The sequence below is a fragment of the Trinickia sp. EG282A genome, assembly GCF_040965455.1.
In the GTDB taxonomy this organism is placed as follows: domain Bacteria; phylum Pseudomonadota; class Gammaproteobacteria; order Burkholderiales; family Burkholderiaceae; genus Trinickia; species Trinickia symbiotica.
This window is the reverse complement of sequence record NZ_JBFRCC010000002.1, coordinates 287035-400979: the sequence shown is the minus strand read 5'-3', so window position 1 is coordinate 400979 and position 113945 is coordinate 287035. Positions and strand designations below refer to the sequence as shown.

The following is a 113945-nucleotide window of genomic DNA, read 5'->3' as shown; positions in this document are numbered from 1 at the left end:
CCATTGTCGCGGCCATATAGACGCCCTCGACCCAGTTGCGCGCCTCGGTGACGAGGGGCACCGTGCTCGAGCGCCGCCCGCCGAATATGAATGCATCGATCGGCACGCCGGCCGGATTTTCCCAATCCGGATCGATCGACGGACATTGCGCGGCCGGCGCCGTGAAGCGCGCGTTCGGATGCGAGGCCTTGCGGCCGGTCTCGCGTGCGATCTCGGGGGTCCAGTCGTTGCCTTGCCAGTCGATGAGATGCGCCGGCGGCTCGTCCGTCATGCCTTCCCACCAGACATCGCCGTCGTCCGTCAGCGCCACATTCGTAAAGATGACGTTGCGCTTGAGCGTCGCCATCGCGTTGTAGTTCGTCTTCTCGCTCGTGCCCGGCGCGACGCCGAAATAGCCGGCCTCCGGATTGATCGCGTAAAGTCGGCCGTCCTTGCCGGGCTTGATCCAGGCGATGTCGTCGCCGATCGTCGAGATCGACCAGTCGCTCATCGCGGGCGGCGGGATCAGCATGGCGAAGTTCGTCTTGCCGCAAGCCGACGGAAAAGCCGCCGCGACGCGATATTTGCGCCCCTCGTTCGACGTGACGGTAAGGATCAACATGTGTTCGGCGAGCCAACCCTCCGTGCGGCCCATCGTCGAGGCTATACGCAGCGCGAAGCACTTTTTGCCGAGCAGCGCGTTGCCGCCATAGCCCGAGCCAAAGCTCCAGACTTCGCGCGATTCCGGGAAATGGACGATGTATTTCGTGTCGTTGCACGGCCAGGGCACATCGCGTGCGCCGCCCACGAGCGGAGCGCCGACCGAGTGCACACACGGAACGAAGTCGCCGTCGTCGCCCAGAACTTCATACACCTGAGCGCCCATCCGGGTCATGATCCGCATGTTGACCACAACGTAAGGACTGTCCGTCAGCTCGATGCCGATATGAGCGATCGGCGAGCCAAGGGGGCCCATCGAAAACGGCACGACATACATCGTGCGCCCACGCATGGCGCCGTCGAAGAGACCGTCGAGCGTCGCGCGCATCTCGCCCGGCTCCATCCAGTTGTTCGTCGGGCCGGCGTCTTCCCGACGGTTGGAGCAGATGAACGTCCGGTCTTCCACCCGCGCCACGTCCGAAGGGGCGGACCACGCCAAGTAAGAGTTCGGGCGCTTGGCGGAATTGAGTCGCTTCAACGTACCGGCCTCGACCATCTGCGCGCAGAGCCGGTCGTATTCGGCTTCCGAACCGTCGCACCAAACGACGCGATCGGGCTTCGTCAAAGCGGCGATGCGCGCGACCCACTCGCGCAGCCGCTTATGTCTGACATATGCAGGGACCTCAAATGCGGCTGCACCTCCAAAGGCGATCTCGTTCATTGAGCAGTCTCCGTTTTATGGTCGTTGAAGGGGAAACGGTGGGCGCTCGATGACGCCGAGGGCGGTAAACGCATGCATTTCGCGGCAAAGCGCGCATGCGGAAGGGCGTCAAGAGCCATACAGCTTGCGCGGCGTCGCAACAAGCTGTTAAAAAGAGGCCTTCCTGCCTAGCGACAGCAGCATTGAAAGCAGCACCGAGCATCGTGACGACAGGCGTTGCATCGCTCATGCCAGCTCCCATCTCTCCGACAGGTTGGAACTGACAAGGATATCACCGCGTCTATCGCGTTCAACGTGCACTGCAGAACCTTCCCCTATGAAAATTGCCATTCTCGACGACTACCAGGACGCCGTCCGCAAGCTCGATTGCTTTCAAATGCTTGCGGGACATGACGTCAAAGTGTTCAACAATACGGTGCGCGGCTTAGGTCAGCTGGCGAGCCGTCTGGCAGAAGTCGACGCGCTCGTCCTCATCCGTGAGCGCACCCGCGTGAGCTCCCAGTTGCTCGACAAGTGTCCGCACCTGCGGATGATCAGCCAGACCGGCAAAGTCGGCGCCCACATCGATCTCGCTGCCTGCACCGAGCGCGGCATCGCCGTGCTCGAAGGCGTCGGCTCGCCGATTGCGCCGGCGGAGCTGACGTGGGCGCTCATCATGGCCGCGCAGCGGCGTATTCCACAATACGTCGCGAATCTGAAACAGGGTGCGTGGCAACAGTCCGGGCTGAAGACATCGGCGCTGCCGCCGAACTTCGGTCTTGGGCAAGTGCTGCACGGGCACACGCTCGGCATCTGGGGCTATGGCAAAATCGGCCGGATCGTCGCGGGCTATGGGAAGGCCTTTGGCATGCGCGTTCTCGTTTGGGGGCGCGATCATTCGCTCGAAGCCGCGCGGGCCGACGGTTTCGAGACCGCCGCGAGCCGGGAGGCGCTGTTCGAAAAGAGCGACGTCCTTTCGCTGCACCTGCGCTTGAACGACGCCACGCGCGGCATCGTCAAGCAAGACGACCTGATGCGCATGAAGCCGACGTCGCTTTTCGTCAATACGAGCCGCGCCGAACTGCTCGAGGACAATGCGCTCGCGAATGCACTGACGCGCAATCGGCCCGGGATGGTTGCCGTCGACGTGTTCGAAACCGAGCCGATCCTGCAAGGCTATGGACTGCTGCGCCTGGAGAACGTGATCTGCACGCCGCATATCGGCTATGTCGAGCGCGAAGGCTACGAGCTCTATTTCAGCGCGGCGTTCAAGAACATCCTCGGGTTCGATGCCGGCGATATGTCGAGCGTGGTCAATCCGGAGGCGCTGACGGCTCTTCGGAGGCGGTAGCGAATCAGCTGTGCGCGGTGGGTCGCGCGCTCGCGGCCCGCTCGAGCAGCTCTGGCACACGGCGCAGGAAGGCTTCGCCGTCGGCGCGGCCGAGGTCGTACGTCGGCCGCATCAGCGCCGGCTGCGTGTAGTCCCAGCTCGAAATCGGCACCTTGCGCGAGGGTTGCACGTACACGCGTTGCTGCGCGCCGTGCGCGAGCACGAAAGTCTGCGGCCTCGGGTAGAGTCGCGTGACCATCACGAGCACGCGGCCGGGCGTCGCGTCGAGCGCCGCGACGGGAACATTGTCGACCATGCCGCCATCGAGCACCGGTTTGCCGCCACGGCGCAGAACCGGCGTGAAAGGCGGCGTGCACGACGACTGCAGGATGAGGTCGGCGAGCTCGTCGACATCCGCACAATCCTGCGCCCGCATGTATTCAGGACGGAAGCCGAGCGCCTGGCCCAGCGTTGGGTGCAGCTTCTTGCGAACGTACTTTTCGATGTTGTAGGCAACGAGGCCGGCCGCGACCGAAACATGTGCGCCGAGCCAGCGTGGAACGTGCGAGACGCCGATGCGAATTTCCGGTCCCTTGGCGAGCTCGGTGAAACGCTCGCCGTAGATGTCGAGCAGCGCTTGCCGATAGATCCGGTAGTGCGGAAACACCGACGCGCCGCGGCGCCATAGGTTGCCCCAGTAAGCGTTCTTGTGGTTGTCGCGCAGGACCTCTTCGTAATAGCGCATGACCCAATGCGAATCGCGCGTGTAGAGCATGCATGCGGTCGCGGCGCCGGCCGAGATGCCGGCGATGACGCGCGGCGCCAGCGCTATTTCAGGCTTCACGACGTCCCAGAATCCGGCTTGCCACCAGCAGCGGTTGCCACCGCCCGCGAAGACGACCTGGTCGAACATGTTGTGATCGAGCTCCGTGTTCCGCCGCGCCGCTTCGCGTCAGGTGAGCAGCGAGTAGGTGGTCGTGGCGTGGACGGCCATTTTGCCATCTTCGTCGAAGAGCTCCACTTCGCCGAAGACGAGACTTCGGCCCAGGCGCAGTACGCGCGCAGTGACGAGGACGTCGCCCTTGCGGACGGCGCGCATGAAACTGACGTTGAGCGAGACTGTGGTCATCGGCTGGTATTCGCCTAGCGCGGCCGAGATGGCGACGATCATCGCAGTGTCGGCCGCGGCCATGAAGACCTGGCCGCAGATCACGCCGCCCGAATGGCGGAACTCGCCGGAAAACGGCAAGCGCAGCGTGACGGCGCCTTGGTCGACCGAGACGGGCTCGAGTGCCAGCGATCGTACCCACGGCGCCAGCACGCGCTCGAGCAGCGCGGCGGTTGCGGATTCGTTCATAGGTGTCTCCGTCCTGTTTGCGGCGCGCCGCTCGCGCGGTTGCGCGGCGTGCGTCTCAACGGAATGATAGCGGTGGTCAGACGAATGCGTCGAAAACGGGTGCAACGCCGGTGTTGCTGCTCCACGTGCCACAGGAGCCAACACGCTGGCTCAGCCATGAAAATTAAGAAGGGGACTTGGCAAGCACGAAAAAGTACGTCATACTTTGCAGTCTGTTGGGGCGTTAGCTCAGTTGGTAGAGCAGCGGACTCTTAATCCGTAGGTCGAGTGTTCGAGTCACTCACGCCCCACCAAGGAATTCAAAGGCTTAGCGTTGGCGCTAAGCCTTTTTTCTTTCCGTCTCCGAGTAACCGAATTTGGTCAAAGCGCTCAATACTTGCTGAGCCGCCGTCGCGCTTTGGGCATGGCGCCAGAAAGATGACCAAGGTCGGTTGATCTGTCCAATTCGCGTTGGACTCCACTGGGTTTGGTAGCGCTATCGCGGCAAGCTCGCTTGCGCGAGGCGGCGATCGCCAATACTATGCAGCGCAATACGTCCCCCACCTCTGGGCCCGGTGCAAGCCGGCAACTCATGTGGGGGATTTCCTTTTGTAGCTTCGCATGCGGCACATGCTGAAGAGCATCGAACCGAGCACCAGATGGCCGGACCGCATAAAAGATCTGTGCGCTCGGTTCCCGGCGTCCCAGCTGGTCGTCTTGCGCAATGGTGGCTTTCCGGAGGATTGGCGCGATCTGCCGCTCTGGCAAACCGCCGCCGCCTGATTCCGGTGCCGTGGATTTCCGTTCCCTCCTATTGCCTCAACCACCCTTGGCCAATCGGCCGAGCGAGCGCTCTTCGGTACAAGGCAACGAAGATCCGCGTAACAGCCGGTCCACAGGAGCGCCATAACGGCGCGCTGACAAGGTAGGCCATCCATGCAACAGCGGCCGCGCCGATCATATCGAACGGAAGGTGCACGCCCACAAATACGCGCGCCCATGCCACCGCAATGCCGATGGCGATAACGAATATGCCAAGTAGCCGGTTTCCGGCGTAAAGGAACGTGAGCGCCACCGCGGAAAGCAGCGTGGCGTGATCGCTCGGGAACGACGAGTCGGGCGCGTGTGCCAAGAACGTGTGTCCGAGTCCAATCACGAACGGTCGAGGGTGGTACCACGCCATCCCGATCAGTTGATTGGCGGCAAGCGCGAGTGAGCCGACGAAAGTCGCGCGCACGGCAATTTCGCGCCGCTGGCTTCCTCCTGCTAGCCACATGCACACGAGTGCGACCGGGACTAGCCAGATGGCGTAGTTGGCGATCAGCAGGCCAACATCGATAAGCCAGCGTGGCGTACCTGGTGAGGCGTTGATGTTAAGGAAAACCGCTCGATTGAATGCTTCGATTGCTTGCATCATAGGCTTTTGCTTAGTCCATTCTTGGTACGACGGCGTTGAATGCACGCCGAAGACTAGAGCAAAGAGCTTAAGGGCCGGTTAACCCAACAGCACTTGTGCTCCTTGCGCGACTATGACAGTCACACCTCATGAACCGCCTAAAAGACGTGTTGCTCCATCGCGTAAGAGGGTTCTACGCAGCACCTAACCACCTAGTGAAAGTCCCGACCGGCATTTAACCGGTTATTACCCCTTCGCGCGCAACCTGCCTAGACTGAGAGCACCCGCCGCCATCAGGCGTGTCAACGTTACCAGTCAAGAGGGGCACCACCATGTCGAAGAAGATCTTGATTCTCGCTGGCGATTACGTGGAGGACTACGAGCTGATGGTCCCATTCCAGACGCTCGCTGTCGTCGGATGTGTCGTTCACGCGGTAACACCAGGCAAGAAAGAGGGCGAGCAGATCCGCACGGCCATTCACGATTTCGAGGGCGACCAGACCTATTCCGAAAAGCGTGGGCACAATTTCACGCTCAATGCGACGTTCGATGCGATCGATTTCGCAAGCTATCATGCACTACTGATCCCGGGCGGACGGGCGCCAGAATATCTGCGTTTGAACGAACGTGTGATCGATTGCGTACGACACTTCGCGCAATCGGGCAAGCCGATCGCCGCCGTCTGTCATGGGGCGCAGTTGCTCGCCGCCGCGGACGTCATTCGCGGCCGCAAGATCTCGGCGTATCCCGCCTGCGCGCCGGAAGTTCGGCTGGCCGGGGCCGAATATGTCGCGCTCGATTGGCCGGAGGCGATTACCGACGGATCCTTCGTCACGGCGCCGGCATGGACATCGCACGCGAAGTGGCTGAGGCAGTTCCTCGATTTGCTCGGTACGAGGATCGCGCTCTGAGCTTGAGGACAGTACCAGCAAACGGGAGCAAGCACGATGTGCCAAATCTACGTTAATGCCGACCCGATACTGTATGAATCGCGGACTCGCGCGCTGCGCATCCATGGCGTGGTGACAACGGTGCGCCTCGAAAATCTCTTTTGGGACGTATTGCATGAGATCGCGAGCCGCGAAGGCATGACGACGAGTCAGTTCGCCGTGAAGCTCTATGACGAACTGGTTTCGCTACGGGGCGAAACGCCCGCAAACTTCGCCTCGTTTCTACGCGTGTGCTGCCTACGTTATCTCTCGCTCGAGGCGGCAAAGGACCATGCCACGGACGAGGACAAGGCGAAAGGCACTGCGGTGGAGAAGGCTTTTAGACCGGTCGTCATCAGCGCAGGCTGAAAGCGGATGGATCGCCGCCGCGCTGTTGGCAAATCGACGAGTTCTTGTTTGCACTAGTCGCGCGCCTCAAAGGCAGCCGCCCGCCAGTTCGGTCGGCGGCGAATCGGCCGCCGCGCGCACAGCATTCATCAGCGACCCGCAGGCCAATGAGTCACGCAGCTTTCGTGGTCAAGGCCGAATGCTTGCGCGGGCGCCCACCTTTTAAACCATTGGCGCGCGCCGCTGCCGCTTTCGCCGGAGACTTTGCCATACCCATTCCGCGCGCCAGTTCACGCATCCACGCCTGCGAGCCTAAAGCGCTCCTGAGCAATGCGGGTCCATTGACGAAAGTGTCGAGGCGTGCGAAGAAAAGATCGTAGCCCCCTCCCCAGATTTCGATCTTCGCGAGATCCGCCCAGACGGGCGGCGCCTCGAGCGCTGTAAATTCCTCTATGAGCCCCACGGGAACAGTGAGCGTCACACCGTTTTCGAATGTAATCTCGAGCTTCGCACTCGCGCGCCGATAGCGTGCTTGGACGACACGGGGGCCGGCAGCTTTCGCCGCGTTGCGAGCAGCCGCAATCACATCATTTGTAGCCATGAATCTTTCTCCATGCGGCGCACAGCGCCTCAACTCCCGGCTCTATTGCACGAGCGAGCCGGCAGATGTGCGTTGCAGAAACGCCTGATGCCTCGCGCAAGGCAAACCGAGGAACGCGAATTCTGATGCACGCGCTTCTTGCAGTACGCTTCCCGCAAAAAATTCGGACGACGTCGGCCGTCGCGGCGGCCAGATGCGCCGCGTTGCTCTCGGTGCCTTACTGTCGTATCGATGCGCGCGGCGTCACGATTAGCGGTTGACGATCCCGCGCGATTGCATCACGTCGCCGAACGCACCCGCCGACAACAAATCGCCGAGGATTATGCCCAGATCGACATTCGCATCGTGCTCGAGCGCACGCTGCGCCGCGCTTTCGAACGGTTGCCCTTCGGCACATGCGTCGAGAAAAACGCAACCGGCCGCTGACAACGGGCGCCAGATCACCTCGCCGCGCGGACGTGTAATCAATGCACCCTCCGCCTGCCAGACGAGATCTTCGGGTACTTCGGACTCCTCACGATTCGCGCGCCAGATCGTGTAAGCGGGCATGGATTCGAACCAGATCCAGCGTGCGGCCGCATGCGGGCGCAACACGGCCCGCTCCAGTTGCTCAGCCGACAATGCTGCGATCGTCGCCGCATCGGCAAGCGCGTCTTCGGGAGCGACATGCGCCTCGACCCATAAACGATCCAGGCGGGCGACGTCCGCGAGATAAGGCAGCTCGCGCGCGGTCTCGAGTTCCGCGAGAAACGCCGGAAAATCGGCCCCGTAGTAGACGAGTCGTGCGTCGGCCGGCGGCGACGTCCTCACATACGCCGCTGCAGCCGCGCGAAACCATTGCTCGCCGACGAGCCGTGTGACGGCTGGAAAGTTGGCCTGCAATGCATCGACCGAGCCTTTGAATATCGTGTTGCGATAGACCGTGAAGCCGGCTTGATCGGTCAAGCGTGCCACGCGCTCGTCGTTCGTCTTCTCGCCGACGAGCGCATTGACGAACGCATCCTGGAACTGTGTCAGTGTGCCCGTCACCGCGCAGCCTCTTGCACTCCGCGACCGAAGTCCACCTGTTTAGCCTCAAGCCCCGTACCATGCGGACATTCTTCGAGAATCGCCTGCGCGCGCTCGCGCTCGGCAAGCAGAACGTCGAACGGCGGAATGTTGTCATCGCGCTCGATCAACGTCGGTCGCACGCCGATCCGCGCAATCACGCGCCGATAAAGTGCCCATACGGCCTCATCGATCGCGGCATCGTGCGAGTCGATCAACAACGGCGGCGTCGTTCCCGCATCGTGCGAATGTCCGGCAAGGTGAATCTCCATCACCGATGCCCCGTCGATCGAATCGACATAAGCACCGGCATCGATGCCGACGTTATGTGCACTGACGTAGACGTTGTTGACGTCGAGCAGCAGACCGCAGCCCGTTCGTCTCACTAGCTCGGCGAGAAAATCGGTCTCGCTCCAATCGTGATCGTCGATCACGACGTAGTGCGTCGGATTTTCGATGGCGATACGGCGTCCCAGCACGTCCTGTGTTCGAGCGATGTTGGCGGCGATGCGGGCAAGCGCCTCGTGCGTGCGCGGAAACGGCAGCAAATCGGAATGGTAGGTGCCACGCCAGGCCGACCATGCAAGATGCTCGGAGACGAGCGCCGGTTCGACGCGATCCACGAGCGCCTTCAGGCGCCGCAAATGGGTTTCATCGGGCGCGGCGTCCGCCGCCAGGGAAAGCGCTACACCATGCAGCGAGATAGCATGCCGCGAGCGGATCGCCTCGAGCCACGCAAGGCGCGGACCGCCGCCGACCATGTAGTTCTCCGGGTGGACCTCGAACCACAGACCGCGCGCCGTCGACGCATAAGCGTCGCCATAGTGCGCGGGCTTCAGGCCGAGGCCCCCACCGAGCTCCGCCATCGCATCCATGATCGCGGCGACCGTCAGGACAAGTAAGCGTCGATCACGCCGACGGCTCGAGCATGCCGTGGCCCTTCGGTGTCTTGATCGTCGTACAGGTGCCGGCCGGGACATTCTTGTAATGCGCGCCATCGTAGTCCATCTTCTGCGTGCCCGCGCAAGTGGTGCCCGCGCCCGCCTTGCAGTCGTTTTGGCCGGCCATCGCGACGCCGTAACACTTCTCGACGGCTCCGTTCGACTGCGCCTGCGCGGAAACGCTCGCTGCGAGCGATGCGAGGACGAAAGCGGCGGCGGAAACTTTGATTGCGTTCATTGTCTGGACTCCTGATCGATAGATGGATAGTAAGCAGACCGTCAGCGCTGCAACGCGGCGAGAATTCGTTCGTCAGCAGCATAGTGCATTGAGCGATCCGTCGGTTAGTTCGCCATGCTCGCGGCAGCGGTTACAGCGGCCGTCGATTTTTCGACGATAATCGCTGCGACCGCAGTGGAATCGGTAACCGAATCCGTCAGCCAAACGAATTACCAGGGTAATCGCAGGTACAACGTCATGGAAACCGATCGTCTCGTCACGCTGCTCGCGGCCGGCATCACGCCGGTCGACAAGCACGCGGCGGCCCGCCGCTTCAGTTGGGCCCTTCTCGCCGGCGCGCTAGGCGCGACGCTGCTCGTGTTCGTTTTCTATGGCTTGCGGCCCGATATCGGCGAGATGCTCGTCGCGCCGCTCTTCTGGGCGAAAGTCTCGCTGCCCGTCGCGCTCGCCGCGGGCTCCCTTGCGCTCACGGCGCGACTTTCCCGGCCAGGTGTCACGGTCGGCGCCGCGTGGGCAGGGCTTGCCGTTCCGATCGCGATCGTCTGGGTCGCCGGCTTGGCGGTATGGTCGATCGCACCGGCCGACGAGCGCGCGCTACTGCTCTTCGGCCACACTTGGCGAACCTGTCCGTTCAATATCGCTTTTCTGTCGATACCGGGTTTTATCGCCGCCATCTCCGCGGTGCGCGGGCTCGCGCCTACACGGCTGCGCATGGCTGGCGCCTCGGCGGGCGCGATGGCGGGCGCGACGGCAACGGTTGCCTATTGTCTACACTGCCCCGAAATGGGCGTCCCGTTCTGGGCCGTCTGGTATCTGCTCGGCATGGCGCTTCCCACGGCGGTGGGCGCGCTCATCGGACCTCGATGCTTGCGCTGGTAAGAGGCCGACCGATCGTGCACCCGACAGAAACGCGACTGAGGGCTCTGCTCCTCAGCGGCATGGATGGCGACGCTGTCGCCTATCGCACGTTCCTCGCGGAGTTGACGCGGTACTTGCGCGGCTACTTGCGCAGGAGGATTCCGCAACTCGCCGACGACGTCGAAGATCTCGTTCAGGAAATTCTGCTGGCCGTCCATAACGGCCGGCACACGTATCGGCCCGACGAGCCGCTTACCGCATGGATCCACGCGATTGCGCGCTACAAGCTGACGGATTTTTTCAGAGCGAGATCGCGCCGCGAATCGCTGCACGAGCCGATCGACGATTATCTCGACATCTTCGCCGCCGCGGACGACGAACCGTCGGCTGCGCGCCGAGATGTCGGCAAGCTGCTCGAACAGTTGCCCGACAAGCAACGCCTGCCAATTCTTCATGTGAAGCTGCAAGGTCTTTCCGTCGCGGAGACGGCGCAGTTGACTGGGCTTTCCGAATCGGCCGTGAAGGTGGGCGTGCATCGCGGTCTCAAGGCGCTCGCGGCGCGAATCCGCGGACTCGCCTAGCGGGGCTGGCCCGCACCGCGACGCACGCACCGGCCCGGTGTTACGGCATCGGGCAAAGCCGAGCGCTGCCGCTCACCGATTCACTTAATGCCGAGCCGATAGTCGAGCGAAAACACACCGCCGCCGCGGCCGATCATGTAAAGCAATAGGCCAGCCCATGACAGATGCGTCGGCCATGCGTCCGGATAGACGAAGACCTCGATGACCGTCGTCATGCCGAGCAGCGCGAGCGCAGCGCCGCGCGTGAAAAGCCCCAGCACGAGCAGCAAGGGAAACAAGTGTTCGGAATACGCGGCGATGTGCGCCGCGATCTCCGGCGGAATGACGGGGATCTTGTACTCGTCGCGAAAGAGCGCATAGGTCCCGGGCTTCAAGGTGAGCAGGCCGGAAACTTTCGTGCGCCCCGAAAGGAAGAAAATCGCGGCGATCGACACGCGGCACACGAGCGCAAGCAGCGAGTGACCAATGAGCTGCGATGCAAGATCGGCGAAGCGGTTCCACCCGCCGCGCAAGCCGCCGAGAGTCCGCGCTGTATCGATAGGGGTCGTTTGCATGCCGATCTCCCGTCAGACACGCGACGTGCAGGGCCGTTGGCGCGGGCGCCGCGGTGCGCTCGTGCGAGGCGAAAGGGAGACGGCGAGCGCTTCGACAGTCATCATTTGAGGCTCCAATCAGCGAATGTGACGTTACCGGATGTCATCCGCCGCTCATCGTCGAATGGCGCCGAGCGACGGGCGGTCGATGCGGATGATCCGATCGTCAATTCGAAATGGAGCCTCGAGCGGTTACAGCCGAGCGAAAATTTCTACGATTGCGCCGGACGGCCCGTTTTCACAGTCTCGATTGCCGATACCGCTTCGAGCAGCCGCTTGGCGGGCACGGAATCGAGCAGGTGCAGGCCAGCCCGCAGCAGCTCGCTCTTCTTTACCGCCACGCCGGCATCAAGGCACTTCTGCTTCAACTGCGCCAGCTTGTCATAGTCGGACTTCGGCATCGTGAAGCTGTCGCGCACCACTTTTTCCTTCTTGGCGCGCTTCACCTTGTCGGGCGCGGCGACGGCGGCCGTTGCGGGCTCGGCCAACGCCCGTCGCACCTTCTTGGCGGACTTCGCGCGCGAACCGTCGGCGGCCGCGGGGGGCTCGACGGCCGCATCGGTTGCCGCGGCGGCGGGTGCTGCGGCGGCATGTCCGTTCGCGTGCTTCGGCACTCGCGCCGGCTTCTTCGTTGCTTTTTCGCTGCTTGCAGTGGCCATCAGTGATCTCCTCATCGGTAAACGGTGCAAACAGTATATACGGTTTATTCGCGTACGACGAAATGCTTGCTACTTGAAATCTCGAATAAGCGTGTTCGCCGCCACGAACAGGACGCTTGCATCGGCCCCTGCGAGAGCGTTTAATGTGCCTTCCGAAAGCCGATCTCGATCGTGCGAGGAGCTCTCGATGCACCAGCCGAACGCCGAGGAAGTCGTCAAGGAAATTGCCACCGCGACTCACACGCCACAGGAAGTAGTCGAAAAGATGTATGACGAAACCTGGGAGGCATACAGCAAGGAAGCACGCATCACGGACTACATGCCAGTTCTCGTCGCCAAGCGCGTGCGCGAGGAGTTGCGCAATCGCGCGCGCGGCGCACATTGACCGATCGTCAGTCGAATCACCGCAACAATTCTTTCGCCCGCGCGAGGGCCGCAACGATATCGGCGTATGCGCGTTCGCGCGTCTCGGGATCGGGTGCGCGCAATGCATACGACGGATGCCAGGTCGCCAATACCGCGCGTCCGCCGTGCTGGATCACTTTGCCGAAATAGTCCTGAAGCCGTGCGTGGGTGTCTTCGAGCAGGGCCTTCAATGCGGTGGAACCGAGCGCGACGAGGACTCGCGGCGCGACCTCGGCAAGTTCGCGATCGAGCCAGTAGCGGCACGCATCGACTTCGCGCTGCGCGGGCGTCTTATGCATACGGCGCTTGCCGCGCGGCTCCCATTTGAAATGCTTGACCGCGTTCGTGATGAATACCTCCTCACGCGCCACACCGGCTTCGTGTAGCGCGTTATCGAGCAAACGGCCAGCCGGGCCGACGAACGGTTTGCCCTCGCGATCTTCACTGTCGCCGGGTTGCTCGCCTACCATCATGATCGGCGCGCGCCGGGGGCCGGCACCCGGCACGCCCTGCGTCGCGCTTTGCCAGAGTCCGCAGCGGCGGCAGTCCTCCAACGAAGCCGGTTGCTGATCCCGGTCCGTTTCGGAGCCGTCATGCGAGCCCGGTTTTGTTCCGGGACGTCTTTGCGCGTTCATGGTCGTTCCGTCGACGGGGGCTTTCTTGCGGTGGAGCAACGCCGGTGCCATCGGTCTTTGCCTCTGTCCGAACGCTTATACTTGGAAGAATTTTCCACGACTGCCCCGAAATGGACAGAATCGACGCACAAATCCTCAGACTCTTGCAAGAGGATGCCTCGCTCGGACTCAACGATATCGCCAGCGCGGTCAATCTCTCGCCTACGCCTTGTTGGCGACGCATCCAGAAGCTCCGTGAAGAAGGCGTCATCCGCAAGCAGGTCGTGCTTTGCGATCCGGCCAAGCTGAACCTCGGGCTGACCGCCTTCGTCACGATCCGGGCCGCTCAGCACAACGACGCATGGACCGAGCGCTTTCTGAGCGGCGTCACGACGATTCCCGAGATCGTCGAGATCTATCGGATGACGGGCGACGTCGACTATCTGCTGAAGGTCGTCGTTCCCGATATCGCCGGTTATGACGGCGTCTACAAGCGATTGATCAAGGTGGCGGAATTGCTCGACGTGAGCGCGAGCTTTGCGATGGAAGTCGTCAGGCGGACTACCGCGCTGCCGCTCGATCACGTCGTCACGGGCAGCAAGAGCCGAAGCGCGCCGCACGACGATTAGGCGATTAGGACCGAAATAAGCTCCCAGCGCGGCGCAGCATCGACTATATGGTCCCGGGCGCTGCGCGGCAAGGCACGGGCATTGCTTGTTTTCGACTAGGACTTGCCAAACGTGGAGGCTCAGATGACTCAGTTCAAACGACTGAAACGAGCGAAGGCCGGCGCCATCGTCGCGCTGCTTTCCCTGCTCTGCGGCTGCACGCTCGGCGGCGCGGCGGCGGGCGGATATGCGGGTAACAGGTTGACGCACGGCAGTGCGGTCGGGACCGTAGGCGGCGCCGTCGCAGGTGGGATCGTCGGGCACGAAGTGGGCGAGCATTGGTAATCGCCCCGCCTTTGGTGAATTACTTAGTATTCCTCATTAACTGAGAATTCCCCGGTCGCCGCTCAATGACGATGCAGCAAGCTTCGCAATGGATGGCGCCAATCGATGCGGCGTTCGTCCTCGCGCGGCTCCTGCCTTCGATGTTCTTGCCACAACTCGTCGGAGAAAAGGAACGCGACGATCAAGAGCGGCAGCACCAGAAACGCACCAAGTATCAAGTGTTCGATCACGATGAGCCTCCGTGCTCTGTCGATGGCGCGACGATGCAATTGATTGTATGCCCGTCGCCCACCCGGTTAGCGCCGCACCGACGCGCGTGCGAGGGGTTACGCGCATTGCCCGTGCCGGTACGCTGGCTTACGTGCTCCCGGCTTTCCACGTCGCCGCCAGCGCGCCGGCGCAAACCAGCATTGTGCCGCCCGTACGATTGACAGCGCGCTGCACCGAGCGGCTGCGGATCGCCCGGCGCGCGCTCGATGCCAGCAACGCATAGACGAATGCGTTGAGCGTGCCGAGCAACACGAACGTCGCCTCAAAAGTCACGATCTGTGGCCAGAGCCGCGCGTGCAGATCGATAAATTGCGGAAGGAACGCCACGAAGAACACGATGCTCTTCGGATTCAGCGTCGTGACGGCATAAGCATGCGCAAAGACCTTGCCCGTGCGCGTTTCCGAAATGTCGGGGGATTGCGGATCGCCGACGGGCGCGCGCCAAAGCTTGATGCCCAGGTAGACGAGATAGGCCGCGCCGACCCACTTGAGCACCGAGAACCATGCGGCGGAGGCCGCGAGAACGGCGCCCAGTCCGACCATCGAGGCCGTCATCGATGTCAGATCGCCGAGCGCCACGCCGGCCGTCGTGGCAAGCGCATAACGTCGACCGTGGCCGAGCGCGTATGACACGACGAGCAGCACCGTCGGCCCCGGAATCATGACGAGGATGGCGGAAGCGATCGCGAACGGTAGCCAGTGTGCAAAGCTCATGGAAGCGCTCCGTGGAGGGAAAGCCCGATTTATCCATACGTGACGGCGGCGCGCAAGGCGAACACGGATTCTACGCGGCCTCTGCGCGCCGGCGATGCTGCGCCGCGAGCAGTCGCTGCCGAGAACCGTCGCCGCGTCGTTGGGACCTCTCATGGACAATCCAAATAGCCCAGGCACTGTTTTTTACCCGTCAGCTGAATGTTTATTTAAAACAATGCAGGCGCGCGGGACACAACTTTCTGTGCACTGCACAAAAGCGACCGGTTTTATTAAGTCGCTTAACACGATTTATTCCATGCTGACGGCGCCTTGCGGAAAGGCTTGAATAATCAGAGGCAAAGCCAGGGATCAGCGCCCGAAGCCAGTCTGCACAAGCCTGCGGCGACTCAATGCGCATGCATGAAAACGCCCGCCAAAGGGTGCGACAATCCGTCGCTTTTGCGAGCGCACACAAAATGTGCTTGTGCTTTTTGGCGCATGACCTATGTTGAAAACCGTGGGTTTTCAATTGCCTTTAAACACATAGCTAATCTAAGTAAAAACCCGCATTGGAGGTAGGACATGAGCAAGAAACTCGGGACGCTTTTGGTGCTGGCCGGTTTTGCTGCGGCTGCGTCGATCGCGCAAGCGCAGGATACGGTCCTCAAGCCGCAACAGACCTTCCAGTTTGCAGCCGGCGGGTACGGTTGCCTGTCGAAAGACAAGCTCGATGCCGCTTATCAGCACGCGCAGGCCGGCGAACAGCAAAAGATGCAGGAATATTTCGCAGGCTACGAATGCCTGTCCACGCCCGAGCATTCGGATTTCCGTATCGTGCGCGTAGTCGGTCACGACGTCGAGTTTGTGAATGCGGCCAACGGCGATACGGAAGGACTCTGGACCAACGACAGGTTCATCAAGCAGTAGCGCCAGTTGACAGCGGCCGCGGCGCGCTTCGCCGTTGCCGCTTCAATCGCGGCTCGGGGGCAACCCCGATCCGCGCCAGTGTTCGCTCGTGACGGCTCGACTTCGCCGAGCTGTCGCGCTGCGTGTCGTGCGCCGTGCGCCCTTTGCGTGCGCCGAGCAATTCGCTAAGATCACGCCCGCGCCGGCGTCTCTCATCCCGCCCACCGCAAATCGCGCGTAGCGCCGCAAAGGCATGATGCGCCGTCTCTCAACGCGCCCCTAACACGCTCAACGGTATCGGACCGCTCCCGAATTGGCTCTCAAATCGACGATCTACAAAGCGGAACTGCAGATTGCAGACATGGACCGCCACTACTACGCCGATCATGCGCTCACGATCGCGCGCCATCCGTCCGAAACCGACGAGCGCATGATGGTGCGCCTCGTCGCGTTCGCATTGAGCGCCGGCGAGCGGCTCGAGTTCTGCAAGGGACTTTCCGATACCGACGAACCCGATCTCTGGCAAAAGGATCTGACGGGTGCCATCGAGACGTGGATCGAGGTCGGCCAGCCCGACGAGCGTCGCATCGCCAAGGCCAGCGCACGCGCGGGTGAAGTCATCGTCATCGCTTATGGCGGGCGGGCATCCGATGTCTGGTGGCAGGGCCTGCGCGGCAAGATCGAACGATTCGGCAATGTGCGCGTGCTTTCGCTCGCCGAAGGTGTGGGCGATGCGCTCGCGCGGCTTGCCGAACGCTCGATGCGCCTACAGGTCACCGTGCAGGACGGATCCGCGTGGATCTCGAGCGCCGAGGCGGACCCCGTCGCCATCGAATGGGAGGTACTGAAGGCGGGCAAGGCTCGGTGAAACCGAGAAACGGAGCGCCAGTGAACCGCCGAATCGCGTTCGCCGCGCGCCCGCGGCCGAGCCGCCCGCCTCTCAAAGCGATGTGATGCGCGCCGCCTCGGGCGGCCCTTTCAGCTCGACCATATTCCCTTCGGGGTCGAATAGATAAAGTGACTGGCCGAACCCGTCCGCACCGTAGCGGCGGCCTTCGGCGCCCAGCCGCACGCCGTGCGCCGTCAAATGCGCGGCAAGCGCCTCGGCGTCATATTGCTCGATGCGTAGGCACAGATGATCCATGTTGCGTCCGGCGCCCGGGACTCCGCTCTCGGCGCGATCGAGACTGCCGCCCACCGCCAGCAGATCGATCAGCGAGCGGCCCGCGCGCAACTGCGTCAAGCCGAACTCGGGCTGCTCCTTCTCGATCGTGCAGCCGAGCACGTCGCAGTAAAAACGCGTCATCGCAGCCGGATCGGCGGCGCGGATCACCACGTGATCGATCTCGCGGATCGTCAGCTTCATCGGAATAGTCCTCATCTCGTCGCGGGTTGGCGCCACCAGCGGCTGCCGATCGGCGCAGCGGCACAGCGGCATACACACACCACGAGTGTAAGCCGGCCCGTGCGCCCGCGCACCGCCGGGGAACGGCGGAGAGGGGTCGAAACGTCAAAAGCAAGCAGCCAAAAAAAACCCGCTCATAGGAGCGGGTGAATCCATATCAGGAGGAGACATGGAGGAGACAGGACGTACTATACACAATCGGATGGTGCATCGCAATATCTTTTTCGGCGGACAATGTCGATTAGGGAAAGCAGGGGGGAGGTCCCCTGCCGAAGCCGGGCGAATGAGAGCGCAAGTTCCGGCGCGCCGCCCGAGGTGACGGGGGCATACAGTGACCCTGTCCACCTGAATTCCCGAGGAACCTCATGGAAACCGCCTATCGCACCGACGACACGATGCAACGCCGCCGCCGTAACACAGACCAAGTCGACGATCCAACGAGCCAGCCTGCGGACCGCGAGCACGAGCCGGGCGCGCTGCCCCGTTCCGGGTATCGAACCGACGCCGAGCGCTGGGATGCCGTACGGACTCGCGATGCTCGCGCCGAAGGCGCCTTTTTCTATGCCGTCTCGACGACGGGCGTCTTTTGCCGGCCGACGTGCTCGTCGCGGCTGCCGCACCGGGAGAACGTCGCCTTCTTCTCGACAGCCGATGAAGCGCGGGCGGCTGGTTTTCGCGAGTGCAAGCGGTGCCGGCCCGACGGCCTGCCGCGCGAGCTCGCCATGGTCGAGCGCGCGTGCGCCGCGCTCGATGCCGATCCGCAGGGCCGAATGACGCTCGCTCAGTTGAGCGACGCCGTGCACGTCAGCCCGTTCCACCTGCAGCGGATCTTCACGCGCGTGGTTGGCGTTTCGCCGCGCCAATACCAGGCCGCCCGGCGCGGCGCGGCGTTGCGCGACGCCTTGCAGCGCGGTGACGGCGTCACGCGCGCGGCGCTCGATGCGGGCTTCAACTCGCCCTCGCGGCTTTACGAGAACGTCGCGAGCGAGCTCGGCATGGCGCCGTCCGCCTATCGCAAGAAAGGAGCGGGACTGACCGTCCGGTACGCCTCGTCGCCGACTCCGCTCGGCCACGTGCTCGTCGCCGCCACCGACAAGGGCATCTGCCGCATTGCGTTCGGCGACGAGCTCGACATACTCGTCGACGACCTCCGCGCAACACTTGCCAATGCGCAATTGATCGAGGACCGCGCGCACATCGCGCCGTTCATCTCGCAAATCGACGCATACCTGAACGGCCGGCGCGAGACGTTCGACCTGCCGCTCGACGTGGGCGCGACCGCGTTCCGTCAGCGTGTCTGGGATGCGCTGCGAAGCATTCCCTACGGCGAGACGCGCAGCTATACCGAAATTGCGGAAGCGCTCGGCACGCCGCGCGCCGTGCGAGCCGTCGCAAGCGCTTGCGCTTCGAACCCGATCGCGATCGCCATCCCGTGTCATCGTGTCGTCCAGAAGGGCGGGGCCCTGGCCGGCTACCGCTGGGGCCTCGCGCGCAAAGCCGCGCTGCTCGACGCCGAGGCGCGCCGCACGGCGATCGCGTCAGGCGCGCAAGCAGAGGACGCCGATGCGGGTGTCGAGACGCCGACCGACGTTGAACCCGCGCCAACCGACCTGGACGACGTCGCTTGAGTACCGCCGCCGACTTCGAGCTTCCGTTCAAGACGCCGTACGACTGGCCGCGCCTCACGCGCTTCCTCGCGGGCCGAGCGACGCCGGGCGTCGAAGCCGTCGAAGACGGCGTCTATCGCCGCGCCATCGAGTGGAGGGGCGCGAGCGGCACGCTCTCGGTCAGGCGGCATCCGCGCAAAGCGCGGCTCGTCGTTGCGGTCGAAGGCGAGGCAAGCCGGCACGTCGATACGCTCGCGCCGCACGTGGGGACCATGTTCGACGTCGATGCGGAGCCGAGCACGATCGCCGCGCATCTTGGCGGCGACCCGTGGCTCGCGCCGCTCGTCGGCGCGGCGCCGGGCCTGCGCGTGCCCGGTGCGTGGTCCGCGTTCGAGCTCGTGGTGCGCGCGATCGTCGGACAGCAGGTGAGCGTGAAGGCAGCCACGACGCTGATCGGCCGCCTCGTCGTTCGCGCCGGGGCGCGCATCGACGACCACCCGCACGCGGGCACCGCCTGGCGCTTTCCGACACCCGCCGCGCTCGCGGAGGCCGACCTTGCGCAGATCGGCATGCCGGGCAAGCGCGTCGCGGCGCTACAGGCCGTGGCCCGCGCCGTCGCGTCGGGTGAGGTGCCGATCGAGCGCACCGTCGCGGCGAACGGAGTCAATGGCGGCCTCAGTGGCGGGATCAACGGTGGGGTCGATGGTGCAAACGACGCAGCCGGCAGACGCGACAAGCGCCGTTCGGCACGCCCTGCGCCAGACCTCGCGACGATGCGTGAAGCGTTGCTGGCACTGCCGGGCATCGGCCCCTGGACGGTCGAGTACATCGCGATGCGTGCCTGGCGCGACCCCGATGCGTGGCCGGCGACGGACCTCGTCCTCGCGCAGTCGATTGCCGCGCGCGACGCCGCCTGCGCGCGGCCGGCGGCACAGCGCGCGCGCACCGACGCATGGCGTCCGTGGCGAGCCTACGCGGCCATGCATTTGTGGAACGAGATCGCCGATCGCGCGAGCGGCGCGCGCGGAGGGTAGCGAGTCCCACGGCTGAAGCCGCCTCAAGCGCGCTTCACGGCGCGGTGTTAAAGTGCCCGCTACCCAAAAATAATTGCGCTGGAGGCTCGCGCTCGTAGTCGACCCCGGCCCGCCTCAATGTCAGACCATTCGCCTTCGCCCTTTGGGACATTCGCGCAGCGTTTGTCCATCTTGACGTCGCCTGCCGCGGGCGATGTGCTCGCGCGCGGACTGCGCGGCATCGAGAAAGAGAGTCTGCGTGTGACGCTGGACGGTTCGCTCGCGATGACACCGCATCCGCGCGTGTTCGGCTCGGCGCTCACGCATCCCTCGCTGACCACGGACTACTCGGAAGCGCTGATGGAACTGATCACGCCGGCCGAGCGCGACCCGCGCGAGACGCTCGCCCGGCTCGACGAGCTTCATCGATGGGTCTATTCGGCGCTCGACGGCGAAATGCTCTGGACCTGCTCGATGCCGGGCAAACTGCCGGAAGACGACCAGATCCCGATCGCGGAGTACGGCGCGTCGAACATCGGCCGGCTTAAGCACGTGTATCGGCATGGCTTGGCGCTGCGCTACGGGCGCACGATGCAGTGCATCGCCGGCATCCACTACAACTATTCGCTAAACGACGAAACGTGGCGCTTGCTGCACGCCGCCGAGCCGTCGCCGGCAACGGCGGTCGATTACCAGTCCGCACGCTACCTGGCGCTGATCCGCAACTTCCGCCGCACGAACTGGCTCTTGATGTACCTGTTCGGCGCATCTCCGGCGCTCTACAAGCCGTTCCTGCGCGGTCGGCCGCATACGCTCGAGGCGTTCGATGCCGACACGCTCTACCGCCCCTACGCGACGAGCCTGCGCATGAGCGACCTCGGCTACTCGAATACGACGGGGCAGGCGGCATTGCGTCCCGACTACGAGACGCTGTCGGGCTATCTCGACGCGCTCGCGCGCGCGGTCAGCGAGCCGTACGCGCCCTACGAAGCGATCGGCACCCACCGCGACGGCGAATGGGTGCAGATCAACACGAACGTGCTGCAGATCGAAAACGAGTTCTATTCGACGATCCGCCCGAAACGCGTGGCCGGCTCCGGCGAGCGACCGCTCCATGCGCTCGCCGCGCGCGGCGTGCAATACGTCGAGGTACGCTGCCTCGATATCGATCCCTTCGAGCCGAGCGGTATTGCGCTCGAAACGGCGCGCTTCCTCGACGCCTACCTGCTGCTTTGCGCGCTCGACGACAGCCCGCCGCTGCCAGCCGCGGCCTATGCCGAAGCCAACGCCAACTTCGGCCGCGTGACGCTCGAAGGGCGCAAGCCCGGCTTGCTGCTGACGCGCGACGGGGGCGACATATCGCTCGAAGACTGGGCCGCCGAGCTCGTGGACGGCATCGAGCAAGCCGCCCGCGCGCTCGACGCGCTCGCGGGCGGCGATGCGCACGTCCGGGCCGTCGCCGCTCAGCGCGCCAAGCTTGCCGATCCCGAAACCACGCCCTCTGCGCGCGTGCTGCGAGCGATGCGCGAGCGCGGGCAGGGCTTTCTCGCATTCGGCCTCGCGCAGAGCGAAGCCCATGCGGCGCATTTTCGCGCGCGCCCCCTCGATGCCGCGAGCGCGCAAGAAGCGGCCACGACCGCGGCGCGTTCTCTCGAAGAGCAGGCCGAGCTCGAACGCCGTGACGCGGGAAGCTCATTCGACGCCTTCGTCGCCGACTTCCGCGGCTACACGCTCGAGCGCTTCAGCGTCTAGCGGCGCCGTATCGCCGCTTTCGCGCACGAGCGGCCCAGGAGTCGCCCCCAAGTCACGTATCGTCGAGTAACGCACCCTCGTTGCCCGAACGTGCCCGTATTTTGCGCGTCGAACTCATGTAGAGCGAATGAGGGCGTTCCGATGAAGACGATGCTTTGGCTCGCGGCATGCGCGCTCGCTGCCGGATGCACGGCGACGAATCATGTGACCCCGGAAACGATGCAGATCGCGACCGCGCCGCTCGTCTGCCGAAACGCCGACGAGTGCGCTATCTGGTGGCATCGTGCGCAAGATTGGGTGACGCGCCATAGCGCCTATAAGGTCGAGACGGTGACCGATTCGTTGATCGAATCGGCGGGGCCCGAAGGCGGCAGCGGCAAGCTGGCGTACCAGATCACGAAAACGGCCAATGCCGACGGCTCGGCCACGATCGGCTTCGCCGCGCACTGCGACAGCATGCTCGGTTGCCGGCCCGATCCGTGGCAAGCCGGCGCGGCTTTCAAACAGTTCGTGAAGACGGGCACCGAAAAACCGCTGCAATTGGCGCCCGATGCGCCGACGCCGGCAAGCGAAACCGGCGGCGCGAAGGACCAGGGCTAGCCAGCCGCGGCACTTCATCGCTGTAACGAGCGTCGCGTCAATGCGACATCGAAGGTCCGCCTCCGCGCCGCGGCTTAGTCGTCCAAACCAGCACGGCCAGCAACGCGAACGCGACGCAAGAAAGGCGGAAAAAGTCGTTCGTCGCCATCATGTAGCCCTGTTGCGTGACGGTGTCGTTCAACTGGGCCGTCAGGCTGTTGCCCGCCATGCCGAGGGCCGCGAGCGCATCGCGATAGGCGCTCGTGTTCGGCGAATAGAGGCTGACCGATTCCGATAGAACGGCGTGATGATAGATCGCATCGTTCTCCCAATAGGTCGTGCTGATGGCGGTGCCGATCGCGCCCGCCAGCGTGCGCAGAAAGTTCGACAGCCCTGACGCGCTCGCGAGCCGCTCGTCGGGAATGCTCGATAAGGTGATCGTCGTCATCGGCACGAAAAAGCAAGCCACGCCGATGCCTTGAACGAGACGCGGCAGAATCACGTGATTGAACGGCACGTCGAGCGTGAACGTTGAATTCCAAAGCGAGACGACGGCGAACACCGTAAACGCGATACTCGCGACCATCCGCAGGTCGAGCCGGTGCATATTGCGCCCGATGAGCGGAGACAAGACGAGCGCGAGCAGCCCGACCGGCGCCGTCGCGAGCCCCGCGAGCCCGGCCGTGTAGCCCATGACCGTCTGGAGCCAGAGCGGAAAGACCACGACCGAGCCGAAGAACGCCATGTAGCCGAAGAAAATGATGAGGGCGCCGAGTGCGAAGTTGCGGTCCTTGAACAGCGTCAGGTCGATGACGGGCGTCTTTTCGGTAATCTCCCACGCGAGCAGGAAGGCGATCGCGACGGCCGCGGTGAGCGCGAGCGTGACGATGAACGTTGAGCTGAACCAGTCGCGATCCTTGCCGAGATCGAGCATCATTTGCAGCGAGCCGACCCCGATCACGAGTAAGCCGAGCCCTATCGCGTCGATGCGTTGCTTCGCCGTCTTGGTCTCGCGTCCGCGCAGCAGGAAGAAGGCTGTCGCGGCCGAGATCAGGCCGATCGGCAGGTTGATATAGAAGATCCACGGCCAGCTGTAGTTATCGGTAATCCAGCCGCCCATCACCGGCCCGAAGATCGGCGCGACGATCACCGTCATCGCCCAGAGACCGAGCGCGAGCCCTCTCTTGCTCGGCGGATAGCTGCGCATCAGGATCGTCTGCGAGAGCGGCACCATCGGCCCCGACACGAGTCCTTGAATGAGGCGGAATGCGATCAGCGATTCAAAATTCGCGGCGAGGCCGCAAAGGGCCGAGGCGATCGTGAATGCGAGGACCGACAGTGTGAAAAGTCGCACCTCGCCGACGCGGCGCGCGAGCCATCCCGTCAGCGGCACGGCGATGGCCGCGGCGACGGAGTACGACGAAATGACCCAGGTTCCGTCGCTGGCCGCCACGCCGAGCGTGCCCGAGATCGTCGGCACGGCGACGTTGGCAATCGACGTGTCGAGCACCTCCATGAAGGTGCCGAAAGCAAGGCCGACCGTCAGCAAAGCAAGCGTCGCCCCTCGCAGCGGCCTCGCCGCCGCGGAAGTGCCGGGCGAAGCCGAGCCCTGCGCGGCGCCCTCGGTAGCCGCGTCCGTCATTTGCGCTCTCCTTTTATTGCTTGTTTTTGATTCGTCTTTTGCCGCGATGCGCGAGTCACAACTTACCTCACGCAACGGTCGCACTATCGTCTGATTTTGTTGCTGTGTCAATAGTCTTCTAAGCAAGCAATAGCACATCTATAGTACGCAGCGCGCAGCCTGCCGCTCTCGGATGTAACGTGCGGTAACCCAGCCGACAAACGGCTTGCGATACCATCGCCGCATAGCACCGACACACATTCGCATGCCGCTTCATCGAAAACCTGCGGCTGCCGCTGCTCCGCTACGGACGAGCGCGGCGCCGATTCCAGCACAGCCCTCGGGAACAACCGTCTCCGGGCTCGCCGTGGCGTTGATCGCCGCGGTTGCCGTCACGCTCGGCGGCTGCGCCGTCGGCCCCGACTACAAGCGGCCCGATGCGCCGATGCCCGCTTCTTTCAAGGAAGCGCCCCCGGGTTGGAAGGTGGCTGAGCCGTCCGACCATGCCGATCGCGGCCCCTGGTGGTCCGTCTACCGTGACGAACGGCTCGACGCGCTGATGGACAAGCTCGATTCGGCGAATCAGTCCATCGCGCAATTCGCGGCCGCCTATCGCCAGGCGCGCGCGCTCGTCGCCGAAGCGCGGGCCGCTTACTTCCCGATCATCGGAGCCTCGGCCAGCGCGACGCGCTCGGGACAGCAGTTGTCGAGCTCGTCGAGCTTCCTGGGGTCGAGCGGATCCAGATCGCGGATCAGCAACAATTTCGATGTGTCGCTCGACGCGACATGGGAGCCCGACCTCTGGGGCAAGGTCAGCCGCACCGTCAGCGCCGAGCGCGCGGGCGAACAGGGCGCGGCCGCCGATCTCGCCAATGCGAGGCTGTCCGCCCAGGCGACGCTCGCGCAAACCTATTTTCAGCTGCGCGAGGCCGATTCGCTGCAGCAGCTCCTCGACGACACCGTCAGCGCCTACACCGCGGCGCTCAAGCTGACGCAGAATCAGTACGCGGCGGGCGTCGCCGCTCGCTCGGACGTGATTCAGGCACAAACGCAGCTCCAATCGGCACAGGCCGCGGCGATCGAAAACGGCGTCGCGCGCGCGCAAGAGGAGCATGCGATCGCCGTGCTCGTCGGCGAGCCTGCGTCGACGTTCTCGATTCCGCGCATTCCGCTCGATGCCGAGCCGCCGCGGGTGCCGGTCGAAGTGCCCTCGGCGCTGCTCGAACGGCGGCCCGACATCGCCTCGGCCGAGCGCAGGGCTGCCGCGGCGAACGAGCAGATCGGCGTGGCCATGTCGGCCTTTTTTCCGACACTCACGCTTTCGGCGCAGGGCGGTTTCGAGAACTCGATCTTCTCGAAACTGTTCACGCTGCCCTCGCGGTTTTGGACGGTCGGGCCGTCGCTGGCGGCGACGCTCTTCGACGCGGGCTTGAGGCATGCGCAGACGGAAGCCGCGCGCGCCGCCTACGATCAGCAAGTGGCGACCTACCGGCAGGCCGTTCTCACCGCCTTCCAGGATGTCGAAGACAACCTCGCTTCCCAACGCATCCTGGCCCAGGAAATCGTCGTCCAGCGACAGGCCGTGGCTTCGGCGCAGCAAGCGCTCGCCATCGTGACGAACGAGTACAAGGCCGGAACGGTCGGCTATGTGAACGTATTGACCGCGCAAACGACGGCTTTTACCGCCGAGCAAAAGCTCGCGACGCTCGCGGGGCAACGGATGGTATCGTCGGTAGGCCTCGTGAAGGCGCTCGGCGGCGGCTGGAACGTCGCGCAGATGAATCACGTCGACGGGAAGGCGGACTAATCGCTGGCCCGCTTCAGCGCCTGTAATCGAGGGAAACGGTGCCCGGCCCCATCGGCCGTCCGAGCAGGTTCAGCAGACCGGACAGGTTGTCGCGCGCTTCGGGCGTCGAGCTCGCCTCGCCGTGAAACGACGTGCCGCTGCCGGCGACCGTCCCGTGTCCGCTAAGCAGCAGCGGGCCTTTGAGCGTCGAAAGGTCGAGCGTCGACGCGGCACCCTGAGCCTGCAGCACCACGCGGTACGAGCCGAGCGGCTTCACCGGCGACACGCGCGAAATCATGTCCTCGAGCGTGATCGTGAGCCCGCCGAACGCATTGCCTCGGATCAAGTGCCATTGCGTCCACGTTACATGGATATCGCCTTGCAGATCGAGCGTATTGAACGGCGCGCCGAGCCCCGAAAGCAGCGCGGCGGGCAATTTGATGCCGCCAGCCGAAACCGTCGCGCCGTCGAACGAGGCGTCGATGTGGACCGGATCCGGCATCGCGTCGCTCAGCAGCAATTGCATGCTCACACGGCCGGCGAAGAGCGGCCAGAACGCCGTATGCCACTCGACGCGACCCGGCAAAACCGTGGCCGCGCTCGCATCCGGGCCGGCTGCGAGCATCAGCGTGGCCGAGCCGTGCCATAGCGATCCGGACGGCTCGATCAGATTGACGTGCCCCTGCGTGGCGCGAGCGAAGCGCGGCGTCACCCACGAGGCCGGCAGCAACACCACGAGCACGAGCACGCACGAAACGAAGGCGACCGCGAGCCATGGCAGCGCGGTCCCGATACGGCGCATCCAGACGCTCATGCGCGGCCGTCCGGTCGAGGGAGGCCTTCTCGGGCGAACGGGCGGCGCATCGATCAGCGGCCCGGCCGCACGACGGCCGGCTGCAGCGTGGCCGTCACGTCGACTTGCCCGTCAGCCTTCGCGGCCGTCGCATGCAACTCCGACACCTGCACCTTGAACTGCTTGCGCGCGGCGTCGAGCCAAGTCGTCCAGGCGGCGAACGAGGCGTTCTTGAGGCTGACACGGACGGCCTCACCGGCAATCTGCACTTGAGGATCGCCGAAGCCCGCCTGGGCGAGCGACGCGGCGACCGCATCTTTCAGCGCGTTGCCGGTAGGCGCCACGCCCTGCGCCGCCGGCGCGAGCGCGCGCGCTTCATCCGCTTCCGCAGTCATCTGCGCGAGCTCGCGCTGCATCGTCGGCAATTGCTCGCGGAGCTCCGCACGACCCTGCTGCGCCGGCGCCCACAGCAGCGAGTAGGCGATGACGACGCCGAGAACGGCGCCGCCCCATGTGATGATCATCTTCTCGCGCGCGGTTCGCACCGCCCAGAAGCCGGACCAGGCGTCGGTGATTGCGGTAGTCGTCTTCATTGTCCCGGGTTCCTGTTCTTGATCGCCCACTTGCCCGTGCCGGTATCGAGTTCCCCCGCGAGTCCGCTTTGCGCGAGCCGCTTCGTAAAGTCGGGATCGGCGCTCACCTGCGGCTTGAAGGTGAGGTCGAGCCGGCGGTCGTGGTAATCGAGCGCCGCAATGCCGTTCACAGGAAGCGGCCCGAGCGAACGCGCAAGCCGTGCGGCAAGCGATAGGAAATCGTCGGGCGAGAGCTGACCCGACGCTAGCCGCAGCCGATCGAGCTGCGATTTCATCTGCGCGGGCGCATCGAGCACGACCGTCGTTTTCGGAAACGCATTCAGCAACAGCTCCGTCATCTGCGCGTTGAGCGCGTCGCGCTCACGCGCCATCACGATCCACTGCACGTTGGCGCCGATCACCGCCACGAGGAGCGCTGCCACGCCGAGTCCGATCGGCACGCGCAGCCGCCTCACGGTCGCACGGTCGAGCCGCCAGGGGCGCGATTCGAACTCGAACTGGCAGAGGTCGAGCCGCGACGCGATGGCCGCGCGCGCCAGTGCCTCGAACGGCAACAGCTTGGCGCCGGCCGGCAGCACGACGCGTGCGTCGGAAGAGGCCCTGCCGAACATGGGCAACGCCGCATGCGGCGCCAGCGCCGGTTCGGCCCCGGGCACGTCGGTCAGCTCGAACACGTCGAGCGGCGTATCGCCGGCCAGCGCGGAAAGCGTCGCCTCGAGAGCCGAGGCGGGTACGGCCAGCCCTTCGCCGAGCGAGCCGCGCGCGATTGCAACCTCGACGCGCGGATCGGCGGAAGCGAGCGGCGCGGACGATGGCGACGGCGCCTCGGGAACAACCGACGCGGCTCCGGCGGCGGCGTCCGCGAGAATCGCCTGCGCTGTTTCGCGAACCGTACCGAGCACGGCTACGACAAGCGAAGCGGGGGAAAGGAGCGGCGATTCAGGCTGCGACACCGCGGCCGCCTGGCCGTCGGCAAGCGCGGGCGCGGCCGCAACCGGCGGCTCATCCTGCCCGCCGATTGCGGCGCTTTCGGCCAAGCCGCCGGGTGCGGACTGCGCCGCGGGCAAGCAACGCGTGACCGGCACCGCGCGCAAGTTGCGGTGCCCGGCCGCCGCGAAGGCTTCGACAAGGAAACGAAACCAGCCGCGATCGATAACGGCGAGCACGCGCGAGCCGTCGGCGAGCGGTTGCGGATCGAGCGCGATATGACAGGTCTGCGGATCCTGGATCATCTGATCCTCGACGACGTTCGGCAGCGCTTGCTTGAGCCGCTGTCCCTTCAGCGGTGGCAACGACGCCGATAACATCAGAACGTCGCGGGCGGCGACGATCAGCACCGTCGTCGCGGCGCGCGGCAGGAACGCAAGCCCTGCCCGGCCCGCGCGCTCCTTGCGGCCGCTTTTGTCGAGCAGCAGGAACGGCATATCGGGCAGCAGCCATTCCTGCGACGGCACCGCCGGATCACGCGGCGGCAGAAAAACGATCAACGTGCTCAAAGGCCGTCTCTCCTAGGCTTAGCTTTGCGGGTGTCATGGTTGATCGCTCACGCGGACGACGCGCGTCGCATGCGTGAGCGGATCGCGATAAACGAGCGTCGTCCGATCGACTTCGGCCCGTCGATGCTGCACGAGCCCATGCACGAAAAAATAGCTCGTTGTCACGTCGATGGGAACCTGACTCGAGGCGGCGTCCGTCGCTTGCGGCGCACCGGCGCCTCGCAAGGCCAACTCGATGTCGGCGCTGTTGCGAAAGAAGACGGTCTCCCGGCGTGAGACGAACGCTTGTGCGCTCGAGAGCGACATCCCGGGCACGATGGCCGCGACGACTTCGGCGGGCGCCGTATTCATGTTGACAGCGGTCTGCGTGGGCAACACGGTCACGAACGGACGCAGGCGCGCGACCATTTCGGGCGTGAAGCCCGGCACGTCGAGAAGCGAATCGACACTCGTCATCTGGAGCGCGGCCATGCTCGACTGGTCGTTGCCTTCTTGAAGCCCCGGATTGTCGGTGAAGTTGTTGCCGCCGACGATACCGCCGAGCTGCTGCGTCTGCCCCCCGCCGATCTCGTTCATCGGCGATTGGAATCGCGTCGCAGATCCCTGCAGGCCAGCGCGAACCTGCAGCGCGACGCGCCTTGCGAGCTGGCCGTCGAATCCGAGCGATTGCAAGAGCCGCTGGAATGCGAGGACCTGGGCGATGTTCACCTGCAGCGCGCCCGGTGCTGGCACCGAAACGAGATTGCGCAGGTTGAATTTGCCCTGGGCGTCTTCGATCGAGCCCGAGATGTAGGTATCTTCGCCTTGGCCGGCCTGCGCCTCGCCGATCTTGCCGAGAAAATCGGAGAGGCGCGTTCTCGCGATCGGTACCGCCCAGACGCCGCCGAGGTACGTGAAGGTCGGCGACGTGTCGGCCTCGGCGCGCAGGATGAGGCGCGTCCAGTCGAGCGCGCCGCGCGCGACCCATTGCGCCTGCGCGAGGAGGCGCTGGTTTTCGATGCGGCGCACCTGCACCTGTTGCCGCCAGAGAATGCCCGCAACGAGAATGGCGGCGAGCGAGACGACAAGCAGTGCGCTGATGATGGCAGCGCCGCGTTCGTGCGTGCGTTGACGTCTTCTCACCGTCAGCCTCCGACCAGAAAGACGCGTGTGATCGGCGCGCGAAGCGAGGGCGCGCCAATGCTGACTTCGAGTCCCTTGACCGCGCGATCGATCGGCGCATTGCCGAACTGTGGCACCTTGACATTGTTGTCGTTGCGGGCGATCTCGGTGGTCACATCCTCCATTTGAGTCGTCCAGCCCGTACGCGGCACGAAAAGGCGCGCGTTGATCATGCCGACGCCGCCGATGAGCGGCACCGCGCTCCAATCCGTGCTTGCTCCCGACAACATGCGCCGCAGGGCGTCAGGCGTCCCGACGGGCGGCGACGCATAGCGTGTGACACGCCCACCGGCAACCTGATAGCGCACCACCTGCAATCGCGGCGGCTGCCCGCTCATGTCGAACCAGCGCACGATCTGCAGCGTGCCCCCGGCAACGGACACGGCCGGTTGGCCGACCTCGTCGTCGGTGGCCGCCTCCCGCGCATCGATGCGCACCTGATCGAAAAACTGCGCGAAGACACGCTCGTCTTCCATGGCGTTCGAGATGGTCTGCCGCGCGCGGACGATCTGCTCGAGACCGCGCCACGACAGCACGGCGATGACGGCGAGAATGGCGATCGCCACCATCAGCTCGATGAGCGTGAAGCCGCGTGCGCGACTCGCGCGGCGACGCCGGCCGTCAGAGCGCACGGTTCGTCTCATTCGGCACCACCGTCACGAGTTGAGCGAGGATGCCTTGCTCCCCTGGAATCGTCACCACGACCTCGACCCGCCTGAAAACGGGATTGGGCGTCGCGCTCACGCGCTCGGTACACAAGAGCGGCTGATTGCCCTGCGAGCAATCGAAGCTCTTCGAGCCGACCTCGGGCCATTCGCGCGACAAATAGAGCCGCGCGAGCGTATTGTCGGCGCTCCACCCCGCGAGCAGGCGCCGATGCAAACCCGCTTCGTCGCCCGCGAGCATCGCACTCGCGCGCAGCGCCGCGGCCAGCGCGATGGCGATAATCGCGAGCGCGACGAGCACCTCGATCATCGTGAAGCCGCGCGCGCGGGAATGGGGTCGTTTCATTCAGCGCACCTCATAGCGGCCGTTGCCGGTGCCGACGATCGTCGCGCGCCCGACGGCCGAGTAGAGCGTGACCGTCACGGCGGCCCCGATGCTCTCCACGCCGAACACGAGCCGATCGGGATGCAGATCCGAGCCCGGGTAATCGATCGACACGTCGGTCACGCCGCCTTCCCAGCGCCGCTCGCGCAGAAGCTCGTCGCGCTGCAGCGGCCGCCAGCCATCCTGCGTGCGAACGTCGAAGCGAAATCCGCCCGCGACCGGCTCCCACGCGATCGGACGCGAACGCACCTGCGCTTCGTCCGTCGCCGATTCGAATAGCAGCGCAAGGCGTTGCGCCTCCTCATTGAGGTCGGTGCGCGGATTGCGCGTGAGCGAAATCGACGCAAGCGAAACGAGCAGGCCAGCGATCACGAGCACGACGAGCATCTCGAGCAACGTGAATCCCGCTTGGCGCGAAGTCTTCATCGAGGCGACACCCTATTGCCACGAACCGACGTCGGAATCGTTGCCATCGCCGCCCGGCTTGCCGTCGGCACCGTAACTGAACACGTCGATTTCGCCGTGCACGCCGGGATTCAGGTATTGATAGGGATGCCCCCACGGATCGTTCGGCAGCTTTTCCAGGTAGCCGCCGTCTTTCCAATTGTTCGGCACCGGATCCGTCGTCGGCTTCTGGACGAGCGCCGGCAGACCCTGATCCTGGGTCGGATAGCGGCCGTTGTCGAGCCGGTACAGATTGAGCGCCTGCATGATCGAGCCGATATCCTGCTTCGCCGCGACACGGCGTGCTTCATCTGGTCGGCTCATGATCTTCGGTACGATCAGCGCGGCGAGAATGCCGAGGATCGCGATCACGACCATGATCTCGATCAGCGTGAAGCCGCGGTGGCGCCGCGTGCGCGACGCGGCGATTTCGTGACGGCGTTGGGTCCACCTTTGCATCGTTCCTACCTCGTTCGAAAATGGGTTCAGAATCTGGCCGCGTGGCACGGCATTCGATTCGGCCGCTGATTGTAATGCGCGGCTCAAAGCGCCACGCCGTTACGCGCAAATGCAGGAATAATCCGTACAATACTGCGCATGAACTCCTTACATGTCCGTCTGCTGTCGTTATTCATGTTCGCGGTTTTCTGCGCGACGCTGGCCTATTGGGTCGTCGTGCTGAGCGCGCGCCCACCCGCGCCGCCGCGCGCCGCCGCCGTCGAGCAGACCGCCTCGGTCGACGACGCCGCGACGCTTTTCGGCGGCAAGCTCACGCCCGCGATCAACCGCGCCATCAAAGTCTTCGGCATCCTTTCGCTGAGGGAAGGCGCCGCGGCGATCGTCAGCGTCGGCGACGAACCGCCACATGCGATTTCGCTCGGCGGCAGCCTCGGCGACGACAGCAAGCTCGCCGAAGTGCGCGCGCGATCGATCGTCATCGATCACAACGGTGCGCGCTCCGAAGTCTTCCTGCCCGCGAACACCGGCGGCGGCCCGACCATCTACGTTCGCTGAAGTCGCTCGGCCCTGGGGCTCCAGCGCATGGAGCCCCGTCCCGATTCCCCGCTGTCCTCGCTGTCCTCGCTCGGGAATGCGGGCCGGTCACTGCACCATATTGTTCAAGTCGATGATCGGCAGCATGACTGCCAGCACGATCACGAGCACCACGCCGCCCATCGCCAGAATCAACAGCGGCTCCAGCAAACTCGTCATGAACATCGTGCGCCGCTCGAGCTCCCGCGCCTCGCCTTCGGCCGCGCGATCGAGCATCGTCGTCACGTCGCCCGTCGCCTCGCCTGAGCGGATCAAATGCACGAGCACGGGCGGAAACGTCTTCGTGTTCCCGAGCGAGCGCGAGAGCGACGTACCCTCTCTCACGCGCACGATCGCCTCGTCGATGTTGCCGCGCATCGCGCGGTTGTTGAGCGTCTCGCCCGCGGCCTGCAGCGCGCGCAGGATCGGCACGCCGGCAGCGGTCAGAATCGCCAGCGTGCTCGCAAAGCGGACCGTGTTGTAGCCGCGCACGAGCTTGCCCGCGAGCGGCGCCGTCAGCAGCCATCGGTCGAAGGCGAGCCGCGGCCCCGCTTGCGCGAGCACCGCGCGCACGAGATAAACGACGACGGCCACGCCGATCAGAATCGCCCACCACCAGTGCCGCACGAAGCCCGAGAGCGCCATCATCATGACGGTCAGGATCGGCAGCTGCTGCTTCGTGCTCGCGAATACGTTCACGACTTGCGGCACCACATAACTGAGCAGAAACGTCACGATCCCGAAAGCGATGACGGTGACGACGGCCGGATACGTGAACGCAAGCACGATCTTTTGCTTGAGCGCATTGCGGCCTTCGATGTAGTCCGCAAGCCGCGACAGGACGAGCCCGAGCTTGCCCGTATGCTCGCCGGCCGCGACGAGCGCGCGATAGATGTCGGGAAAATCGCGCGGATGCTGCGCGAGCGCATTGGCGAGCGAGTGGCCGCCCAGCACTTCGGCGCGAATCGCCGCCACGAGCTCGCGGATGTAGTCGCGCTCGGCTTGCTCCGTCAATACCGAAAGCGCTTCGTCGAGCGGCAAGCCGGCGATGAGCAAGCTCGCGAGCTGCCGCGTGAGAATCGCCTGCTCGCGCGAGGAGAGCTTGCGCCCGAGCGCGAGCCGCCGGCTGCGCTCGCCGCGCGCGGCGCTGCCGGCCGGCTCGACGACGAGCGGCGTCAAACCCTGCGTGCGCAATTGCGAGCGGGCCGAGCGCGCGCTGTCGGCATCGAGCACGCCCTTTTGCGCCTGGCCCGCTGTGTCGATCGCTTCGAAGCGAAATGCCGGCATGCTCCTTACGCTCCCCCAGTCACGCGCAAGAGCTCTTCGAGCGAGGTCAAGCCCGAGGCGATCCAGCGCTCGCCGTCCTCGCGCAGCGTGCGCATGCCGCGCTCGCGGCCGGCCGCGAGAATCTCCGCGTCGGCTGCGTTGTGGTGAATCATCGTGCGGACCGCATCGTCGATGACGAGCAGCTCGTAGACGCCGCGCCGCCCCGCGTAGCCCGATCGCCCGCATTTGTCGCAGCCTACGGGATGCCAATGCCGACGGCCATCCTCGACGCGCTCCTCCTTGCATGCGGGGCATAGCCGCCGCACGAGCCGCTGCGCAAGGACGCCGAGCAACGATGAAGCGAGCAGATAGGGCTCGACGCCCATGTCGGTCAAACGCGTGACGGCCGAGGCGGCATCGTTCGTGTGCAGCGTCGCCAGCACGAGGTGACCCGTCAGCGAGGCTTGCACGGCGATCTGCGCCGTTTCGAGATCGCGAATCTCGCCGATCATGATGACGTCCGGGTCTTGACGAAGGATCGAGCGCAACGCGCGCGCGAACGTCATGCCGATGCGCTCGTTGACCTGCGTCTGGCCGATACCGGAGAGGTCATACTCGATCGGGTCCTCGACCGTCATGATGTTCGTCGTCGTCGTCTCGAGCCGCGAGAGCGACGCATAAAGCGTCGTCGTCTTGCCCGAGCCTGTCGGTCCCGTCACGAGAACGATGCCGTGCGGTCGCGAAATCAGCTTGTCGAATTGATCGAGCGTATCGGGCCCCATGCCAAGCGCCTCGAGATTCAGGTGCTGCGCATCCTTTTCGAGCAGACGCAGGACGGCGCGTTCGCCATGCCCCGTCGGCAGCGTCGAAACGCGGACATCGACGGGGCGGCCCGCCACGCGCAGCGTGATGCGGCCGTCCTGCGGCAAGCGTTTCTCGGCGATATCGAGCTGCGCCATGATCTTGATGCGCGAAATCAGCGCGCCATGCAGCGCCTTTTTCGGACGCACGACATCGCGCAACGTTCCATCCACGCGGAAGCGCACGACCGACGCATTTTCGAACGGCTCGATGTGGATATCCGATGCGTGCTCGCGCGCCGCCTGCGTGAGCAGCGCGTTGATCATGCGGATGATCGGCGCGTCGTCTTCGGATTCCAGCAGGTCCTCGACTTCGGGAATGTCCTGCATCAGGCGCGACAGATCGACTTCGCCTTCCACCTCGCCGACGATTTGCGCCGCGCTGCCGTCGTTGCGCGCATACGCTTGATTGATCGCCTGCGCGAGTTCGTCGGCCGGCAGCCGCACGGCCGTCAGTGCACCGAAATTACGGGCAACCTCGGCGAGCGCCGCGTCGCTTGTGCGTTCGCTGACCCATACTTCGACGCCTTCGGGGCGCTGATGGGCGACAAGAATCTGGCCGTTGCGCGCGAAGGCGTACGGCACGAGGCGCGCGGCAAGCGGCGAGAGTGCCTCCCGCTCGAGAACCGGCTGTGGCGCTACGCTAGTGCTCATGGTCTTGACGATGTGAAGTCGATCGCGGAGTTGCCGCCGGCGCTTTTACCGGTACCGGGTGCGACGCCGGGTTGGCTCGAGGTCGGCGCGGCCGGCGCCGGCGGCGGCGCCACTTGGGGCGCGGGTGTCGCCGTACCAGCCGGCGGGGGAGGCGCGAACTGCTGGCGCCGCATCTTGTCGAGGTCGAAAAGATTCGTCGCGGGTGCGCCACCTTCGTTCGGGCCGGCCGGAATCGGCGGCACGACCGGGTCGTCCTTGTCGCGGATGACCCTGTTGTCCGACCGATATGCGCCCGTGACGCCCTGGATATAGTCGTAACGGTTCTCTGTCACGGCCCGCGCGGTCTCGCTGTCGCTGATGATGACAGGCCGCAGGAACACCATCAGGTTCGTCTTTTGACGCGTCTTGCCCTCCGAGCGGAACAACTGGCCGATCCACGGAATGTCGCCGAGCAGCGGCACCTTGTTGTTCGAGACCTGGTAGTTGTCCTGCATGAGGCCGCCGAGCACGATGATCTCGCCATTGTCCGCAAGCACGGTCGACTCCACCGAACGCTTGGTGAAGGTCGGACCGGTCACCGAGGTCTGGGTGCCCGCGAGCACCGCCGAATCTTCCGTGTAGATCTGCAGCTTGAGGATTCCGCCGTCGGTAATCTGCGGCTTCACGTGCAGCGTGAGACCGACGTCGCGACGATCATACGTGTTGAATGCGGTGTTTCCCGTGCCGCTCGTCAGGTTCGTGTATTGACCCGTCGGGATAGGCACGTTCTGGCCGACGATGATCTGCGCCTCCTGGTTGTCGAGCGTGACGAGGTTTGGTGTCGACAGCACGTTCGCGTCGCTCGTGCCGGAAAAGTACTGCAGCAAGCCGGAGAGGCCCTGCACACCGAACATGTTGCGCAGCCAGCCGATATTGAGACCCTGGCCGCCCGTCCCTGTGCTGGCCAACGCCGCCGGCAAGCCATTCGTCGCAGCCGTGGCCGTCAGGTTGACGATGCTATTGCCGAGACCGCTCTGGCCGGTCGACAGGTTGGTGCCCCCATAGAGCGCCCCCGTCGCGACCTGCCATTGAATGCCGAGATTCGCCTGGTTGGTCGCGGTGAGTTCGACGATGAGTGCCTCGATATAGACCTGCGGACGCCGCACATCGAGCTGGTCGATCACCGCGCGCAGGTTGCGATAGACGGGATCCGACGCCGTGATGACGAGCGAGTTCGTCGCCGCATCCGCCTGGATCATGCCGCCAGCCGGGTTCTCCTCTGCGCCGCCGCCGCCGCCTTGCGCTTGGCCTAGAAAGCCCGCCTTGCCCAAGCCGCCGCCCGCCATGCCCCCCGACGAGCCCAACCCGCCGCCGCTGCTGCTGCCGAGCGATCCGCTATAAGACGAAGGAAGCGGAGGCGTGCCGGCCGTGCCGGTCGAGAGACCGCCTGCCGCGCCGCCGCCCGCATTGAACGTGTTGGCGTTGCTCGTTTCCGCGCTCGACGTGGCGCCTTCTCCGCCGCCTTTGCCCATCATGCCGCGCAGCGTCTTCGCGAGCGAGACCGCATCGGCGTTGCGCAGTCGAACGACGTGCATGTTCCCGGGCTCCGAGCTCGGCGCATCGAGCTGCTGCACGAGTTTTTTCGCCATCGCGAGCCGCGATTTGTTCGACGCGCGCAGCAACAGCGCATTGCTGCGCGGATCGGCCTGCACCGAGACCTTCAACGTCGCATCGGTGCTTCCGATCGCGCCGGGATCGAGCATCTTCGAGAGCGACTGCGCCATGTCGATCGCATTCGCGTTCTTCAGCGGCACGACTTCGACTTGCTGACCCGCCGCGCTGTCGACGCCGGCGATGATCGCGGCGATGCGTCGCACGTTGTCGGCGTAATCGGTCACGACGAGCGTGTTGTTCGCGGGGTAGGCCGCGATCGTGTTGTTCGGCGAGATCAACGGGCGCAGCACGGGCAGCAGGTTGTTCGCCGATTCGTGATGAAGCTCGAACACCTGCGTGATGACCTGATCGCCGCGCGCGGGCGTCGAATTGCCGACGTAGGTCGGCACGCCTTGCAGTTTGGCGTCCGCCTCGGGCACGACCTTGAGCACCCCGTGATCCTGCACGAGGGCGAAGCCTTGCATCCGCAGCGCGGATTCGAGCGTCTTGATCGCCTGATCCTCGGGGACGGGGTGTTCGGACACGAGGTTGAGCTGCCCCTTGACGCGCGGATCGACGATGATCGTCTTGCCGGTGGCGGCGCCGATCGCCTTCGCGACCTGATCGATGTCCGCGTTGACGAAGTTGAGCGAGACGTCCGCATACGCGAATCGTGTCGTCATCAAGCCCGCGATCAAGAACGCGGTGGCGATGCGGCGCAATGCCCTAGGGTTTCTTGTCATGGAATCAGAGTTGAATGCGAAAGCGATAAGCGGCTCTTCGCGGCAATCCACCGCGGCGCGCCGAGGCACGGCCCTTTCGGGCCGGTGCGCCGCCGCTGAAAAGCCGAACATTAGCAGCTTTTTATGTCCCAATAATCACAAAATTCGAGACCTGCGCCATTTCCCAAAAGGCGGGCGGCAGCGCGCTACAGTAAGCCGCGCGTCATCAAGTTGTCCGCACCCGGCTCGCTTATGTCCGTCCGGCCGGTTTGCGGACGTTCCCTCAGCCGGTATGATACGAGCGGACATTTTCGATGGAATGCTCCGGTGACCCGGGTTTTCCCGGGCGCTGAGCGCGCGCTTCGGTTCATGGAACATAAAAGGGCGACACAAAAGACACAGGTAAGGCAAGGTAAGAAAATGCAAGGCGACTTGGTATCGGCAGTGGGTCGAACGATCGATTCGGCCATCGTTCGAAATAAACGGACGAAGCTCATCGCGCGAGCCATCGTGATGGTTGCCGCAAGTTTGTCGGCAAGCCTCGCGAGCGTAGGCGCACGCGCGGATTGCTTCGACGAAGCGGCCCGTTACCAGAAAGTGAACCCGCTGATCCTGCGCGCCATCGCCTGGCAGGAATCGCATAACACGCCGGACGCCCTTCACAAGAACGTCAACGGCTCGACGGACTACGGACTCATGCAGATCAACTCCGTGCACCTGCCCGTACTGAAGCAGTACGGCATTTCGTCGGAGACGCTGATGGAGCCGTGCAAGAACGTCTATATCGCAGCCTGGCACCTGCGACAAAAGATGAACAAGTACGGGAACACATGGGAAGCCGTGGGTGCGTACCACTCTGAAACCCCGGCCCTGCGCGATCGTTATGCGCGCCAGATCGTCGATATTCTCAGCCGTTGGAAGCTGTTGCAGGCGCAACGCTAGCTGAATCGCGGAATACTGCGCATGTCGTGCAGGGCGGCATTCTAACAGCAATTTCTCGAGCTGCGTCGATCTTGGCGCGATCTCGGCTCATCAAACCCTCAATCGGCGTGAACCCGCCCTCAACGCCCGGCGTCGCCGCGATTGGTGCAAAATGCTCGCTGCACCGCGTTTTGCCGGCCGCGCGCCGCCTCTTTCACCTACCGATCCGCCATCATGAATCAGCCTCCTTTGCCCGTTACCGTGCTGTCGGGTTTTCTCGGCGCGGGCAAGACCACGCTGCTCAAGCATATCCTCGCCAATCGCGCCGGCCTGCGCGTCGCCGTCATCGTCAACGATCTCGCGACCGTCAACATCGACGCCTCGCTCGTGCGTGACGCCGCGACGCTGTCGCACGTGGAGGAACGGCTCGTCGAGATGTCGAACGGCTGCATCTGCTGCACGTTGCGCGACGATCTGTTGACCGAGATCCGGCAACTCGCGGGCGAGGGCCGCTTCGATGCGATCGTCATCGAAGCGACAGGCATCGCCGAACCCATGCCGATCGCCGAAACGTTCGCCATGACCGATGACGAGGGGGTGTCGCTCTCGGATGCCGCGCGCCTCGATACGATGGTCACCGTCGTCGACGCGCTCAACTTTCTGCGCGATTACGAATCGTCCGATGCGCTCGCGGAGCGAGGCCTCGCCGCGAGCGACGAAGACGATCGCACGCTCGTCGAGCTGCTGATCGAGCAGGTCGAATTCTGCGACGTGCTCGTCGTCAACAAGGCCGATCTCGTCGATGCCGACACGCTCACCCGACTGCAGCGCATCCTCGCGCGTCTCAATCCGCGCGCGATTCAAATAGTGAGCCGCTTCGGCGCCGTGCCGCTGCGCGAAGTGCTCGACACCAAGCGTTTCGATTTCGACGCGGCCGCGAATGCGCCGGGCTGGCTCGCATCGCTCGCACACTCGCACGGCGACACGAGCGACGGGGATCACGAGCATGCGCACGAACACCACGAGCATCGCGGCGAAGCCGACAAGTACGGAATCGACAGCTTCGTCTACCGTGCGCGGCGGCCGTTTCACCCGGAGCGGCTATGGGCGCTCTTGCACGAGGAGTGGCGTGGCGTTTTGCGCAGCAAGGGTTTTTTTTGGCTCGCGACGCGTCATGACGTCGTCGGCTCGCTTTCGCAGGCGGGCGGCGCGTGCCGACACGGTCCGGCCGGTTTCTGGTGGGCGGCTCAGCCGCGCGAGGAATGGCCCGACGACGCCGAGCTCGCGGTCGAGATCGCGGCCGACTGGCACGGCGACGCGAACGACACGACGATCGGGGATCGGCGTCAGGAGCTCGTTATGATCGGCGTCGATCTCGATGCGGCATATTGGCGCACCAAGCTCGATGCATGTCTTCTGACCGACGACGAATATGCGCTCGGTCCTTCCGGCTGGGCTGGCTTTGCCGATCCTTTCCCGATGTGGGACCTCGGCGTCGAAGACAGCGACGAAGACGGGACCGGACAGATCGTGCATTGAGGCCCGGCTCCTCACTGCGGCTTTTTGCAAGAATCGACGACGCTAATAAAAAACCCGCCGTATCGGCGGGTTCTCGACGAGACATCGAGCGCTGAGCTCAACGCTTGTTGACAGCATCCTTGAAAGCCTTGCCCGCCGTGAACTTCACGGTCTTCGCCGCCGGGATCTTGATCGTTTCGCCCGTCTTCGGGTTGCGGCCCGTGCGGGCTGCGCGCTTACCCGAACCGAAGCTGCCGAAGCCGATCAGTTGAACCGAGTCCCCCTTGGACACTGCCTTCTTGATCACTTCGAGCAGCGTGTCCAGCGTTTCGCCAGTCTGAGCCTTGCTGGCGCCCGTCTGACCTGCGACGGCGTCGATCAGTTCCTGTTTGTTCATTAACGTTCCTCTTTTCAGATTGAATTGACACTGACGGCGCGAATTACGCCCATCATCGTACGCAAGCTGTGCCGTCCTGTAGCTGTGGCGAAGCGTGCGCCACCGGCTGCGGCGCCGGGCCCCGGCGCAACGGTCGTGCGGCGCTTGCTATGATAGCTCAGCGCAAACCCAATAACGGCAAGGCTTCCGAAGAATTTAACGCTTCTTAACCTTGTCGCTGCTGGGTTTCCCGCATTGTCGTACTCGAAAACCCCGCCTGCCAAGGGATTCCCGGGGTTGCCACACGCCGACGTTGGATTTTGCCAACGTTCCCGAAAAGCCATGACCGCTCCTCTCAGACCCGCCACGCTTGCCTTTCGCGACGACGGCACGCCGTATTCGCCCGCCTATGACGACGTCTATCACAGCGCCGCCGGTGCGCTCGCGCAGGCGCAGCATGTGTTCATCGGCGGCAACGGGCTGCCTTCCCGCTGGCGCGGCAGGCGTCTTTTCACGATCCTCGAAACGGGCTTTGGGCTGGGCGGCAATTTCCTCGCGACGTGGGCCGCCTGGCGCGGCGACCCCGCTCGACCGCAGCGTCTGGCCTTCGTCTCCATCGAAAAACACCCGTTTTCCGCACACGACCTGCGCGCGCTTCACGAGCGGTTCGTTGCGTATGCAACCATCGCGCCGCTCGCCCACGCGCTCGCCGACGCTTGGCCATTACCGCTTCCCGGCGTTCACCGGCTCGAATTCGAAGGAGGGCGCGTCACATTGACGATCGCTTTCGGCGACGCGCTCGAGCTACTCCCGAAGCTTTGGTTGCGCGCCGACGCGTTCTATCTCGACGGCTTTTCCCCGGCCAAGAATCCCGATCTCTGGTCGCCGCCCGTCTTCAAGGCGCTGGCGCGACTCGCCGGGAAGGACGCGACGCTCGCGACCTACACGAGCGCCGGACACGTCAGACGCGGGCTCGAAGCGGCCGGCTTCGTCTGCGCGAAGGCGCAAGGGTTCGCCGGCAAGCGCGAGATGCTCGTCGGCACGTTCGCGCCGCGCTGGCGCGTACGCCGTCACGAACCGCCTTTGCCGATCGACTGTACCGAGCGGCAAGCCGTCGTGATAGGCGCCGGACTCGCCGGCTGCGCAGTGACCGAGCGGCTCGTCGCGCGCGGCTGGCAGGTGACGCTCGTCGACCGCCATGCGCGTGTTGCCAGCGAGACGTCGGGCAACCCAGGCGCCGTCTTTCATCCGTTGCTGTCGCGCGACGACAGCGTCGCCTCGCGCATTTCGCGAGCGGGCTTCCTTTACGCGCTCGATCGCTGGCGCGTGCTCGAAGTGGCCGGCCACCGATTCGAACGCAGCGCGAATGGCCTTCTCCATTTGCCGGCCGACGAAGAGGAAGAACAAACGCTTGCTGAAGCGATTGCGGCCCACACTTTCCCGGCCGAGTTCGCACGAATGCTGTCGGCTGGCGAAGCGCAGGCTCTCGCAGGTGCGGCACTGACAGGTCTGTCGGTTCGCGGCTGCTTTTATCCGCAAGGGGGCTCGTTGAACCCGGCGGCACTGGCGGCGGCGCTGTGCTCGAGTGCTGCGCACGCATCGAGCTGGCGCGGTGGGGCGCAAGTTGATCGGATCGTGCGCGAAGGCGTTGTCTGGAACGTGATCGACGATGCCGGCCGACTCGTCGCACGCGCGCCTGTCGTCATCGTCGCGAATGCACATGACGCGGCTCGTCTCGCCCGCTCGCGCCACGTGCCGACGCGCATCGTGCGCGGCCAACTCACGCTGCTCCCGCCGCGCTTTGCGACGGGCTTGCGAGTCCCGGTTATCGGCGACGGCTATGCAGTGCCGCTAGCTGACGGCTTGCTGACCGGCGCCACCTACGAACCCGACGACGAAGACGCGGCCATCCGCCCCTCGGGCCATGCCGAAAACCTTGCACGACTGTCGAAACTGATTCCCTCGTTGACGAACGAGCTCGCCGCGATCGACCCCGCAACGCCCGCGGGCCGCGTCGGTTTTCGCTGCGTCACGAGCGATCGCCTGCCGATGGCCGGTCAATTTGCCGACGAGCGCGCGAGCGAGATGCAAGCCGCCAGCCTACGCGGCGCCTGGCCGCTCGACCTGCCGCGTGACGAAGGGCTCTACGGCGCTTTCGCGTTCGGTTCGCGCGGCCTCGTGTGGGCGGCGCTCGCGGCGGAACTCGTCGCCTCGCAGATCGAAGGGGAACCGTGGCCGCTGGAACGCGACCTCGCCGAGTCCCTCGATCCGGCGCGTTACTTGCTCCGTGCGCTGCGGCACGGTCTGGCGGATCGCTTCGCGTAAGACTCCGTAGCGAAGAAAAGCCAGTGAGTGTGGGAGTGTGGGGACAACCGCTACGTTATCCACCGATGCCTGTGGGTAACCTGGCGAAGAGCGGCTGAAAACGCTGTGAAATCGATGTGGACGTAAACGGGACAAACGACGGAGGGGCGGACGACGTCAAAAAGTTGTGCCGGGAAAGCCGGCCGCGCCTCACACGGTGCTCAGAAGGTTATGCGTTTTCCAACTCATTGATTCCAACAGCCAAATGCGTGTTATGCACAGAATTCAGAGCAGCTTGTTAACTGCTACTACTTGTATACATACGTAAACGATGTAAACCAACGACGTGCTGCCGCTCAACCGCTGGATCGGGCCGGTCGTACGGCGAACGCGGGAGGTCGTTGGCGGAACGGCGCTGTCTCGTGTCCGATGCGCGCAGCTGCGGAGCCTTGAAATCGGATAGTTTTTCCGCTGCTTGTATTGTCGCGCGTCATTTCTACCGAAATCGCGGCAGATCTATGTCGAATCGCTACAGAACGCGCAGGTTGTGGCACAATCCGCGTTCTTCCTGCATGCGTTGCACGTTCGAGCCTGGAAAATTGCGGGGCTCGACGGAACGGCGAAAGCCGGTTCGGAATCTCAGACCTGAGCGGCCGCGTCCGTTCTCATTCATCTCGCCAGGCAGCGTGAGCGCCGCTCACCGCGAACACGTTGCCGGCAATTCGCCGTAGGTCGGCCCGTCGAATTCGAGCGGGCATCGCCGGGCGCCGGTGGCTACCGCCGGCCCAGGGGCCGGTTCGCCGGCTGCCGCCATCCGCGTCCGTCGGCCTCATGCCCGATCGGACGAGCACGCACACCAGCCGCTTTCCGATATCCGAGGGCGGCTTGTCCGTAAAGGAGAAGCTATTCATGACATCGGCGTTTTCCTTTCTGCCGAGTTGGCCGTTCCCGCTGAACGGTATCTTCTGGGCGGGACTCGCCTTGTTCGTCGCGGGACTGTGCGGCGAGCTCTGCTACCGGGCATGGCGCCTGCCCCGCATCTCCGGGTATGCCGTCATCGGTCTCATCGCCGGCTCGGCCGGCGTCGGCGCGATCGATGCCGACATGATCGATACGTCGCGGGTGCTGCTCGACGTCGGGCTCGGACTGTTGCTGTTCGAGCTCGGCAGCCGGCTCGATCTGCGCTGGGTCCGCCGTAATCCCTGGCTGATCCTGTCGAGCCTGACCGAAGCGACGCTGACGTTCGCGCTCGTGCTCGTGGTCTTGTTGTTCGCGAAAGTTTCGCCGCCCGTCGCGACCGTGCTGGCGGCTATTTCGATGTCGACGTCACCGGCGATGGTCATTCAGCTCAAGACGGAGCTGCGGGCCGAAGGGCAGGTGACGCAGCGGCTGCTCACGCTTACCGCGCTCAACAGCATGTACGCCGTCATCGTCGAGAAGATCGTCTCCGCCTGGCTTCATCAGGAGGTCTACGGGAATGTGTTCGCCACCATCGTCCAGCCGCTTTACCTGATTGCCGGCTCGCTCATCGTCGCGTTTCTGCTCGCGCGCGCCTGCATGTTCTTTTACCGGCGCGTCAACATGCAGGACGAGCACTCGTTCGTCGCGCTTTTCGGGCTCGTGCTGCTTGCGATCGCCGTGGCGAACATTTTCAAGCTCTCGACGATCCTGAGCCTGCTCGCGGCCGGCATCATCGTGAAGAACCTTGAAGAGAAACCGCAGCTTTGGCCGCAGCACTTCGGCACGGCGGGCTGGCTGCTCACGGTGATTCTGTTCGTGCTGACGCTCACGTCGTTCGAGTGGAAGGATGTGGCGATCGGCGGCGTCGCGGCGCTCGGCCTCATCGTCGCGCGCTTCGTCGCGAAGCTCGTCGGCGTGCTCGCGTTCGCGAAGCCGAGCGGCCTCGGGTGGAAGCAGGGCCTCGCGCTCGGCCTTTCGCTCGCTCCGATGTCGGCGCTCGCTTATCTGCTCGTCGACGACACATACCAGCTCTACCCGCAATTCGATCCGACGCTGCGGGCCGTCGCGCTCAGCGCTATCGTCGTGTTGCAGCTCGTCGGGCCTTGGATCGTCTATCGGAGCCTGACGCTCGTCGGCGAGCGCCGGGCGTGAGCGTCTGGCAGTTCCAGAACAGGAAAGAAATATGGCACTTGAACCCTTCGTCGACTCCAAACCGTTCACGTTCGGTGTCGAGCTCGAGATCCAGGTCGTCAACAAGCACGACTACGATCTGACGAAAGCGGCTTCGGATCTGATGCGTCTCGTCAAGGACCAGAAGATTCCGGGAAACATCACGCCCGAGATCACCGAAAGCATGATCGAGCTTTCGACGGGCATTTGCACGTCGCACGAAGAAGCGCTCTCTCAGCTGCGCACGATTCGCGACACGCTCGTGGCCGCGGCGGATCAGCTCAACGTCGGTCTTTGCGGCGGCGGCACGCATGCGTTCCAGCATTGGACGGAGCGGCAGATCTTCGACGCGCCGCGCTTTCAGTACCTGTCGGAGCTCTACGGCTATCTGGCGAAGCAATTCACCGTATTCGGCCAACACGTTCACATCGGCTGTCCCGACGCCGACAGCGCGCTGTTCCTGCTTCATGCCATGTCGCGCTTCATTCCGCATTTCATCGCGCTTACGGCTTCTTCTCCGTACGTGCAGGGTGTCGATACGGGGTTTCACTCGGCACGGCTCAACTCGGTGTTCGCCTTTCCGCTATCGGGCCGCGCGCCGTTCGTGCTGACCTGGGACGGCTTCGAAGAGTACTTTTCGAAGATGGTGGCGACGGGCGTCGTCAACAGCATGAAGGATTTCTACTGGGATATCCGGCCGAAGCCCGGCTTCGGCACGATCGAGGTGCGCGTGATGGATACGCCGCTATCGATCGACCGGGCCGCGGCGATCGCCTGCTACATCCAGACGCTCGCACGCCATCTGCTCGTCGACAAGCCTTTCACCCCGAAGGAAGACGACTACCTCGTCTACACGTTCAACCGCTTCGAGGCCTGCCGCTTCGGCCTGGGCGGAACCTGCATCGATCCGCAAACCGGCGCGCGTCGCACGATATACGAAGACATCCTCGATACGCTCAAGACGATCGCACCCCACGCTCAGGCGCTTCATTCGGGTGCCGCACTCGATCAGATCGCCGTTATCGCGCGGGAACAGATGAACGATGCGACGTGGCTGCGAAGTGTCGTCGCCAAAGAAAAGTCGCTCCACGAGGCAGTGCGGCAACAGTGCGTGCGCTGGCGCAGTTTCTAGGTTTGTTTAACTTAGAACGTATACAAAAGTAGTAGTAGTTAACAAGCCACGGCCGGCGCTGTGGAAAACGTCAAATCTTGCCGACGCTTCAACGGCATGCGTAAACGATAACCGCGTGGACCCAACGTGCATGACGGAAAGATGCGGCTCATAACTCGAGTCGCACTTTTTGGGATTCGTACGTTATCGAAGATCCTGCCACAGAAGATTCACGCGGTTATACACGACTTATCCACAGAGTTTCGCGAATAACTGGCTCGACAGACGCGTTCGCTCGCTTAAAATGGCGGACTTGGCGCTTTAGAGGGTTATCGCGTAAACGACGCTGCGCAGCGCTCGCAAGCGTAAACTCAGGTGTGCGTCGTACCGTCTCGACAGATGAAAAATTGATCCCACGTCGAGCGATAGACTCGGGAATAGTAAAATTCTGCAGGCTCGAGAGGGCGAGTCATCCCACGGAGGTTGCGGCGCGTCGCGTGGTAGGCGCACACTGGCAACCGGATCAGCAGCGGCATGCTGTCAATGGCGAATAGCGAAGAAAGACTATGAGCGAAGGTGCATACGGAGAGCAAGCGACGGGGCGGGTGACCCATAGTTTGCTGAGATTGAATACGGCGATGCGCAGCCAGGCGTGGGAATGGGCGGAAAGTGCCGGATTGACGCCGACGCAAGGGGAAATACTCGTTCTGCTCATGCAGCGCAAGATGCCATTGCGGCTCGGGGAGATTGCGCGCGAGACCGCGCTGACTGCCGCTACGACGAGCGATGCGGTCAGCACGCTCGAAGCGAAGGGCCTCATCGAAAAGCGGCGTGCGCACGAGGATGGGCGCGCGCTTGCCGTGCGCTTGACGGGGAAAGGACGCTCGGCGGCCAAGCGTGCGCTCCAATGGCCCGATTTCCTCAGCACGGCGATCGATACGCTCGGCGGCGACGAGCAGGCCATCTTCTATCGCACGTTATTGAAGATGATCCGCCAACTTCAGGTCCAGGGCGACATCCCGGCACACAGGATGTGCATGACGTGCTGTCATTTGGAACCGAGCAAAAACGCAAAAAGGGCACCGCATCGGTGCCTGGCGCTCGGCGTCTCGTTGGGCGACGTCGAGCTGCGCCTCGATTGCGAGGCGCACGAGGAGGCCGATTCAGCGACGCAGAAGAAAATATGGAAGATCTTCGCGCAGCAGGGCTGAGTTCGACGTTGAACGAAGATATCGTCAGCGTGTACGATCACGTTTTGTGACGGACATGACGTCACTTGCCGACGCGGCGCCCATCGGGCGCCGCGTTTTCTATCCCATGGTCGAAAGCGCTCTCAGGTGCGGCGACGCGTGCGCGCCGCGGTAGCGGCATAGTTGGTTTTCAGAGGATTCGTCGATGAGTTCACGCAAGTTGGTCGTGCGCCGCTCAGGTGTGCATGGCAAGGGCGTGTTTGCCGCCGCGCCGCTCAGCGCGGGTGAGCGGCTGCTGGAGTACAAGGGTCAACGGATCTCGTGGAAGGAAGCGCAGCGCCGGCATCCGCACAATCCCGACGAACCGAACCATACGTTCTATTTCGCGCTCGAGGACGGCCGCGTCATCGACGGCAACGTGGACGGCAACAGCGCGCGTTGGATCAATCATTCATGCGCGCCGAACTGCGAGGCCGAGGAAGTCGAGGGGCGCGTGTTCATTCGCGCGTTGCGCGATATCGATGCCGACGAGGAATTGTTCTACGACTACGGCCTCGTGGTGGACGTGCGGCTCACGAAGAAGCTCAAGGCGGAATACGGCTGCCGCTGCGGCGCACGCAAATGCCGCGGCACGATGCTCGCGCCGAAAGGCAACGGCAAGAACGGCAAGGGCTGAGCGCGCTGCGCTGAAAGCCCGGCTTTTCAGCTGTCGCGCAATGCCGAAGCCGCTTCGGCGTGCGGCTTCGCGTCGGTCGGCGCCTGCGCCTCTCCCGCGAGCGGAATGCGCAGGATAAACCGGGCGCCGCCCTCGGGTGCGTCCGCGTATTGCACCTCGCCGCCATGCAGATTCATGATGTCGTGGACGATCGCGAGGCCGAGGCCCGCCCCCGCGTCGACGCCTTCGTCGTCCGAGTTGGCCCTGTCGCCGCGGAAGAATCGCTTGAAAAGATCGGCCTGCAACGCGACCGGGATGCCTGAGCCATTGTCTTCGACGACGATCTGCGCAAAGGCTCCTCGGGCGGCGTCGAGCCGCGTGACCGTCACCGTGACGCGCGCGCCTTCGCGGCGAGCCGACGGCGCATACTTGAGCGCGTTGTCGATCAGGTTCGCGACGACTTCCCGCAGCAAAACGGGGTTACCGCGCGCGATGAGCGGCGTGTCGTTGCTCGGATCGTCGAGACGCTGGAAGCCTAGATCGACATGAGCGGCGAGGGCCCTCGGCACCCATTCGGCACCCGTCTCGAATGCAAGCGCGGCGATATCCACATCGACGAAGCGCGCCGCTTGCGCACCGGGCTCCGCTCGCGCGAGGGAAAGCAATTGGTTGGAAAGTCGCACGGCCCGGTCCGCGGCCGCGCGCAGTTCGCGCACGGCCGCGAGCGTCTGATTCGGGTCGCGCGCGTTTGCCGCCTGTTCGGCATGCAGCTTCACCGCCGTCAACGGCGTGCGCAGTTGATGGGCGGCATCGGCAATGAATTTGCGCTGGGCGTCGAGCGCGGCCTTCAACCGTTCCAGCAGTGCGTTCAACGCGCTCGTTAGCGGACGGATCTCCGCAGGGACATGCGTTTCGTCGACTTTCTCGAGCGACATGTGCGTCTGCCGGTTCAGCGAATCGGCAAGTGCCGTCAACGGGCCCAGCTGCTGATTGACGACGCGCCAGACGATCCCCCAACCTGCAAATAGCAATAGCAGCAGCGGCATCATGATGGCGACGAGGAACTCGGCCGCGATCCGGTATCGATGCCGTAGCCGCTGCGCCACCTCGACGATGATCGGCCTGCCGTCCGGCTGCGTGACGCGAACCTGAGCCACGCGAACATGCATGTCGTGATACTGCGTTTCGAAAACATAGGCGAAGCGCAATTGGCGTACGCTCTTGCCGTCGAGCGGCAAATCGCCATCGCCGGCGATATCGCGTTCGCCGTCGCTGATCCGATAGATCAAGTGCTGGGCGGGGTCGGAGAACATCGCCTGCGCGAGCGGCGGCACTGAAATTCGCGCGTTGGGTCCGGCTATCTGGATTTGCTTCGAGATGGCCGCGGCCAGATCGGCAAGCGACCGGTCGATCACGTGCTGCGTGTACTGCCAGGCGAGCCAGTAGGCGATGAGACCACTCATCAAGGCGAGCAGCGACAGCGGCCCCGCGAGGCGCCGCAGTAGCGAACGGCGCAGACTGGTTGCAGCGGGGTCATGCATGATCGACTAGACGCGATCCTTTACGAAGCCTGACGAATTTCCTGCAACAGATAGCCGAAGCCGCGCACCGTCACGATTTCGACTCGGCAGTTTTCGAGCTTCTTGCGGACGCGGTGCACATAGACTTCGATGGCCGTGTCGCCGAGGTCGCCGCCGAAGTGCGTCAGATGGTCCTGCAGTTGTGCCTTGCTGACGACGCGCCCGTGGCGCAGCAGCAGCATCTCCAACACAGCGAACTCGCGCGGCGAAAGCTCGAGCGGCTTGTCTTCGTTGAAGATGCGGCGGTCGACGCCCGAAAGACGCACGCCGCCCAATGAGACTTCGGGCCGCGGCGCGTCGTTCGCGGGACCGCTTCGGCGCATCACCGCGCGAATGCGCGCTTCGAGCTCGGCGGGCTCGAAAGGCTTGAGCATGTAGTCGTCGGCGCCAGCGTTCAGACCCTGAACGCGGTCGTTCAGCTCGTCACGCGCCGTCAGCACGATGACTGGCGTATGCCGGTTGCCTTGACGGAAGCGCGAGAGCAGCGTCATGCCGTCGATGCCGGGCAAGCCCAGATCGAGAATGACGAGCTCGTGGCGATTTTGCGTCAGGGCTTGCTCGGCAAAAATGCCGTCGTGAACCATGTCGACGGTGAAGCCGACTTGTTCGAGACTGCTTTGGATACCGCGCGCGATGGGGCGGTCGTCTTCGATCAGGAGAAGTCGCATGGAAGTCGCTCAAGTACAATGGGTTAGGCATTCAGCACGCGACTCGCAAGGCGGGCACGCCGTTCGCGGGTGCCCCGCCGCTACATCGCGCGCGTGCCGCCACAAGCGATCGGCCGAAAGCCGCGGGTAGCCACACAGCCATCACGCGAATCATATGTCCGAAATTACGATCAACGAACTGGAAGCCGCGATCAACTTCTGGCGAACCCGATCGCCTTCGACAGGCGACGAACTGAGCTTGTGCAAGGAGGCAAGCGCGCTCTCCAAGCCGTATGCGTTGCTGATTGTACAGCGTCGGACGGCGGTGCCGGAGGAAGGCCTCGAGCCCGCCGCGCGCGCCGCGTGGAACGATTTTCTGAAGGCGCGCCGCGAAGAGGCAGGCAGCGCGGGCGTCTGACGCGGTTCGGGCAGGCCGTAGCGCGGCGGCGCGAGCGGCTGCCCACGTAAGCCGGCTCGCGAAGGGTTTTGGTTACCGGCTGTTACGAGCGCACTCGAGCCCCGTTCCTTTTGGGGAAGAGTCGCGAATGAAGTGGGCGTGGAGGCGACATCATGACTGACGAAACGATCCCCGCGGGCAAGTTCGACTATGTGATCGTCGGCGCGGGAACGGCAGGCTGCTTGCTGGCGAACCGGCTCTCCGCGGATCGCGAAGTGACTGTCTTGCTCGTCGAGGCAGGCGGCAAGGATGACTATCCCTGGATTCATGTTCCCGTCGGCTATCTCTACTGCATCGGCAATCCGCGCACGGACTGGCTTTACCGCACCTGCGCCGAGCCTGGCCTCAATGGGCGCACGCTTTCGTATCCGCGCGGGCGCGTGCTCGGCGGCAGCTCGTCGATCAACGGCATGATCTACATGCGCGGCCAGCGCGAGGATTACGACGAGTGGGCGCGCGTGACGGGCGATTCGTCGTGGTCGTGGGATGCGGTCCTGCCGGTCTTCAAGCGCAGCGAGGATCATCACGGCGGCGCGAACGAATGGCACGGCGCGGGCGGGCCGTGGCGCGTGGAAAAACAGCGCCTCAAATGGAAGGTGCTCGAGGCGTTCCATGAAGCGGCGCAACAGACAGGCATCCCCGCAACCGAGGATTTCAATCGCGGCGACAACGCGGGCGTCGGCTACTTCGAAGTCAATCAGAAACGCGGCGTGCGTTGGAATGCGTCGAAGGCGTTCCTGCGGCCCGCGCTTTCGCGTCCGAATCTGACGGTCGTCACAAACGCGCATGTGCGCCGGCTCGTGATGGAAGGCACGCGCTACACCGGTATCGAGTATTGGCGAGACAAACTCGAGGCTCGACGATTCGTCGCGCGCGCCCGCTGCGAAGTGATCGTCGCGGCGGGCGCCGTCAATTCGCCGCAATTGCTCGAGCTCTCGGGCATCGGCAATGGCGCGCGGCTGCAGAGGCTCGGCATCGAGGTCGTGCGGGATTTGCGCGGCGTCGGCGAGAACCTGCAGGACCATCTGCAATTGCGCATGGCTTATCGCGTCGAGGGCGTGCGCACGTTGAACACGCTTTCCGCCCACTGGTGGGGCAAGCTTTGGATTGCCGCGCAATATGCGCTGTCGAGGAGCGGCCCGATGTCGATGTCGCCGTCGCAACTCGGTGCGTTCGCGAAGTCCTCGACCGACGACGAATCGATTACGCGTCCCGATATCGAATATCACGTGCAGCCGCTCTCGCTCGATCGTTTCGGCGAGCCGCTCCATCGTTTCAATGCATTCACGGCGTCGGCTTGCCCCTTGAGGCCGACCTCGCGCGGCAGCATTCATATCGAATCGCCGGATGCCCACGCGCCGCCGACCATTGCGCCGAACTATCTCTCGACGGATTACGACCGGCACGTGGCGGCCAACGCCTTGCGCCTCACGCGGCGCATCGTGGCTTCGCCCGCGCTCGAGCGCTATGCGCCAACCGAGCTTCTGCCCGGCATCGAGTTTCAGACGGAAGACGAACTCGTGAAGGCGGCCGGCGCGATCGGCACGACGATCTTCCACCCGGTCGGCACATGCCGAATGGGTACGGCCGATGATCCCGGGGCCGTCGTCGACGCGCGGCTCGCGGTCATCGGCATGGAGGGCTTGCGCGTGGTCGATGCGTCCGTCATGCCGACGATTACATCGGGCAATACCAATTCGCCGACGCTGATGATTGCCGAGCGCGCAAGCGAAATGATTCGCGCGGATCGGCTCGCTCGGACGGGGACCGTCGCGGTGAGCGCGCGAGATGCAATTTCCGCGCCGATTACGTAAAGAAACCTAAGTGCAAATCCCAATGATTGCGCTGCATCAATGGCGAGACAATTCGCGGTGCCGCATGGTGCGGGGCCGATCTTCCCGAAATGATGCACCATGCCAAAGAATGGGGCGATCCTATCGAAGCCTCGCAACGAATGGCGACGCCGACCGGGCGCGCTCCAACAATGGCATGCTTCGTCACTTCGCATGGAAGGGGACATGATTCTCGGCGACACGATTCTCGAAACGCGCGGCCTTACGAAAGAGTTCAAAGGATTCACCGCCGTCAACGGTGTGAATCTGCGCGTGCGACGTGGTTCGATTCATGCATTGATCGGCCCCAACGGCGCCGGCAAGACGACTTGCTTCAATTTGCTTACGAAGTTTCTCGAGCCCACGGCCGGGCAAATTGTTTTCAACCATATCGACATCACGCGTGAAAAGCCGGCGCAAATCGCGCGGCGCGGCATTATTCGCTCGTTTCAGATTTCAGCCGTCTTTCCTCATTTGACGGTTTTGCAAAATGTGCGTGTCGGTCTGCAGCGCACGCTCGGCACTGCCTATCACTTCTGGCGCAGCGACCGTTTGCTGCGGCAGCTCGACGAGCGCGCAAGAGAGTTGCTCGGGCAGGTCGGCCTGACCGATTTTGCCGATACGCTGACAGTCGAGCTCTCTTACGGCCGCAAGCGCGCACTCGAGATCGCGACGACGCTTGCCATGGAGCCCGAGCTGATGCTGCTCGACGAGCCGACGCAGGGCATGGGCCACGAAGATGTCGATCGTGTGACAGCGCTGATCAAGAAGGTGTCCACGGGTCGCACGATTCTGATGGTCGAGCACAACATGAACGTCATCGCGGGGATCTCCGATACGATCACGGTTTTGCAGCGCGGCGAAGTGCTCGCCGAAGGCAGCTATGCCGAAGTATCGAAGAACCCGCTCGTGATGCAAGCCTACATGGGCAGCGCCGACGCCGCGTTGACGGGGACGCACGGATGAACGATACACAACGCGAAAACATCGAGGCGGGCAGCGTGATCGAGGAAGCGAGGCAGGGCACGCCGGCGCTGACGATCGCGGGGTTGCAGGCCTGGTACGGGGAATCGCATATCCTGCACGGCGTCGATCTGACCGTGAACCGCGGCGAGGTCGTGACGCTGCTCGGGCGCAATGGAGCGGGGCGCACCACCACACTGCGCGCGATCATGGGGCTCACGGGCCGCCGCACGGGTTCGGTGAAGATCGGCGAGCGCGAGACCATCGGGCTGCCCACGCACCGGATCGCGCACTGCGGCGTGGGCTTTTGCCCGGAGGAGCGCGGCATCTTTTCGAGCCTCTCGTGCGAGGAGAACCTGATCCTTCCGCCGATGGTCGGCAGCGCGAAGGATGCGATGTCGATCGACGAGATCTACGAGATGTTCCCGAATCTGAAGGAACGCCGCGCGAGCCAGGGCACACGTCTTTCCGGCGGCGAGCAGCAGATGCTCGCCGTCGCGCGGATCCTGCGCACGGGCGCGAATCTGCTCTTGCTCGACGAGATTTCAGAAGGCCTCGCGCCGGTGATCGTCCAGACGCTTGCGCGCATGATCCTGACGCTGAAGGCGCGCGGCTACACGATCGTGATGGTCGAGCAGAACTTTCGCTTCGCCGCGCCGCTCGCGGATCGCTTCTACGTGATGGAGCACGGCCGCATCGTCGAGCGCTTCGTCGCGAGCGAGCTCGAAAGCAAGATGCCGGTGCTGCACGATCTGCTCGGCGTTTGAGCAGCATCGGAGGGCACACGCACGAAACGTGCGCTTCGCATGCGCTGCTCGTCGTACAGGCTGCCTCGCGGCATCCTGGGCGATTGGCATGCGACATGCCACCTTTCTTACGTCTCACGTTGCACGCTAGAACCAATAACGCAAAGAAGGAGATACGAATGAAGACGAAGTTCCTCGCACGCGTGGTACGCACTCTCGCAATGACAAGCGCGGCTTGCGCCGTTGCCTTGCCCGTGCAACATGCCACGGCCGACGAGAACGCAGTCACGATCGGTTTCATCACCGACATGTCGGGCCTCTATGCCGACATCGACGGCAAGGGCGGCGCGACCGCCATTCAGATGGCCATCGACGATTTCGGCGGGAAAGTGAACGGCAAGCCGATCAAGCTGCTGACGGCCGATCACCAGAACAAGGCCGATATCGCCGCCACGACGGCGCGCAAGTGGATCGACACGGAAGGCCTCGACATGCTGATCGGCGGGACGAACTCGGCGACGGGGCTTTCGATGAACGATGTCGTCAAGGACAAGAAGCGGCCGTTCTATGTGATCGGCGCGGGTACCGACGCCCTCACCAACAAGCAGTGCACGCCTTACACCGTTCACTACGCGTATGACACCACGGCGCTGGCGAGGGGCACCGGTTCCGCGATCGTGAAGCAAGGCTTCAAGACCTGGTACTTCCTGACCGCCGACTACGCATTTGGCAAGTCGCTCGACAAGAACACGACCGAGGTCGTCGAGAAGAACGGCGGCAAGGTGCTCGGTCATGCGTTCCATCCGCTCTCAGCTTCCGACTTCTCGTCGTTCCTGCTGCAGGCGCAAGCGTCGAAGGCCCAGGTGCTCGGTCTCGCGAATGCGGGCAACGATACGGTGAACTCGCTGAAGGCGGCGAAGGAATTCGGCATCACGAAGACGATGAAGATCGCCGCGCTGCTGATGTTCATCGACGACGTGCACAGCGTCGGCCTGCCGACGGCTCAGGGTCTGCTGCTGACGGATAGCTGGTACTGGGATCAGAACGACAAGGCGCGTGCGTGGGCGGAAAAGTACATGAAGAAGACGGGCAAGATGCCGTCGAGCCTGCAGGCCGCTGACTACTCGGCGACGATGAACTACCTGAACGCCGTGAAAGCGGCCGGCACGACCGATCCCGACAAGGTGATGGAGCAGGTCAGGAAGACGAAGATCGACGACTTCTATGCGAAGGGCGAGATTCGTCCCGATGGTGTCATGCTGCACGACATGTACCTCTATCAAGTGAAGACGCCGGCCGAGTCGAAGAAGCCGTGGGATTACTACACGCTGAAAGCGACGATTCCGGGCGATCAGGCGTTCGGGACGAAGGCCGAGACTCAGTGCGACCTTTGGAAGTGATTCGGGGTTGAGGCTTGATGTGCGATCGGAGTCGGCGCGCTTTGGCGTCAGCGCCTACTCCGATCCACGGGACATGGTTTTACTTTGACGGCAGGCAGGTTCAATGGATATCTTCGGCATTCCGTTGCAGGCGTTGTTGAGCCAGCTCCTGCTCGGGCTCGTCAACGGATCGTTCTACGCGATCCTGAGCCTCGGGCTGGCGGTGATCTTCGGCATGCTCAACGTGATCAACTTCGCCCATGGCGCCTTGTTCATGCTCGGCGCGATGCTCGCCTGGATGGGGCTCAACTATCTGGGTCTGCCGTACTGGGCGATGATCGTGCTCGCGCCGCTCGTCATCGGCGCGTTCGGCATCGTGATCGAACGCTCGATGCTGCGCTGGCTCTACCGGCTCGATCATCTCTACGGGCTTTTGCTGACGTTCGGCCTGACGCTCGTGATCGAAGGCGTGTTCCGCTCAGTCTACGGATCGTCGGGCCAGCCTTACGATGTGCCCGATTTGCTTGCGGGCGCAACGAATCTCGGCTTCATGTACTTGCCGAACTATCGCGCGTGGGTCGTCGTCGCGTCGCTCGTCGTCTGCTTCGCGACCTGGTTCGTGATCGAAAAGACGCGCATCGGCTCGTATCTTCGCGCGGGCACCGAAAATCCGAAGCTCGTCGAAGCGTTCGGCGTCAACGTGCCCGTCATGATTACGCTCACTTACGGTTTCGGCGTCGCGCTCGCCGCGTTCGCGGGTGTGCTCGCCGCACCGGTGATCCAGGTTTCGCCGCTGATGGGCCAGTCGATGATCATCACCGTCTTCGCCGTCGTCGTGATCGGCGGGATGGGATCGATCATGGGCTCGATCGTCACGGGCCTTATGCTCGGGGTCATCGAAGGCTTCACACGCGTCTTTTATCCGCAGGCGTCGGCCACCGTCGTCTTCGTCATCATGGCGATCGTGCTGCTCGTGCGGCCAGCAGGTCTTTTCGGCAAGGAACGGTGATGCAGAGAAAAGCGCTCTACGGCCTTTTGTTCTTGGGCCTTCTCATCGCGCCGTGGGCCGGCGTCTATCCGATCTTCGTCATGAAGGTGCTCTGCTTCGCGCTGTTCGCGGCGGCCTTCAATTTGCTCATCGGGTATACAGGACTGCTCTCGTTCGGTCACGCGATGTTTCTCGCGACGGCCGGCTACGTCACGGGCTTTACGATGCAGTCGCTCGGTCTTGCGCCTATTCTCGGCGTGCTGGCCGGCACGGCGAGCGCGACGCTGCTCGGTCTCGTCGTCGGCCTCTTCGCGATCAGGCGCCAGGGCATCTACTTCGCGATGGTGACGCTCGCGTTCGCGCAGATGATCTACTTCATCTATCTGCAAGTGCCTTTCACGCATGGCGAGGACGGCCTGCAAGGCGTGCCGCGCGGGACGCTCTTCGGCCTCGTCAACCTCTCGTCGGACCTCGCGCTCTACTACGTCGTGCTCGTCGTGATCGCGCTCGCGTTCCTGCTCATCGTGCGCATCGTCCATTCGCCGTTCGGCGAGCTCATGACGGCGATCCGCGAAAACGAGCCGCGCGCCACTTCGCTCGGTTACGACACCGATCGTTTCAAGCTGCTCGCGTTCGTGCTGTCCGCGGGGCTCGCCGGTCTCGCGGGTGCGATGAAAGTACTCGTGCTCGGCTTCGAAACGCTCAGCGACGCGCATTGGACGATGTCGGGCCTCGTCATCCTCATGACGCTCGTGGGAGGCATGGGCACGCTGTTCGGGCCGCTGCTCGGGGCCGCGCTCATCGTGACGCTCGAAGACCGGCTCGGCGACATCGGCTCGTTCATCGCGTCGATCACGGGCATCACGTGGTTCGGCTCGCTCGGCGAATCGACGACGATCGTCATCGGCTTCATCTTCATCGCTTGCGTGCTCGCGTTCAGGCGCGGCATCGTGGGCGAAGTCGTCGCACGCGTGCGGACGTTGCGGGCCTGATGCGCTAATTCCGTGCGGGCTTGCACCACTAGGGAAAGTGCTAGGTTGTCGCATCAGACGGGGGCGTTTAATCTTCGTTCCAGTTCTGATGCACCGAATTTGCAGGTGGAGAACGAGGAGACAATCGAGGCACGAAGTGCCCGCGAGAAAGCGCTGTTGGACGGAATCCAACAGCGCTTTTCTTTTATGCCTTCTATTCGTGCATCCGCCTATCCCTCCCTCGCATTGCCCATTCGCGAGTGCATGCTGCCCAGCGCTCGTGGGCCGTTCCGTCCCAGCGATTCTTCGCACGGCTGCACGGTTTCCCCCATTCAGCTTCGTCGTTCGCCCGATAAAGCGGCCCATGCTTCACCGTTTCCAGTGATTTTTATCCGACCATTGCTGCAAGCAAGGTCGCGTCACGATACGATCTTTCGTTCGGAATCCGAAATAAATCGGCCGGCATGCCGGCCGGCTACGTTTAACGCTCGCAAAAAAGCATCTGGAGAATGGAGAATGACGGTAAAACGATGGGTACGCGGCGGCTTAGCGCTCGCTTTGATTTGCGGCGCCGGCGCAGCGTTCGCTCAAGTGAAGATCGGTGTGGTGCTCTCGACGACAGGGCCCGCCGCTTCGCTCGGCATCCCTGAAAAGAACACGATCGAACTGTTGCCGAAAGAGATCGGCGGCAAGCGCGTCGATTACATCGTGCTCGACGATGCGACCGATACGACGAAGGCCGTGCAGGATACGCACAAGCTCGTCGACGAAGACCATGTCGATGCGATTATCGGCTCGACTGTCACGCCGAACTCGCTCGCAATGATCGATGTCGTCGCGCCAGCCAAGACGCCGATGATCTCGCTTGCCGCGTCCGCGAAAATCGTCGAGCCGATGGACGACAAGCGCAAGTGGGTTTTCAAGACGCCGCAAAACGACAGTCTGATGGCTGATGCGATTGCCGAGCACATGGCGAAAGCGGGTGTGAAGACGGTCGGCTTCATCGGCTTTGCCGACGGCTACGGCCAGAGCTGGCTCGCGGAGTTCAAGCATGCCGCTAGCGCGCATGGACTGAAGGTCGTCGACGACGAGAAATACAACCGCACCGATACGTCGACGACGGGACAGGTGCTGAAGCTCGTCGCCGCGCGCCCCGACGCGGTGCTGATCGCGGCGTCGGGCACACCCGCCGCGTTGCCGGCGAAAGAGCTGAAAGAGCGGGGCTACAAGGGCAAGGTGTATCAGACGCACGGCGTCGCGAACAACGACTTCCTGCGCGTATGCGGCAAGGATTGCGACGGCGAGATTCTGCCGGCCGGTCCGATTCTCGTCGCCGATCAGCTCCCCGACTCGAATCCCGTCAAGAAGTCCGCGCTCGCGTACGAGACGGCGTATGAAGCGAAGTACGGCAAGGGCTCGGTCGTCACGTTCGGCGGCCATGCCTGGGACGCGGGCCAGATGCTGCAAAAGGCGATTCCTGTCGCGTTGCAGACGGCGCAGCCGGGCACCGAAGCGTTCCGCACGGCGCTGCGCGGCGCGCTCGAAAATCTGAAGGATCTGCCCGTCTCGCACGGAATCATGACGATCACGCCCACCGATCATAACGGCCTCGACAAACGCGCGCGCGTCTACGTGCAGATCGTCGACGGCAAATGGAAGGTCATCGGCGAGTAAGCATGGATTTATCGATCGCGGCCATTCTCGCGCAAGACGGCATCACGACGGGCGCCATCTACGCGCTGCTCGCGCTCGCGCTCGTGCTCGTCTTCTCGGTCACGCGCGTCATCTTCATTCCGCAAGGCGAGTTCGTCTCCTATGGCGCGCTGACGCTCGCGATGCTGCAAGCGAACAAGGCGCCGCCGACGGCACTGCTGTTGATCGCGCTCGGGGTGGCCTGCTTCGTCGTCGAGACGATTGGCATGATGCGGCGGCCCGAGCGGCGTCGGCATTGGCCGCGGACGCTTGCGTTCAGCGCCGGCCGCTATCTGTTCTTTCCGCTCGCGGTCTACGCGTTGACGGCGCATCTGGCCGCGCTCGCGCTGCCGATGATCGTCCAGGTCGTGTTGACACTTGTCATCATCGTGCCGATGGGGCCATTCATTTATCGGCTGGCTTACGAGCCTATCGCCGAGGCGACGACGCTGTTGCTCTTGATCGTCGCGGTGGCCGTTCATTTTGCGATGGTCGGTCTCGGGCTGCTCATGTTCGGCGCCGAGGGCTCGCGCACGACGCCGTTTTCCGATGCGTCGTTCAACGTCGGCAATCTCTCGGTGGCCGCGCAGAGCCTGTGGGTCGTCGTGACCGCGCTGGTGCTCATCGTCGCGCTTTACGTCTATTTCGACCGGTCGATTTCGGGCAAGGCACTGCGTGCGACGTCGATCAACCGCCTCGGCGCGCGGCTCGTCGGCATCGGGACGGCGCAGGCCGGGCGGCTCGCCTTCACGCTCGCGGCCGGGCTTGGCGCACTCTCGGGCGTGCTCGTCGCGCCGCTGACGACGATCTACTACGACTCCGGCTTTCTGATCGGCTTGAAAGGCTTTGTCGGCGCGATCATCGGAGGGCTCGTGAGCTATCCGCTGGCTGCAACGGGGTCGCTGCTCGTCGGTCTGCTCGAATCGTATTCGTCGTTCTGGGCGAGCGCCTACAAGGAGATCATCGTCTTCACGCTGATCATCCCGGTGCTGCTGTGGCTCAGCCTTACGCGGCCCCGCGTGGAAGAAGAGGAGGAGGAGTGAAGCGTTGAGCGCGAACCGTCTCCCATCGCTCAAGAAGCCGTTCTGGCTTTTTCTCGTCGTCGTTTTTCTGCTGCCCGTTCTGCCGGCGCCCGTGCGCGTCCCGGAGTACTGGATCACGCTTTTCAACTACATCGGGCTCTACTCGATCGTCGCCATTGGTCTCGTCCTGCTGACGGGCATCGGCGGCATGACGAGCTTCGGGCAGGCCGCGTTCGTGGGTATCGGCGCCTACGCCACGGCCTACCTGACGACGAATTTTGCCCTCTCGCCGTGGCTCGCGCTCATCGCCGGTATCCTGCTGACGGCTGCCATCGCCCTCGTCATCGGCGGCGTGACGATGCGCCTTTCCGGGCATTTTCTGCCGCTCGGCACCATCGCCTGGGGCCTGTCGCTCTATTACATCTTTGGCAATGTAGACTGGCTCGGCAAGTACGACGGCATCAACGGCATCCCGGCACTGTCCCTCTTCGGCCTCTCGCTTGCGTCGGGCCGCGGCATCTACTACCTGATCTGGGCCGTGGCGCTCGTGTCGGTCGTCTCCGTGCAGAACCTGCTCGACAGCCGGCCCGGTCGCGCCATTCGCGCGCTGCGCGGCGCCAGCGTCATGGCGGAGGCGATGGGCGTCGATACGGTATGGATGCGCATCGTCATCTTCGTCTATTCGGCCGTGCTCGCCGCCATTTCCGGCTTCCTCTACGCGCACCTGCAGCGAGCCGTCAATCCGACGCCATTCGGCCTTAATCACGGAATCGAATATCTATTCATGGCCGTCGTGGGAGGCGTCGCCCATGTTTGGGGTGCGATTCTCGGCGCGGCGATTCTCACCGTCCTGCAGGACTACCTGCAGAGCGTGTTGCCGACGCTGCTGGGCCAGAGCGGCAATTTCGAGATCATCGTCTTCGGCGTGCTCATGGTTGTGCTTCTGCAATATGCGAGGCAGGGCGTTTGGCCGTTCGTCGCGCGTTGGTTACCGCGCGATCCGTCGGCTCGCGCTCCGGCGTCCGCGCCGGCTTTGCCGCAGCGCACAAAACCGCCGACGGGCGAGGCCTTGCTCGTTGTCGACAGGGTCCGCAAAACGTTCGGGGGTCTCATCGCCGTCAACGACGTCAGCTTCGAAGTCGCGGCGGGCGAAATCGTTGCGCTGATCGGACCCAACGGTGCGGGCAAGTCGACGACGTTCAATCTCGTGACGGGCGTCCTGCGCGCGACGAGCGGCACGATCCGCTTCGCCGGCGAGCGCATCGACACGCTTCGTTCACGTGAAATCGTGCGGCGCGGGATCGCCCGCACGTTTCAGCATGTCAAGCTGGTGCCCGGGATGACGGTGCTCGAGAACGTCGCACTCGGCGCCCACCTGCGCGGATCGACTGCGATCTCGCGCAGTGTCGCTCGGCTGAACGCGGCCGAGGAGGGCCGCTTGCTGGCCGAAGCCGCCAGCCAGATCCGGCGCGTCGGACTCGAGCAGCATATCTACGACGAAGCGGGCAGTCTGGCGCTCGGACAGCAGCGAATCCTCGAGATCGCCCGTGCGCTTTGCTGCGACCCGGTGTTGCTGCTGCTCGACGAACCCGCCGCGGGGCTTCGGTACCAGGAAAAGCAGCGGCTTGGCGAGTTGCTGCGCAGGCTCAAGGCCGAGGGTATGAGCATTTTGCTCGTCGAGCACGATATGGATTTCGTCATGAACCTGGCCGATAGAGTCGTCGTCATGGAGTTCGGCACGCGCATCGCGCACGGTTTGCCGCGGGAGGTTCAGAATGACCCGGCCGTGCTCGAAGCCTATCTCGGTGGAGTGGAGTAGCCATGCAGGAAACCGCGACAACGCCGATTCTCGCCGCATCGGAACTCTCCGTGCGCTATGGGAAGGTCGATGCGCTGCACGGCGTCTCGCTCGAAGTCCGCCGTGGCCAGATCGTCAGCGTGATCGGGCCGAACGGCGCGGGCAAATCCACGCTACTCAATGCGGTCATGGGCGCGCTACCGCCGGCGGGGCTTGCGGTCGGGCATATCCGGTACGGCGGCGAGGACATCGCCGCACTGCCCATCGAGAAGCGTGTGGCACGTGGGATGTGCCTGGTACCAGAAAAACGTGAATTGTTCGCGTCGATGACAGTCGAGGACAACCTGGTGCTGGGCGCCTATCGCCGCAAGCGCGCCGGCGACCGCAATTTCCTCGATCAGCTCGACACTGTCCTGGAGCTGTTCCCGCGCCTCGCCGAGCGCCGGAAGCAAGCTGCCGCGACGCTGTCGGGCGGGGAGCGGCAAATGCTCGCGCTCGGGCGCGCGCTGATGGGCAAGCCCGACCTCCTGATGCTCGACGAGCCGAGCCTCGGGTTGGCGCCGCTCATCGTCAAAGAGATTTTCCATATCATCAGCGCGTTGCGGCGGACGGGCGTGGCGATACTCCTCATCGAACAGAACGCGCGCGCGGCGTTGCAGATTTCCGACTACGGCTACGTGCTGGAAACGGGGGAAGTCGCGCTGTCGGGCAACGCCGACGCGCTCTCGCATAACCCTCGGGTAGTCGAGACATATCTCGGGCTTGCAAAGAAGACAGTGTGAGGTCCGTAGCTCGCGCGGCGCCGAACGGCGTGCGCGCGCCTGTCCGATCGTGCCGCCACACGCTCATGCCCTGTATCACGCAGCGACCCGCTTTGCCAGTGGAAGCCGATGTTTCACGTGAAACCTCCGTTAGCTGTTTAACGTAGAACACGGCTCCTCCGACGAACCCGCTATAATTTCGCGCATATCCTTTCTCGACAGGCCCGCGCGTGTTCTCGTCGCGGGATCCGCAATGCTTTATCCCACAGAATTTGACGTCATCGTCGTCGGCGGTGGCCACGCCGGCACGGAGGCCGCTTTGGCCTCGGCGCGCATGGGCGCGAAGACGCTGCTGCTGACACACAATATCGAAACGCTCGGACAAATGAGCTGCAACCCGTCGATCGGCGGTATCGGCAAGGGCCACTTGGTCAAGGAAGTCGATGCGCTGGGCGGTGCGATGGCAGCCGCAACGGACGAGGCCGGCATCCAGTTCCGAATTCTCAATTCGTCGAAAGGGCCCGCAGTCCGCGCCACGCGCGCACAAGCGGATCGCGTGCTCTATAAGAAGGCGATTCGTCATCGGCTCGAAAACCAGCCGAATCTTTGGCTGTTCCAACAGGCCGTCGAGGATTTGATGGTCGAAGGCGACCGCGTCGTCGGTGCCGTGACGCAGGTTGGCATCCGTTTTCGCTCGCGCGCCGTCGTGCTGACGGCTGGCACATTCCTCGACGGAAAGATTCACGTCGGCCTCAACAACTATACGGGGGGCCGCGCCGGCGATCCGGCCGCCGTTTCGCTGTCGGCGCGCTTGAAGGAACTGAAGCTGCCGCAAGGTCGGCTGAAGACGGGTACGCCGCCGCGGATCGACGGTCGCTCGATCGATTTTTCGAAGCTCGAAGAGCAACCGGGCGACCTCGATCCGATCCCGGTATTTTCGTTCCTTGGCCGCGTTGAGCAGCATCCGCGCCAATTGCCGTGCTGGGTGACGCATACGAACGAGGCGACGCACGACATCATCCGCGGCGGACTCGACCGGTCGCCGATGTATACGGGCGTCATCGAAGGGGTGGGGCCGCGCTACTGCCCGTCGATCGAGGACAAGATTCACCGTTTCGCGTCAAAGACCTCGCACCAGATTTTCCTCGAGCCCGAAGGACTGACGACGAACGAGTTCTACCCGAACGGGATCTCGACGAGCCTGCCGTTCGACGTCCAGCTCGCGCTCGTGCACTCCATGCGCGGACTCGAGAATGCACACATCCTGCGTCCTGGCTATGCGATCGAGTACGACTACTTCGATCCCCGTGCGCTGAAGGCCTCGTTGGAGACGAAGGCGATCAAAGGGCTCTTCTTTGCGGGGCAGATCAACGGCACGACCGGCTACGAGGAGGCTGCCGCGCAAGGTTTGCTCGCTGGCATCAACGCGGGTTGCTTCGTGCTCGACAAGGCACCGTGGTCCCCACGGCGCGACCAAGCCTACCTCGGTGTGCTCGTCGACGATCTCGTGACGCGCGGCGTTTCGGAGCCGTATCGTATGTTCACGAGCCGCGCCGAGTACCGTCTCAGCCTCCGTGAGGACAACGCCGACATGCGGCTGACGGAGATCGGGCGCGAGCTTGGCGTCGTCGATGATGCCCGCTGGGATGCGTTTTCTCGCAAGCGCGACGCTGTTTCACGTGAAACAGAGCGCCTGCGGGCGACGTGGGTGAACCCGAAGACCCTCTCTGCCGAGGAGGCGACGGCGTTGCTCGGCAAGCCGATCGATCACGAATACAGTCTTGCCGATCTGTTGCGTCGCCCCGGCGTGACGTATGACGGAATCTGTGGCCTGCGCGGCGGCGAGTGTGGACCGGCCGAGCCGCTTGCGGAGGACCCGGTATTGCTGGCTCAGATCAAGGAGCAGATTGAAATCGGCGTGAAGTACCAAGGCTACATCGAGCGTCAGGCCGACGAGATCGAGCGCAACGAGGCCAACGAGAACACGCGCCTGCCGGAGGGCATCGACTACATGGCGGTGCGTGGACTGTCTTTCGAAGCGCGGCAAAAGCTCAATCAGTTCCGTCCTGAAACGATCGGGCAGGCATCGCGCATTTCGGGCATCACACCGGCGACGATCTCCCTGCTGATGGTTCATCTGAAGAAAGGGCTCGGTCGGCGCGCCGCGCCTCTCACGAACGACGATCATGGCGCGGACGCCGCTTCGGTTGCGCAATGACGGCGCCGCGTCCGAATTCGCGGCAAGCGATCGACCGAAATACGCTCGATGAACTGTTGCGGGGCGGGGCGGTCGCGCTCGGCATCGCTCTGAGCGACGAGCAGGTGGAGCGGCTCCTCGATTACGTGGCGTTGCTCGCGAAGTGGAACACCGTCTATAACCTGACGGCGATTCGCGACCCGCGCCAGATGCTCGTCCAGCACATTCTCGATTCGCTTTCGATCGTGCCGCATCTCGCCGCGCGCGAGGGGGCGACGATTCTCGATGTCGGATCCGGTGGCGGGCTGCCCGGGATCGTGCTGGCCATCGCGTTTCCCGAGCGGGCGATCACGCTCAACGACATCGTGCAGAAAAAGACGGCTTTTCAGGCGCAGGCCAAAGCCGAATTGAAGCTGGCCAACGTTTCGGTGGTGACAGGGCGCGTCGAAACGCTGCGTGCCGGCATCGAAGTGTCGGGAAAATTCGACGCCATCGTCTCGCGCGCATTCGCAGAGCTCGCCGATTTCGTTACACTTTCGCGGCACTTGGTCAGCGCGCGAGGATCGATCTGGGCGATGAAAGGCGTGCGCCCCGATGCGGAGATTTCGCGCCTGCCGATCGATGCACGCGCGGTGCAGGTCATCCGATTGGCGGTGCCGTCGCTCGACGCGGAGCGGCATCTGGTCGAGGTGATGATCGAACAGGGCGAGCCGATCGGCTCGCGCTAGCGGCATGCGGCAAGGGCTCACGGCAGAGAAGCGCGGTGAAGAACGGAAGTAGCTCCGAGGATCCAGGAAAACGATGGCAAAAATCTTCTGCGTCGCGAATCAGAAGGGCGGTGTGGGCAAGACGACGACGGCGGTCAACCTCGCCGCGAGTCTCGTATCGCAGGAGCAGCGCGTTCTGCTGATCGATCTCGATCCGCAGGGCAATGCGACGATGGGTAGCGGCATCAACAAGGCCGAGTGCGAAAACACCGTTTATGAAGTGCTCGTCGACGGTGTCTCTGTCGCCGATGCGCGCAAGAAGCCGGACGCGGTCGGTTACGACGTTCTGCCGGCGAACCGCGAACTCGCGGGTGCGGAGATCGAGCTCGTCGACGTGGAAAACCGCGAGCGACAATTGAAGGAAGCGATCGCACACGTCGCGAGCGACTACGACTTCATTCTGATCGACTGCCCGCCCGCGCTTTCGCTTTTGACGCTGAACGGACTCTGCGCGGCGCACGGCGTCGTCATCCCGATGCAGTGCGAGTACTTTGCGCTCGAAGGGCTCTCGGACCTCGTCAACACCATCAAGCAGGTGCATGCGAATCTCAATCGCGATCTGAAGATCATCGGCCTTTTGCGCGTGATGTTCGATCCTCGCATCACGCTGCAGCAACAGGTTTCCGACCAGCTCAAGGAGCACTTCGGCGACAAGGTGTTCGACGCGGTGATTCCACGCAACGTGCGGCTTGCGGAGGCGCCGAGCTACGGCTTGCCGGGCGTCGTGTTCGACAGGGCGTCGCGCGGTGCGCAAGCCTATGTGCAGTTCGGCGCGGAGATGATTGAACGCGTGCGCGCGCTCTGACGCGCCGCGCGAGACGAAAAAGCGGAAACGCGAGGAAAGCATGAATGCGGTAGCGAAGAAGAAGGGATTGGGACGCGGCCTCGAGGCGCTGCTCGGTGGCAGCACCGATATCACGGCCGCCGTCAAAAGCGAAGGGGCGCCGAACGTGCTGCCGCTCACGAGGCTGCAGGCCGGCAAGTATCAGCCGCGCACGCGCATGGATGAAGGCAGCTTGCAGGAGCTCGCCGCGAGCATCCGTGCGCAAGGCTTGATGCAGCCGATACTCGTTCGCCCGGTATCGGCCGAGAAGTACGAAATCATCGCGGGGGAGCGGCGCTTTCGCGCGGCGCATCTCGCGGGCCTCGAGGAAGTGCCGGTGCTCGTCAAGGACGTGCCCGACCAGGCCGCCGCCGCGATGGCGCTGATCGAGAACATTCAGCGCGAGGACTTGAATCCGCTCGAAGAGGCCCAGGGCATCCAGCGGCTGCTCGACGAGTTCCAGTTCACGCACGAGCAGGCCGCTGAATCGGTCGGGCGCTCGCGCAGCGCCGTCTCGAATCTGCTGCGCCTGCTCAACCTTGCGGCGCCCGTGCAGACCATGCTGCTCGCCGGCGATCTCGACATGGGACACGCGCGCGCGCTGCTCGCCGTGGATGCCGCTTCGCAAATCACGCTCGCAAACCAGGTCGTGAACAAGGGGATGTCGGTGCGCGAGACCGAGCGCCTCGTTGCGGCGACGACGAAGGCGGAGCCGGCCGTGAAGGCGCGCGTCAACCATCATGACGGCGGGCGCGACACGCGGCGCCTCGAAGAGGAGCTTTCCGATCTGCTCGCGGCTTCCGTGAAGATCAAGCTCGGCCGCCGCGGGCGAGGCCAGCTCCAGATCGATTTCGGCGATCTCGACGCGCTCGAGGGGATCCTCGCGCGGTTGCGCGGCGGGCCCGCGGCGTGAGCCGCGGCGCACGTCGCCCTCGATCATGACGGCAGCCGAGAAGGCGCGGCCCGCCCGCGCGAGCTGGCCGCTTCGCATGCGGCAATGCATTTCATTCGTGGCGAAGGAGCCGATCCTGTCCGTGCTCGTCGTCGCGCTCGCCGCATTGCAATGGCGGCATCCACAAGCATGGGGCGAATTGCCGCACCTCGTCGACTGGCCGACCGTCACGACGCTCGCGGGGCTCTTGATATTGACGAAAGCGGTCGAGCTGTCGGGCTTCCTGATGTGGCTCGCGCATCGCGTCGTGCATCGCGTGCATTCGGAACGCGCGCTCGCGTTCTTGCTGATCGGGCTCGCCGCCGTGCTGTCGATGCTCGTCACGAACGATGTCGCGCTCTTCGTCGTCGTGCCGCTTGTGCTGTCGCTGAACCGCCTGACCCCATTGCCCATCAAGCGGCTCACGATCTTCGCGGCGCTCTCCGTCAACGCGGGCTCGATCCTGACACCGCTCGGCAACCCGCAGAACCTGTTTCTCTGGCAGACGAGCGGCGTTTCGTTCGGACGCTTCGTGCTTGCGCTCGCTCCGCTTTGCGCCGTATTGATGGCGATGCTGTACGGCCTTGCGGCGTGCACCTTCGCGGGCCGGCCGCTCGACCTCTCGCGCGATGCGCCGACCGAGCGCGTCGACCGCGCCTATGCGGCAACGGCGGCGCTGCTCTTCGTCGCGTTCGTGCTGCTCGCCGATTCGCACCATCCGGGCATCGGCCTTGCCGGCATCGCGCTCGGCTTTCTCGTCTGGCGGCGCGATGCCGTGCTGAAGATCGACTGGGTGCTGCTCCTCGTTTTCGTGCTCATGTTCATCGTGCTGCGCAGCGTTGCGGCGCTGCCGCCGATACGCGAGACGATCGCGACGTTCGAGCTCGGCAAGCCGCTTTCGGCCTATCTCTCGGCGGCCGTGCTTTCCCAGGGCATCAGCAACGTCCCCGCGGCGATCATGCTGGCCGAGTTCACCAAGGATTGGCGAGCGCTCGCGTTCGGTGTGAGCGTCGGCGGTTTCGGCATTGCCATCGGATCGCTCGCGAATCTGATCGCCGTGAGGCTCGCCCGTGAGCGTGGGATCTGGCTTGGATTCCATCTCGTCTCGATCCCGTTCTGGGTCATCGGCGGGGCACTCGGCGCGTGGTTGCTGACCCTGCGTTGAAAGCCGATCGACAGCTGCGCGGCCCCCGTCGAAAGGACGCTTTCCGGCTCATTTTCGTCGCGGCTAAAGTCTTGAATCGCCTGCAACTATCGCTTACAATCCCCCGGATTTATCAGCTAGGCACCCCGTAAGCACGGCGAAAGGCGGCGTGACGGAAGAGTCCGTGCGCGCGATGTAAGCGGCGGGTAGGAAAGGGTCTTTGCAGGATGACGGCGATGGCGGATCAACAGCCGAAAAAGAGGCAGGAGACACGCTCGCCCGACACCGCGCCCACCACCGCGAACGTCGGTCATGCTCGAACTTTCGACGATGCGTGGGATGCCGAGCAGCAAGACATAAATACCGTTCCGCTCACGCGGGCCGAAGCCGAGAAGTTGTTCGGCCCGACCGTGAGCCGTCCATCGCGCGTCACGCCGTTCAAGGTCGTGATGGCGCAAATGGTTTTGTCCCTGGTCGCGACGTTGTGTTGGTGGCTGTTTTACGAGCCGCCGGGCGCTGCTGCGCTGTCGGCGTTCCTGGGTGGGGCGGTTTGTTGGGTGCCGAGCGCGTTGTTCGCGGCACGTCTCAAGAAGGCAGGCGCGTCCGCATCGATCCTCACTTGGATGATCGGCGAAGCGCTGAAGATGGGGGTGACGGTTGCGATGTTCGTCGCGATCGGCTTGTGGTACCACGACGTGCGGTGGCTTCCGCTCATCGTCACCTATCTCATCGCGCTGAAGACGTACTGGATCGCGCTCGCCTGGCATTGAAGCGGTACTGGAAGGATTGAAGGCAGGTTGACGTCGGCCGTCGCCGCTCCCGAGCGAGCGCGAGGCCGGCCTCTCCAGCGGGGTCGGCCTGTGCCGGCGCTCCGCCCCGAAAGATTTTCGACAATTTGGGTGGCATTAACGATATGGCAGCGAACGAAGGCACGCACTTGGATCCGTCCGAGTACATTGCGCACCACTTGCAGAACCTGTCCACCGGACATCAGACGTCGATCATCGACTTCCATGTCTGGAATCTCGACACGCTTTTCTGGTCGATCGTCTGCGGTCTCGTCACGATCGTCTTGCTGCGGCTCGCGGCGCGCAAGGCGACGCCGGGCGTGCCGGGGCGCTTTCAATGCGCGGTCGAGATGCTCGTCGAGATGGTCGAGGACCAGTCGAAGTCGATCATCCACGGCAACCGCACCTTCATCGCGCCGCTCGCGCTGACCGTCTTCATCTGGGTCGCGCTGATGAACTCGCTCGACTTCATTCCCGTCGATCTGCCCGGGCGCATCATCGGCTGGCTCGGCTTGTCGAACGTGATCTCGCATCATCGCATCGTGCCGACGGCGGACCTCAACGGCACCTTCGGCATCGCGCTCGGCGTATTCGTGCTGATGCTCTACTACAACTTCAAGATCAAGGGTCCCGGCGGATTCGCCCATGAGCTGCTCTCCGCACCGTTCGGCGGACATCCGCTGCTCTGGATTCCTAACCTCGCGCTGAACATCATCGAATACGTCGCCAAGACGGTTTCGCTGGCGCTGCGGCTCTTCGGCAACATGTACGCGGGCGAGCTGCTCTTCCTGCTCATTGCGTTGCTCGGCAGCCTCTGGACGTTCGGCGCCGACACCAGCGTGCTCGGCTTCGTCGGACACGTGATCGCGGGCAGCGTCTGGGCGATCTTCCACATCCTGATCGTCTTGCTGCAAGCGTTCATCTTCATGATGCTGACGCTCGTGTATATCGGCCAGGCGCACGACAAGCACTAAGCGAAGGCGTGCAAAGCGGATTCTTTTCGTTTCCCTAAATCCAGTTCTAAAAAGTCTTTTACAAAGGAGTGATCATGCAAGCTTTCATCGCCAACATCCAAGGTCTGACCGCCATCGGTATCGGCATCATCATCGGCCTGGGTGCAATCGGCGCCTGTATCGGTATCGGCCTCATGGGCGGCAAGTACATCGAAGCCTGCGCCCGTCAGCCGGAACTGATGAACCCGCTCCAGACCAAGATGTTCCTGCTCGCTGGTCTGATCGACGCGGCGTTCCTGATCGGCGTCGGTGTGGCAATGCTGTTTGCGTTCGCGAACCCGCTGCTCTCGAAGCTCGCGGGCTGACGTTTCCGGGGGGAGTTTGTGCCGCGTCGATTGTGAGCGCGGCGCAGGGGCGAAACGGGATGAGAGGCGCTGATCGATCGCGATATCGATGAGCGCCTTACCGTTTCACTTTCCGTATCAGCAACATTTGAGGAAACACCGTGAATCTGAACGCAACCCTGTTTGCGCAAATGGTCGTCTTCCTGATCCTCGCGTGGTTCACGATGAAGTTCGTGTGGCCGCCGCTGGTCAACGCGCTCGACGAGCGCGCGAAGAAGATCGCAGACGGCCTCGCGGCGGCCGAAAAGGGCAAGACGGAGCTCGAAGCCGCGCACAAGCGCGTCGACCAGGAGCTTGCCTCCGCGCGCAACGAAGGCCAGCAGCGCATCGCCGACGCCGAGAAGCGCGCGCTCGCCGTGGCCGACGAGATCAAGGCCAACGCGCAGGCCGAGGCGGCCCGCATCGTCGCGCAGGCGAAAGCCGATGCCGAGCAGCAAGTCGTCAAGGCTCGTGAAGCGTTGCGCGCCGAAGTCGCCGCGCTGGCCGTCAAAGGTGCCGAGCAAATCCTGAAGCGCGAGATCGATCAGGCGGCCCATGCCGAATTGCTCAATCAACTGAAGACCGAGCTCTGATCATGGCCGAACTTGCAACCATCGCTCGCCCGTACGCGGAAGCGCTCTTCGATGTCGCCGAGCGCGGCGACGTCGCCGCCTGGTCCGCTCTCCTGCAGGAGCTGGCACAGGTTGCGCGTCTGCCCGAAGTGCTGTCGGTCGCCACGAGCCCGAAGGTGACGCGCGAGCAAGTCGTCGACCTGTTGCTCGCCGCGGTGAAGTCGTCGCAAAAGGATGCGCCCGAGGTCAGGAATTTCGTGCGGATGCTCGTCGATAACCATCGGCTCTCGCTGCTGCCCGAAATCGACGTGCAGTTCGAAGAATTGAAAAACGCTCGCGAAGGCGCGGCGGACGCGCTGATCGTCAGCGCATTTCCGCTCGAAGGCGAGCCGCTCGCCGCGCTCGTCGCGAGTCTGGAACGCAAATTCAAGCGTAAGCTGAAGCCCACAGTCGAGGTCGACGCGTCGCTGATCGGGGGCGTGCGTGTGACCGTCGGCGACGAAGTGCTCGACGGCTCGGTGCGCGCGCGGCTTGCACGCATGCAGGTTGCGCTGACCGTTTGACGGCGCTCGACGCCCATGAGCGGCGACGAACGGCACAAGCGGCGGCGGCCCTGCCGCGACAGACGAACACAGGCGGAACAGGCGACGCAAGATAGACGCGCCCGGCATGCAACAGAATTGAACATCAGGAGCGAATAATGCAACTCAATCCCTCTGAGATCAGCGAGCTGATCAAGAGCCGGATCCAGGGTCTTGAAGCGAGCGCCGACGTTCGCAACCAAGGCACCGTGATCTCCGTGACCGACGGTATCGTGCGCATCCACGGTCTGTCGGACGTGATGCAAGGCGAAATGCTCGAATTCCCGGGCAACACGTTCGGTCTCGCGCTGAACCTCGAACGCGACTCCGTCGGCGCCGTGATTCTCGGCGAATACGAGCACATCACGGAAGGCGACATCGTCAAGACGACGGGCCGCATTCTCGAAGTGCCGGTCGGTCCCGAATTGATCGGCCGCGTCGTCGACGCGCTCGGTAACCCGATCGACGGCAAGGGCCCGATCAACGCCAAGCTCACCGACGCGATCGAGAAGATTGCCCCGGGCGTGATCTGGCGTAAGTCGGTGTCGCAGCCCGTGCAGACGGGCCTGAAATCGATCGACTCGATGGTGCCGATCGGCCGCGGCCAGCGTGAGCTCATCATCGGCGACCGCCAGACCGGCAAGACGGCCGTCGCCATCGACGCGATCATCAATCAGAAGGGCAAGGACCTCATCTGTATCTATGTCGCGATCGGCCAGAAGGCATCGTCGATCATGAACGTCGTGCGCAAGCTCGAAGAGACGGGCGCGCTCGATTACACGATCGTCGTCGCGGCATCGGCTTCGGAATCGGCGGCCATGCAGTACCTGGCGCCGTACGCCGGCTGCACGATGGGCGAGTACTTCCGCGATCGCGGCCAGGACGCGCTCATCATCTATGACGACTTGACGAAGCAGGCTTGGGCCTATCGTCAGATCTCGCTGCTGCTGCGCCGTCCGCCGGGCCGCGAAGCGTATCCGGGCGACGTCTTCTATCTGCACTCGCGTCTGCTCGAGCGCGCCGCGCGCGTCTCGGAAGAGTACGTCGAGAAGTTCACGAACGGCGAAATCAAGGGCAAGAGCGGCTCGCTGACGGCACTGCCCGTCATCGAAACGCAAGCGGGCGACGTGACCGCGTTCGTGCCGACGAACGTGATCTCGATCACGGACGGTCAGATCTTCCTGGAAACGGACCTCTTCAACGCCGGCATCCGTCCCGCGATCAACGCGGGTATCTCGGTGTCGCGCGTCGGCGGTGCCGCGCAGACCAAGGTCATCAAGAAGCTTTCGGGCGGTATCCGTACCGACCTCGCGCAGTATCGCGAGCTCGCCGCGTTCGCCCAGTTCGCGTCCGATCTCGACGAAGCCACCCGCAAGCAGCTCGAGCGCGGCCGCCGCGTGACGGAGCTGCTCAAGCAGCCGCAATATCAGCCGCTGCAAGTGTGGGAACTCGCCGTCGCGCTCTTCGCCGCGAACAACGGCTACCTCGACGACCTCGATGTGAAGGATGTGCTGGCGTTCGAGAAAGGTCTGCGTGAGTACCTGAAGACGAGCCATGCCGAGCTCATCAAGCGCATCGAAGACGCGAAGGACTTGTCGAAGGACGACGAGGGCGCGCTCCATGCCGCGCTGAAGGACTTCAAGAAGTCGGGTGCTTATTGATCAGCGAGGCAAATGACCCGAGTCGTGCGCCGGCTGTTACCGGCGGCGCGCGGCTTCGATCAGGGAGCAAGCAATGGCTGGAATGAAGGAAATCCGCGGCAAGATCAAGAGCGTGCAGAACACGCGCAAGATCACGAAAGCGATGGAGATGGTGGCCGCATCGAAGATGCGCCGCGCGCAGGAGCGCATGCGCGCCGCCCGCCCATACGCCGAGAAGGTCCGCGACATCGCTGCGCACATGAGCCGCGCGAACCCCGAGTATCGTCACCCGTTCATGGTGCCGAACGAGGGCGCGAAGGCGGCCGGCCTCATCCTCGTCACGACGGACAAGGGGCTGTGCGGTGGCCTCAACACGAACGTGCTGCGCGCCTCCGTGCAAAAGTTCAAGGAGCTCGAGCAGAAGGGCCAGAAGATCGAGGCCACGGCTATCGGCGGCAAGGGCTTCGGCTTTCTGAACCGCTTCGGGGCGAAGGTCGTGTCGCACGTCGTGCAGCTCGGAGACACGCCGCACCTCGAAAAGCTGATCGGCGCCGTGAAGGTGCAGCTCGACCTCTACTCGGAAGGCAAGCTCTCGGCCGTGTACCTCGCGTACACGCGCTTCATCAATACGATGAAGCAGGAGCCCGTGCTCGAGCAGCTGCTGCCGTTGTCGGCCGAGCATTTCGAAGGCGACGAGTCGACGCCGCGCTCGACCTGGGACTACATCTACGAGCCGGATGCGCAGACCGTCGTCGACGAGTTGCTCGTCCGCTATGTCGAGGCGCTCGTCTACCAGGCCGTCGCGGAGAACATGGCGTCCGAGCAGTCGGCGCGCATGGTGGCGATGAAGGCCGCGTCGGACAACGCGAAGACCGTGATCAGCGAGCTGCAGCTGTCGTACAACAAGAGCCGCCAGGCCGCGATCACGAAGGAATTGTCGGAGATCGTCGGCGGCGCCGCCGCGGTGTGACGCGGCTCTCGCGATGAGCCGTCGTCACGGACGACGCCAGCTCGAGACAGCGCCTTTGCGCGAGTGAAGAATTGAGTATCTAAAGGAAAAGCGATGAGTACAACTGCTTTGGTGGAAGGCAAGATCGTACAGTGCATCGGCGCCGTGATCGACGTGGAGTTTCCGCGCGAGCAGATGCCGAAGGTCTACGACGCCCTCGTTCTCGAGGGGACGGATTTGACGCTCGAGGTGCAACAGCAGCTCGGCGACGGCGTCGTGCGCACGATTTGTCTCGGTGCGGCCGAAGGCCTGCGCCGCGGCGTGACCGTCAAGAATACGGGCAAGCCGATCAGCGTGCCGGTCGGCAAGCCGACGCTCGGCCGCATCATGGATGTGCTGGGCCGTCCGATCGACGAAGCGGGTGCGATCGAGAGCGAGAACATCCGCTCGATCCACCAGAAGGCGCCGCAGTTCGACGAGCTTTCGCCGTCGACGGAGCTGCTCGAGACGGGCATCAAGGTCATCGACTTGATCTGCCCGTTCGCGAAGGGCGGCAAGGTGGGTCTCTTCGGCGGCGCCGGCGTCGGCAAGACCGTCAACATGATGGAGCTCATCAACAACATCGCGAAGGAGCACGGCGGCTACTCCGTGTTCGCCGGCGTGGGCGAGCGTACCCGTGAAGGGAACGACTTCTACCACGAAATGAAGGACTCGAACGTGCTCGACAAGGTGGCCCTCGTCTACGGCCAGATGAACGAGCCGCCGGGCAACCGTCTGCGCGTGGCGCTGACGGGTCTGACGATGGCCGAGCATTTCCGTGATGAGGGTCGCGACGTGCTCTTCTTCGTCGACAACATCTACCGTTTCACGCTGGCCGGTACCGAAGTGTCGGCACTGCTCGGCCGGATGCCGTCGGCGGTGGGCTATCAGCCGACGCTCGCCGAGGAAATGGGCAAGCTGCAGGAACGCATCACGTCGACGAAGACGGGCTCGATCACGTCGGTGCAAGCCGTCTACGTGCCCGCGGACGACTTGACGGACCCGTCGCCGGCCACGACGTTCGGCCACCTCGACGCGACCGTCGTGCTTTCGCGCGACATCGCCTCGCTCGGTATTTATCCGGCCGTCGATCCGCTCGATTCGACCTCGCGCCAGATCGACCCGAACGTGATCGGCGAAGAGCACTACACGACGACGCGCCGCGTGCAGCAAACGCTGCAGCGCTACAAGGAGCTGCGCGACATCATCGCGATTCTCGGCATGGACGAGCTTTCGCCCGAGGACAAGCTGTCGGTCGCGCGTGCGCGAAAGATCCAGCGTTTCCTGTCGCAGCCGTTCCACGTCGCCGAGGTGTTCACGGGCGCGCCGGGCAAGTACGTGCCGCTCAAGGAGACGATCCGCGGCTTCAAGATGATCGTCGACGGCGAGTGCGATCATCTGCCCGAGCAGGCGTTCTACATGGTCGGCACGATCGACGAAGCCTTCGAAAAGGCCAAGAAGATCCAGTAAGGGTCGGGTGTAATGGGGATCTGAGTGAGGCGCTGACGCGCCTCTTCAGGCCGACATGGAGTCGATATGGCAACGATCAAAGTAGACGTCGTCAGCGCCGAAGAGCAGATCTTTTCGGGCCAGGCGAAGTTCGTCGCCCTCCCGGGCGAGGCGGGTGAGCTCGGCATTCTGCCGGGGCACACGCCGCTCATCACGCGGATTCGCCCCGGTGCCGTGCGCATCGAGGCTGAGAATGGCGACGAGGAGTTCGTGTTCGTGGCGGGCGGCATTCTCGAAGTGCAGCCCGGCGCGGTGACGGTGCTTGCCGACACGGCGATTCGCGGCAAGGATCTCGACGAGGCGAAGGCGGACCAGGCGCGCAAGCGAGCCGAAGAGGCGCTGCAAAACTCCGGCTCGAACCTCGAGTATGCGACGGCGCAAGCCGAGCTCGCCTATGCGGTCGCGCAGCTCGCGGCCATTCAGCGCTTGCGCAAGATGCGGACGACGCAGCACTGACCGACGAACCGACGCAAGGTCGGCTACGATGCCGTTCGGCCAACTCGCCGAACGGCATTTTCTTTTGGTGGGCTCGCCTGCGGGTTACCCTCGATGCGGGGGCCTGGCGCCGATGGCAGAATCTTCCCGGACGTTCGTGGTCTTGAAGGCTGCGAGAACCGCGGCATGAATTCGCGACAAGGAGAGAGGGGACGCCGATGGCTACACCGAATTCCGATAGTGGCGCGATCATCGCGCCTCAAGACGGGCTTTCCTACGTGCGCGGCTCGACCGACACGCCGCTCTCCGAAGCGACGATCGGCGAGTTTCTGCTCGATACCGTCCGACGTTTTCCGGATCGGCCTGCTGTCGTGTTCCGCGAGCAAGGCATTCGCTGGACATGGCGCGAGTTCGCCGACGAAGTCGATGTGCTCGCCGCGGGCCTGGCGTCGCTCGGGATCGTCCGCGGAGACCGCGTGGGCATCTGGTCGCCCAATCGGGTCGAGTGGCTGATGACGCAGTTCGCGACCGCTCGCATCGGGGCAATCCTCGTCAACATCAATCCCGCCTACCGGCTCGCCGAACTCGAATACGCCCTGAATAAATCGGCATGCACGGCCATCATTGCGGCCGAGCACTTCAAGACATCGAAGTACCTCGAAATGTTGCAGGCGCTGGCCCCTGAGCTGGCGGATGCCTCGGCGGGGCAGCTGCACGCGGCGCGCCTGCCACATCTGCGCTCGGTGATTCGCATGTGCGACCATGAAACGCCGGGCATGCTGACGTTCAGCGAGCTCGTCGAGATGGGGCGCATGGCGCTCGAGACGGTGTCGCTCGACGAGATGGCCGCATCGCTCGACGCTCGCGACCCCATCAACATTCAGTTCACGAGCGGCACGACGGGCAATCCGAAAGGCGCGACGCTCACTCATCGCAACGTCGTCAACAATGCGCGCTATATCGCGATGGCCATGCGATTGACGGAAGCCGACTCGCTTTGCATCCCGGTCCCGCTCTATCACTGCTTCGGCATGGTGCTCGCGGTTCTCGCGTGCGTATCGGTCGGCGCGCAAATGGTCTTCCCGGGTGAGGCGTTCGATGCGGCCGCGACACTTGCGGCGGTTTCGGAAGAGCGTTGCACCGCCTTGCACGGCGTACCGACGATGTTCATCGCGGAGCTCGATCATCCCGACTTCGACAAGTTCGATCTCGGCGCGCTGCGCACAGGCATCATGGCGGGCTCGCCATGTCCGATCGAGACGATGAAACGCGTGGTCGCGCGTATGCATTTGTCGGAGATCACGATCGCCTATGGCATGACCGAGACGAGCCCCGTGTCGTTCCAGAGTTCGACGACCGACCCGCTCGAAAAACGGACATCGACGGTCGGCCGCATCCAGCCGCACCTCGAGGCGAAAGTCGTCGACGAGACGGGACAGATTCTGCCGGTCGGCGCGACAGGCGAGCTCTGGACGAAGGGCTACTCCGTCATGTTGGGCTACTGGGACGACGAGTCACGCACGCGCGAATCGATCGTCGACGGCTGGATGCGCACGGGCGATCTCGCGACGATCGACGCCGAAGGCTACTGCAACATCGTCGGCCGCTTGAAGGACATGTTGATACGGGGCGGCGAAAACGTTTATCCGCGCGAGATCGAGGAGTTCCTGTTCCGCCATCCGAAGATTCAAAGCGTTCAAGTCTTCGGCGTACCCGACGCGAAGTACGGCGAGGAAGTCTGCGCTTGGATCGTCGTTCGCCCTGGCGAGCGAATGACCGAGGACGAAGTGCGCGAATACTGCCGCGGCCAGATTGCGCACTACAAGGTGCCGCGCTATATCCGCTTCGTCGACGACATGCCGATGACGGTGACGGGCAAGGTCCAGAAGTTCGTGATGCGCGAGCGGATGATCGAAGAGCTCAAGCTCGCGATGCCGAAGACCTGCTGACGTCTACCGTCAAGCCAACGTGCGCATGGAGCGCATCGAGCAAGCAAACGCCGGGCAAAAAAAAAGCGGGCCAGCGGCCCGCTAAAAACCACACGCTACGGGGTTAGCGCGAGGAGACCAATGAAGGAACTGACAGGTGCCGATCAATAACACCAACGACAATCGCACCTGCAACGGCTCCAACAGAGATGTTCCCAGAGAGGAATTCGTTGTTGCTCGCCGATTTTTTGATGCTCTTCATTGTGTTGCGAATTCGGCGATGAACGACATCTGTGTTGAAACCGTTGAGGGGCATTGTGGGCGAATTAGCCCGACGACGCGGTAACAAAGTGTTTCAGGATGTAACGCCACGCCGGACAAGGCTTCGCGGGATTTTTTGCCGTTTCTTATCTGCTGGAATGTCAATGTTTCCGATCCGACAGTTGTTTGAAATCGATTGCATGTAAGCAATCGAATAAACCGGAAATCATTTAATGCGAATATTCCCGTTCTATGCAACTGCTACTCGAAATAATAGCGAGAACGGCTCGCATCGAGATGAGTCGGCGGTGTTCGCCGGCAATCCAAATGTAAACGGGTTCCCTTCAGACACCGTGCCGCCGCGGCGCGAGGAAGTCACCGTGCGGTGCGCGAAGCGGCCTTGAATTATTTGAGCCACTTGTCGGAGATCGTCTGAAATTCGCCCGTTGCCCTGGCGAGGTGCAACCACTGGTCGACGTACTGCTGATAGACAACATCGCCGCGCGGCAGCATGTAGGCCTTCTCGCCATATTGGAACGGCTTGTCGGGATGGATCGCGCAAAGGCCTGGATTGAGCTTTTGCTGCAGCAGCGTCTCCGAGGCGTCGGTCACCATCACATCGGCCTTGCCGGCCAGAATCTGTTTGAAGATCGTGACGTTGTCGGGATAGACGGTGAGGCTCGCGTGGGGAAGGTACTGCCTCGCGAAGCGTTCGTTGGTGCCGCCCGGATTGACGATGACGCGCGTCGCCGGCTCGTCGATCTGCGCGACCGTCTGATACTTGTCTGCGTCGGCGCAGCGGGCGATCGGCGTTTTTCCATCGACCATGTAGGGCTCTGAAAAGAACACGCGCTTCTGGCGCTCGAGCGTCGTCGAGACGCCGCCGGCGGCGATGTCGCACTTCGCGATGAAGTCGCTCATCAGGTTCGGCCACGTCGTCTTGACGTATTCGGTTTTCACGCCGAGCGATTTCGCGAGCGACTCCGCCATGTCGATGTCGATGCCTTCGAACTTGCCGTCGGCGGCGAGGAACGAGAACGGTTTGTAATCGCCCGTGGTGCACACGCGCAACGTGCCGCGCGCGATGATCGCATCGAGTCGTCCCTCAACGGGGCCCGGCGCCACGGGCATTGCTTGCACGGGGCCTTCGGAATGGGAAGCGGCTGCGGCGTCGTTGCCACCCGGCACGACGTGGCTCGGAACCGAAGCCGGTTGCGACTGAGCAAAAACCCCGTGGGTGCAACTCAAAGCGAGGAAGCATACCAAGCCGGCAAGGCGTGCGAGGACGTTCTTTTTCATCGAAGTTGCTCCCGTTCAAGACAAGGCCTGTGTTCGCCTGTCTTCAATCGACAGGCTGCGGCATTTCCGCGCGATCGTAACAGGATCCGCTCAGCAAAACGGCGTGCCGCGCGGACGGGGCTGTCTGGTCCGGTAGAATGACCGCTCGCAACGCTTTGCCGCCCATTGCATCGAACCGTGGCCTCGACTCTGCTCAACGATACTTTTCTGCGTGCGCTGCTGCGCCAGCCGACCGATTACACCCCGATCTGGCTCATGCGCCAGGCCGGCCGCTACTTGCCCGAGTACAACGCGACTCGCGAGCGCGCGGGGAGCTTTCTCGGCCTTGCCAAGAACCCGGACTATGCGACCGAGGTGACGTTGCAGCCGCTTGCGCGTTATCCGCTCGATGCCGCGATCCTCTTCTCGGACATTCTGACGATTCCCGACGCCATGGGACTCGGGCTTTCGTTCGAGGCCGGCGAGGGGCCGCGGTTTGCCCGGCCCGTGCGCAGCGAAGCCGACGTTGCGCGTCTCGAGGTGCCCGATATCGAGGCGACCCTCGGCTACGTCGTCGACGCAGTTCGCGAGATCCGACGCGCGCTCACCGACGGCCAGGGCAGGCAGCGCGTGCCGCTGATCGGCTTTTCGGGCAGCCCGTGGACACTGGCGTGCTATATGGTCGAAGGCGGCGGCTCGGCCGACTTTCGCACGGTCAAGACCATGCTCTATGCGCGGCCGGATCTCATGCATCGCATCCTCGAGGTCAACGCGCGAGCGGTTAGCGCGTACCTCAATGCGCAAATCGAGGCGGGCGCCCAAGCCGCGATGATTTTCGATACCTGGGGCGGGGCGCTGGCCGACGGCGTCTTTCAGCAATTTTCGCTTCGCTACATCGAAGCGGTCGCGCGCGGCGTCAAGCGCGAGCACGACGGCGCGCGGATCCCGCTGATCGCGTTCACGAAGGGCGGCGGCCAATGGCTCGAAGCGATTGCCGCCACGGGTGTCGAGGCGGTCGGGCTCGACTGGACCGTCGACCTCGGCCATGCGCGGGAGCGAGTCGGCTCCCGCGTAGCGCTGCAGGGCAACCTCGATCCGACCGTGCTGTTCGCTCCGCCGGCGGCGATTCGCCGCGAAGCTCGCACGCTCGTCGAGCGCTTCGGCAATCACCCGGGGCACGTCTTCAATCTCGGTCATGGCATCTCGCAGTTCACGCCGCCCGATCATGTCGCCGAGCTCGTCGACGAAGTGCACCGCGCGAGCCGCGCCGTCCGGGCAGGACAAGCGCCGGCCGAGCCTGCTTAAAGATGAACTTAGTGTTGCAATGCAATGACGTGGGCTCGCGATCTAAGGGCTAACCCACCCCGAATGCGCCGCCGACCGGCGCTTCGGCAATTGTCAAGACTTGACTTATGCACATTCCCTTCGTTGCGGCGCGGTAGAGTTCAGGGCGGTTGACTCTGGCGTTCAAACGATGTAGCGGAACGCTGTTGGCCTTGTTCGACAAGGGTTTGCGGGCGACGACAGAAATGTGCGGTTGCCCACGGAAGGCCGTCGCGACGCCGTTCGATGGCTTTTGGCGCGGCACTTGTCAACAAAGTTATCCACAGAAGCGGCCTCCCGCTGAGCAATTCTCAACAAGATCGTGAACTTAGCGGCGAATCTCATGTATTACTTTAAGTCGCACTTGCCAATATTCGGGTCCATATCGCCGCCGCGCTGGTCTTTTCCGCGAGCGCGCATCGCATGAACGAGGTTTTCGTCCGCATCGCGCTCGATCACCCGCTGCCGACGCTTTTCGATTATCGCTGCGATCCCGCGCTGGCTCCCGAGCCCGGAATGCTCGCGAGCGTCCCATTCGGCAAGCGGCAAGTCGTCGGCCTCATCTGGGAGGTCGCCGCGACGAGCGAAGTCCCGGCCGATCGGCTGCGCGACGTGCGCGCCGTCTGCCATGCCGTGGCTCCGCTCGCGGGCGAATGGCTCGAACTCGTCACGTTCGCCGCCGATTACTACCAGCGCTCACCCGGAGAAGTGGCATTGCCTGCGCTGCCGCAGGCGCTGCGCGAGCCGGCCCGTTGGAGCCGGCTCGAAGAGCCGCCGCGGACTTTTCGCCTGACGGACGAGGGACGGACCGCGCTGCCGGACGCATTGCCGCCGCGTGCGAGCGCGCTGCGGCGGCTGGCGGCGGCGCTTGCGGAGCGCGCGGCGCTCGATGCCGCCGACGCCCGGGCGATCAATGCCAAGGCGCTGTCGGTGCTGACCGAGTGGGTTTCAAGCGGATGGGTCGAGACGATCGACAGGCCATCGGCCTCGGCGTTGCCGGCCGAGCGCCCCGTGCTGACGGACGAGCAGGCGCAGGCATACGATACGATCCGGGCCGCGCGCGGTTTCGCGCCGTTTCTGCTGCACGGTGTGACGGGAAGCGGCAAGACCGAGGTCTATTTGCATGCCCTCGACGCGCTCTTCACCGAACGGCCCGACGCCCAGGCACTCGTCCTCGTTCCCGAGATCAATCTGACGCCGCAGTTCGAGGCCGCGTTTCGCGCGCGCTTCGCGGCACTGCACGGACCCGCGTCGGTCGTGACGCTGCACAGCGGCATGGCCGACGGCGAGCGAGCGCGCAGCTGGCTCGCGGCGCATCGAGGCCACGCGCGCATCGTGCTCGGCACGCGCCTGGCGGTGCTGGCTTCGCTGCCGCGGCTTGCGCTCGTCGTCGTCGACGAGGAGCACGATCCCGCCTACAAGCAGCAGGAAGGACTACGCTACTCGGCCCGCGATCTCGCCGTCTGGCGCGCGAAGCAGCTGTCGATTCCGGTGGTGCTGGGCTCCGCGACACCGTCGCTCGAAAGCTGGTGGCATGCGGGGCAAGGCCGCTATCGCCGGCTCACGCTCGCGCGCCGCGCCGTGGCCGACGCCGCGCTGCCGGCGGTGCGGATGATCGACCTCGAAGACGAGCGCCGGCGCGGCAGGGCAAGCGTCGACGGGCTCTCCGGGCCGCTCGTCGGCGCATTGAAGGCGCGAGTCGAGCGCGGCGAGCAAAGCCTCGTCTTTCTCAATCGGCGCGGCTACGCGCCCGTGCTCGCGTGCGACGCCTGCGGCTGGGTGGCCGGCTGCCCGCGCTGCAGCGCCTACGTCGTGCTGCACAAGCCCGAGAGCGCCATGCGCTGCCATCACTGCGGCTGGGAAACGCGGATTCCGCGCGCCTGCCCCGACTGCGGCAACGTCGATCTCGCGCCGCTCGGACGGGGCACGCAACGCGTCGAGGAGACGCTCGCGGCGCTCGTGCCGGGGGCGCGCGTCTTGCGCATCGACGCGGACAGCACGCGTCGCAAGGGCAGCGCGCAGGCACTATTTTCCGACGTTCACGCGGGCGAGGTCGACATACTCGTCGGCACGCAGATGATCGCGAAGGGACACGACTTCAGGCGCGTCTCGCTCGTGGGTGTGCTCAATGCCGATGCGGCGCTTTTTTCGCACGACTTTCGAGCGGGCGAGCGGCTCTTTGCGCAGCTGATGCAGGTCAGCGGGCGCGCCGGACGCGCGGGCTTGCCCGGCGAGGTGCTCGTGCAAACGCGGTACCCGCGCCATGCGCTTTACCAGGCCCTTTCCCGTCACGACTACGTGGGCTTCGCCGACGCGACGCTCGGCGAGCGTCGCGACGCGCGCCTGCCGCCTTTCGTCTATCAGGCGCTGCTACGCGCCGAAGCGCGCACGCTCGAGGGGGCACTCGCGTTCTTGCAGCAGGCCTGCGTCGCACTCGCCGAAATCGGGACGGCCGACCGTGTCACTGTCTACGACCCTGTCCCGATGACGATCGTCAAGGTCGCGAACGTGCATCGCGCGCAGTTGCTCGTCGAAAGCGGATCGCGTGCCGCGCTGCTCGCGACGCTGCGTGCGTGGCAGCCGGCGCTGCGTGCGACGAAAGGCGCGTTGCGCTGGAGTCTCGAGGTCGATCCGCTCGATATCTGATCCGCCGGCCGGCCGGCGAACCGGACAAAGCGTTGCGCGCCGAGCCCGGGCGTTATCGCAAGCGGTTGCGCGCCGCGCGGGCGCGCGCGCGGACCCCGATCGCGTAGTTGGAACCGCAGGTACCGCTCGACGGGCCGCAGGCGACTCGTCTCGCGCTGGCTGGAGTGGCCGGCCGCCGCCGCTGCGGCAGTTGTCGACAATATCGCGCCGAAGACCGGCTTTCGTGGCAGCAAAGCATGTAAGCCTCGCGTGTTGCTTTTATCGCGCTTTTTGGCGCGCGGTGGTCTCGGAGGTCAGCGCTCACTGGCTACAGCAGTCTCTCGCGCGTTCCCCGCTTCGCGCAGCTTCAGCCGCCTTTCGCGCGAGCGCGCCATGGCGAGCGCCCGGTTGCGGGCCGGCGAAGCGCCGCGGATGAACAACGTGAGGCACACCATCACCAGGACCCAGATACCGCCGACTATGATCCACTTCTCCATTTCGCGCTCCTTCCCTTCGGCGCTCCGTGCGGTGGGGCGCTCAACTGGTTTACGGCAACCGGAAGCGCCTTCTGCAGCGGTGTTGTGAAGGAGGTCGCACGCACATACGGCCTCCGACTGACAGCGATTATTCGCGTCGGCGTGGAATGATGAAGCATCGATAAAGGCGGGGAAACTGCCGCAGTTCGCCCGATCGAGGCGCGACGCGGGTTGGATGCTGGGTCGAACCCCGCTCTAGGTCGCCCCGAAGCGGGCTCGACGCGCCGATCAGGGGCGTCGGAGCGCACCCGCCTCGACGACACCCATCAGGGAAAACACCGACCGCAACCGGCCGCGCCCCGCCTGTCGCGATTCGCCGGAAATCATTGGGCTGAAAGGCCGTAGCGGCGGGTGCAACCGATGCGGGTAATCGGTTGCACCTTTTAATTTGAAAGCGTACGATTCGGCCACCTTTTGGTCATTTGCCGGTGCTTGACCGGCGTCGAAGAAACATGGCGAGTACCACCCTTGGCGTGAAGGTCGACGATCTTCTTCGCTCGCGGCTCAAGGAAGCCGCCGCGCGTCTCGAGCGCACCCCGCATTGGCTCATCAAGCAGGCGATCTTCGCTTACCTCGAGAAGATCGAGCATGGGCAAGTGCCGCCCGAACTGTCGGGCGCCGCCGGTATCACCGAGTTCGCTGACGGCCATGCGGCCGACTCCGACGAGGAAGGCGCGCCGCATCCGTTTCTCGATTTCGCGCAGAGCGTGCAGCCCCAATCGGTGCTGCGCGCGGCCATCACGGCGGCCTACCGCCGCCCGGAACCCGAGTGCGTGCCGGTGCTGATCGGCGAGGCACGGCTGCCTGAAACGCTCGCGGCGCAAGTGAGCAAGATGGCGGCGGGTCTCGTCGAGACGTTGCGCGCGAAGCGCACGGGCGGCGGCGTCGAAGGGCTCATTCATGAATTTTCGCTGTCGAGCCAGGAAGGCGTCGCGCTCATGTGCCTGGCGGAAGCGCTTCTGCGGATTCCGGATCGCGCGACGCGCGATGCCTTGATTCGCGACAAGATCAGCAAAGGCGACTGGAAGTCGCACGTCGGTCACGCGCCGTCGCTCTTCGTCAACGCGGCGACGTGGGGCTTGATGATTACGGGCAAGCTCGTCACGACGAACAGCGAAGCGGGCCTGTCGTCGGCGCTCACGCGCCTCATCGGCAGGGGCGGCGAGCCCCTGATCCGCAAGGGCGTCGATATCGCGATGCGGCTGATGGGCGAGCAGTTCGTCACGGGCGAGACGATCTCGGAGGCGCTCGCGAACAGCCGCAAATACGAGGCGCGCGGCTTCCGCTACTCGTACGACATGCTCGGCGAAGCGGCCACGACCGAGGAGGACGCGCAACGTTACTACGCCTCGTACGAACAGGCGATCCACGCGATCGGCAAGGCGGCGGGCGGCCGCGGCATCTATGAGGGGCCGGGCATCTCGATCAAGCTCTCCGCGCTGCATCCGCGCTACTCGCGCTCGCAGCAGGAGCGCGCGATGAGCGAACTGCTGCCGCGCGTGCGCTCGCTCGCGCTGCTCGCGCGCCGCTACGACATCGGGCTCAACATCGACGCGGAAGAAGCTGACCGGCTCGAGATTTCGCTCGATCTACTGGAGGCGCTTTGCTTCGATGCCGAGCTCGCGGGCTGGAACGGCATTGGCTTCGTCGTCCAGGCTTATCAGAAGCGTTGCCCCTACGTGATCGACTACGTCGTCGATCTCGCGCGCCGCAGCCGTCATCGCATCATGGTTCGGCTCGTGAAGGGCGCCTACTGGGACAGCGAAATCAAGCGCGCGCAGATCGATGGGCTCGAGGGCTATCCCGTCTATACGCGCAAGGTCTACACGGACGTCTCGTATCTCGCCTGCGCGAAGCGGCTGCTCGCGGCACCGGACGCCGTCTATCCGCAATTCGCGACGCACAACGCGCATACGCTTTCGGCGATCTATCATCTGGCCGGCCAGAACTACTACCCCGGCCAATACGAGTTCCAATGCCTGCACGGCATGGGCGAGCCGCTTTACGAAGAGGTGACGGGGCGCGACAAGCTCAATCGCCCTTGCCGGATCTATGCACCCGTCGGCACGCATGAGACGCTGCTCGCGTACCTCGTCCGGCGTTTGCTCGAAAACGGCGCCAATACCTCGTTCGTGAATCGCATCGCCGACGAGACCGTGCCCGTCGCGTCGCTCGTCGGCGACCCGGTGGAGGAAGCCTCGAAGATCGCGCCGCTCGGCGCGCCGCACGCGAAGATCCCGCTGCCGCGCGAGCTCTACGGCGCCGAGCGCGTCAACTCGATGGGGCTCGATCTCTCGAACGAGCATCGCCTCGCGTCGCTCTCCTCGGCCTTGCTCGCAAGCGCTCATCACGGTTGGCGCGCGGCGCCGATGCTCGCCGACAATGCTCCGCTCGCGGCGAGTGCACGCGCCCCGGGCGCGCGCGAGGTGCGCAATCCTGCCGATCATCGCGACATCGTCGGCACCGTCCTCGAAGCGACGCGCGAGCATGTCGACACGGCACTGGCCAACGCTGTCGCCGCCGCCCCGATTTGGCAATCGACCCCCGTCGAGGCGCGTGCTGACTGCCTTGCGCGCGCCGCCGACTTGCTCGAAGCGCAGATGCATACGCTGATGGGTCTCATCGTGCGCGAGGCGGGCAAATCGCTGGCGAACGCTATTTCGGAGATTCGCGAAGCCGTCGATTTCCTGCGCTACTACTCGGCGCAGATCCGCGCGGAGTTCTCGAACGATACCCACCGGCCGCTCGGCCCTGTCGTCTGCATCAGTCCGTGGAATTTTCCGCTCGCGATTTTCATGGGGCAGGTCGCGGCGGCGCTAGCGGCCGGCAATACGGTGCTCGCGAAGCCGGCCGAGCAAACACCGCTGATCGCCGCGCAGGCCGTGCGGATTCTGCGCGAGGCCGGCGTGCCGCCGGGCGCCGTGCAACTGCTGCCGGGCGATGGGGAGACCGTCGGTGCGACGCTCGTCGCCGATGCCCGCACGCGCGGCGTCATGTTCACGGGCTCGACCGAAGTCGCGCGATTGATCGACAGGACGCTGGCCAATCGTCTCGACCCTGACGGCAAGCCGATTCCGCTGATCGCGGAGACGGGCGGGCAGAACGCGATGATCGTCGACTCGTCAGCGCTCGCCGAGCAGGTTGTTGCTGACGTCATGCAGTCCGCGTTCGATTCGGCCGGCCAGCGTTGCTCCGCGTTGCGCGTACTTTGTCTGCAAGAGGAGATCGCCGATCGGACGCTGAGGATGCTGCGCGGCGCGATGAGCGAGCTCTCCGTAGGCAACCCGGATCGCCTCTCGACGGACGTCGGCCCTGTCATCGACATCGATGCGAAGCGGACGATCGAAACGCATATCGCCGCCATGCGCGAAAAAGGCCGTGAGGTGACGCAACTGCCGCTCGCGGACGCCTGTTCGCATGGGACTTTCATCGCGCCGACGCTGATCGAGATCGACGGCATCGCGGAACTCAAGCGCGAGGTGTTCGGGCCCGTGTTGCATGTCGTGCGCTTTCGCCGCAGCGAGCTCGACAAGCTGCTCGAAGCGATTCGCGCGACGGGCTACGGGCTCACACTCGGGATTCATACGCGCATCGACGAGACGATCGCGCATGTCGTCGGCCGTGCGCATGTCGGCAACATCTACGTCAACCGCAACGTGATTGGCGCCGTCGTCGGCGTTCAGCCGTTCGGCGGCGAGGGTCTGTCCGGCACGGGGCCGAAAGCGGGTGGCCCGCTCTATCTGCAGCGGCTGCTCGCCAAGCGCCCCGCTGGCTTGCCGAAAGCGCTGTCGACCATGCTCGTGGCCGATACGCAGCCGAGCGACAAGAACGGCGGCATGAGCGGCGACGCGAGCGGCATGCCGACTCCGCGCGCGGCGCTCGTTGCGCTGCGCGAGTGGCTCATTGCCGAGCGCGAGCCAGCGCTCGCGGCGCGTTGCGACGGGTATCTGTCGAATCTCCCGGCCGGCGCGACGGCCGTGTTGCCCGGACCGACCGGAGAACGCAACACGTTCACGCTCGGCGCTCGCGGCACGGTATGCTGCGTGCCTTCCACGGCGAGCGGCGCCCGAGCGCAGTTGGCGGCGGTGCTGGCAACGGGCAACCGCGCTTTGTTCGCCGGTGCGGCCGGCGAGGCGCTTGTCGCCGCGTTGCCGGCGCCGCTCAAGCACTTCGCGAGCGCCCGGAACGGCGCCGACGCGCCGTTCGACGCGGTGCTCTTCGAAGGCGACAGCGATGAACTGCTTGCGCTCGTGAAGGAAGTGTCGAAGCGCAATGGGCCGATCGTGTCGGTGCAGGGCGTGGCGACGAATGCGCTCGCGAACGGCGACGAAGACTATGCGCTCGAGCGCCTGCTCACGGAGCGCTCGGTCAGCGTGAACACGGCCGCGGCGGGCGGTAACGCGAATTTGATGACGATCGGCTAAGCGACCCTCGGCCGTTGGTCTCAAAAAAGGAAGCGGCCTGGCGAACCCTGAAGCCGCTCCATTTCTTTGGTACCTAGGAGAAGCTATGCAACACAAGATGAAACAGCTCGCGGGCGCAGCGCTCGTTACGGCAATGGCGATGGCGGGGACGGCGCATGCGCAGCAGGCCGATGAGGTGAAGATCGGCTTCGCCGGTCCGATGACTGGTGCGCAAGCGCACTACGGGGCTGATTTCCAGAATGGCATCGTTCTGGCGATCGAAGACATCAACGCGACGAAGCCCGTGATCGGCGGCAAGCAAGTCCGCTTCGTGCTGGACGCGGCCGACGACCAGGCCGACCCGCGCACCGGCACGACGGTCGCGCAAAAGCTCGTCGATGACGGCATCAAGGGCATGCTCGGCCACTTCAATTCGGGCACGACGATCCCGGCTTCGCGCATCTATGCCAACGCGGGCATCCCCGAAATCGCGATGGCGACGGCGCCCGAGTACACGCAGCAAGGCTTCAAGACGACGTTCCGCATGATGACCTCGGACACGCAGCAAGGCTCGGTGGCCGGCACGTTCGCGGCGAAGGACCTCGGCATGAAGAAGATCGCCATCATCGACGATCGCACGGCGTACGGGCAGGGTCTTGCCGATCAGTTCGTGAAGGCGGCCAAGGCGGCCGGCGCGACGATCATCGATCGCGAGTACACGAACGACAAGGCCGTCGACTTCAAGTCGATCCTGACGAAGCTGAAGGGCAGCAATCCCGACCTGATCTATTTCGGCGGCGCGGATTCGCAGGCTGCTCCGATGGTCAAGCAGATGAAGTCGCTCGGGATCAAGGCGCCGCTGATGGGCGGCGAGATGGTTCATACGCCGACGTTCCTGAAGATCGCCGGCCCGGCCGCGGAAGGCACGATCGCTTCGCTCGCGGGACTGCCGCTCGACGACATGCCCGGTGGCAAGGAATATGTCGAGAAGTACAAGAAGCGCTTCGGCAAGGATGTCGAGACGTACTCGCCGTACGCGTACGATGGCGCGATGGCGATGTTCAAGGCGATGGAGAAGGCCAACTCGACGGATCCGGCGAAGTACCTGCCGCTGCTCGCACAAACGAGCATGCCGGCGGTTACGACGAACCACCTCGCCTATGACGATCGTGGCGATCTGAAGAACGGCGGCATCACGATCTACAAGGTCGAAAACGGCCAGTGGAAGGCATTGCAGAGCCTCGGCGGCAAGTAATCGTCGCCTGACAGCTCGAAGCGAGGATTGGCCGCGGCTGCGCAATCGCACCGCGGCGATCCTCGCTTTTTTCATCCCACCCGTCAGCCGAGCTTTGCCGGTTGGCCGCTCTTTCGGAAACTCCCCGGGTTCACGCGCGTCGTCGCGTCCGCGCGCGCAATCCACCCGCGAGGGCCTGGCTAGGGCTTTCCTTACGTCAGATTCCGTAAATCCTCACACGAATTTCTGTGCGCCGGCGGCCGTCGCGTTCCGTTAACTCAGCAGGCCCTGCCGCGAACACCATCCACTCGCTCCTTGCGCAAACGTTTGCGAATCCCTGGCAACGCCGGTTAGTTCGCGCGGTCCGGACAGGCGAGAAGTCGACAGCGAACGGGCCAGCGGGCGGCGGCACGCGCGTACACGCCTGCCCTTCGAGCACTTCCAGCCACCGGTCATCGACGGAGCGACGACATATGGACGATAAAAAGCACAACGAGCAACAAGCGGGGATTTCGCGGCGTACATTCCTTTATAGCCTCGGCGCGCTCGCGCTTTCCGCATGTGGCGGAGGGGGCGGCTCGGCCGATGCGGCATCGGTGAGCCGGTCCTCGACGACCAGCTCGACGTCGAGCGCGGCGCTCGCGCATGTCGCGACGGGTGCGACCGATGTCACGACGAGCGGAGCCTTCGTTCATCCGGGGCTGCTCCATACGCAGACCGATTTTGATCGGATGGCGCAGAAGGTCGCGGCGCAAGTGTCGCCTTGGTTCGATGACTGGAAAGTGCTGATCGCCAATAGCCACGCGAGCCTTTCGTGGACGCCGCGGCCCCTGGCCATCGTGTATCGGGGCGGCTCCTATCCGCAGAACTACCCGAACTTATACAACGACATTGCAGCGGCCTATGCCTGTGCGCTTCGATGGAAGGTTACGGGCGACACGGCTTACGCGGACAAAGCGGTGCAGATCATGAATGCATGGTCGTCCACGCTGCAACAGATCAGCGGCGACTCCAACGCCGACCTGGCGGCCGGCATCTATGGCTACGAGTTCGCGAACGCAGGCGAAATCATGCGCGGTTACTCCGGTTGGGCCGCGGCCGACTTCACCGCCTTCCAGTCGATGATGAGCAACATCTTTTACCCGATCAACATCGACTTCCTCAATCGCCATAACAACACGCAGATCACGCATTACTGGGCGAACTGGGACCTTTGCAACATCGCTTCGATCATGGCGATCGGCGTGCTCTGCGACGATCACACGAAGTTCGATACAGCCGTCAACTACTTCCTGAACGGTCCCGGCAACGGTGCGATCGCGCAGGCGGTCTACTACGTTCATCCGGGCAACCTCGGGCAATGGCAAGAGACGGGCCGGGACCAGGGGCACAACACACTTGGCATTGCGCTCGGTGGTGCCATTTGCGAGATGGCTTGGAATCAGGGAATCGACCTGTACGGCCACGACAACAACCGCTTCCTGATGGGAGCGGAGTATGTGGCGAAGGCCAATTTGCAGCAGGCCGACGGGACGTATCTGACGGTGCCTTACGTGACCTATTCGAACGTCGACGTCACACAATCGGTGTTCTCGACGGCGGCGCAAGGGACGATCAGGCCATGCTGGGCGCTCGTCTATAACCACTATGTGAACCGCCTGGGGCTTGCGGCGCCTTGGTCGCAGAGCTTCGCGGCGAAGATCCAGCCGGAAGGCGGCGGCGGCAACTACGGCTCGACGAGCGGCGGCTACGATCAACTCGGCTACGGCACGCTCACCTGCACGCGCGATGCGGTCGCGGCGGCCGTTGCGCCGAGCGGCGTGACCGCGTGGCCGACGGCGGGGCAGGTGGTGCTCTCCTGGTGGGGCGTGGCGAACGGCACGAGCTATAACGTCAAGCGCGCAGCGAATTCGGGCGGCCCGTATACCGCCGTGGCAACGGGCATCGCCGATCCGCTGACTTATACCGACGCGCCCGGTGCGGGCACCTGGTACTACGTCGTGAGTGCGCAGACGCCGGCGGGTGAAAGCGCGAACTCGAGCGAAATCGTGGCGGTGACCGCGGTGCAGTTGCATACCTATCTGACGTTCGACGAGTCGAGCGGCACGAACGCTGCCGATTCGAGCGGCAATGGTCATGCGGGTACGCTCGTCGGCGATGCGACACACGCGGCCGGTAAGATCGGGAATGCTGTTTCGCTCGACGGTTCGAGCGGCTACGTGAGCTTGCCGAACAACCTCATGGCCGACGTGTCCGATTGCACGATCGCCGCGTGGGTCAACTGGAATGGCGGCAATGCGTGGGCGCGCATCTTCGACTTGGGCGCGGGCACGGGCCGCTGGGTCATGCTGACGGCGAAAAATTCAGCCGGCGTGATGCGTTTCGCGACGACGGTCAACGGGTACGGCGATTCCCAAGTCGATGGCAATGTCGCATTGCCGACGGGCCAATGGGCGCACGTGGCGGTCACGCTTTCAGGAACGACCGCGACGCTTTACCTCAATGGTGCCGTGATCGGCACTTCGAGCAACGTCGTCCACGCGCCGTGGCGCATCGGACCCACCGCGCAGAATTGGATCGGACGTTCGCAATATTCGGCCGATCCGTATTTCAACGGAATGATCGACGACTTCCGCATCTATCGAAATGCGATGACGGCCGATCAGATCACGGCGCTCATGCAAGGGGCGTAGCGCGCGGCTCGCGGGGAGGTCCGGAGCGCGCGCGCTTCTGGAGTCCCCCGCGGGCTCAGCTCATGAACCCTTCAGGCCAAGTCAGCGCGGCGATCCAGCGCACGGATCGACGGGCGGTAGTCTGCCGCGCTATGGCGTCTCGATTTGCGACGGACTTAAGTCCGAAGGAAAGCAATGCGGGTGCTCGAATCCTACCGGCACTGAATTGGTGGCATAAATGATGTTGTCAGTCTTGTCCGGCGCTACGCCGCCCGGGATGCCGGCCAGACCCGCGAGCTTGCGCATGCGAAACGCGATGGCATGGTCGGCGCAAGCGCTGTCCCCGCTGACGCCGAGACCGCCGATGACTTTGCCCCCCAAGTACAACGCAACTCCGCCGCCGAACGTGACGACCCCACCGAGCACGCGTCCTTGGCCTGTTCCATTCGCGAGAAAGCGAGGGTCGAACGGATTCGTATTGTTGAGACCATAGAGCGAGCCGCCAGGCTGAGTGGGGGCATAGAGGTTCGCAGTCGACAGAGCGAGTGCATCGTTGCTGAATCCGTTGGCCGTGTAGGCCTTCGCGATCGCGATGGCTCGGCTTCCTGGCCAGGCATCGCCCGTCTTGATGACCGAGCAAAGGTGCCCATCCCGATCGACCACGGCGGACCACATGCGGTTAGGCTTGAAGATGCCGCCGTTGGCATCGCTCAAATTGACGACGACGGCGAGTTGCTTTTGCACGAGTGCGACGGTTCCCGCGGGCATCGTGCAGCCGACGAAGTTGCCGCCGTCATCGTCGGCGAATGCGGACGTCGCGCCAACGACGGTCAATAATGTGGCGAGCAACTTAATGCAGCGTTTCGCGTTCATGATGGATGGCCTCCAAAGATGGGTATCTCCGTTCGGCGATCGCCTAACGGTTCCGCGCCGCACAGCTAAAGTCGTGACTCGCGATAGCTCGACCTCAATCGTCGAATGAACGTCATACGCGAGACAAGTGCATTAGTTTTTGTTGTCGAGCCGAAAACGTCGACGAATCGAATCGCGGCTGCGGCTATCGACGAGCAGCGACGACACGCGCGCGAGGACCGCGCCAAAGGGTGCTTGGACGTTTGAAATCAAGATGGACCGAGTCGGCGCAAAGAGGGCGCACCGGAGTTGCCCGACAGTTACGCTTCAGGTCGTTTTCAATTGCATTGCACGACGGATCATAGGTCGCTGCCGCACATGGCGGCGGACAAATGAATGGCGGAATTTGACGCCGCCGGCCATGCCGAATCCGCTCACGAGGTCGCGTCTGTTGTTACCTGACGACGAGAGGGTGCCCCATGAAACCCGGCTCGCGAGCAGATACGCCCGAGCGGGACGATGACGAGGACAATCGAGATCAACGGGAAGAGCCGCACCGGCACCTCGTTCAGGTGGTTATGCAATGCCGGGTCCGCAGTAGCAAGAGCGCAGTTCTACAGGGCGACTTGTTCAAATTGGCCCTTGCCGGAGAAATTGTAGGGAACCTTGAATGCGGCTCCACCCTTGATTCCCTCCGACTGTTCGATGATCCGCGGCCACCAACGCACTAGGTTATGCGCCTTATCCCAGAACTGGTGGTTTGACCATCCTTTGTCTAGAAAAAAGACGATCAACCCAGCACGCCGCAACGCCTCCCGTTCGAGTCCCTTGTTCAGCTTGTCGTGGGTGATGACGGACCACCCCCGTTCGTTCGACAGTGCATCGATCCAGACGGAATCCCCCGTGTCTTGGGGGAACAGTTCTTTTAGATGAGCAACTGAATGCCCCAGCGGCTCGGACAACGCGTGTAATGCCCTTGCCAAGGCCGGTGGCAAGTTGTTGTCGACAAAGAACCTCACGTCGTTGCCAAGCTTTCTTCGAAGGCAATCGCTGCGTCGACAGCCGCAACCGGCACCTCATAAAGCTTCGCAACAAAATCCTTGTCGCCCTCCACGGCAAACGCGTCATAGAGGATCGAAGTCCTGACGGCGCCATCCGCGACGATCGGCTTTCCGAACGCGATTTGCGGATCGAGTACAACCGCTCTGCTCCGCGGAGACGGGTACCACCGAGCGGCCAACTGATTCCCATCGAACTCAATACCGCCATACAGCGACGGTTCGATGATTTTCCGGAATGCATACTGCCGCTGCACGAGATCGAGTAACTCCGTCTCCCCGGCTTCCTTCATGGCGGAGGCAAAAATAGTGCGGCCGTCAGTCCTGAATTTGCGGGAAGTAAACGGGTAGTCCGTGGCAAATAGTTCACGTGCTCGCTGGCTTGCCAGACGGATCGTCTGCAGGCTGACCCCATGCTGGCGAAATGCTCGCACGAACCGGACTTCGAGGAGATCGTGGAAGCTGATGCCATCTACCTCATCATCGAACTCAGTCTCCCAGAGGGGAGGAACTTCTACTGATGCTTCGCTCCTCTTGTCTCGGTAGGAGTAGCCGCACAACCACCGGCGCAGGTCTCGCAACGGGATCTTTGTAATTCGAGCCGCCTCATGGAAGGTGTATAGGCCGACGCCTGTAAGCTTCATGCGCACCTCCCTCCCAAATGTTGGCCGTATCCGATAGACGCACGATTTTACCTAATTCGGCCGGCCTCCTTCCGGCGAGTCGTCCAGTTGCAGTGCAATCAACCGGCGCGCGCGTCACTATGACGCAGCGCACGCAACTATGCGCGCTGCGCCGTTGCAGCAACCGCGAATCGGCTTACTTCGCGAACAGCGACTCCATGTTCGCAAACGCCTTCAATTCGAGTGCATTACCCGACGGATCGAGGAAGAACATGGTCGCCTGCTCGCCGACTTCGCCCTTGAAGCGGATATACGGCTCGATGACGAATTTCACGCCGGCGTCGGCCAGCTTCTTCGCGGCTTCCTCCCACTGAGCCATCGACAGCACGACACCGAAATGCCGCACCGGCACGCCATGACCGTCGACTGCGCTCGTCGCGCGATGGCCGACTTCCTCTGGCGCGTAATGGGCGACGATTTGGTGACCGTAGAAGTTGAAGTCGACCCAATCCTCGGCACTGCGGCCTTCGGGACAGCCGAGCAGATCGCCATAGAACTCGCGTGCCGCAGCGATGCTGTGGACCGGGAAGGCAAGGTGGAAAGGGGGCAGGCTGGTCGTCGAGTTCATGACAGGTCCGTTATCAGTAGGGGGCGCGCCGGCAGGTATGGCCTCGAGGCGGGGCGGTGCCGGCTTTGTCATACGTGGCCGTCGGGTCACGCGATCGAAAGCAGTTTACGAACGATGAAAGTAGTTTAAAAGCGATATATTTTCGACCTTAGCACCAAAGTTTTCGATCAATCGACACCATGCTGCGTGAGCTTCGTACCTTTCTTGCCGTTGTTCGCTATGGCACTTTCGCGAGCGCTGGCTCGCACATCGGCCTCACGCAGTCGGCCGTCAGCGCGCAGATTCAGCGGCTCGAAGAAGAGTTGGGATTTGCGCTGTTCGACCGTACCGGACGGTCGGCGACGCTCAATGCGGCCGGCCGGCAGGCGGTGGACGTTGCCGAGGAACTTCTCTCGGTCTACGCCCGGCTCTCGGATCGCGGCCGCGGCGCCGACCAGTCGGGACTATTGCGGGTCGGGTCGATCGCGTCCGCGCAGAGTTCGTTTCTTGTCGGCGCGATCCGGCGCTTCCGCGACAAGGCACCGGGCTGGCGCATTCGTGTCGTCCCGGGTGTGTCGCTGAACCTGCTGGCGCAGGTCGATTCGGGTGAAGTCGATGTCGCCGTGATCATCAAGCCGCCGTTCGCGCTGCCGACCGAGCTCAAATGGCGCACGCTGGCGATGGAGCCGTTCGCACTGCTCGTACCACGCGACCTGGCAGAGCGGCCCTGGCGTGAACTGCTGAAATCGGAACCCTTCATCCGCTACGACCGCAATTCGTTTGGCGGTCGACTGGTCGACCGCTTCCTGCGTCGGATCCGCGTGAGCGTGCACGACGTAGTCGAACTGGACGAGTTGCAGGGGATTGCGGGCCTTGTCGCGCAGGGCGTCGGCGTAGCGCTCGTGCCGCTGGCGGCGGGACTGTACCTGCCTAAGAGCACGATCGCTTTGCCGCTTGGCGATGATGCGTTTGCGCGCGAGATCGGTCTCGTCGAGCGCGGCGCGCGCGGGCGGCAGCCTGCGGCCGAGGAATTCGCCGACTGCGTGCATGCGGTCACGGAGGAATTGCGGGGGCGCTGAGGTACTTCCGATCCTATAGTCCGATTCGATCGGTAGCGAGGGCTACCGGGTCGATCGAGACTCGTTTATACGGGCATTCGCAAGTCGCGTCAGCCGCATGCGAACACGGCCAGTCACAGACTGGGGTGCATCGGCGGCCGATGCCAACTCGTCCACTTCCCTTGGTCCGAAAATTCCGACGCAGCTCAGTCGTAGCTAAGGGTACTGCTTACCGTGTAGCTGGGCCGACGTTCGACGAACGCCGGCCTTCACATGGCCGTTAACCGCAAACCAATACTTAGCGTGATAGCGATGATGACTGATTTTCAATTTGATATCGGCGAATCAAGTGAAGCTGCTCCGCCGGATGCCTTTGTGTTGTGCACGCCCAAAGGGTGGGATTCATATATTTCGCGCGAATTTCATGAGATTCACCAGAACCTGGCATCTCTTGGTTGGACGATGATGGTAGTCGACGAGACGGATGACGAGCGGTTGCTCGATGTAATTCGCCGAGCGCGGTTGGTGCTGCTCTGGGAATGCTATGAAATCCTAGAGCGCTTGGCCGATTCGTTCGCCACGCTCCCGAAACACATTAGACGCGTGGTCTTTTGCGACGATGTTCATTACTTCAACGAGCATCGGCGTGCTCAGCGACTGCGAGCTTTTCACTGGGCAGACTTGATTTTGGCCACTTATCCGAACAAATTGACCGAATGGTTTCCTGACGTAAAGAAGCGCATCAAATGGACACCGCATTCGGCCGCGTCCGCCTTTTCGCCCGTCTTCGCCCCTGTCTTTGATCGCGTCTTGTTGTCGGGATCGCGGACGTGGCCGTATCCCTTCCGTCAATTTTGCGCGGCGAAGCTACCGGACGCCGTATGCAACATCGTGGATCACCCCGGCTATCCCGGATATCCGGGTGACCGGACTAACCAGATGCGAGCCGATTCCAACGCGCTTGCGACTGTCGGGGGGCCACGTTATGCGACGCTGTTGCGCCGTCACCCAGCGATGCTGGTATGTGGCTCGATATTCAATTATCTGGTCGCGAAAGTGTTCGAGGGCATGGCGACAGGCTGTTTGGTCATTGCGGATCGGGAGTCGCTCGGAGCTCAACTCGCGGCGTTGGGATTCGTCGAAGGAGAGGACTACATCGGTACGAACATTTTTCGCGTCATCGAAGACGCGGCGGAGGTCCAGCGGCTATTCCTGAATGACGCCCGCCGCTGGTCGGCGATTGTTGAGCGCGCATCAATGAAGGTTGCCACGCATCACACGACGAATGTCCGTGCGAGAAATATCCATGCACTGTGCTTGCAAGAGGTGGCGAAATGAACGCCGAGCACTTGTTGAAAAAGTATCGCGAGACCGGGATTCTCTATCCTATGCCAGCACTTTCGGATGCCGAGATTCAGCAGGCTCAAAACGACTACTGCGGAATATGCGAGCCAGGGCAAATTGTACTTCATGGAGAACGGCGAACGTTTGGGCATCTGGTGCACCCATGGGTCGCTCAACTTGTTGCTCATCCGGCCGTGCTTAAGGTCGTACGTAGCTTGATCGGGCCAGACGTGCTCGTATGGGTGAGTGAATTCAATGTAAAGGCGCCGCGGACAGAAGGCTTCTTCTCTTGGCATCAGGATCTCTACTACTGGCGGCATCGCTACGCCGATTTGCCTACGATCCCCATCGTGACGGTCTGGTTGGCGATAACCGACGCAAACCAAGAGAATGGTGCGATGCGTGTCTTACCGGGTAGCCATTCAGCATTGATACGCCATGTGGATAAGCCGCATCAGCACAACATGTTGACACGAGGGCAGCAGGCAACGCACGAGGTAGACGAGCGAAGGGCTATGCACGTCAATTTAAATGCTGGCGAATTCTCCGTTCATCACCCGCTGCTGCTTCATGCGTCGGGGCCGAACTCGAGTGATTTGCCTCGCATCGGCCTCGTGACACGCTACATTTCACCTCGGGTCATCCCAGCCGTGAGACCCGCCTATACGTGGCTCGTTAGCGGCGAAGATTCGTCAGGCAACTGGGATCACGTTGCGCCGATCGATGTACTCACTGGTCCTGCTCTGCGTGAAAAGTGCATCAAAGCTGTTCAGGCTGCCACTGGCGCTTGCTTCAAGTGATCGTGAAGCGCTCCTTGTGGTTGCCATTCCTCGGCGGGCTATGTTCGATAGGGCCGGTTTCGATCGACATGTACTTGCCGGCGATGCCACGGATCGCCACGACATTCGGCGTAGCTCGCGGTGACGTTCAACTATCGGTCACAACTTACCTCGTGGGCGTACTCGTCGGACAGTTAGTTCACGGCCTCGCCAGCGATAGGTACGGTCGGAAGCCGCCTCTATGCGCTGGCTTGCTGATCTACAGTGTGTCGTCGATTGCTTGCGCATGCATTGAACGAGCTGACTGCTTCATAGCGCTCCGGTTCGCGCAGGGATTTGGTGGTAGCGCCGGGATGGTGATCGCAAGAGCAATGATTCGCGATCGAACTGATACGCATGAGGTTGCGCGCGCGTTCTCGTTATTGATGTTGATAGTGAGCGTCGTACCGCTGGCCGCGCCGTTGTTCGGCGCGGCTATCCTTGGATTGAGCGGATGGCAGGCAATGTTTGCGCTAATGGGGGCTTTGGGAGTCGCACTCCTTGCCGGGAGCATTGTTTCGCCGGAGACTCGCAGTGGCGATGCGTCCGTACCATCTGGCCGTAAGCGGCAGTTTCACGCCCTTGGCGGGATACTCGCTAGTCGGAGGTTTATTGCTTATACATTGGCAAACGGCTTGCTGCAGGGGGGAATGTACGCATACGTATCGATGTCCTCGGTCATCATCGTAGACGCGTATGAGCGATCACCGAGAGCTTTTGGCATCATGTTCGCCACGAACTCCGTAGGAATGGTGATTACCGCTCGGATCAACGCATGGTTAGTTCGGAGGTTTGCACTGCGGCGCATCATCGAAAGGGCGCTGTGGATTTCCGTCGCCACCTCAATCCCAATTGCCGCCGCACCAGAGCAGCCAACTCTCGCGATGCTACTTGCTGTTGTTTTTTTCTACACGGCAATGATCGGCTTCGTTGCACCAAATGCGGCTGCGATGGCCCTTGCCGACCACGCGGAGCACGCCGGTGCCGCGTCGGCGTTGCTGGGAACTCTCTTGTATGGTATCGGCGCAATCAGTAGCGTTGTAGCGTCGCACATAGTGCCAGGTACTCCGGTGCGAGCTTTGTTCGTAGTCATGGGCGCGTGCAGCGCATTGGCAACGCTGGCGTTGTATGTCGCGCCACCCGATCGATCGGTAGCCACAAATTCTCGGTGAATATCTGCACCCTTGGCTAATGCGGGCCTATTTCCCAATACAGAACCGACTAAAAATCACCCCCAGCAGATCGTCGGAGGTGAACTCCCCAGTGATCGAATTGAGCTCCTCCTGCGCGAGCCTCAATTCCTCGGCAAACAGATCGAGCGATCGATTCCCCAGTTCCGCATGCTCGGCCGCGAGCGAGAGATGTTCTCGCGCCGCTCGCAGCGCAATGAGATGCCGCTCGCGCGCGAGATAGACGCTTTCCGTCCCCGCTTGCCAACCGGCGATACGCAGCAATTCCGCACGCAGCAAGTCGATTCCTTCGGTCTTCTTGGCCGAGAGCCTTATCTCGCAGATCCCGCCATCACCATCGGCCGCAACTAGCCGATTGACCTCCGGCCCGATCTCGGTCAAGTCTGTCTTGTTCAATATCCGCACAACGGGCATGCCCGTCGGAAATCGCGCGGCGATCAGCGCATCTTCAGCCGTGACCCCTGTCCGGGCATCGAGGAGATGCAGGATCACGTCGGCTTTCTCGATTTCGCCCCAGGTGCGTGCGATGCCGATCTTCTCGACTTCGTCCTCCGTCTCCCGCAACCCGGCCGTATCGATGATATGCAACGGGATGCCCTCGATCTGTATGGTTTGCGCGACCTTGTCGCGCGTCGTCCCGGCGACCGGCGTGACGATGGCGAGTTCGGCGCCGGCCAGCGCATTCAATAGCGACGACTTACCTACGTTCGGCTGTCCCGCCAGCACGACGGACAATCCCTCGCGCAGCAATGCACCCTGCCGTGCCTCGATCAGGACGCGATCGAGCCGTTCGTGGACATGCGCGAGCTTGCCATGCGCGTCGGCGGCCTCGAGAAAATCGATTTCCTCTTCCGGAAAATCGAGCGTCGCCTCGACGAGCATGCGCAACGCGATCACTTCATCGACGAGCGCGCGAATATCCTGCGAGAAGGCTCCTTCGAGCGAACGGCCCGCCGAGCGCGCGGCCGCTTCGGTGCTCGCCTCGATCAGATCGGCGACGGCCTCGGCTTGCGCGAGATCGAGTTTGTCGTTGAGGAATGCGCGCCGCGTGAATTCCCCCGGCTCTGCGAGCCGCAACGCGAATGCCTTTCCCGCTTCCAGGCAGCGCTGCAATACTAGTTGCAGCACGACGGGTCCGCCGTGTCCTTGCAGCTCGATCACATGCTCGCCCGTGTACGAATGGGGCGCGGGAAAGTAAAGCGCGATTCCGCGATCGAGCACGGCACCGCCCCCATCCACGAACGCGACGTAGCTCGCGTGACGCGGCGCGAGCGTCTGCCCGCAAAGAGCCCGCATCAACGTCTCTGCGGCGGCTTCTCCACCGCGGCCGCACGATATCCGCACGACGCCGATTCCCCCCCGCCCCGGCGCGGTGGCAATGGCGACGATCGGATCGGAATCGATGGAAAGCATGACGGTGATAGCGGTGAATGCGGTCGAAAACTCGGCCGACGACTGCGCCAGCAAGGAGAATCGGCGGTGCGGCCAGTGAATCGGACGGAGAAAGTGCTTCCCAGACGGTAGACGCCCGGCATTGTAGCGCGCTGCGCCGATCGACTTCTCACGCCACCGTTCGCGGTTCACGGCGGCGCCTACCACAAATTCGATTTATCTCAATTGAGATAGTGTATTCTTCGGACGACGAGAAGGGGAAACCGCCTCGATCCAGCCACTGAGCGGCGGCTGGCTTGGTTTTCCGCTATCCAGGCGTGGTTCGCGATCCGGGGCAAAGGAGGCGCACACCCGCTAAACCGGTTCCCGAGTGGGCTAAACCTGTCCTGCCTGGTTGTCTCCTTCGCGTTGGCTCAATTGCACAATTTTGCGATGCCAACCGCCGAAGAGAAAGCGGCGTTCTCCGAACGCCTGAAGTTCGCCCTCCTGCGCAGCCCCGAAAAGGTGACGGGCGGGACGCAGCTTGCGTTGCATTTCAATTTGCGCCACCACGGCGAACATCCGGTGTCCCCGCAAACGGCACACAAATGGCTGACGGGGCGCACGATTCCAACTGATGACAAGCTGCAGACGCTGGCGGAATGGTTGCGCGTCGATCTGCATTGGCTCCACTACGGGCCGCCGCCGAACGCGACCGCGAGCGCGACCCCAAAACCGCTGCCGCGCGACGAGAAGTACCCGCTCACTCCCGAAACGATCGAACTGGCATCGAAGATCGAGGCACTCTCTCCGCACCATCGCTACCTGGTTCAGGAGCTGGTCGCGCAGTTCTACGGCGACCGATCGGAGCGCTGAGGCAGCGAGTCGGCGGCAGCCCTCAACCGATTATCAAAAGCTTGCTGCGGACGGTGGATGGCTCCGAGCCTCGGTCATTTAGGCGAAACCGCGCTCTGCCAATCAAGCGTTGGCTACATCTGCTTTTGGCGACTCTGCCATTTCACAAAATCGGAGGGGCGCAGCCCATATCTCGCTAACACTCCTTCATGCAAGCGGCGGAGTTCCTCAACCACTAGCGCCTCGACATTCTCGCGGTCGGCTCCGAGCTCATGCTCCGACAAGCATTTCCGGATAGCTTCGAGCGGATCGCGCTCGGGCTGGCGGACGGCTTCGCGAACGGCCTCTTTAATGACTTCCCGCCATGCCAGGCGCAACGGATCCGGTTCGGCCAGATCCTGCTTGATGGCGAGGTATTCCTGTGTAGACCGTTCATAAGCCCACAAATACAGATCGCGCAGCAATTCGACGCGCGTCAACTCATAGATACCGAGGATGGCGCGACTGTAGGCCTGCTCGGGCACATCAAGGAAGGTGAGGGGGCAAAGGTTGGCGCGGATCAACGGGAGATTTGCCGCGAGACGCGATGTGCGCTTGTTGACGTCCGCGAAAGGCTGCAAATATGGCAGGTGCACCATGACGAAGAAAGACTGCTCGAAAGGGTCGTTGATGCGGTTTGCTTTGTCCAGAATGAGGTCGAGTGTTTCCGCGAGCTGGGCGGGGACGGAAAGCGGACGATAAACGCTTTGGCCGATCTCCACACCATGCTGCCGCAGGCGCCCTTCGTCCGCAGGGTTGGGCAGCAAGTTGTACGAAAGCGCGCTATGAAGATTGAGCAGCGTGTATCGATTGAATCCCACGGTTTCGGCGTTGTCGACGAGCAGTTCGATGGCCGCCTTGTGGTTCAAGATCATTTGCGTCTCGCGGGCAGCCTTGCCTTGGGCGGCGCGGCCATGCTCGATCAACTCGCGAGTGTCGAGCCGGCTATAGGTGTTGCCTTCGAGGTGACTGGACGCCCAGGAGAGATCGATCAGCAGGCGGTTCAAGATCGCCCGGCCGTAGGTCCCCGCAGGCAGTTTCGCTTGGCCCGTGTCGCCCATCTTGCGCAACTGCCGTCGTATCGGCTCGGGCAAATACCAAGTCCGGTTGGGCTCGTAGGCATCGAGAAAATCGCGCTGATACCCGACAGGGCGCCGAGCCTCGATCGGCTGGTCGACGTAAGCGAGGACGTCCTGGCTATCAGCCGACAGCGGGATGTGATCCGGAGATGCATCCCGTGGGACTGCGGTCACCGGCGGACGCGATCCGCTGGCGACATAGCGGCGAGCCCGCCCGGCGCCCACGGGGCGAATTCGGCCGGACTCGGTGAGTTCAGTCAGCCAACGCTGGGCGGTGCGGCGAGCAAGCTCCGGATGTTTCGCCAGGATATCGGTGATGGAGACGCCCTCTGGCTGGGTCGCGATGCTGTCGAGCAGTTCGTCAGGTGTTTGCATTGTCGGCGTGTGGCGCGATTCGCCATGTCATTGGCGCGATTGTGGCGCGATTATGGCGCGAAAACGCGAATCGCGCCAAATCGCGCCATCCTTGTGGCGCGATTCCGGTCGCGAGTGCGGCACCCGGGCACGCCGCACCGGACAGGCAACCGCCTCGGTTCTCTTTGCCGCCGAAAAAGCACAACGCCCCAGTATCCACTGGGGCGTCAGTGCGGCAAATGAGCCTACGAGCTCAACGCTTCAGAAGCGTGGCCAAGGCGGAAGCGAGACTAGCGTCTTCTCGCCCCGACTCACGCCGGCTTGCTCTTCTTCTGCGTACCCATCATTCGCGTGATGTAGTACTGCTGAGCGATCGAGAGCACGTTGTTGACGACGTAATAGAGCACGAGCCCCGACGGGAAGAAGAAGAACATGACCGAGAATGCGATCGGCATGAACATCATCATCTTGGCCTGAACCGGGTCGGGCGGCGTCGGGTTCAGCTTCGTCTGGACGAACATCGAGACGGCCATCAGCACCGGCAGGATGTAATACGGGTCCTGTTGCGACAGGTCGTGAATCCAGAGAACCCACGGCGCACCGCGCATTTCAACCGACGACAGCAGCACCCAATAGAGCGAGATGAACACGGGAATCTGGATCACGATGGGCAGACACCCGCCGAACGGATTGACCTTCTCGGTCTTGTAGAGCTCCATCAGCGCCGCGTTCATCTTCTGCGGATCGCTCTTGAACCGCTCTCGCAGCGCCTGCATGCGCGGCGTGATTTCCTTCATGCGCGCCATGGACTTGTAGCTCGCCGCCGACAGCGGGAAGAACACGGCCTTGATGAGCAGCGTGAGCAGCACGATCGCCCAACCCCAGTTCCCGACGAAGCCATAGATCTTCTCGAGCAACCAGAAAAGCGGCTTGGCGATGATCGTGACCCAGCCATAGTCCTTCACGAGATCGAGGCCGGGCGCGACGCCTTCGAGGATGCGCTCTTCCTCGGGGCCCGCGAAGAGGCGTGCCGACACGTCGACCGATTGCCCCGGCGCGACCGTCGCGACGGGCTCCGTGATGCCGACGCGATAGAGCGTCGGATCGATCTTCTCGACATAGATGTCGCGCTTTGCGCCTTCCCGCGGAATCCACGCCGACGCAAAGTAGTGCTGCACCATCGCGATCCAGCCGCTCGTCGCGGATGTCGCGTACTCGGCCTTGTTCTTGTCGATGTCGCTGAAAGAGATCTTTTGGAAGTGATGCTCGTTCGTATAGACGGCCGGCCCGAGGAACGTGTGCGAGAAGCGCGGCGTGTCGACGGGCGTGCTGTCGCGCACGAGTTCCATATAGACGCTCGGCGTGACGGGCGCCGTGCCGACGTTCTCGATCTTGGTGTCGACGCCGATGACGAAGCTGCCGCGCGTGAACGTGTACGTCTTGACGACCTTGACGCCCCCCTTGACCGGCGACTCGAGACTGATCTGGAAGGACTTCTGATCGTCGGTGAGCGAGCGCGGGCCGGGCAACGCCGTGAAGACGTCGTTGTGATTCGGGAAGTCTCCGCCGATCAAGCCCGTTCGCGCCAGATACGTATGGTTGGCCGTGCGGTCGAACAGGGTGATGTTGAGGTCGCCTTGCTTCGGATCACTTTTACGCGTGAGGATGAGCTTTTCGAGCGTGCCGCCGCGCGTGTCGATTTCACCGTCGTAGACGTCCGTGCTGAAATGGATCAGCTGAGCCGCCGGAGCCGGTTGCTGAGCCGGCGTTCCCGGCGCGGTCGCCGCCGTTGCCGGCGCGGTGTTCGAAGCCGGCGCGGCGACCTCCGAGCCCGTGCCCGAAGCACCGGGCGCCGACGTGGCGGGCGCCGATGCGCTGTGCGTGGCCGCCGGGTTCGGGAAGAACATCGACTGGCGTCCGTGCTCGCGCTGCCAGTTGTCGAACAGCATGATCGCTGACACGAAGAAGATCGCCCATAGGACGGTGCGTTTGATATCCATGCGTGGTCTCGGAGTCGAGGGAGCGGCGCTTCAGCGCTTTTTCGCGGTAGGGGGCGGAACGAGATCGATCCCGCCCGCCGAAAACGGATGACAGCGACACAAGCGTTTCACCGCGAGGTAAGTGCCTCGCGCGGCGCCATGATACTGGATTGCTTCGCGTGCGTAGTCGGAACAGGAGGGATAAAAACGGCACCGGCTGCCGAGCAGGGGGCTCACGGCGACCTTGTAGAAACGCAGTAGCGCAATCAGTACCGTTTGCATGGCGGTTGATTCGGCGACGCAAAACCCCATATTCAGTCATGAGCCGTGCCGTTGTGCACGGGCGCCGACTGGCGGCGGGCGATCTCGCGCGCCGTTTTCGTGAGTAACTCCTCGATCTCGGTGCGGCAAAGCGCTTTCAACGGCGGCGACGCAGCGCTCGGAAACGCCGTCTTGTCGAAACGGGCGTGCAGACGCAGCAGGATGTCCCATCCGCCAAACTCGGCGCGGCGCACCCGAAAGGCCTCGCGCGCAATGCGCCGGACGAGGTTGCGCGTCGTCGCGCGCGGCGCGAACTTCTTGCCGATGACGAGCCCGAGCCGCGCTTCGTGGCCGGTGGGCCGCGCGTAGACGACGAAGTGAGCCGATCGGCGCCACGGGCGTAAACGAAAAACGGATGAGAATTCATCCGTCTTGAGAAGCCTCGCGGCTTTGGGAAAGGCGGCTTGCGCTCGCAACGGATCGAGCCCGATGGCGGCGTGCGGCGGATTGCGCGTCGTCGCGAGCGACGGCCGCGCCGTTTGCCCGTCCAGCCTGGTCTTCCGGCTTAGATGGCGAGGCGCTTGCGGCCCTTCGCGCGGCGGGCGTTGATCACTTTGCGGCCGCCGGCGGTCTTCATCCGCACGCGAAAGCCATGGGTGCGCTTGCGGCGCGTGACGGAAGGTTGGTAGGTACGTTTCATGTCTTTCTCACAGGAGAGGGGACCGCGTGCGCATTGGCTTGCCGACGGGGTCGAACAATGGTTTTCGCTTTCGCGAGAACCCGCTATTTAAACTGCTTTTCTCTTGGTCGTCAATACCTTAGAAGAGGACGGAGCGTGCATCGGCGGCATGGCGGAGGCCCTGCTGCACGCATGCGGTGCACGATCCGGCCCTGTGGATAACTTCCTGGCCGGGGTGTTTTGGCGGTAGAATCTCGCCTTGTCTCAAGAATCCTGCACGCCGCTCCGAGTCAGCCCTTCGTGCCTAAGTACTTGTCGCACAAGGGTTTCGTGGCGGGCTTGTCCGACCAGTCCGGGTCCTTGGCGCGGTGAGCGCGAAGGTGGCGGCGAGTGACCGTGCACTAAAAACGACGCCACCTTGATGAACGAATTCTGGCAACACTGTTCCGCACTGCTGGAGCGCGAATTGACGCCCCAACAGTTCGTGACGTGGATCAAACCGTTGGCGCCGGTCGCCTTCGACGCCGCCGCGAACACGCTATCGATCGCCGCGCCGAACCGCTTCAAGCTCGACTGGGTCAAGAGCCAGTTTTCGGGCCGCATCTCCGACCTTGCGCGCGATTTTTGGCACGCGCCGATCGAAGTTCAGTTCGTCCTCGATCCGAAAGCAACGATGCGCGCGGGCCCGCTGGGATCGAGCGTCAACGTCCCGCTGCCGCGCGGGCCGGCGTCGGCCGGAACGGCGGCATTGCCTGTGGAGACAGCGAGCGGCAAAAGCGCAACGTCTGCCGATGCTCAATCACGCGGCGCCGACAACAGCGCAAGCGCGGCGGGCGCGATGGACGACGGTGCCGATATCGATCTGCCGAGCGTCGACGCGACCGAGGCCGCGGCGGCGCGGCGGACCTGGCGCCCCGGCGCGATGGCGACAGGTGGCGCCGAGGCCGATTCGACGTACGAGCGCTCGAAGCTGAACCCGGTGCTGACGTTCGACAACTTCGTGACGGGCAAGGCGAACCAGCTTGCGCGCGCGGCCGCGATCCAGGTGGCGGACAACCCGGGCATCTCGTACAACCCGCTTTTCCTGTACGGCGGCGTTGGGCTCGGCAAGACGCACCTGATCCACGCGATCGGGAACCAGTTGTTGCAGGACAAGGCCGGAGCGCGAATTCGCTACATCCATGCCGAGCAATACGTCTCGGACGTGGTGAAGGCGTATCAGCGCAAGGCGTTCGACGATTTCAAGCGCTACTACCATTCGCTCGATCTGCTGCTCATCGACGATATTCAGTTCTTCTCGGGCAAATCGCGCACGCAGGAGGAGTTCTTCTATGCGTTCGAGGCGCTCGTCGCGAACAAGGCGCAGGTGATCATCACCAGCGACACGTACCCGAAGGAGATTTCGGGCATCGACGACCGGCTCATTTCGCGCTTCGATTCGGGCCTGACCGTGGCGATCGAGCCGCCCGAGCTCGAGATGCGCGTCGCGATCCTGATGCGCAAGGCGCAGTCGGAGGGGGTGAGCCTTTCCGAGGATGTCGCGTTCTTCGTCGCGAAGCATTTGCGCTCGAACGTGCGAGAGCTCGAAGGCGCGCTGCGCAAGATCCTCGCGTACTCGAAGTTCCATGGCCGCGAGATCACGATCGAGCTGACGAAGGAGGCGCTGAAGGACCTGCTGACGGTGCAGAACCGGCAGATCTCCGTCGAGAACATCCAGAAGACCGTCGCCGACTTCTACAACATCAAGGTCGCCGACATGTATTCGAAAAAGCGTCCGGCTAATATCGCGCGGCCGCGACAGATCGCGATGTATCTCGCGAAGGAATTGACGCAAAAGAGCCTGCCCGAAATCGGTGAGCTTTTTGGCGGCCGCGATCACACCACCGTGCTGCACGCGGTACGCAAGATCGCCGACGAGCGCGGCAAGGACGCGCAGTTGAACCACGAACTGCACGTGCTCGAGCAGACGCTGAAGGGTTGACGGGGTGCAACGGGGCGAGAGCGAGCGGGCGAGCCGCGCGCCGCTACAATGCCCCTCGCTTTGGCGGAAATCGTTTCTTTTTCAGGCACAATAGTGGTTTAGCCGCCCTGGCTGCGCGGGCGGTGGAAAGTGCAGGGCAGAAGGAAAAAGCGCGGAAAGATGCGGGGAGTCGACGGTTTCGTCGACGAATCTGCGCAGCGAGTCGGCAAGCGCGCCGTGACATCAACGAAGGAACCCTATGCAACTGGTCAAGACCGAACGAGACAACCTCTTGAGGCCGCTCTCAACCGTAAGCGGCATTGTCGAACGGCGCCATACGTTGCCGATCCTCGCAAACCTGCTGATTACGAAGAACGGCGCCGATGTGTCGTTTCTGTCGACCGATCTCGAGTTGCAGATCACTACGCGGGCGGACTTCGGCGTTGGCGGTGAATCGGTTGCGACCACGGTGGCGGCGCGCAAGCTGCTCGACATTTTGCGCGCGATGCCCGACGGGCAGGTGAGCCTGACGTTGGCCGACAAGCGGCTGACCGTGCAGTCGGGCAAGAGCCGCTTTGCGTTGCAGACGCTCGCCGCGGACGAATTCCCGACTGTGGCGCAGGCCAAGGATTACGGTGCGAGCTTGTCGGTGCCGCAAAAGACGTTCCGTCAGTTGCTCGGTATGGTCCATTTTGCGATGGCGCAGCAAGACATCCGTTACTACCTGAACGGGATGCTGCTCGTCGTCGATGGCGGACGGCTCATGGCTGTCGCGACCGACGGTCACCGCCTCGCGTTTTCGTCGATGAAGATCGACGGCGAGTTTGCCCGGCAGGAAGTGATCATTCCGCGCAAGACGATTCTGGAGTTGCAGCGGTTGCTCGAGGACATCGACGATCAGTTGAAGATCGATATCGCTTCGACGCAGGTGAAGTTTACGTTTGGCCAGGTGGAGCTCGTTTCGAAGCTCGTCGAGGGCAAGTTCCCCGATTTTCAGCGTGTGATCCCCAAGGCGCACAAGAACTCGTTCGTGATCGGGCGCGATGAATTGCAGCGTTCGCTGCAGCGTGCCGCGATTCTGACGTCGGACAAGTTCAAGGGCGTGCGCTGCGTGATCGAGCCGGGCCAGTTGAAGATCATGTCGACGAACGCGGACCAGGAAGAGGCGCAGGAAGAGCTCGAGATCGCCTATCAGGGCGACACCATCGACATGGGCTTCAACGTGACTTACCTCCTCGATGTGCTCGCGAACCTGAAGGTGGACATGCTGCAGGTGAGCGTGGCCGACGCGAGCTCGAGCGCGTTGATCACGATACCCGAGAACGACGATTTCAAGTACGTCGTCATGCCGATGCGCATTTGATCCAAAGCGGAAAAAACAAGAAGACCAAAGGGGGCGCAGCGCCCCTTTGGCGTTTCTTTAGTGCTCCGAAATTTCGCAAGCGGACTTTTCGGAAGCAGCGATAGTAGTACTCAGCAGTAGATGCGGAACCGGAACATATCCATGAGTGAACAGCACAACATGCAGCCCGACAACAGCTATGGCGCCTCGTCGATTCAGATCCTGGAGGGTTTGGAGGCCGTGCGCAAGCGACCCGGGATGTACATCGGCGACACGTCGGACGGCACCGGTCTGCATCACCTCGTATTCGAAGTGCTCGACAACTCCATCGACGAAGCGTTGGCCGGGCATTGCAACGACATTCACGTCATCATTCACGCGGACAATTCCATTTCCGTGACCGACAACGGCCGCGGCATCCCGACCGGCGTCAAGCTCGACGACAAGCACGATCCGAAGCGCAGCGCCGCCGAGATCGTGATGACCGAGCTTCATGCGGGCGGCAAGTTCGACCAGAACAGCTACAAGGTGTCGGGCGGCCTGCATGGCGTGGGTGTCTCGTGCGTGAATGCGCTGTCGAAATGGCTGCGCCTGACCGTGCGGCGCGATGGCAAGAAGTACTTCATGGAGTTTCACCGCGGCGTGACGCAAAACCGCATCATCGAGGAAGTGAACGGCGATATGGTCTCGCCGATGCAACTCCTCGGCGAGACGGAAAAGCGCGGCACCGAAGTGCATTTCATGGCCGACGAGACAATTTTCGGCAATGTCGAATATCACTACGACATTTTGGCCAAGCGGATTCGCGAGCTGTCGTTCCTCAATAACGGTGTGCGCATTCGCTTGACCGATCAGCGCACGGGCAAGGAAGACGACTACGCGTTCGTCGGCGGTGTGAAGGGATTCGTCGAGTTCATCAACAAGACGAAGACGGTGCTGCACCCGACGATTTTCCATGTCATCGGCGAGAAGGACGGGGTGGGTGTCGAAGTGGCGATGCAGTGGAACGACAGCTACAACGAGAACGTCCTTTGCTTCACGAACAACATTCCCCAGCGTGACGGCGGGACGCACTTGACGGGCCTGCGCGCCGCGATGACGCGCGTCATCAACAAGTACATCGCCGATCACGAGATCGCCAAGAAGGCGAAGGTCGAGACGTCGGGCGACGACATGCGCGAGGGGCTCTCATGCGTCTTGTCGGTGAAGGTACCCGAGCCGAAGTTCAGCTCGCAGACGAAGGACAAGCTCGTTTCGTCGGAGGTGCGCGCGCCCGTCGAAGAAGTCGTGGCCAAGGCCCTCGAGGAGTTTCTGCTCGAGACGCCGAACGATGCGAAGATCATCTGCGGCAAGATTGTCGATGCGGCCCGCGCGCGCGACGCCGCCCGCAAGGCGCGCGAGATGACGCGGCGCAAGGGTGTGCTCGACGGCGTCGGCCTGCCCGGTAAGCTCGCGGATTGCCAGGAGAAGGATCCGGCGAAGTCCGAAATCTACATCGTCGAGGGCGATTCGGCAGGCGGATCGGCCAAGCAGGGCCGCGATCGAAAGTTTCAGGCGATTTTGCCGCTGCGCGGCAAAGTGCTGAACGTCGAGAAGGCGCGGTACGACAAGCTTCTGTCGTCCGAGCAGATCGTCACGCTGATTACGGCGCTCGGGTGCGGGATCGGCAAGGAAGATTACAACATCGACAAAGTCCGCTATCACCGGATCATCATCATGACCGATGCGGACGTCGACGGTGCGCATATTCGCACGCTGTTGCTCACGTTCTTCTATCGGCAGATGCCGGAGATGATCGAGCGCGGGTATATCTACATCGCGCAGCCGCCGCTTTACAAGCTCAAGGCGGGCAAGGACGAGCGGTATCTGAAGGACGATGTCGAGCTCAACGCGCATATGCTGCGGCTCGCGCTGCAAGGCGCCGAGCTGTTGCCGAGCGAGGGCGCGCCGCCGATCGCCGGCGATGCGCTCGGCGAACTCGCGAGGTCGTATCTGCTGGCCCAGGCAGTGGTCGATCGGCTGAGCCGGCTTTACGACGCGAACGCGCTCGAGGCCGTCATGGATGGCGTCACGATCGATCTCGGCAGCGAGGAGTCGGCGGCGGCTACGGCGCGCGCCTTGGAAGTCGCGCTGCGCAACGATCCGTTGAAGCCCGAGGTCAGTGTGTATCCGATGTATGACGCGGCGCGTGAGCTGAGATCGCTGCGTGTCGAGCGGCGTCATCATGGCAACGTCAAGGTCTCAGTCATCGACGAAGAGTTTCTGCTGACCGCGGACTATCAGCAGCTCCTCAACACGGCGAATACGTTCAAGGGATTGATCGGCACCGGCGCGGTCATCAAGCGCGGCGAGCGCAGCATGGCGGTGACCGACTTCAAGAGCGCCATGCGGTGGATGATTTCCGACGCGGAACGCAATGTCTCCAAGCAGCGGTACAAGGGGCTCGGCGAGATGAACCCCGAGCAGCTTTGGGAAACGACGATGGATCCGAACGTGCGGCGTCTGCTGCGCGTTCAGATCGAGGACGCAATTGCGGCCGATGGGATCTTTACGACGCTGATGGGCGATGAAGTGGAGCCGCGGCGGGCGTTTATCGAGTCGAATGCGCTGCGGGCGGGGAATATTGATGTTTGATTGGGTAGGTAGATAGACGCATCACCGTTTTCTTGGTTTCGAGAAGCGCTCTACGGCTGCCCAGAGGCAGCTCGTAGAGGCGGGGAGCATCGGGCTTCACACTTGCGCAATCCCCCCATCATTCATTAAATCCGCGCCCGTCATATAGGAACTCTGCTCGGAAGCCAGGAAGAGCGCTGCATTCGCCATCTCCTCGGCCCGCGCAAGCCGGCCAAGCGGGACCATGCTCTTGTACATATTGATCACATGCTCGCGCGGCGCCGACTGAGCATCGAGAATCGGCGTGTCAGTGACACCAGGGCTGAGCATGTTGACTCGGATGCCGCGATCCCTGAATTCTGCGGCCCAGGTGCGGGTATAGGACCGCAACGCGGCCTTGGTCGCTGCATAGGCGGTATGTCCGGGAATGCCCATGAGGTGCATGGCCGACGACACCAGGATGATTGATCCACCGTCCGTCATCATGGGCAGCAGCTTCTGCACAAGAAACACCGGACCGCGCGCCATCAGATTGAACGCCTTATCGAAATGCTCGGGCGTGATGGTGTCGATCGTGGCCTGCTCCGTATAGCCCGCGTTCGACACGATGATGTCGACGACACCTTTTTCGGCCTTGACCGTCGCTGCGACGCGATCGAGGTCATCGAGATCCGCAGCATCAGCCCGGATCGCAGTGACGTTGCGTTCGATCAACCTGGCCGCTTCATCGAGCTGGGCCTGCCGACGGCCGAAGATAAAAACGTGAGCGCCTTCGGCAACGAATCGTTGCGCAATCGCCAAACCGATACCTGTTGTGCCGCCGCTGATGACGGCGACCTTACCTGCGAGCGTGGACATGAAATCCTCTGTCTCTTCATGGATGGAACAGGCATCGTAATTACGGCCCGGAAAAATGATAATCGCCGCGATTGTCATAGAATCTATTCGCCGTGGGAATATATCGCGGAGGACAAGCGCAATGGACCGGTTTCATGAATTGAGCGCCTTCATCGCCGTTGTCGAAGCGGGGGGATTTTCCGCTGCGGCGCGGAGAACCGGCGAGTCACAATCCGCCATCAGCAAGGCGATCGGCGCGCTGGAAAAGCGTCTGGGCGTGCTGCTGTTCAACCGGAGCACGCGCAGCGTGACCCTGACGGATCAGGGGCGGAATTATTACGAGCGAACGAAGCCGCTGTTTGAGGAAATCGAGGCGGCCGACAGCGAATTGACCAGCAGCACGCTCAATTGCTGCGGCCTTGTTCGTATCGCCTCTGCCGCGACATTCGGCCGCCTGCATGTGCTTCCGCTCATCCCTGAACTGCTCTCCCGCCATCCCGGTCTTCACGTC

105 protein-coding genes and 1 tRNA gene (2 of these 106 only partly in view) are annotated in these 113945 nt (G+C 63.4%); 64 read left to right on the top strand and 42 right to left on the bottom strand.

Translation table 11 applies throughout. The annotated features are described in order from the left end of the window. Positions 1 to 1360, bottom strand: partial view of a phosphoenolpyruvate carboxykinase (GTP) gene (locus AB4Y31_RS09730; RefSeq protein ID WP_368673753.1) — the 5' portion only. The gene continues 500 nt to the left of window position 1, outside the view; 1360 of the gene's 1860 nt are visible here — the first part of the coding sequence; it begins with the start codon at positions 1358 to 1360; its stop codon lies off the left edge, out of view. 316 nt (positions 1361 to 1676) lie between these two features. Between AB4Y31_RS09730 and AB4Y31_RS09725 the strand changes: the two genes are divergently transcribed. Further along, positions 1677 to 2690: a D-2-hydroxyacid dehydrogenase family protein gene (locus tag AB4Y31_RS09725; protein WP_368673752.1), complete on the top strand. Its 1014-nt coding sequence runs from the start codon at positions 1677 to 1679 to the stop codon at positions 2688 to 2690. A 4-nt stretch (positions 2691 to 2694) separates the two neighbouring features. Here AB4Y31_RS09725 and AB4Y31_RS09720 read toward each other — a convergent pair whose 3' ends face one another. Together AB4Y31_RS09720 and AB4Y31_RS09715 are read right to left on the bottom strand one after the other, a co-directional pair. After that, positions 2695 to 3582: a patatin-like phospholipase family protein gene (locus AB4Y31_RS09720; RefSeq protein WP_368673751.1), complete on the bottom strand. Its 888-nt coding sequence runs from the start codon at positions 3580 to 3582 to the stop codon at positions 2695 to 2697. A gap of 39 nt (positions 3583 to 3621) precedes the next feature. Continuing rightward, the gene (locus AB4Y31_RS09715) at positions 3622 to 4026 is read right to left on the bottom strand and encodes a PaaI family thioesterase (RefSeq protein WP_368673750.1); all 405 of its coding nucleotides are present in this window, start codon (positions 4024 to 4026) and stop codon (positions 3622 to 3624) included. Positions 4027 to 4243: 217 nt separating this feature from the next. Here AB4Y31_RS09715 and AB4Y31_RS09710 point away from each other — a divergent pair. Then, positions 4244 to 4319, top strand: a tRNA-Lys gene (locus tag AB4Y31_RS09710). A gap of 497 nt (positions 4320 to 4816) precedes the next feature. Here the strand turns inward: AB4Y31_RS09710 and AB4Y31_RS09705 are convergent. Beyond that, on the bottom strand, positions 4817 to 5419 hold the full coding sequence (locus tag AB4Y31_RS09705; protein WP_368674469.1) for a phosphatase PAP2 family protein: 603 nt from the start codon (positions 5417 to 5419) through the stop codon (positions 4817 to 4819). A gap of 314 nt (positions 5420 to 5733) precedes the next feature. Between AB4Y31_RS09705 and AB4Y31_RS09700 the strand changes: the two genes are divergently transcribed. Then, positions 5734 to 6312 carry a DJ-1/PfpI family protein gene (locus AB4Y31_RS09700; protein WP_368673749.1) on the top strand — a complete coding sequence of 193 codons (579 nt, stop codon included), beginning with the start codon at positions 5734 to 5736 and terminating at the stop codon, positions 6310 to 6312. Between the two features lie 36 nt (positions 6313 to 6348). After that, positions 6349 to 6699 carry a ribbon-helix-helix domain-containing protein gene (locus AB4Y31_RS09695; RefSeq protein ID WP_368673748.1) on the top strand — a complete coding sequence of 117 codons (351 nt, stop codon included), beginning with the start codon at positions 6349 to 6351 and terminating at the stop codon, positions 6697 to 6699. 151 nt (positions 6700 to 6850) lie between these two features. On the opposite strand, the gene AB4Y31_RS09690 is transcribed toward AB4Y31_RS09695, so the two are convergent. The 4 genes from AB4Y31_RS09690 to AB4Y31_RS09675 form a co-directional block, all read right to left on the bottom strand. Further along, positions 6851 to 7279 (bottom strand): DUF2442 domain-containing protein, encoded by a 429-nt coding sequence (locus tag AB4Y31_RS09690; RefSeq protein WP_368673747.1) that lies wholly within the window; start codon positions 7277 to 7279, stop codon positions 6851 to 6853. A gap of 249 nt (positions 7280 to 7528) precedes the next feature. Next, positions 7529 to 8308, bottom strand: coding sequence for a putative DNA-binding domain-containing protein (locus AB4Y31_RS09685; protein WP_368673746.1), 780 nt, complete (start codon positions 8306 to 8308; stop codon positions 7529 to 7531). Continuing rightward, entirely contained in the window at positions 8305 to 9201 is an 897-nt protein-coding gene (locus tag AB4Y31_RS09680; protein WP_368673745.1) for a DUF692 domain-containing protein, read from the bottom strand. Before AB4Y31_RS09680 ends, AB4Y31_RS09685 begins: the two co-directional genes overlap by 4 nt. Before the next feature lie 34 nt (positions 9202 to 9235). After that, positions 9236 to 9505: a DUF2282 domain-containing protein gene (locus AB4Y31_RS09675; RefSeq protein ID WP_018441313.1), complete on the bottom strand. Its 270-nt coding sequence runs from the start codon at positions 9503 to 9505 to the stop codon at positions 9236 to 9238. Positions 9506 to 9742: 237 nt separating this feature from the next. Between AB4Y31_RS09675 and AB4Y31_RS09670 the strand changes: the two genes are divergently transcribed. Both AB4Y31_RS09670 and AB4Y31_RS09665 read left to right on the top strand, forming a co-directional pair. Next, a complete protein-coding gene (locus tag AB4Y31_RS09670) occupies positions 9743 to 10384 on the top strand; it encodes a DUF1109 domain-containing protein (protein WP_368673744.1) in 642 nt (213 codons plus the stop codon). Next, positions 10369 to 10944, top strand: a complete 576-nt coding sequence (locus AB4Y31_RS09665) for a sigma-70 family RNA polymerase sigma factor (RefSeq protein ID WP_368673743.1) — start codon at positions 10369 to 10371, stop codon at positions 10942 to 10944. Before AB4Y31_RS09670 ends, AB4Y31_RS09665 begins: the two co-directional genes overlap by 16 nt. An 80-nt stretch (positions 10945 to 11024) precedes the next feature. Here the strand turns inward: AB4Y31_RS09665 and AB4Y31_RS09660 are convergent, their stop codons facing one another. Further along, positions 11025 to 11498 carry a DoxX family protein gene (locus AB4Y31_RS09660; RefSeq protein ID WP_368673742.1) on the bottom strand — a complete coding sequence of 158 codons (474 nt, stop codon included), beginning with the start codon at positions 11496 to 11498 and terminating at the stop codon, positions 11025 to 11027. A gap of 251 nt (positions 11499 to 11749) precedes the next feature. Next, a complete protein-coding gene (locus tag AB4Y31_RS09655; RefSeq protein WP_018441318.1) occupies positions 11750 to 12196 on the bottom strand; it encodes a hypothetical protein in 447 nt (148 codons plus the stop codon). A gap of 187 nt (positions 12197 to 12383) precedes the next feature. Between AB4Y31_RS09655 and AB4Y31_RS09650 the strand changes: the two genes are divergently transcribed. Further along, the gene (locus AB4Y31_RS09650; protein ID WP_018441319.1) at positions 12384 to 12581 is read left to right on the top strand and encodes a DUF3562 domain-containing protein; all 198 of its coding nucleotides are present in this window, start codon (positions 12384 to 12386) and stop codon (positions 12579 to 12581) included. Between the two features lie 16 nt (positions 12582 to 12597). On the opposite strand, the gene AB4Y31_RS09645 is transcribed toward AB4Y31_RS09650, so the two are convergent. After that, positions 12598 to 13236 carry a UdgX family uracil-DNA binding protein gene (locus AB4Y31_RS09645; RefSeq protein ID WP_368673741.1) on the bottom strand — a complete coding sequence of 213 codons (639 nt, stop codon included), beginning with the start codon at positions 13234 to 13236 and terminating at the stop codon, positions 12598 to 12600. Positions 13237 to 13346: 110 nt separating this feature from the next. On the opposite strand from AB4Y31_RS09645, the gene AB4Y31_RS09640 reads away from it, so the two are divergent. Beyond that, on the top strand, positions 13347 to 13844 hold the full coding sequence (locus AB4Y31_RS09640; RefSeq protein WP_368673740.1) for an Lrp/AsnC family transcriptional regulator: 498 nt from the start codon (positions 13347 to 13349) through the stop codon (positions 13842 to 13844). Positions 13845 to 13967: 123 nt separating this feature from the next. Beyond that, positions 13968 to 14168, top strand: coding sequence for a glycine zipper 2TM domain-containing protein (locus tag AB4Y31_RS09635; RefSeq protein WP_018441322.1), 201 nt, complete (start codon positions 13968 to 13970; stop codon positions 14166 to 14168). Positions 14169 to 14230: 62 nt separating this feature from the next. On the opposite strand, the gene AB4Y31_RS09630 is transcribed toward AB4Y31_RS09635, so the two are convergent. Both AB4Y31_RS09630 and AB4Y31_RS09625 read right to left on the bottom strand, forming a co-directional pair. Beyond that, positions 14231 to 14398 carry a hypothetical protein gene (locus tag AB4Y31_RS09630; RefSeq protein WP_368673739.1) on the bottom strand — a complete coding sequence of 56 codons (168 nt, stop codon included), beginning with the start codon at positions 14396 to 14398 and terminating at the stop codon, positions 14231 to 14233. A gap of 127 nt (positions 14399 to 14525) precedes the next feature. Continuing rightward, the gene (locus tag AB4Y31_RS09625) at positions 14526 to 15152 is read right to left on the bottom strand and encodes a LysE family translocator (protein ID WP_368673738.1); all 627 of its coding nucleotides are present in this window, start codon (positions 15150 to 15152) and stop codon (positions 14526 to 14528) included. 561 nt (positions 15153 to 15713) lie between these two features. Here AB4Y31_RS09625 and sap1 point away from each other — a divergent pair. Then, positions 15714 to 16058, top strand: a complete 345-nt coding sequence (gene sap1 / locus AB4Y31_RS09620) for a surface attachment protein Sap1 (RefSeq protein ID WP_018441325.1) — start codon at positions 15714 to 15716, stop codon at positions 16056 to 16058. Between the two features lie 292 nt (positions 16059 to 16350). After that, positions 16351 to 16905: a YaeQ family protein gene (locus AB4Y31_RS09615; protein ID WP_368673737.1), complete on the top strand. Its 555-nt coding sequence runs from the start codon at positions 16351 to 16353 to the stop codon at positions 16903 to 16905. Between the two features lie 72 nt (positions 16906 to 16977). Here AB4Y31_RS09615 and AB4Y31_RS09610 read toward each other — a convergent pair whose 3' ends face one another. Further along, positions 16978 to 17403 (bottom strand): VOC family protein, encoded by a 426-nt coding sequence (locus tag AB4Y31_RS09610; protein ID WP_368673736.1) that lies wholly within the window; start codon positions 17401 to 17403, stop codon positions 16978 to 16980. Positions 17404 to 17807: 404 nt separating this feature from the next. Here AB4Y31_RS09610 and ada point away from each other — a divergent pair, with 404 nt between their 5' ends. The 4 genes from ada to AB4Y31_RS09590 all read left to right on the top strand — a co-directional run bounded on the left by ada (position 17808) and on the right by AB4Y31_RS09590 (position 22414). Next, positions 17808 to 19070, top strand: coding sequence for a bifunctional DNA-binding transcriptional regulator/O6-methylguanine-DNA methyltransferase Ada (ada, locus tag AB4Y31_RS09605; RefSeq protein WP_368673735.1), 1263 nt, complete (start codon positions 17808 to 17810; stop codon positions 19068 to 19070). Next, positions 19067 to 20083 carry a DNA-3-methyladenine glycosylase gene (locus tag AB4Y31_RS09600; protein WP_368673734.1) on the top strand — a complete coding sequence of 339 codons (1017 nt, stop codon included), beginning with the start codon at positions 19067 to 19069 and terminating at the stop codon, positions 20081 to 20083. Before ada ends, AB4Y31_RS09600 begins: the two co-directional genes overlap by 4 nt. Before the next feature lie 117 nt (positions 20084 to 20200). Next, positions 20201 to 21814, top strand: a complete 1614-nt coding sequence (gshA, locus tag AB4Y31_RS09595; protein WP_368673733.1) for a glutamate--cysteine ligase — start codon at positions 20201 to 20203, stop codon at positions 21812 to 21814. Positions 21815 to 21955: 141 nt separating this feature from the next. Further along, positions 21956 to 22414, top strand: a complete 459-nt coding sequence (locus tag AB4Y31_RS09590) for a hypothetical protein (protein WP_368673732.1) — start codon at positions 21956 to 21958, stop codon at positions 22412 to 22414. 37 nt (positions 22415 to 22451) lie between these two features. Here AB4Y31_RS09590 and AB4Y31_RS09585 read toward each other — a convergent pair whose 3' ends face one another. Further along, positions 22452 to 24035 (bottom strand): DHA2 family efflux MFS transporter permease subunit, encoded by a 1584-nt coding sequence (locus AB4Y31_RS09585; RefSeq protein WP_368673731.1) that lies wholly within the window; start codon positions 24033 to 24035, stop codon positions 22452 to 22454. A gap of 244 nt (positions 24036 to 24279) precedes the next feature. On the opposite strand from AB4Y31_RS09585, the gene AB4Y31_RS09580 reads away from it, so the two are divergent. Beyond that, entirely contained in the window at positions 24280 to 25821 is a 1542-nt protein-coding gene (locus AB4Y31_RS09580) for an efflux transporter outer membrane subunit (protein WP_368673730.1), read from the top strand. 13 nt (positions 25822 to 25834) lie between these two features. Here AB4Y31_RS09580 and AB4Y31_RS09575 read toward each other — a convergent pair whose 3' ends face one another. Genes AB4Y31_RS09575 through gspG form a run of 8 tightly spaced genes read right to left on the bottom strand, consistent with a single transcriptional unit; the run spans position 25835 to position 31796 of the window. Then, positions 25835 to 26614: a type II secretion system protein N gene (locus AB4Y31_RS09575; RefSeq protein ID WP_368673729.1), complete on the bottom strand. Its 780-nt coding sequence runs from the start codon at positions 26612 to 26614 to the stop codon at positions 25835 to 25837. A gap of 53 nt (positions 26615 to 26667) precedes the next feature. Then, positions 26668 to 27186: a type II secretion system protein GspM gene (gene gspM / locus AB4Y31_RS09570; protein ID WP_368673728.1), complete on the bottom strand. Its 519-nt coding sequence runs from the start codon at positions 27184 to 27186 to the stop codon at positions 26668 to 26670. Beyond that, complete coding sequence (gene gspL, locus AB4Y31_RS09565) at positions 27183 to 28682, bottom strand: type II secretion system protein GspL (protein WP_368673727.1); 1500 nt, start codon at positions 28680 to 28682, stop codon at positions 27183 to 27185. Before gspL ends, gspM begins: the two co-directional genes overlap by 4 nt. 33 nt (positions 28683 to 28715) lie before the next feature. Beyond that, entirely contained in the window at positions 28716 to 29804 is a 1089-nt protein-coding gene (gene gspK, locus AB4Y31_RS09560) for a type II secretion system minor pseudopilin GspK (protein ID WP_368673726.1), read from the bottom strand. A 2-nt stretch (positions 29805 to 29806) separates the two neighbouring features. Beyond that, positions 29807 to 30487 (bottom strand): type II secretion system protein J, encoded by a 681-nt coding sequence (locus AB4Y31_RS09555; protein WP_368673725.1) that lies wholly within the window; start codon positions 30485 to 30487, stop codon positions 29807 to 29809. Then, the gene (gspI, locus tag AB4Y31_RS09550) at positions 30465 to 30854 is read right to left on the bottom strand and encodes a type II secretion system minor pseudopilin GspI (RefSeq protein WP_368673724.1); all 390 of its coding nucleotides are present in this window, start codon (positions 30852 to 30854) and stop codon (positions 30465 to 30467) included. Before gspI ends, AB4Y31_RS09555 begins: the two co-directional genes overlap by 23 nt. After that, complete coding sequence (locus AB4Y31_RS09545) at positions 30855 to 31319, bottom strand: GspH/FimT family pseudopilin (RefSeq protein ID WP_368673723.1); 465 nt, start codon at positions 31317 to 31319, stop codon at positions 30855 to 30857. Positions 31320 to 31331: 12 nt separating this feature from the next. Further along, a complete protein-coding gene (gene gspG / locus AB4Y31_RS09540) occupies positions 31332 to 31796 on the bottom strand; it encodes a type II secretion system major pseudopilin GspG (protein WP_368673722.1) in 465 nt (154 codons plus the stop codon). 138 nt (positions 31797 to 31934) lie between these two features. On the opposite strand from gspG, the gene AB4Y31_RS09535 reads away from it, so the two are divergent. Beyond that, the gene (locus AB4Y31_RS09535; RefSeq protein WP_368673721.1) at positions 31935 to 32351 is read left to right on the top strand and encodes a hypothetical protein; all 417 of its coding nucleotides are present in this window, start codon (positions 31935 to 31937) and stop codon (positions 32349 to 32351) included. 87 nt (positions 32352 to 32438) lie between these two features. Here the strand turns inward: AB4Y31_RS09535 and gspF are convergent, their stop codons facing one another. From gspF to gspD, 3 genes are read right to left on the bottom strand one after another with little or no spacing between them, the layout of a single operon-like run. Further along, positions 32439 to 33656 carry a type II secretion system inner membrane protein GspF gene (gspF, locus tag AB4Y31_RS09530; RefSeq protein ID WP_018441343.1) on the bottom strand — a complete coding sequence of 406 codons (1218 nt, stop codon included), beginning with the start codon at positions 33654 to 33656 and terminating at the stop codon, positions 32439 to 32441. A 5-nt stretch (positions 33657 to 33661) separates the two neighbouring features. Beyond that, positions 33662 to 35149: a type II secretion system ATPase GspE gene (gene gspE, locus AB4Y31_RS09525; RefSeq protein WP_368673720.1), complete on the bottom strand. Its 1488-nt coding sequence runs from the start codon at positions 35147 to 35149 to the stop codon at positions 33662 to 33664. Further along, complete coding sequence (gspD, locus tag AB4Y31_RS09520; protein WP_368673719.1) at positions 35146 to 37524, bottom strand: type II secretion system secretin GspD; 2379 nt, start codon at positions 37522 to 37524, stop codon at positions 35146 to 35148. Before gspD ends, gspE begins: the two co-directional genes overlap by 4 nt. A 492-nt stretch (positions 37525 to 38016) precedes the next feature. On the opposite strand from gspD, the gene AB4Y31_RS09515 reads away from it, so the two are divergent. Together AB4Y31_RS09515 and AB4Y31_RS09510 are read left to right on the top strand one after the other, a co-directional pair. Continuing rightward, positions 38017 to 38445 carry a lytic transglycosylase domain-containing protein gene (locus AB4Y31_RS09515; RefSeq protein WP_085952730.1) on the top strand — a complete coding sequence of 143 codons (429 nt, stop codon included), beginning with the start codon at positions 38017 to 38019 and terminating at the stop codon, positions 38443 to 38445. 213 nt (positions 38446 to 38658) lie between these two features. Then, positions 38659 to 39963: a GTP-binding protein gene (locus AB4Y31_RS09510; protein WP_368673718.1), complete on the top strand. Its 1305-nt coding sequence runs from the start codon at positions 38659 to 38661 to the stop codon at positions 39961 to 39963. 97 nt (positions 39964 to 40060) lie between these two features. Here the strand turns inward: AB4Y31_RS09510 and AB4Y31_RS09505 are convergent, their stop codons facing one another. After that, a complete protein-coding gene (locus AB4Y31_RS09505) occupies positions 40061 to 40339 on the bottom strand; it encodes an HU family DNA-binding protein (protein ID WP_018441348.1) in 279 nt (92 codons plus the stop codon). A 321-nt stretch (positions 40340 to 40660) separates the two neighbouring features. Here AB4Y31_RS09505 and mnmC point away from each other — a divergent pair, with 321 nt between their 5' ends. The 5 genes from mnmC to AB4Y31_RS09480 all read left to right on the top strand — a co-directional run bounded on the left by mnmC (position 40661) and on the right by AB4Y31_RS09480 (position 47729). Further along, positions 40661 to 42643, top strand: coding sequence for a bifunctional tRNA (5-methylaminomethyl-2-thiouridine)(34)-methyltransferase MnmD/FAD-dependent 5-carboxymethylaminomethyl-2-thiouridine(34) oxidoreductase MnmC (gene mnmC, locus AB4Y31_RS09500; protein WP_368673717.1), 1983 nt, complete (start codon positions 40661 to 40663; stop codon positions 42641 to 42643). A gap of 888 nt (positions 42644 to 43531) precedes the next feature. Next, positions 43532 to 44734, top strand: coding sequence for a cation:proton antiporter (locus tag AB4Y31_RS09495; RefSeq protein WP_368673716.1), 1203 nt, complete (start codon positions 43532 to 43534; stop codon positions 44732 to 44734). Between the two features lie 31 nt (positions 44735 to 44765). Beyond that, positions 44766 to 45884: a YbdK family carboxylate-amine ligase gene (locus tag AB4Y31_RS09490; protein WP_368673715.1), complete on the top strand. Its 1119-nt coding sequence runs from the start codon at positions 44766 to 44768 to the stop codon at positions 45882 to 45884. 545 nt (positions 45885 to 46429) lie between these two features. Beyond that, positions 46430 to 47074 (top strand): MarR family winged helix-turn-helix transcriptional regulator, encoded by a 645-nt coding sequence (locus tag AB4Y31_RS09485; RefSeq protein ID WP_368673714.1) that lies wholly within the window; start codon positions 46430 to 46432, stop codon positions 47072 to 47074. Positions 47075 to 47258: 184 nt separating this feature from the next. Beyond that, the gene (locus AB4Y31_RS09480) at positions 47259 to 47729 is read left to right on the top strand and encodes an SET domain-containing protein (protein WP_018441355.1); all 471 of its coding nucleotides are present in this window, start codon (positions 47259 to 47261) and stop codon (positions 47727 to 47729) included. A gap of 26 nt (positions 47730 to 47755) precedes the next feature. On the opposite strand, the gene AB4Y31_RS09475 is transcribed toward AB4Y31_RS09480, so the two are convergent. Both AB4Y31_RS09475 and AB4Y31_RS09470 read right to left on the bottom strand, forming a co-directional pair. Then, positions 47756 to 49249, bottom strand: coding sequence for a sensor histidine kinase N-terminal domain-containing protein (locus AB4Y31_RS09475; RefSeq protein WP_368673713.1), 1494 nt, complete (start codon positions 49247 to 49249; stop codon positions 47756 to 47758). Positions 49250 to 49269: 20 nt separating this feature from the next. Beyond that, positions 49270 to 49956 carry a response regulator transcription factor gene (locus AB4Y31_RS09470; RefSeq protein WP_107150078.1) on the bottom strand — a complete coding sequence of 229 codons (687 nt, stop codon included), beginning with the start codon at positions 49954 to 49956 and terminating at the stop codon, positions 49270 to 49272. A 154-nt stretch (positions 49957 to 50110) separates the two neighbouring features. Here AB4Y31_RS09470 and AB4Y31_RS09465 point away from each other — a divergent pair, with 154 nt between their 5' ends. The 26 genes from AB4Y31_RS09465 to AB4Y31_RS09340 all read left to right on the top strand — a co-directional run bounded on the left by AB4Y31_RS09465 (position 50111) and on the right by AB4Y31_RS09340 (position 78204). Then, positions 50111 to 50353 carry a DUF3717 domain-containing protein gene (locus tag AB4Y31_RS09465; RefSeq protein ID WP_368673712.1) on the top strand — a complete coding sequence of 81 codons (243 nt, stop codon included), beginning with the start codon at positions 50111 to 50113 and terminating at the stop codon, positions 50351 to 50353. 152 nt (positions 50354 to 50505) lie between these two features. After that, positions 50506 to 52206 carry a GMC family oxidoreductase gene (locus AB4Y31_RS09460; protein ID WP_368673711.1) on the top strand — a complete coding sequence of 567 codons (1701 nt, stop codon included), beginning with the start codon at positions 50506 to 50508 and terminating at the stop codon, positions 52204 to 52206. Positions 52207 to 52410: 204 nt separating this feature from the next. After that, positions 52411 to 53190, top strand: coding sequence for an ABC transporter ATP-binding protein (locus tag AB4Y31_RS09455; RefSeq protein ID WP_368673710.1), 780 nt, complete (start codon positions 52411 to 52413; stop codon positions 53188 to 53190). Next, positions 53187 to 53954, top strand: a complete 768-nt coding sequence (locus tag AB4Y31_RS09450; protein ID WP_368673709.1) for an ABC transporter ATP-binding protein — start codon at positions 53187 to 53189, stop codon at positions 53952 to 53954. Before AB4Y31_RS09455 ends, AB4Y31_RS09450 begins: the two co-directional genes overlap by 4 nt. 200 nt (positions 53955 to 54154) lie before the next feature. Then, on the top strand, positions 54155 to 55333 hold the full coding sequence (locus AB4Y31_RS09445) for an ABC transporter substrate-binding protein (protein WP_368674468.1): 1179 nt from the start codon (positions 54155 to 54157) through the stop codon (positions 55331 to 55333). Between the two features lie 103 nt (positions 55334 to 55436). Further along, positions 55437 to 56321, top strand: a complete 885-nt coding sequence (locus AB4Y31_RS09440) for a branched-chain amino acid ABC transporter permease (protein ID WP_018441363.1) — start codon at positions 55437 to 55439, stop codon at positions 56319 to 56321. Next, complete coding sequence (locus AB4Y31_RS09435) at positions 56321 to 57292, top strand: branched-chain amino acid ABC transporter permease (RefSeq protein WP_368673708.1); 972 nt, start codon at positions 56321 to 56323, stop codon at positions 57290 to 57292. The genes AB4Y31_RS09440 and AB4Y31_RS09435 overlap by 1 nt, the downstream gene beginning before the upstream one ends. A 495-nt stretch (positions 57293 to 57787) precedes the next feature. Then, a complete protein-coding gene (locus tag AB4Y31_RS09430; protein ID WP_107150086.1) occupies positions 57788 to 58945 on the top strand; it encodes an ABC transporter substrate-binding protein in 1158 nt (385 codons plus the stop codon). A 2-nt stretch (positions 58946 to 58947) separates the two neighbouring features. Beyond that, on the top strand, positions 58948 to 60006 hold the full coding sequence (locus AB4Y31_RS09425; protein WP_368673707.1) for a branched-chain amino acid ABC transporter permease: 1059 nt from the start codon (positions 58948 to 58950) through the stop codon (positions 60004 to 60006). A gap of 4 nt (positions 60007 to 60010) precedes the next feature. Then, a complete protein-coding gene (locus AB4Y31_RS09420; RefSeq protein WP_368673706.1) occupies positions 60011 to 61804 on the top strand; it encodes an ATP-binding cassette domain-containing protein in 1794 nt (597 codons plus the stop codon). A 2-nt stretch (positions 61805 to 61806) separates the two neighbouring features. Beyond that, the gene (locus AB4Y31_RS09415; RefSeq protein WP_368673705.1) at positions 61807 to 62565 is read left to right on the top strand and encodes an ABC transporter ATP-binding protein; all 759 of its coding nucleotides are present in this window, start codon (positions 61807 to 61809) and stop codon (positions 62563 to 62565) included. 232 nt (positions 62566 to 62797) lie between these two features. Continuing rightward, positions 62798 to 64762 (top strand): tRNA uridine-5-carboxymethylaminomethyl(34) synthesis enzyme MnmG, encoded by a 1965-nt coding sequence (gene mnmG / locus AB4Y31_RS09410; RefSeq protein ID WP_368673704.1) that lies wholly within the window; start codon positions 62798 to 62800, stop codon positions 64760 to 64762. Next, a complete protein-coding gene (gene rsmG / locus AB4Y31_RS09405) occupies positions 64759 to 65469 on the top strand; it encodes a 16S rRNA (guanine(527)-N(7))-methyltransferase RsmG (protein ID WP_368673703.1) in 711 nt (236 codons plus the stop codon). The genes mnmG and rsmG overlap by 4 nt, the downstream gene beginning before the upstream one ends. A gap of 73 nt (positions 65470 to 65542) precedes the next feature. Beyond that, entirely contained in the window at positions 65543 to 66313 is a 771-nt protein-coding gene (locus tag AB4Y31_RS09400; RefSeq protein ID WP_018441372.1) for a ParA family protein, read from the top strand. Positions 66314 to 66353: 40 nt separating this feature from the next. After that, positions 66354 to 67244: a ParB/RepB/Spo0J family partition protein gene (locus AB4Y31_RS09395; RefSeq protein ID WP_368673702.1), complete on the top strand. Its 891-nt coding sequence runs from the start codon at positions 66354 to 66356 to the stop codon at positions 67242 to 67244. A 76-nt stretch (positions 67245 to 67320) separates the two neighbouring features. Further along, positions 67321 to 68427, top strand: coding sequence for an SLC13 family permease (locus tag AB4Y31_RS09390; RefSeq protein ID WP_026229793.1), 1107 nt, complete (start codon positions 67321 to 67323; stop codon positions 68425 to 68427). Between the two features lie 215 nt (positions 68428 to 68642). After that, positions 68643 to 69176: an ATP synthase subunit I gene (locus tag AB4Y31_RS09385; RefSeq protein WP_181321766.1), complete on the top strand. Its 534-nt coding sequence runs from the start codon at positions 68643 to 68645 to the stop codon at positions 69174 to 69176. Between the two features lie 143 nt (positions 69177 to 69319). Continuing rightward, positions 69320 to 70168, top strand: a complete 849-nt coding sequence (gene atpB, locus AB4Y31_RS09380; protein ID WP_368673701.1) for a F0F1 ATP synthase subunit A — start codon at positions 69320 to 69322, stop codon at positions 70166 to 70168. A 74-nt stretch (positions 70169 to 70242) separates the two neighbouring features. Beyond that, on the top strand, positions 70243 to 70512 hold the full coding sequence (atpE, locus tag AB4Y31_RS09375; protein WP_007180033.1) for a F0F1 ATP synthase subunit C: 270 nt from the start codon (positions 70243 to 70245) through the stop codon (positions 70510 to 70512). A gap of 140 nt (positions 70513 to 70652) precedes the next feature. Beyond that, entirely contained in the window at positions 70653 to 71123 is a 471-nt protein-coding gene (locus AB4Y31_RS09370) for a F0F1 ATP synthase subunit B (RefSeq protein WP_018441377.1), read from the top strand. A gap of 2 nt (positions 71124 to 71125) precedes the next feature. Beyond that, positions 71126 to 71665 (top strand): F0F1 ATP synthase subunit delta, encoded by a 540-nt coding sequence (locus AB4Y31_RS09365; protein ID WP_368673700.1) that lies wholly within the window; start codon positions 71126 to 71128, stop codon positions 71663 to 71665. A gap of 137 nt (positions 71666 to 71802) precedes the next feature. Further along, positions 71803 to 73344: a F0F1 ATP synthase subunit alpha gene (atpA, locus tag AB4Y31_RS09360; protein WP_018441379.1), complete on the top strand. Its 1542-nt coding sequence runs from the start codon at positions 71803 to 71805 to the stop codon at positions 73342 to 73344. Between the two features lie 73 nt (positions 73345 to 73417). After that, positions 73418 to 74293, top strand: coding sequence for a F0F1 ATP synthase subunit gamma (atpG, locus tag AB4Y31_RS09355; protein ID WP_026229794.1), 876 nt, complete (start codon positions 73418 to 73420; stop codon positions 74291 to 74293). A gap of 93 nt (positions 74294 to 74386) precedes the next feature. Beyond that, positions 74387 to 75781 (top strand): F0F1 ATP synthase subunit beta, encoded by a 1395-nt coding sequence (gene atpD, locus AB4Y31_RS09350; RefSeq protein WP_026229795.1) that lies wholly within the window; start codon positions 74387 to 74389, stop codon positions 75779 to 75781. Between the two features lie 66 nt (positions 75782 to 75847). After that, entirely contained in the window at positions 75848 to 76276 is a 429-nt protein-coding gene (locus AB4Y31_RS09345) for a F0F1 ATP synthase subunit epsilon (protein ID WP_018441382.1), read from the top strand. Positions 76277 to 76473: 197 nt separating this feature from the next. Next, positions 76474 to 78204, top strand: coding sequence for an AMP-binding protein (locus tag AB4Y31_RS09340; RefSeq protein WP_368673699.1), 1731 nt, complete (start codon positions 76474 to 76476; stop codon positions 78202 to 78204). Between the two features lie 645 nt (positions 78205 to 78849). On the opposite strand, the gene AB4Y31_RS09335 is transcribed toward AB4Y31_RS09340, so the two are convergent. Further along, entirely contained in the window at positions 78850 to 79575 is a 726-nt protein-coding gene (locus tag AB4Y31_RS09335; RefSeq protein ID WP_368674467.1) for a transporter substrate-binding domain-containing protein, read from the bottom strand. A gap of 345 nt (positions 79576 to 79920) precedes the next feature. Between AB4Y31_RS09335 and hemE the strand changes: the two genes are divergently transcribed. Beyond that, on the top strand, positions 79921 to 81027 hold the full coding sequence (gene hemE, locus AB4Y31_RS09330; RefSeq protein ID WP_368673698.1) for a uroporphyrinogen decarboxylase: 1107 nt from the start codon (positions 79921 to 79923) through the stop codon (positions 81025 to 81027). A gap of 441 nt (positions 81028 to 81468) precedes the next feature. Then, a complete protein-coding gene (locus AB4Y31_RS09325; RefSeq protein ID WP_368673697.1) occupies positions 81469 to 83691 on the top strand; it encodes a primosomal protein N' in 2223 nt (740 codons plus the stop codon). A gap of 293 nt (positions 83692 to 83984) precedes the next feature. Here the strand turns inward: AB4Y31_RS09325 and AB4Y31_RS09320 are convergent, their stop codons facing one another. After that, positions 83985 to 84167, bottom strand: coding sequence for a hypothetical protein (locus AB4Y31_RS09320; RefSeq protein ID WP_368673696.1), 183 nt, complete (start codon positions 84165 to 84167; stop codon positions 83985 to 83987). A 491-nt stretch (positions 84168 to 84658) separates the two neighbouring features. Between AB4Y31_RS09320 and putA the strand changes: the two genes are divergently transcribed. The 3 genes from putA (at position 84659) to AB4Y31_RS09305 (ending at position 92536) form a co-directional block, all read left to right on the top strand. Beyond that, positions 84659 to 88630 (top strand): trifunctional transcriptional regulator/proline dehydrogenase/L-glutamate gamma-semialdehyde dehydrogenase, encoded by a 3972-nt coding sequence (gene putA / locus AB4Y31_RS09315; protein WP_368673695.1) that lies wholly within the window; start codon positions 84659 to 84661, stop codon positions 88628 to 88630. A gap of 85 nt (positions 88631 to 88715) precedes the next feature. Continuing rightward, positions 88716 to 89864 (top strand): branched-chain amino acid ABC transporter substrate-binding protein, encoded by a 1149-nt coding sequence (locus AB4Y31_RS09310; RefSeq protein ID WP_018441390.1) that lies wholly within the window; start codon positions 88716 to 88718, stop codon positions 89862 to 89864. 452 nt (positions 89865 to 90316) lie between these two features. Beyond that, a complete protein-coding gene (locus AB4Y31_RS09305) occupies positions 90317 to 92536 on the top strand; it encodes a LamG-like jellyroll fold domain-containing protein (protein ID WP_368673694.1) in 2220 nt (739 codons plus the stop codon). Positions 92537 to 92665: 129 nt separating this feature from the next. On the opposite strand, the gene AB4Y31_RS09300 is transcribed toward AB4Y31_RS09305, so the two are convergent. The 4 genes from AB4Y31_RS09300 to AB4Y31_RS09285 all read right to left on the bottom strand — a co-directional run bounded on the left by AB4Y31_RS09300 (position 92666) and on the right by AB4Y31_RS09285 (position 95676). After that, the gene (locus AB4Y31_RS09300) at positions 92666 to 93388 is read right to left on the bottom strand and encodes a heme-binding protein (protein ID WP_368673693.1); all 723 of its coding nucleotides are present in this window, start codon (positions 93386 to 93388) and stop codon (positions 92666 to 92668) included. Between the two features lie 593 nt (positions 93389 to 93981). Continuing rightward, positions 93982 to 94386: a hypothetical protein gene (locus tag AB4Y31_RS09295; protein WP_368673692.1), complete on the bottom strand. Its 405-nt coding sequence runs from the start codon at positions 94384 to 94386 to the stop codon at positions 93982 to 93984. Then, positions 94383 to 95069, bottom strand: coding sequence for a DUF433 domain-containing protein (locus AB4Y31_RS09290; protein ID WP_368673691.1), 687 nt, complete (start codon positions 95067 to 95069; stop codon positions 94383 to 94385). The genes AB4Y31_RS09295 and AB4Y31_RS09290 overlap by 4 nt, the downstream gene beginning before the upstream one ends. 175 nt (positions 95070 to 95244) lie before the next feature. Beyond that, positions 95245 to 95676, bottom strand: coding sequence for a VOC family protein (locus AB4Y31_RS09285; protein WP_368673690.1), 432 nt, complete (start codon positions 95674 to 95676; stop codon positions 95245 to 95247). Between the two features lie 179 nt (positions 95677 to 95855). Here AB4Y31_RS09285 and AB4Y31_RS09280 point away from each other — a divergent pair, with 179 nt between their 5' ends. From AB4Y31_RS09280 to AB4Y31_RS09265, 4 genes are all read left to right on the top strand, one after another. Then, entirely contained in the window at positions 95856 to 96734 is an 879-nt protein-coding gene (locus AB4Y31_RS09280) for a LysR family transcriptional regulator (protein ID WP_368673689.1), read from the top strand. A gap of 291 nt (positions 96735 to 97025) precedes the next feature. Then, on the top strand, positions 97026 to 98051 hold the full coding sequence (locus AB4Y31_RS09275; RefSeq protein ID WP_368673688.1) for a glycosyltransferase: 1026 nt from the start codon (positions 97026 to 97028) through the stop codon (positions 98049 to 98051). Continuing rightward, positions 98048 to 98857, top strand: a complete 810-nt coding sequence (locus AB4Y31_RS09270; protein ID WP_368673687.1) for a phytanoyl-CoA dioxygenase family protein — start codon at positions 98048 to 98050, stop codon at positions 98855 to 98857. Before AB4Y31_RS09275 ends, AB4Y31_RS09270 begins: the two co-directional genes overlap by 4 nt. Beyond that, a complete protein-coding gene (locus tag AB4Y31_RS09265) occupies positions 98812 to 100047 on the top strand; it encodes a multidrug effflux MFS transporter (protein ID WP_368673686.1) in 1236 nt (411 codons plus the stop codon). Before AB4Y31_RS09270 ends, AB4Y31_RS09265 begins: the two co-directional genes overlap by 46 nt. Before the next feature lie 27 nt (positions 100048 to 100074). Here the strand turns inward: AB4Y31_RS09265 and mnmE are convergent, their stop codons facing one another. Continuing rightward, the gene (mnmE, locus tag AB4Y31_RS09260; protein ID WP_368674466.1) at positions 100075 to 101478 is read right to left on the bottom strand and encodes a tRNA uridine-5-carboxymethylaminomethyl(34) synthesis GTPase MnmE; all 1404 of its coding nucleotides are present in this window, start codon (positions 101476 to 101478) and stop codon (positions 100075 to 100077) included. Positions 101479 to 101889: 411 nt separating this feature from the next. Here mnmE and AB4Y31_RS09255 point away from each other — a divergent pair, with 411 nt between their 5' ends. Beyond that, the gene (locus AB4Y31_RS09255) at positions 101890 to 102312 is read left to right on the top strand and encodes a transcriptional regulator (protein ID WP_026229798.1); all 423 of its coding nucleotides are present in this window, start codon (positions 101890 to 101892) and stop codon (positions 102310 to 102312) included. 113 nt (positions 102313 to 102425) lie between these two features. Here AB4Y31_RS09255 and AB4Y31_RS09250 read toward each other — a convergent pair whose 3' ends face one another. The 5 genes from AB4Y31_RS09250 to rpmH all read right to left on the bottom strand — a co-directional run bounded on the left by AB4Y31_RS09250 (position 102426) and on the right by rpmH (position 106703). Continuing rightward, complete coding sequence (locus AB4Y31_RS09250; RefSeq protein ID WP_368673685.1) at positions 102426 to 103784, bottom strand: Fic family protein; 1359 nt, start codon at positions 103782 to 103784, stop codon at positions 102426 to 102428. Positions 103785 to 104074: 290 nt separating this feature from the next. Next, a complete protein-coding gene (yidC, locus tag AB4Y31_RS09245; RefSeq protein ID WP_368673684.1) occupies positions 104075 to 105763 on the bottom strand; it encodes a membrane protein insertase YidC in 1689 nt (562 codons plus the stop codon). A 30-nt stretch (positions 105764 to 105793) separates the two neighbouring features. Next, positions 105794 to 106024, bottom strand: coding sequence for a membrane protein insertion efficiency factor YidD (gene yidD / locus AB4Y31_RS09240; protein ID WP_018441401.1), 231 nt, complete (start codon positions 106022 to 106024; stop codon positions 105794 to 105796). A 32-nt stretch (positions 106025 to 106056) separates the two neighbouring features. Continuing rightward, complete coding sequence (gene rnpA / locus AB4Y31_RS09235) at positions 106057 to 106494, bottom strand: ribonuclease P protein component (protein ID WP_368674465.1); 438 nt, start codon at positions 106492 to 106494, stop codon at positions 106057 to 106059. A 74-nt stretch (positions 106495 to 106568) separates the two neighbouring features. Then, positions 106569 to 106703, bottom strand: a complete 135-nt coding sequence (rpmH, locus tag AB4Y31_RS09230) for a 50S ribosomal protein L34 (protein WP_004198824.1) — start codon at positions 106701 to 106703, stop codon at positions 106569 to 106571. A 400-nt stretch (positions 106704 to 107103) separates the two neighbouring features. Here rpmH and dnaA point away from each other — a divergent pair, with 400 nt between their 5' ends. The 3 genes from dnaA (at position 107104) to gyrB (ending at position 112618) form a co-directional block, all read left to right on the top strand. Further along, positions 107104 to 108663: a chromosomal replication initiator protein DnaA gene (gene dnaA / locus AB4Y31_RS09225; protein ID WP_368673683.1), complete on the top strand. Its 1560-nt coding sequence runs from the start codon at positions 107104 to 107106 to the stop codon at positions 108661 to 108663. A 238-nt stretch (positions 108664 to 108901) separates the two neighbouring features. Then, positions 108902 to 110005 (top strand): DNA polymerase III subunit beta, encoded by a 1104-nt coding sequence (gene dnaN / locus AB4Y31_RS09220; protein ID WP_018441404.1) that lies wholly within the window; start codon positions 108902 to 108904, stop codon positions 110003 to 110005. Positions 110006 to 110146: 141 nt separating this feature from the next. Beyond that, a complete protein-coding gene (gene gyrB, locus AB4Y31_RS09215; protein ID WP_368673682.1) occupies positions 110147 to 112618 on the top strand; it encodes a DNA topoisomerase (ATP-hydrolyzing) subunit B in 2472 nt (823 codons plus the stop codon). Positions 112619 to 112714: 96 nt separating this feature from the next. On the opposite strand, the gene AB4Y31_RS09210 is transcribed toward gyrB, so the two are convergent. Next, on the bottom strand, positions 112715 to 113455 hold the full coding sequence (locus AB4Y31_RS09210) for an SDR family NAD(P)-dependent oxidoreductase (RefSeq protein WP_368674464.1): 741 nt from the start codon (positions 113453 to 113455) through the stop codon (positions 112715 to 112717). 121 nt (positions 113456 to 113576) lie between these two features. On the opposite strand from AB4Y31_RS09210, the gene AB4Y31_RS09205 reads away from it, so the two are divergent. Then, a protein-coding gene (locus AB4Y31_RS09205; protein WP_368673681.1) for a LysR family transcriptional regulator crosses the window boundary here: on the top strand, positions 113577 to 113945 show its 5' portion. 522 nt of this gene lie beyond the right edge of the window; only the first 369 of its 891 coding nucleotides appear in the window; its start codon is at positions 113577 to 113579; its stop codon lies off the right edge, out of view.

Bases quoted from the DNA above. Each gene is read 5' to 3' on its own strand.
- AB4Y31_RS09725 (WP_368673752.1), top strand. From the start codon at position 1,677: ATGAAAATTGCCATTCTCGACGACTACCAGGACGCCGTCCGCAAGCTC.
- AB4Y31_RS09720 (WP_368673751.1), bottom strand. From the start codon at position 3,582: ATGTTCGACCAGGTCGTCTTCGCGGGCGGTGGCAACCGCTGCTGGTGG.
- AB4Y31_RS09715 (WP_368673750.1), bottom strand. From the start codon at position 4,026: ATGAACGAATCCGCAACCGCCGCGCTGCTCGAGCGCGTGCTGGCGCCG.
- AB4Y31_RS09705 (WP_368674469.1), bottom strand. From the start codon at position 5,419: ATGCAAGCAATCGAAGCATTCAATCGAGCGGTTTTCCTTAACATCAAC.
- AB4Y31_RS09700 (WP_368673749.1), top strand. From the start codon at position 5,734: ATGTCGAAGAAGATCTTGATTCTCGCTGGCGATTACGTGGAGGACTAC.
- AB4Y31_RS09695 (WP_368673748.1), top strand. From the start codon at position 6,349: ATGTGCCAAATCTACGTTAATGCCGACCCGATACTGTATGAATCGCGG.
- AB4Y31_RS09690 (WP_368673747.1), bottom strand. From the start codon at position 7,279: ATGGCTACAAATGATGTGATTGCGGCTGCTCGCAACGCGGCGAAAGCT.
- AB4Y31_RS09680 (WP_368673745.1), bottom strand. From the start codon at position 9,201: ATGGATGCGATGGCGGAGCTCGGTGGGGGCCTCGGCCTGAAGCCCGCG.
- AB4Y31_RS09675 (WP_018441313.1), bottom strand. From the start codon at position 9,505: ATGAACGCAATCAAAGTTTCCGCCGCCGCTTTCGTCCTCGCATCGCTC.
- AB4Y31_RS09670 (WP_368673744.1), top strand. From the start codon at position 9,743: ATGGAAACCGATCGTCTCGTCACGCTGCTCGCGGCCGGCATCACGCCG.
- AB4Y31_RS09665 (WP_368673743.1), top strand. From the start codon at position 10,369: ATGCTTGCGCTGGTAAGAGGCCGACCGATCGTGCACCCGACAGAAACG.
- AB4Y31_RS09660 (WP_368673742.1), bottom strand. From the start codon at position 11,498: ATGCAAACGACCCCTATCGATACAGCGCGGACTCTCGGCGGCTTGCGC.
- AB4Y31_RS09655 (WP_018441318.1), bottom strand. From the start codon at position 12,196: ATGGCCACTGCAAGCAGCGAAAAAGCAACGAAGAAGCCGGCGCGAGTG.
- AB4Y31_RS09650 (WP_018441319.1), top strand. From the start codon at position 12,384: ATGCACCAGCCGAACGCCGAGGAAGTCGTCAAGGAAATTGCCACCGCG.
- AB4Y31_RS09645 (WP_368673741.1), bottom strand. From the start codon at position 13,236: ATGAACGCGCAAAGACGTCCCGGAACAAAACCGGGCTCGCATGACGGC.
- AB4Y31_RS09640 (WP_368673740.1), top strand. From the start codon at position 13,347: ATGGACAGAATCGACGCACAAATCCTCAGACTCTTGCAAGAGGATGCC.
- AB4Y31_RS09635 (WP_018441322.1), top strand. From the start codon at position 13,968: ATGACTCAGTTCAAACGACTGAAACGAGCGAAGGCCGGCGCCATCGTC.
- AB4Y31_RS09625 (WP_368673738.1), bottom strand. From the start codon at position 15,152: ATGAGCTTTGCACACTGGCTACCGTTCGCGATCGCTTCCGCCATCCTC.
- sap1 (WP_018441325.1), top strand. From the start codon at position 15,714: ATGAGCAAGAAACTCGGGACGCTTTTGGTGCTGGCCGGTTTTGCTGCG.
- AB4Y31_RS09610 (WP_368673736.1), bottom strand. From the start codon at position 17,403: ATGAAGCTGACGATCCGCGAGATCGATCACGTGGTGATCCGCGCCGCC.
- ada (WP_368673735.1), top strand. From the start codon at position 17,808: ATGGAAACCGCCTATCGCACCGACGACACGATGCAACGCCGCCGCCGT.
- gshA (WP_368673733.1), top strand. From the start codon at position 20,201: ATGTCAGACCATTCGCCTTCGCCCTTTGGGACATTCGCGCAGCGTTTG.
- AB4Y31_RS09590 (WP_368673732.1), top strand. From the start codon at position 21,956: ATGAAGACGATGCTTTGGCTCGCGGCATGCGCGCTCGCTGCCGGATGC.
- AB4Y31_RS09585 (WP_368673731.1), bottom strand. From the start codon at position 24,035: ATGACGGACGCGGCTACCGAGGGCGCCGCGCAGGGCTCGGCTTCGCCC.
- AB4Y31_RS09580 (WP_368673730.1), top strand. From the start codon at position 24,280: ATGCCGCTTCATCGAAAACCTGCGGCTGCCGCTGCTCCGCTACGGACG.
- AB4Y31_RS09575 (WP_368673729.1), bottom strand. From the start codon at position 26,614: ATGAGCGTCTGGATGCGCCGTATCGGGACCGCGCTGCCATGGCTCGCG.
- gspM (WP_368673728.1), bottom strand. From the start codon at position 27,186: ATGAAGACGACTACCGCAATCACCGACGCCTGGTCCGGCTTCTGGGCG.
- AB4Y31_RS09555 (WP_368673725.1), bottom strand. From the start codon at position 30,487: ATGAGACGAACCGTGCGCTCTGACGGCCGGCGTCGCCGCGCGAGTCGC.
- gspI (WP_368673724.1), bottom strand. From the start codon at position 30,854: ATGAAACGACCCCATTCCCGCGCGCGCGGCTTCACGATGATCGAGGTG.
- AB4Y31_RS09545 (WP_368673723.1), bottom strand. From the start codon at position 31,319: ATGAAGACTTCGCGCCAAGCGGGATTCACGTTGCTCGAGATGCTCGTC.
- gspG (WP_368673722.1), bottom strand. From the start codon at position 31,796: ATGCAAAGGTGGACCCAACGCCGTCACGAAATCGCCGCGTCGCGCACG.
- AB4Y31_RS09535 (WP_368673721.1), top strand. From the start codon at position 31,935: ATGAACTCCTTACATGTCCGTCTGCTGTCGTTATTCATGTTCGCGGTT.
- gspF (WP_018441343.1), bottom strand. From the start codon at position 33,656: ATGCCGGCATTTCGCTTCGAAGCGATCGACACAGCGGGCCAGGCGCAA.
- gspE (WP_368673720.1), bottom strand. From the start codon at position 35,149: ATGAGCACTAGCGTAGCGCCACAGCCGGTTCTCGAGCGGGAGGCACTC.
- gspD (WP_368673719.1), bottom strand. From the start codon at position 37,524: ATGACAAGAAACCCTAGGGCATTGCGCCGCATCGCCACCGCGTTCTTG.
- AB4Y31_RS09515 (WP_085952730.1), top strand. From the start codon at position 38,017: ATGGTTGCCGCAAGTTTGTCGGCAAGCCTCGCGAGCGTAGGCGCACGC.
- AB4Y31_RS09510 (WP_368673718.1), top strand. From the start codon at position 38,659: ATGAATCAGCCTCCTTTGCCCGTTACCGTGCTGTCGGGTTTTCTCGGC.
- AB4Y31_RS09505 (WP_018441348.1), bottom strand. From the start codon at position 40,339: ATGAACAAACAGGAACTGATCGACGCCGTCGCAGGTCAGACGGGCGCC.
- mnmC (WP_368673717.1), top strand. From the start codon at position 40,661: ATGACCGCTCCTCTCAGACCCGCCACGCTTGCCTTTCGCGACGACGGC.
- AB4Y31_RS09495 (WP_368673716.1), top strand. From the start codon at position 43,532: ATGACATCGGCGTTTTCCTTTCTGCCGAGTTGGCCGTTCCCGCTGAAC.
- AB4Y31_RS09490 (WP_368673715.1), top strand. From the start codon at position 44,766: ATGGCACTTGAACCCTTCGTCGACTCCAAACCGTTCACGTTCGGTGTC.
- AB4Y31_RS09485 (WP_368673714.1), top strand. From the start codon at position 46,430: ATGAGCGAAGGTGCATACGGAGAGCAAGCGACGGGGCGGGTGACCCAT.
- AB4Y31_RS09480 (WP_018441355.1), top strand. From the start codon at position 47,259: ATGAGTTCACGCAAGTTGGTCGTGCGCCGCTCAGGTGTGCATGGCAAG.
- AB4Y31_RS09475 (WP_368673713.1), bottom strand. From the start codon at position 49,249: ATGCATGACCCCGCTGCAACCAGTCTGCGCCGTTCGCTACTGCGGCGC.
- AB4Y31_RS09470 (WP_107150078.1), bottom strand. From the start codon at position 49,956: ATGCGACTTCTCCTGATCGAAGACGACCGCCCCATCGCGCGCGGTATC.
- AB4Y31_RS09465 (WP_368673712.1), top strand. From the start codon at position 50,111: ATGTCCGAAATTACGATCAACGAACTGGAAGCCGCGATCAACTTCTGG.
- AB4Y31_RS09460 (WP_368673711.1), top strand. From the start codon at position 50,506: ATGACTGACGAAACGATCCCCGCGGGCAAGTTCGACTATGTGATCGTC.
- AB4Y31_RS09455 (WP_368673710.1), top strand. From the start codon at position 52,411: ATGATTCTCGGCGACACGATTCTCGAAACGCGCGGCCTTACGAAAGAG.
- AB4Y31_RS09450 (WP_368673709.1), top strand. From the start codon at position 53,187: ATGAACGATACACAACGCGAAAACATCGAGGCGGGCAGCGTGATCGAG.
- AB4Y31_RS09445 (WP_368674468.1), top strand. From the start codon at position 54,155: ATGACAAGCGCGGCTTGCGCCGTTGCCTTGCCCGTGCAACATGCCACG.
- AB4Y31_RS09440 (WP_018441363.1), top strand. From the start codon at position 55,437: ATGGATATCTTCGGCATTCCGTTGCAGGCGTTGTTGAGCCAGCTCCTG.
- AB4Y31_RS09435 (WP_368673708.1), top strand. From the start codon at position 56,321: ATGCAGAGAAAAGCGCTCTACGGCCTTTTGTTCTTGGGCCTTCTCATC.
- AB4Y31_RS09430 (WP_107150086.1), top strand. From the start codon at position 57,788: ATGACGGTAAAACGATGGGTACGCGGCGGCTTAGCGCTCGCTTTGATT.
- AB4Y31_RS09425 (WP_368673707.1), top strand. From the start codon at position 58,948: ATGGATTTATCGATCGCGGCCATTCTCGCGCAAGACGGCATCACGACG.
- AB4Y31_RS09415 (WP_368673705.1), top strand. From the start codon at position 61,807: ATGCAGGAAACCGCGACAACGCCGATTCTCGCCGCATCGGAACTCTCC.
- mnmG (WP_368673704.1), top strand. From the start codon at position 62,798: ATGCTTTATCCCACAGAATTTGACGTCATCGTCGTCGGCGGTGGCCAC.
- rsmG (WP_368673703.1), top strand. From the start codon at position 64,759: ATGACGGCGCCGCGTCCGAATTCGCGGCAAGCGATCGACCGAAATACG.
- AB4Y31_RS09400 (WP_018441372.1), top strand. From the start codon at position 65,543: ATGGCAAAAATCTTCTGCGTCGCGAATCAGAAGGGCGGTGTGGGCAAG.
- AB4Y31_RS09395 (WP_368673702.1), top strand. From the start codon at position 66,354: ATGAATGCGGTAGCGAAGAAGAAGGGATTGGGACGCGGCCTCGAGGCG.
- AB4Y31_RS09390 (WP_026229793.1), top strand. From the start codon at position 67,321: ATGCGGCAATGCATTTCATTCGTGGCGAAGGAGCCGATCCTGTCCGTG.
- AB4Y31_RS09385 (WP_181321766.1), top strand. From the start codon at position 68,643: ATGGCGGATCAACAGCCGAAAAAGAGGCAGGAGACACGCTCGCCCGAC.
- atpB (WP_368673701.1), top strand. From the start codon at position 69,320: ATGGCAGCGAACGAAGGCACGCACTTGGATCCGTCCGAGTACATTGCG.
- atpE (WP_007180033.1), top strand. From the start codon at position 70,243: ATGCAAGCTTTCATCGCCAACATCCAAGGTCTGACCGCCATCGGTATC.
- AB4Y31_RS09365 (WP_368673700.1), top strand. From the start codon at position 71,126: ATGGCCGAACTTGCAACCATCGCTCGCCCGTACGCGGAAGCGCTCTTC.
- atpA (WP_018441379.1), top strand. From the start codon at position 71,803: ATGCAACTCAATCCCTCTGAGATCAGCGAGCTGATCAAGAGCCGGATC.
- atpG (WP_026229794.1), top strand. From the start codon at position 73,418: ATGGCTGGAATGAAGGAAATCCGCGGCAAGATCAAGAGCGTGCAGAAC.
- atpD (WP_026229795.1), top strand. From the start codon at position 74,387: ATGAGTACAACTGCTTTGGTGGAAGGCAAGATCGTACAGTGCATCGGC.
- AB4Y31_RS09345 (WP_018441382.1), top strand. From the start codon at position 75,848: ATGGCAACGATCAAAGTAGACGTCGTCAGCGCCGAAGAGCAGATCTTT.
- AB4Y31_RS09340 (WP_368673699.1), top strand. From the start codon at position 76,474: ATGGCTACACCGAATTCCGATAGTGGCGCGATCATCGCGCCTCAAGAC.
- AB4Y31_RS09335 (WP_368674467.1), bottom strand. From the start codon at position 79,575: ATGCCCGTGGCGCCGGGCCCCGTTGAGGGACGACTCGATGCGATCATC.
- AB4Y31_RS09325 (WP_368673697.1), top strand. From the start codon at position 81,469: ATGAACGAGGTTTTCGTCCGCATCGCGCTCGATCACCCGCTGCCGACG.
- AB4Y31_RS09320 (WP_368673696.1), bottom strand. From the start codon at position 84,167: ATGGAGAAGTGGATCATAGTCGGCGGTATCTGGGTCCTGGTGATGGTG.
- putA (WP_368673695.1), top strand. From the start codon at position 84,659: ATGGCGAGTACCACCCTTGGCGTGAAGGTCGACGATCTTCTTCGCTCG.
- AB4Y31_RS09310 (WP_018441390.1), top strand. From the start codon at position 88,716: ATGCAACACAAGATGAAACAGCTCGCGGGCGCAGCGCTCGTTACGGCA.
- AB4Y31_RS09305 (WP_368673694.1), top strand. From the start codon at position 90,317: ATGGACGATAAAAAGCACAACGAGCAACAAGCGGGGATTTCGCGGCGT.
- AB4Y31_RS09300 (WP_368673693.1), bottom strand. From the start codon at position 93,388: ATGAACGCGAAACGCTGCATTAAGTTGCTCGCCACATTATTGACCGTC.
- AB4Y31_RS09290 (WP_368673691.1), bottom strand. From the start codon at position 95,069: ATGAAGCTTACAGGCGTCGGCCTATACACCTTCCATGAGGCGGCTCGA.
- AB4Y31_RS09285 (WP_368673690.1), bottom strand. From the start codon at position 95,676: ATGAACTCGACGACCAGCCTGCCCCCTTTCCACCTTGCCTTCCCGGTC.
- AB4Y31_RS09280 (WP_368673689.1), top strand. From the start codon at position 95,856: ATGCTGCGTGAGCTTCGTACCTTTCTTGCCGTTGTTCGCTATGGCACT.
- AB4Y31_RS09275 (WP_368673688.1), top strand. From the start codon at position 97,026: ATGATGACTGATTTTCAATTTGATATCGGCGAATCAAGTGAAGCTGCT.
- AB4Y31_RS09270 (WP_368673687.1), top strand. From the start codon at position 98,048: ATGAACGCCGAGCACTTGTTGAAAAAGTATCGCGAGACCGGGATTCTC.
- mnmE (WP_368674466.1), bottom strand. From the start codon at position 101,478: ATGCTTTCCATCGATTCCGATCCGATCGTCGCCATTGCCACCGCGCCG.
- AB4Y31_RS09255 (WP_026229798.1), top strand. From the start codon at position 101,890: ATGCCAACCGCCGAAGAGAAAGCGGCGTTCTCCGAACGCCTGAAGTTC.
- AB4Y31_RS09250 (WP_368673685.1), bottom strand. From the start codon at position 103,784: ATGCAAACACCTGACGAACTGCTCGACAGCATCGCGACCCAGCCAGAG.
- yidC (WP_368673684.1), bottom strand. From the start codon at position 105,763: ATGGATATCAAACGCACCGTCCTATGGGCGATCTTCTTCGTGTCAGCG.
- yidD (WP_018441401.1), bottom strand. From the start codon at position 106,024: ATGCAAACGGTACTGATTGCGCTACTGCGTTTCTACAAGGTCGCCGTG.
- rpmH (WP_004198824.1), bottom strand. From the start codon at position 106,703: ATGAAACGTACCTACCAACCTTCCGTCACGCGCCGCAAGCGCACCCAT.
- dnaA (WP_368673683.1), top strand. From the start codon at position 107,104: ATGAACGAATTCTGGCAACACTGTTCCGCACTGCTGGAGCGCGAATTG.
- dnaN (WP_018441404.1), top strand. From the start codon at position 108,902: ATGCAACTGGTCAAGACCGAACGAGACAACCTCTTGAGGCCGCTCTCA.
- gyrB (WP_368673682.1), top strand. From the start codon at position 110,147: ATGAGTGAACAGCACAACATGCAGCCCGACAACAGCTATGGCGCCTCG.
- AB4Y31_RS09210 (WP_368674464.1), bottom strand. From the start codon at position 113,455: ATGTCCACGCTCGCAGGTAAGGTCGCCGTCATCAGCGGCGGCACAACA.